The organism is Hymenobacter monticola (assembly GCF_022811645.1).
GTDB lineage: Bacteria > Bacteroidota > Bacteroidia > Cytophagales > Hymenobacteraceae > Hymenobacter > Hymenobacter monticola.
Map to the genome: position 1 here is coordinate 3,272,140 of NZ_CP094534.1, position 115,343 is coordinate 3,387,482.

The following is a 115,343-nucleotide window of genomic DNA, read 5'->3' on the forward strand; positions in this document are numbered from 1 at the left end:
GCACCACGTGCTGGCCGGTCTCACCACCCACCAGGGCCCCATCTTGACGGTGGCCAACTGGAGCGGGCAGTGGCCCGGCCTGGTGGGCATGCTCAACCTGAACGGCTGCCTCACCAAAGCCGGCGTGACCTACAGCACGCTCTGGAGCGAGGATTTTACGGATGCATTTTTTGAGCAGGGCCTGCGGCAGTGGCTCTCCCAGGGCCACATCACGCAGGACGAGCGTCATGTGAAGGACTTCGCCGACGCGACCTTGCCCGCTAGTGAGGAGCACACCGGCCGCACGTTTGGCCGCAAGCTTAAGCAACACAAGGCCATCATGGGCGTGTTTGACGAGGGCTGCATGGGCATGTACAACGCCATTGTGCCCGACGAGCTGCTGCACGCCACTGGCATTTTCAAAGAGCGCCTGAGCCAGGCCAGCCTCTACGCGGCCATGCGCCTCGTGACGGAGGCCGAAGCCCAAGCCGTGCTCGACTGGCTGCTGGCCCGCGGCATGAAGTTCAACTGGGGCACCGACGAAGCCACCCAGCTCACCAAAAACCAGACGCTGGAGCAGTGCAAGATGTACATCGCCGCCGTGCGCATCGCCGACGAATTTGGCTGCGATACCATCGGCATTCAGTACCAGCAGGGCCTCAAGGACCTGACCGTGGCCAGCGACCTGGCCGAAGGACTCCTTAATAACGCCGACCGTCCGCCCGTATTCTCCACCACCGGCGAGGAGCTTTACGCCGGCCAGGCCCTGCCGCACTTCAACGAAGTGGACGAGTGCGCCGGCCTCGACGCCCTGCTCACTTACCGCCTCTGGAACGAGCTGGGTTTGAGCGGCGAAACCACCTTGCACGACCTGCGCTGGGGCCAAAGCTTCGACACCGGCGACGGCGACGAGTTTGTGTGGGTGTTCCTGATTTCGGGCGCCGCGCCGCCGGCTCACTTCGTGGATGGCTACGCGGGCACCAGCAGCGAGCGGCAGCCCGCCATGTACTTCCGCCTGGGCGGCGGCAGCGTGAAGGGCGTGAGCCGCCCCGGTTCCATCGTGTGGAGCCGCGTGTACGTGATGGACGGCAAGCTGCACTGCGACATGGGCGTGGGCGAGGCCGTGGCCCTGCCCGCTGCCGAAACCCAGCGCCGCTGGCAGGAAACCACCCCCGAATGGCCCATCATGCACGCCGTGCTCTGCGGCGTGACCCGCGACCAGATGATGGCCCGCCACAAGGCCAACCACATCCAAGTGGTGTACGCGCCCTACGCCGCCAAGGCCCACCAGCTTTGCCGCATCAAGGCCGCTGCGATGGCCGAGATGGGCATCGAGGTGCATTTCTGCGGCGATGTGAAAGGGCTGGAAAAAGTGGCAGAGGCAGCGGTTGCCTACGCGGTGCAACCGGCTTAACCCCACCCCCGGCCCCTCCCCTCGTGGGGAGGGGAGCCGAAGGATTATGAACAAGAATTATCGTCTGTGTCGCCGTGGCTCCCCCTCCCCACGAGGGGAGGGGCTGGGGGTGGGGTTAAGCCACCAGAGCGACGTCAAATGAAACCCATACCAATTCCTTAAAATGTCCCACCGCCGCGCCTTACTCGCCGTTCTTTTTGCTTCCGCCTGCGCCGCGCCCGCCGCTCGCGCCCAGTACCCCACCATTCCGCCCGACGTACAGGCCAAGGCCGATGCCGCCCTGGCCGAAGAAGAAAAACGCTCCGACGAAGCTTGGCAGAAGGCCCAGCCCATCATGCAGGCCGAAGCCAAGGCCGGCAAGCCCTACGTGCCCTGGGCTGCCAAGCCTTCGGATTTGCCCCAGTCGAAACGGCTGGCCTTTCCCGGCGCTGAGGGTGGGGGAGCCTACGTTTTCGGCGGGCAGGGCGGCAAGGTTTACGTGGTGAAGAGCTTGGCCGACCGCGGCACCGGCACCCTGCGCGAGGCCCTGGAGCAGGGCGGCGCGCGCATCATCGTGTTCAACGTGGCCGGCATCATTCGCCTGCAAACCCCCATTATCATCCGGGCCCCTTACGTCACTATTGCGGGCCAGACGGCGCCCGGCGACGGCATCTGCGTGGCGGGTGAGTCGATTTGGATTAACACCCACGACGTGGTGGTCCGCTACCTGCGCTTCCGGCGCGGCGCCACCGAGGTGGCTCGCCGCGACGACGGTCTGGGCGGCAACCCGGTGGGCAACATCATCATCGACCACGTGTCGGCCTCGTGGGGACTGGACGAGAACATGTCCATCTACCGCCACGTGTACCACAACCCCGAAACGGGCAAGGCTGACAAGCTGCCCACGGTGAACGTGACCATTCAGAACTCCATTTTCTCGGAGGGCTTGGACACCTACAACCACGCCTTCGGCAGCACTATTGGCGGTTTGAACAGCCTGTTTACCCGCAACCTCTGGGCCAACAACATTGCCCGCAACCCCTCGGTGGGCATGTACGGCGACTTCAATTTTGCCAACAACGTGGTGTTCAACTGGTGGAACCGCTCAGCCGACGGCGGCGACAACCACTCGGAGTACAACTTCGTGAACAACTACTACAAGCCCGGCCCCATCACCCCGGCCGACCAGCCCATCAGCTACCGCATTCTGAAGCCCGAATCGGGCCGCGACAAGAACGCGAAGAACCTGTTCGGCAAGGCTTACGTGGCCGGCAACGTGGTGGCCGGCAACGACAAAGTGACCCAGGACAACTGGGCCGGCGGCGTGCAGGTGGAGGACCAGCCCGACGCAGCGAAAACCGTGGCCGAAATCCGAACCGATAAGCCTTTCACATTGCCCAACATGAACACCGTGCTGCCCGCCCAGGAGGCTTACCAGTACGTGCTGGCCAACGTGGGCTGCACCCTGCCCCGGCGCGACGCCGTGGACGCCCGCATCGTGGAAGACGTGCGCACTGGCAAAATCAGCTACGCCAAAAACGCCCAGCCTACGCCGAAAAGTCCTTACATCAAGCGCCGCTTGCCGGAGGACTCCTATAAGAACGGCATCATCACTGACCCCGCACAGGTGGGCGGCTACCCCGACTACAAAGGCACGCCCTACGCCGACGCCGACAACGACGGCATGCCCGACAAGTGGGAAACCGCCCACGGCCTCAACCCCAAAAGCGCCGCCGACGCCACCCAAGACCGCGACAAAGACGGCTACGCCAACATCGAAGAATACCTCAACAGCGTGGTGCCGCTGCAGAATGTGCGGCCCAACGCCAGCAAGGTGAAGTCATGATGTAGCGTGGACTCTGCGAGTCCGCGCCCGCACGAATCCCCAACGCGCGGACTCGCAGAGTCCACGCTACATTTCTCCTGCATGATTTCCAAAGCCCGTCTTTTCCTTTCCCTGCTCACCCTCGCCGCCTTCATCCCGGCGGCCGAGCCCACTGGCCCGCTCAAAGTATCGTCCAACGGCCGCTTCCTGATGACGGGCAGCGGCAAGCCGTTTTTCTGGCTGGGTGATACCGGCTGGCTGCTGTTCAACAAGCTCAAGCGCGAGGAAGCCGAAACCTACCTCGAAGACCGCCGCAGGAAAGGCTTCAACGTGATCCAGGTGATGGTGCTGCACCAAGTGCCCAGCGCGAACGTGTACGGCGACTCGGCCCTGACGCATGCCAACGTGGCCCGGCCGCTCACCTCGCCCGGCAGCTCGCCCACCGACGCCGCCCAATATGACTACTGGGACCACGTCGACTACATCGTGGACCTGGCCGCCAAAAAGGGCCTCTACATGGGCATGGTGCCGGTGTGGGGTACCAATGTGAAGAACGGCAAGGTGAACCAGAAGCAGGCCAAAACTTACGCCACCTTCCTGGCCGAGCGGTATCGAAACCGCCCCAACATCATCTGGCTGAATGGCGGCGATATTGCCGGCTCTGATTCGCTGAAAGTGTGGAACACCATCGGGGCTACGCTAAAAGCGGTGGACCCGAACCATCTGGAAACCTATCACCCGCGCGGCCGCACGCAGTCGTCGGATTGGTTTCACAAGGCCAGCTGGTTGGATTTCAACATGTACCAGTCGGGCCACCGCCGCTACGAGCAGGACACGTCGAAGAACGAAACCAACCACTACGGCCAGGACAACTGGCGCTACCAGCAAGCCGACTACGCTCTGAAACCGGCTAAGCCTTCGCTCGACGGGGAGCCTTCTTATGAAGGCATCCCACACGGCCTGCACGACATTACCCAGCCCCGCTGGACCGATGCCGACGTGCGCCGCTACGGCTACTGGTCGGTGTTCGCCGGCGCCTTTGGCTACACCTACGGGCAGAACTCGGTGATGCAAATGCACAGCAGCTTCGACAAGGGCAGCGCCTACGGCTCGTCGGAGCTGTGGTCGTCGGCCATTAATGCACCCGGTTCGGCCCAAATGCAGTACCTGAAGCAGTTGATGCTCTCGCGCCCCTTCTTCGAGCGGATACCCGACCAGTCGCTGATTGCCGGCGAAGTGGGGGAGAAGTACAACCGCCAGTTTGCCACGCGGGGCAAGAATTACGCCTTCGTTTACACTTACAACGGGCGGAATATGAAGGTGAACCTAGGCAAAATTGGCGGCGCGAAAGTGAAAGCCTCCTGGTACAGCCCGCGCGATGGCAAAACCACGGCCATTGGTACCTTTCCGAATAAAGGCACCCAGGAATTCAACCCGCCCGGCGAACAGAAGGACGGCAACGACTGGGTGCTGATTTTGGATTCCATCAGCTAACGTACCGTGGTCAACACCCTCACCAAAACCTTCCTAATACTCGGCGGCACCGCGCTGCTGAGCTCCTGCGCCAAAGAGGCGTACCTGTTCACCTCCTTCCGCGAGCCGGCCACCGATGGGCTGCACTTCCTCTACAGCTACGACGGCTACAAGTGGCAGGACGCGGGCAAGTCGTTTCTGACGCCGCAGGTGGGCCCCAGCAAGCTCATGCGTGACCCCAGCATTGCGCAAGGACCGGATGGCACCTACCACCTCGTTTGGACCTGCGGCTGGAAGGGCGACAAGGGGTTTGGCTACGCCAGCTCGAAGGATTTGGTACACTGGTCGGAGCAGCGCTTCATCGACGTGATGAGCCACGAGCCCAGCACCGTGAACGTGTGGGCCCCGGAAATCTTTTTCGACCCGCCCACGCAGCAGTTCCTCATCGTGTGGGCCAGCACCATCCCGCTGCGCTTCCCGAAGGGCCAGGAAGAAGAAGACAACAACCACCGCCTCTATTACACCACGACCAAGGATTTCAAGACCTTCTCAGCCACCAAACTCTACCTCAACCCCGGCTTCAGTGCCATCGACTCGGAAGTGTTGCGTCGCGGCGTGGATGACTACGTGCTGGTGGTAAAGGACAATACCCGCCCCGAGCGCGATATCAAAGTGGCATTCGGTCCTACGGCCACCGGGCCGTTTCCGAAGGTTTCGGCGCCCTTCACGGCCAACTTCACCGAAGGCCCGAGCGTGGCCAAGCTGCCGCACAATCAGTGGCTTATTTATTACGACGCTTATCGCGAGAAGAAATACGGCGCGGCCAAAACCAGCGACTTCCTAACCTTCACCGACGTTTCGGCTAAGGTGAGCGTGCCGGCGGGCCACAAGCACGGCACCATCTTCATGGTACCGCGCAAGACGCTCAAGAACTTGTTGCAAACCGCACCGGCAGGAGGAGCGGGTGCCACATCAGCTACTGGAAAACAATGAGTAAATCCCAATTGCCGGCAGGATGTAGCGTGGACTCTGCGAGTCCGCGCCCGAACGAACTTTCTAATAGGGCGCGAACTCGCAGAGTCCACGCTACGCTGCTGGCGATGCTGCTACCCGTTCTCGCCCAAGCCCAAACCACGCCCGCCGAAACCATCCGCTACACCGGCACCACGCTCAGCAACGTGGACTACCACCACGGCCAGCTGCGGCCGGCTATCGGCACGCATGCCCGGCAGGTGCTGCGCGCCAATCGCGAGCAGCCTAGTGCCGCCAATGGCGAAGGGTGGACATACAACCATGCCCCCATGCTGGCCTATTGGCAAGGGCAGTTCTACTACCAGTACCTCAGCAACCCCGTAGGCGAGCACGTGCCGCCCGGCCGCACGCTGCTGCTGACGAGCAAGGACGGCTACAACTGGACCAACCCCACCGTCATATTCCCGCCCTACCAGGTGCCCGACGGCTTCACCAAGCCCGACCAGCCCGGCAAAGTGGCTAAAAACCTGGTGGCCGTGATGCACCAGCGCATCGGCTTCTACACCTCGAAGAAAAACCGTCTGCTAACGCTGGGCTACTACGGCGTGGCCCTCGACGCCAAAGACGACCCGAACGACGGGCAAGGCATTGGCCGGGTGGTGCGCGAGGTGCTGCCGGGCGGCAAGTTTGGCCCGATTTATTTCCTGCGGAACAACAAGACCTGGGATAAGTCGAAATCCACTTATCCCTTCTACACCGCCAGCAAGGACAAGGGCTTCGTAGCCGCCTGCGAGGAAATCCTGGCCAACCCGCTGATGATGCAGCAGATGGTGGAAGAGCAGGACAAGGACGACCCGCTCATTCCCATTCACAAGGACTACAAAGCCTTCAGCTACTACCACTTGCCCAACGGCCAGCGCGTGGTAGGCCTATGGAAGCACGCCCTCACCACCATCAGTCCCGACGGCGGCAAAACCTGGCCCAACCCAGTCATCCGGGCGCCGCATTTCGTGAACAGCAACGCTAAAATCTGGGGCCAGCGCACCTCCGATGGCCGCTACGCCACGGTGTACAACCCGTCGGAATTTCGCTGGCCGCTGGCTATTTCGACCAGCGAAAACGGCCTTGACTATACCGACCTGTGGCTGGTGCACGGCGAAATCACGCCCATGCGCTACGGCGGCAATTACAAGTCGTACGGCCCGCAGTACGTGCGCGGCATTCAGGAAGGCGACGGCCTGCCGCCCGATAAAAAGCTGTGGGTGAGCTACAGCGTGAACAAGGAGGACCTGTGGGTGGCCTCGGTGCCGGTGCCCGTACGCGCCACCGCCAGCAGCCATGCCAACGAGGTTTTCGCGCAGCTGCCCGTCGGGCAGGAACTGGACCAGTGGAACACCTACAGCCTCGTGCAAGCGCCGGTGGAAATCGGCAAGCTGCCCGATGGCTCGAAGGGCCTTGTGCTCAAAGACTCCGATAAATTCGACTACGCCAAAGCCGAGCGCATTATTCCCGAAAGCAAGCAACTGGTGGCCGAACTCTCAGTAGTGACCGGCCAAAACGACCACGGCCTGCTGCAAATCGAGTTTCAGGATGCCAAGGGGCAGCCCGCCGTGCAGCTTTCTTTCGATTCCACCGGCACGCTGAGCTACAAAGCCGGCGCCCGCTTCAAGGGCGTGACTAAGTACCAGCCCAACCAGCCGCTCGACCTGAGAGTGACCTTGGACGCACCCAACCGCACCTGCACCATCACGGCCAACGGCAAGACCAGCACCTTCATCTTCTTCGCCCCGGTGGCTGCCTTCGAGCGGGTGATGCTGCGCACCGGCCCGGGCCGCCACTTCCCCACGCCCGACACCCCCGCAGACCAAGCCTACGACCTGCCCAAAGCCGGCGAGTCGGAGCCGCTGGCGGTTTTTTACCTGAAGTCACTGAAGACGTCAGCGCCGGAGCCGGCAGCAAAAGGGCTGGGTAGAAATTAAGAGGCCAGCACGAACGAAGAGACGCGACACTTCGCGTCTCTTCTTTGAACAGACGGAGCCGCACATCCTGAATCAGCACACGACTAGCAACATCAGCAACGATTGAGACGCGAAGTGTCGCGTCTCCACATCCCGAACCGCATGTCCTTTCGATTACCCCAGATTTCCCCCGTGTCCAAGCTCGCCGCACTGCTACTTCTGCTGCTTTCCTTCACGGCGCACGCGCAGCGCACCGAAACCCAGATGTTATCCGGCACGGGCAACGACAAAACCGTGAAGTGGCAGTTCTACTGCACCGCTGGCCGCAACTCGGGCAAGTGGACTACCATTCCGGTACCATCAAACTGGGAGTTACAGGGTTTCGGCAAGTACAACTACGGGCACCAGAAAGACACAGCGCGAGGTAAGGAAAAGGGCCTCTACAAATACCAGTTCAAGGTGCCGGCCAGCTGGCAGGGCAAGGTCGTGAACATCGTGTTCGACGGCTCGATGACTGATACCGAGGTAAAAATCAACGGCCAGTCGGCTGGCCCCGTGCACCAAGGCTCGTACTACCGCTTCAAGTACGACATTTCGAAGCTGCTGAAGTACGGCAAAACCAACATGCTCGAAGCCACCGTGGCCAAGCACTCGGCCAACGAATCGGTGAACGACGCCGAGCGGCGCGGCGACTTCTGGATTTTCGGCGGCATTTTCCGGCCCGTGTTTCTGGAGGCGCTGCCGGTGAGTCATATCAGCCGCGTCGCGCTGGATGCGCGGGCCGATGGCTCGTTTAAAGCCGACGTGTACACGGGCGGCGAGGCGGATGAAGTAGTAGGGCAATTGTACTCGCTTGATGGGCAGAAAGTAGGAGGAGAGGTTAAAGCTGCAGTAGCAGCTGGCGGTGCAGTCACGCGCTTGCAAACCACCGTTTCCAACCCGCAGCTCTGGACGCCCGAAACGCCCAACCGCTACCGCCTGGCTCTCACCCTGCGCAAGGGCGGTCAGACTGTGCACACGCTCAGCCAACGCTTCGGCTTTCGCACCGTGGAACTGCGCGAGCGCGAGGGCTACTACGTCAACGGCGTGAAAATCAAGTTTAAGGGCGTGAACCGACACTCGTTCTGGCCTAGTTCGGGGCGCGCCACCAGCAAGGCGCTGAGCATCATGGACGTGAACCTGATGAAGGACATGAACATGAACGCCGTGCGTATGTCGCACTATCCGCCCGACGACCATTTTCTGGAAGCCTGCGACTCGTTGGGCCTCTTCGTGTTCGATGAAGTGGCCGGCTGGCATGCCGCCTACAACACGCCCACCGGCACCAAGCTCACCGAGGAAATGGTGGTGAAGGACGAAACCCACCCCAGCATCATCGGCTGGATAAACGGCAACGAGGGCGGCCACAACTTCGACCTCGACCCCGTGCTCGACCGCATGGACCTGCAAAAACGCCCCGTGGTGCACGCCTGGCAGGTGTTCCGCGGCACCGATACTCAGCACTACATCAACTACGACTACGGCAACGGCACCCACCTGCACGGCCACAACATCGTGTTCCCCACTGAGTTTCTGCACGGCCTCTACGACGGCGGCCACGGCGCGGGCCTCGAAGACTACTGGGAACAGATGTGGCGCGAGCCGCTCTCGGCCGGCGGTTTCCTCTGGGACTTTTCCGACGCCGCCGTGGTCCGCACCGACAAAGGCGGCATCCTCGACACCGACGGCGACCACGGCCCCGACGGCATCCTGGGGCCCTACCGCGAGAAGGAGGGCAGCTACTTCACCATCAAGGAAGTATGGAGCCCCGTGTTCTTCGAGCGTCGCGAAATCACGCCTGCCTTCGACGGCACCTTCCGCATTCAAAACCGCTTCACCTACACCAACCTCAGCGCCTGCCGCTTCATCTGGAAGCTAGCCCAGCTGCCCACGCCCGGCGGCACCGCCGCGCCCGCCGTCCGCACCGGCACCATTGCGGTGCCCAGCATCGCGCCCACCGAGTATGGCCCCCTCAAACTGGCGCTGCCCGCCGATTGGGCGCAGGCCGACGTGCTCTACATCACGGCCACCGACCCTACCGGCCGCGAAATCTACACCTGGAGCTGGCCCATTGCCCGCCCCGCGCAGGTGGCCCAAAAGCTGGCTATCACCACTGGCTCCGGCTCGGTCACCCTCACCGAAACCGATTCGCTCTACACCGCCAACGCCCACGGCGTCACGCTAACCTTCAGCCGCAAAACCGGCCTGCTGCGCCAGGTGCGCAATGCCAAAGGCCTCATCCCGCTCACCAACGGACCCGTGCTGGCCGAGGGCGAAACTGCCTTCGAAGGCCTCAAGCAGCACCAGGACGGCGCCAACGTGGTCATCGATGCCACCTTCGGCAAGGCTAGCCGCTACCAGTCGCTGCAATGGACGGTATACCCCTCGGGCTGGGTCCGCATGACGGCCAAATACTTCCCCAAAGACTACGATTTTGCCCTGGCCGGCCTCAGCTTCAACTACCCCGAAAAGGAGGTGCGCGGCATCCAGTGGCGCGGCGACGGCCCCTACCGCGTCTGGAAAGACCGGATGAAAGGCACCAACCTAGGCGTGTGGACCAAGGCCTACAACAACACCAGCACCGGCGAGCCCGACGGCACTAAGAGCCCGCTCTACCCCGAGTTCAAGGGCTACTACTCCAACTTCTACTGGCTCACGCTCCAAACCACCGGCCAGCCCCTCACCATCGTATGCGACCAGGAAGACGTGTACCTACGCCTCTTCACGCCTCGCTTCGCCGCCAAGCCCTACAACACAGCTCCTGCCTTCCCCAGCGGCAACCTCTCGTTCATGCACGGCATCACGCCCATCGGCACCAAATCGCAAAAAGCCGAAAACATGGGCCCCATGGGCAAAACCAACATGTACTACGACTACAGCAAAGACCCGTCCTACGCCAAGGAAATCACGCTGTACTTCGATTTCTCGGGAGATGGAGCACCCGCGCAAAAGGCGGTGGGGAAGAAGTAGTAGGGAATTCGCTTTAGAAGCTTCCTAGGTGGTCATGCTGAGCGCAGCTGAGCATCTCTACCGAACCGCTGAGGTATCGTTCAATAGAGATGCTTCGGCTGCGCTCAGCATGACTGCCTTTTTCGTAGCTTCGTTAATTGGGCACAAGGAAATTCACCTCCCCCAAAGTTTACCTGCTATGCAACCTACAACCCCACATACCAGCGTTGCCGATTACTACTACGGGGTATTAAGCAACCTAAGTGCCGATAGTAAGCTAGACCTCATTTCACGGCTTTCGCAGTCGCTTAAGCAGCATCAGGAACCAGCATATCCAAGCCTGGAATCCCTTTTTGGCGCCTACAAAGGCGAGGAAACAGCAGAGGAATTGATAGCCGATATTCGGAATTCCAGAGTTTCCACCCGAGACATTGAGCCGCTTTGAAAACGTACCTGCTCGATACGAACATCTGCATCTACTTCATCAAGGGCTTGTATGAGCTTAACCGGAAGATTGAAGCAGTCGGAACAACTAATTGTTTCATCTCCGAAATGACGGTGGCAGAACTCAAATACGGCGTTGAGAACAGTAAAACACCGGAGTTAATGCGGCCAATTGTGGAGGCATTCATTCCCAAATTTGCCGTTATTCCCGTGTACGATGCGCTGGATGTGTATGCGGCTGAAAAGGCTCGGTTACGCCGGCAAGGGCTGATGCTCGATGATTTTGATATCCTGATTGGAGCAACGGCTATTGTCAACAATATGACGCTGGTGTCCAATAATCAAAAGCATATGAGCCGGCTAGCTAACATAAATCTGCAGGACTGGACGACAGCAGAGCCTGCATAGAAACTCCGCATGCAGCCCACCCCGCTACCCACCAAGCCCCATTACCCCATCCTCGACGGCCTGCGGGGCGTGGCGGCGCTCATGGTAGTGGCCTTCCATTTGTGCGAGGCCCACGCCACCAGCCACCTCGACCAGGTGATTAACCACGGCTACCTGGCGGTGGATTTCTTCTTTTTGCTGTCGGGGTTCGTGATTGGCTACGCCTACGACGACCGGTGGGGCCGCCTCACGGTGGGCGGTTTCTTCAAGCGGCGGCTGGTGCGGCTGCAACCCATGGTGGTGCTGGGCATGGTGATAGGGGCGGGGCTGTACTACTTCCAGGCGTCGGCGCTGTTCCCCATCATCGGCCAGACGCCGGTGTGGAAGATGCTGCTCGTGATGCTCATCGGCTGCTTCATGGTGCCGGTGCCGGTGTCGCTCGACGTGCGGGGCTGGCACGAAACCTTTCCGCTCAACGGGCCGGGCTGGTCGCTGTTTTTCGAGTACGTGGCCAACGTGCTGTACGCGACGGTGGTGCGCCGCTTCTCCAACGTGGCGCTGGGCATCCTGGTGGTGCTGGCGGCAGGGGCGCTGCTGCACCTGGGCCTCACCAGTCCCCAGGGCGATGTCATTGGGGGCTGGTCGCTGGAGCCTGAGCAGCTGCACATTGGCTTCGCCCGCATGACGTACCCGTTTTTTGCGGGGCTGCTGCTGTTTCGGCTGGCGCGGCTGCGGCCGGTGCCGCAGGCCTTTGGGTGGTGCAGCCTGGCGGTGGTGGCGGTGCTGGCCATGCCCCGCGTTGGCAGCCCCGCGCAGCTGTGGCAAAATGGGCTCTACGATGCGCTCTGCATCATTTTCGTCTTCCCCGCCGTCATCTTCTTCGGGGCCAGCGGGGCGGTGCGCTCGGGCGCGGCCCAGCGGCTATGCCGCTTCCTGGGCGATATTTCGTATCCGATTTACATCACGCACTACCCGCTCATCTATACCTACACGGCCTGGGTCGCGACCCATAAAGTGTCCTTGCGCGAGGGTTTGCCCGTGGCGGCGCTGGTCTATCTGGCGGCGGTGGCGCTGGCGTATGGGTGCTTGAAGTTTTACGATGAACCGGTGCGGGAGTGGTTGAGGAAGAAGGTGTTGATGGAAGTCAGATGAAGGGAGCAGCCGCAGCTCTTATAGAATCAGAAGTGTTGGTGTAACTTGGTGTTGGTAACCAGAGGCATAGATGAAATACTTAATTTTTTCATTGTTTTTCTTTTTGCTTTTTGCATGCAATAGGAAAATCAGTAGTGAATCAAGTAGTGGACTATTTCCAATTAAGGAGTTTGGTAAGTGGGGTTATATTGATTCTAAAGGCAAGACTGTTGTGAAGTGCCAGTTTGATGGAGCTTCACCATTTTCAGAGGGACTGGCAGCCATTCGTATAGATTCGGCGTTTGGCTTTATCGACACAATGGGCAATGTGGTAATCAAGCCAAGGTTCTATGAGACGTCAGAATTCTCCGATAGTCTTTGTAAGGTTGTTATAAAAAAGAATGGATTGTTTAAAATTGCTTTCATTCGTCCAAATGGAAATACTGCATTCACTACGAATTATGATAACGTGGCTTCATTTAGTTATGGAAGAGCGGCGGTTGAAATAAATAATGAGGTGTGCTTTATTGACAAAAAAGGCAAAGTAGTAATCAATACTCACTTTCCTTATGGCGGAAACGCTTTATTTCACGAAGGTCTAGCAATGGTTTGGGGTGGGACATCCAAATGGGTTGACCAGCCAGATGGCTCGCGCATCATGCAGGGAGATACAACTAAATATATTGATACTTCTGGTAAGGAAGTAATAATACTCGAAGGAATGGGCTATGACGACTTCGCGGAAGGGGTTGCGTTAGCTAGAATTAAAGACAGACCATGTTACTTAGATAGAAAAGGAAAACCCCGGATTATACCTGAACGAGAAGATTTGACCTATTTTAGTTTTTCAGATGGAATGGCTCAGGCTGTTATCGCTGGCGTTGACCATAGAGCAGGTTTTATTGATACGACAGGTAAAGTAGTTATTCCTATCAAATACGCTCAGATAAGAGATTTTAAGGAGGGGCTTGCTGCATATCAGGATAAGGGTATTTGGGGCTTTATAAATAAGAAAGGAGTAGTGTCAATCTCGCCTCAGTTTGAACAAGTTGAATATGGGGGTTTTAAGAATGGTCTTTGCAAGGTAATGCGTGCCCATCAATGGGGATATATAAACCATACGGGCAAATTCGTTTGGAAAGAGCAGATTGGAATAGAGTATGGAAAGTTAGATTTGGTAAAATGGAAGCTTGATACATTGAACATTGCTAAACCGTTGTACACTGAAAAGCTTGCTGGTAATGACAACTTTCCAAGAAAGAGGCATTTCCCTTTATATCACCAGCTTGCGTTGAATGTTGACACAACGGATATGACTGTTTTTGCAGATAGGTACTTTGCTTATAAGTTGTATCTCATTAATGCTTCAAAAGATACTTCAAAAATCCCTGCGCAAGACGGCAGGATAAAGATTATTCAGCAAGCAATAAATAAGAATGGTGTGTGGCAGGATATTGAAAATTTTGTCAATAGCTTTTGTGGGAATAGTTATCATGTTCTATTACTTGCGCCCGATGAATTTCAGATATTTGCATCACCAATATACAAAGGCACTTATAAGACTAAACTTCGCTATAGATTGAAGACAGGAGGAAAAGAGATTTATTCGAATGTCTTCACGGGAACAATTAATCCAGAACAGTTTCTGCAAACACGAGATAAGCCAAAATCTGAAATATCGTTATGGGTGAATTAATTCTGTTGACGCGAATTCAGTTGCGAATACTTACCCCCATTCCACCATCCTCCCCACACCATGCATAAATCGACCAGATTCGTGCTAACATCCTAGAATAACGGGAAGCAAAAAAGTCCGAACTATGTGGGTGCCGAACTGCGCCCCGCGCACCCCCCAGCCGGCCCGGTGGCCGAGGCGCTTGCTCTACGCTGGGGCGGGCGCAGGGGGGAGGCTCCGACTATGACTGCCCGACTCCTGTTACTTCTGCTTACTTGTTTGTCGCTCACGGCGTTGGGGGCTGTGCCGCCCGCCGCCGTGCAGCTTCAGCGGCTGCGCTGCGAGCTGCTGACCAACCCCGAAGGCATCGACGCCACCGCCCCGCGCCTGAGCTGGGAATTGCGCAGTGCCGCGCGTGGCCTCACCCAAACCGCCTACCAGGTGCTGGTGGCCTCGACCCCCGAAAAGCTGGCCGCCGACGAAGGCGACCTCTGGAACTCGGGTAAGGTGGCGTCGGGCCAATCGGTGCACGTGGCCTACGCCGGGGCGCCGCTCCGCAGCCGTGCCCGCTGCTACTGGAAGGTGCGCACCTGGACCGACCAGGGCGAAACCGCCTGGAGCCCGCCCGCTCGCTGGAGCATGGGCCTGCTCAACTACCTCGACTGGAAAGGCCGCTGGATTGGCCTGGACCGCGCCTTTCCCTGGGACGATGAATCGACCCACGCCCGGCTGTCGGCCCGCTATTTCCGCAAGGAGTTCAAGGCCGACAAGCCCGTGAAGCAGGCCACCGCGTCCATTATCGGGCTGGGGCTGTACGAGCTCTACCTCAACGGCCAGCGCGTGGGCGACCAGGTGCTGGCGCCCGGCCCCACCGACTACACCCAGGGCGTGAAGTACAACACCTTCGACGTGACCGCGCTGCTGCGGCCCGGCGCCAACGCCCTCGGTACGGTGCTAGGAAACGGCCGCTTCTACGCCATGCGGCAAAACTATAAGCCGTACAAAATCAAGACCTTCGGCTACCCCAAGCTGCTGATGCAGCTCGACGTGACCTACGCCGATGGCAGCCACGAGGTCATCAAAACCGACGAAACCTGGCAGGCCACCGCCGACGGCCCCATCCGGGCCAACAACGAGTACGACGGCGAAGAATACGACGCCACCAAGGAAATGCCGGGCTGGGCCACCGCCGGCTTCGACGCTAAAAAGTGGCTGAAAGCCGAGCTGGTGCAGGAGCCCGGCGGCGCCTTCGAGGCCCAGATGAACGAGAACATGAAGGTGATGGAAACCCTGAAACCGGTGGCCCTCAAACCGCTGGCGGGCGGCAAGTTCATCCTCGACATGGGCCAGAACATGGCCGGCTGGCTGCGGCTGCGCGCCACCGGCAAGCGGGGCGACAAAATCACGCTGCGCTTTGCCGAGACGCTGCAAAAAACCGGCGAGCTGTACGTGGCCAACCTGCGCGACGCCCGCGTGACCGACGTGTACACGCTGCGCGGCGGCGCCCGCGAAACCTGGGAGCCGACGTTTGTGTACCACGGCTTCCGCTACGTCGAAATCAGCGGCTACCCCGGCACGCCCACGCTGGCCGATTTCGACGGCCGCGTGGTGTACGACGACCTGGCCACGACGGGCGAGTTTACCACCTCCAACGCCACTATCAACCTGGTGTATAAGAATGCCTACTGGGGCATTCGGAGCAACTACAAGGGCATGCCCATCGACTGCCCGCAGCGCAACGAGCGGCAGCCCTGGCTCGGCGACCGCACCACCGGGGCCTACGGCGAGAGCTTCGTGTTTGATAACTCGCGGCTGTACGCGAAGTGGCTCGACGACATTGCGCAGGCCCAAAAAGCCGACGGCAGCATCCCCGACGTGGCCCCCGCCTTCTGGCGCTACTACGGCGACAACGTGACCTGGCCCGGCACCTACCTCACCATCGCCGACATGCTGTACTCGCAGTATGGCGACGCCCAGCCCATCGCCAAGCACTACGACTCGATGCGCCGCTGGCTCGCCTACATGCGCGCCAACTACATGACCGCCGGCTACCTCGTGACCAAGGACAAGTACGGCGACTGGTGCGTGCCGCCCGAGTCGGAGAAGCTCATCCACTCCCAAGACCCCGCCCGCAACACTAGCGGCGAGGTCATCGCCACCAGCACCTACTACCACCTGCTGACCCTGATGCAGCGCTTCGCCACCGTGCTCGGCAAGCCCGCCGATGCGCAGGAATACGCCGCCCTAGGTGCCAAAATCAAGGACGCCTTCAACCAGAAGTTCCTGAACGCCCAAAACCAGCAGTACGCCAACAACACCGTGACGGCCAACCTGCTACCCCTGGCCTACGGCATAACGCCGGACGCCGAGCGCGGCAAGGTGTTCCAGAACATTGCCGATAAAATCTTGGTCGAAAACAAGGGCCACATCAGCACCGGCGTCATCGGCACGCAGTGGCTCATGCGCGGCCTCACCGCCGAGGGCCGCCCCGACATCGCCTACAAACTGGCCACCAACCGCGACTACCCCAGCTGGGGCTACATGGCCGCCAACGGCGCCACCACCATCTGGGAGCTCTGGAACGGCAACACCGCCGACCCCGCCATGAACTCCCAAAACCACGTGATGCTGCTCGGCGATTTAATCATCTGGGACTACGAGAACCTGGCGGGCATCAAATCGGCCGCACCTGGTTTTCAAGAGCTTGAAATGAAACCCGCCATGATTGACGGGCTAACGTCGGTGCAGGCGTCTTATCAATCGGTGCGCGGCTTGGTGCGCAGTAGCTGGACGCGGGATGCCAAGCGCTTCACCTGGAACATCACGGTGCCAGGCAATTCTAAGGCGCTGGTGTATGTGCCGACTAAGGATGCCAAGGACGTGACGGAAAGCGGCAAAAAGGCTTCTGGCGCGGCTGGGGTGAAGTTTTTGCGGATGGAAGGAACGCGGGCGGTATTTGAGGTTGGGTCGGGGGAGTATGCGTTTGTGGCGAAGCAGTGATGGGAGATTGTAACCAAAAGAGCGTCATGCTGAGCGCAGCGAAGCATCTCTACCGCTCCGTTCAACGGGGCGCCTCACCCCCCGGCCCCCTCTCCGAAAAGGAGAGGGGGCTAGGGGGTGAGGCGCCACTGTCGGCGAGCTTCTTGCACTACCCCCACATGCTAATTATTCAGACTTCCGCTTAATGAATCAAACACGAGCTATAAATAAGCTGACAATAAAGGCCCTAGCCATAGCCTCCGCGCTGCTACTAGCCAGCGCCCCAGCCGCCCACGCCCAAACCCCAGCGCCCACCACTACGCAAATCTCCACCACCGCCAAGTGGTCGGAGCGGATGGCGCTGTCGGTGCTGAAGCGGAGCCCGTGGTTGCAAGACCCAGCCCTAGGGGACTCGTGGGGCTACACCCAGGGGCTGCTGATGCACGCGCTGGAAGCGTTGGAGCACCAGAACCACGACCCGCGCTTGCGCACCGCCTTGCAACAGTACGGCGACAAAATGGTGGACGCCCAGGGCCAGATTCACAACAAAGACTACAAGCCGCTGGACAACAGCCTCGACAACATCAACTCGGGCAAGCTCCTGTTTCAGCTCTACACGGATACCAAGCAGGAGAAGTATAAAATTGCCCTGCAAAAGCTGCACGCGGAGCTTCAGCAACAACCCAAAACCAGCGACGGCGGCTACTGGCACAAGAAGAAATACCCCAGCCAGATGTGGCTCGACGGGGCCTACATGGCCAGTCCATTCGTGGCGCAGTACGCGGCGTACTTTAAGGAGCCGGCCGGGTTTGATGAGGCCGCCAAGCAGTTGCTCTTGCTCGATAAGCACCTGCGCGACCCCAAAACCGGCCTGCTCTACCACGGCTGGGATGAGAAGCACGTGCAAGCCTGGGCCAACCCCCAAACCGGCCAGTCGCCCAACTTCTGGGGCCGGGCCATCGGTTGGTACGGCATGGCCCTAGTCGATGTGCTCGACTACCTCCCCACCCAGCACCCCGACCGCCCCAAGCTAGTGCAGGTGCTCGACCGGCTGGCCGTGGCCATCCAGAAATACCAGGACCCCACCAGCGGCCTCTGGTACCAGGTGGTGGATAAAGGCGGGCAGCCCGGCAACTACCTCGAAGCGTCGGCCTCGTGCATGTTCGTGTACACGCTGGCCAAGGGCGTGAACAAGGGCTACCTGAACAAGAAGTACCGCCCGGTAGCCCAAAAAGGCTTCGACGGTATCACCACCAAGCTCATCGAAGTAAAGCCCGACGGCGAGCTCAACCTGTTGCAAGTGTGCGAAGTTGCTGGCCTCGGTCCCGGCACCGAGCGCAACGGCTCCTACGAGTACTACGTGGGCGAACGCATCAAAATCAACGATTTGAAGGGGGTAGGGCCGTTCATCCTGGCCAGCCTCGAACTCAATAAATAGCGGCTCCGGCCTTCCAACGTATCGCCATGAGAAACCCCATTTTGCTACTGGCCCTCGGGCTGCTTGCGCACGGCGCCTCAGCCCAAACGCAGCCGTGGAAACAGGGCATCGTCACCGACGAATTCATCTTCGAAAAAGCGCCCTTTCCCGAGAGCCACGCCGCCACCATCGCTGAGACGCCGAAGGGCCTCGTGGCCGCCTGGTTTGGCGGCACCAAGGAGCGCAACCCCGACGTGGGCATCTGGGTGAGCCGCCAGGAAAACGGCCGCTGGACCGCTCCCGTGGAGGTGGCTAACGGCATCCAAAACGAAACCCTGCGCTACCCCAGCTGGAACCCGGTGCTCTACCAAGCACCCGGCGGCGAGCTGCTGCTGTTCTATAAAATTGGCCCGAAACCCTCGGACTGGAAGGGCTGGCTGCGCACCTCTAAAGACAACGGCCTGACGTGGTCGGCGGCCCAGGCGCTGCCGGAAGGTTACATCGGGCCGGTGAAAAATAAGCCCGTGCTGCTCAAAAATGGCACCTTGCTCTCGCCCACCAGCACCGAGGGCAGCGGCGGCTGGCTGGTGCATTTCGAAGCCACCCCCGATTTTGGCAAGACTTGGACCAAAACCGCGCCCGTGCCCAACGGCGCGACCCAGGGTGCGATTCAGCCCAGCATCCTCACCTATAAGGACGGCCGCCTGCAAGCCCTCTGCCGCAGCCGCGACCGCGCCATCCTCGAAACGTGGTCCACGGACCAGGGCAAAACCTGGTCGCCCCTCGCCAAAACCACCCTACCCAACAATAACTCCGGCACCGATGCTGTGACCCTGAAAGATGGCCGCCAGCTGCTGGTCTACAACCACGTGCTACCCCCCGGCACCCTCGCCAAAGGCCCCCGCACCCCCCTCAACGTGGCCGTGTCGAAGGACGGCAAAGAGTGGTACGCCGTAGCCATTCTGGAGGATTCGCCTATCAGCCAGTACTCGTACCCATCTGTGATTCAGACCAAGGATGGGCTGGTGCATTTCGTGTACACCTGGCGCCGCCAGCGCATCAAGCATGCCGTACTCGACCCCAAGAAAATGAAGCTGGTGAAGATTGAAAACGGCGTGTGGCCGGCGATGAAGGGGTACAAAGCGCCGGTGGGTGATGCAGAGATTACGAAGGATTGAGGAGTCACCAGAACAGAACGAGAAAGGCCGTCATGCAGAGCGCAGCGAAGCATCTCGCTCGCTTCGTTGCTAACGTCATTGATTACTGAAGCACGCGAGATGCTTCGCTGCGCTCTGCATGACGGTCTACACTAAAACGAATTCCCACCCATGTCCAGATTCTTCCGCCTGCTCCTAGGTTCGCTTTTCCTCACTACCGCCGCCCAGGCGCAAAACTCCGACGACCAGTACCGAGAGCCGTTGCAGCAGGTGCTGGAGGAGATTCAGCAGCGCTACGGGGTGAAAATCCGGCCCGATGCGGCCATGGTGAAGGACAAGTATGTGACCTACGCCGAGTGGCGCTTCCGCCCCGACGTGGACGAGACCTTGCGCAGTGTGCTGGCTCCATTCGACTACCAGGCAGCGAAAACCGGCGATAAAACTTACAAGCTCAAGACCTTCCAGTATCACCTCAAAACGCCCGACGAAGGCGCGGCCCAGTTGGCGCAGCTAGCCAGTCAGTACCACGACGCCGCCACCTGGGAAAAGCGCAAAGCCGAGTTGCGCAATTGCATGTGGTCGGCGTTGCGGCTGTCGCCGATGCCGGCCAAACCGGCCAGCAAGCCAATTATTACCAACAAGCGGCAATACGACGGCTACACGGTGGAGAATGTGGCCATCGAAACGCTGCCGGGCTACTACATGACCGGTTCGATTTATAAGCCGCTCAAATCCAAAGGCAAGGTTCCGGTCATTATCAGCCCTGACGGGCATTTTGGCGACGGCCGCTACCGGGCCGATGCGCAGAAGCGCTGCGCCACGCTGGCCCGTATGGGCGCGATGGTGTACAGCTACGACCTGTTTGCCTGGGGCGAATCGCTGCTGCAATTTAAGGGCGAAGACCACCGCCGCAGCCTCGCCATGACGGTGCAGGCCCTGAACGGCGAGCGGGCCCTCGACTACCTGCTGTCGCTGAAAGACGCTGATAAAAACCGCGTGGCCATCACCGGCGGCTCGGGCGGCGGCAGCCAAACCATGCTGCTCACGGCCCTGGATGATAGAATCAAAGTGAGCGTGCCCGTAGTGATGCTCTCGACCTACCATAGTGGTGGCTGCCCCTGCGAAAGCGGCCAGCCCGTGCACCTCTGCGGCAACGGCACCAACAACGCTGAAATCGCCGCCATGGCCGCCCCGCGCCCCCAATTAGCCATCACCGACGGCGGCGACTGGACTGCCCAAACGCCCGAAGTCGCCTACCCCTACCTCCAAAAAATCTATGGCTACTACAGTAAAACAGACCTCGTGCAAAACACCCATCTGCCCAAGGAAGGCCACGATTACGGCCCCTCAAAGCGCCAGGCGATGTACGAGTTTCTGGCGAAGAACCTAGGGCTGAATCTGGCTGCCGCCGAGGATAAAACCGGCAAGCTGGACGAGTCAAAAGTGACCATCGAGAAGGAGGAAGCGCAGCGCGTTTTCGGGCCGAAAGGGGAGGGGCTGCCGGCCAATGCGCTGCACAGTTTCGAGGATTTGCAGACGGTTTTCGCAAAAGCGGTAGCGCCGTGAACGATGTAGAGACGCAACATTTTGCGTCTCGTCGTTGGACGGTCGGCATCGCGCAGAACCGCTCATACTAAACAACATAAGCAACGACGAGACGCAAAATGTTGCGTCTCTACATCGCCCGACATGCTCCGAACAGTTATTCTTAAAGTTCTCTTTGCCCTCAGCCTGCTAGCCGCCGCGCCCGCCCGCGCCGCCGACATCTGGGTAGCGCCCACCGGCTCCGACCGCAACCCTGGCACCCAGGCCCAGCCGCTGGCCACCCCAAATGCCGCCCTGCGCCAAGCTCGCGACCTGCGCCGCCTGCACGATGCCTCGGTGGCCGATGGCGTGCACATCTGGCTGAAGGGCGGCGAGTACCGATTGACGGAACCGTGGTTTTTTTGGCCCGAGGATGCGGGCACGGCCGCCAGCCCCACGGTGGTAGCCGCCGCGCCGGGCGAGCACCCAGTACTGAGCGGCGGCGTGTCGGTAACGGGCTGGCATAAAGCAGTTGGTAAAGTTGCTGGTCTGCCGGCTATCGCGCAGGGCCAGGTTTGGGTAGCCGCCGCGCCGCTGCTAGCAGGCCGCGCCCTCAACTTTCGCCAGTTGTGGGTGAATGACCGCAAAGCCACGCGCGCCCGCACGCCCAACCACGACAACCTGCCCCGCCTGCTTACCTGGGACACCGACAAGCGTGAAACCACCGTGCCGGCTGCCGCCCTAGGTGGCATAAAGCAACCCATCCAGCTGGAAATGGTTCTGCACCAGATGTGGGCCGTGAACGTGCTTCGGGTAAGAAACCTGGCCGTGCAGGGCGACAAAGCCCGGCTAACGTTTCAGGAACCCGAAAGCCGCGTGCAGTTTGAGCACCCGTGGCCTCGGCCCATTATCAATGGCAAAAACGGCAGCTCGGCCTTCTACCTAAGCAATGCCATCGAGCTGCTCGACCAGCCCGGCGAGTGGTTTTATGACGCCCCGCACGGGCAGGTGTACTACTGGCCCCGCGCCGGCGAAAACCTGGCCACTGCCAAAGTGGTAGCGCCGGCCTTGGAAACGCTGGTGCAAGTGCAGGGCACCCTTGACCAGCCGGTGAGCTACGTGCAGTTTAAGGGGCTGACCTTTTCCTATACCACCTGGCTGCGGCCGTCGCAGCAGGGCCACGTGCCGCTGCAAGCCGGCATGTACTTGCTGGATGGCTACTCGCTGGCCAAGCCGGGCACGCCCGACAAAGCCGGCCTCGAAAACCAGGCCTGGATAGGGCGGCCACCGGCCGGGGCGCAGGTGCAGGGCGCGCACCACACGCGCTTCGAGCGCTGCCAGTTCCTGCACATGGGCGCTACGGGGCTCGATTACCAAAGCGGCACCCACGACGATGCAGTGGTGGGCTGCACCTTCCGCGACGTGGCTGTGAATGGCCTGCAACTGGGTAAGTTCTCGGATGAGGGCGTGGAAACCCACCTGCCTTACAACCCAAAGGATGAGCGCGAAATCTGCACCACTGAACTGATAGAAAACAACCTTGTCACGGACTGTGGCAACGAGGACTGGGGCGCGGTAGGCATCGCCGCTGGTTTCGTGCGCAATACCACCATCCGGCACAACGAGGTGGTGCAGGTGCCCTACACCGGCATCAGCCTGGGCTGGGGCTGGACCAAAACGGCCAACGCCATGCGCGATAACCGTGTGCAGGCCAATTACATCCACCACTACGCCCAGCACACCTACGATGTGGCGGGCGTGTACACGCTCTCGGCCCAGCCGGGCACGGTTATCAGCGAAAACCGGGTCGATGAAATCGGCCGGGCGCCCTACGTGCACGACCCCGACCACTGGTTCTACCTCTACCTCGACGAGGGCTCCTCCAACATCACGGTGCAGGACAACTGGTGCCCGGCCGAAAAATTCCTGGCCAATGCCAACGGTCCGGGCAACGTGTGGAAGAACAACGGCCCGATGGTGAGCGAGTCAATAAAGCAGGCAGCAGGGCTGGAAGCGGGGTATCAGGATTTGCGGAACCCCTGACATGGGCGCCTCACCCCCGGCCCACTCTCCGAAAAGGAGAGGGGGAGCCTGATGAATGCACGGAATGAACAATTGATTTTTATGAAAGAAAACACCAAAGCCGCCACAAGAAAGTTGTCTGGCTCCCCCTCTCCTTTTCGGAGAGGGGGCCGGGGGGTGAGGCGCACCGTTTGGGCAGTTCTGCTCTTGTTTTCAACTCTCCCCAGCTTCGCCCAACGCGCCACCTGGATTTGGTATCCCGGCGACTACGAAATCTGGCTGGGCAACCAGATGCAGAACCGGCGCACCGAGCGCGGCACCTTCTTCCCGGTATTCTGGCGGATGGACAGCCACTACGTGCTCATCGACTTCCACAAGGATTTCGACCTTACGCAGCCCGAGGAAGTGGAACTGCGTGCCGAAGGCCAGTACAATGTGAAGCTCGACGGCAAGCCCCTGACCGGCGCGCCCACCCGCCTAACAGTGCCGGCCGGCAAGCACCGCATCAATATCAAAGTATATAACCAGGCCACGCCGCCGGCCGTGTTTGTGCGCGGCAAAACCATTGCCTCCGATGCGTCGTGGCTGGTGACTTATGAGGACAAGGAGTGGATTGACGCCTCGGGCAAAACCTCCGACCAATCGGGCACCACCTGGCTGCAAGCCGGGGCTTGGAATTTTGACTCGCTAGAGGCGCGGCCTTCCACTTTCAAGCTGCCGACCGAGATGCGGCGGGCTGCCCGTGTGGAACGCAATGGGCAAAATATGGTGGTCGATTTTGGGCGCGAAACCTTCGGCTACATCAAGCTGCACGGGGTGAAAGGCAAAGGGCAGGTGGCCGTGTATTTTGGCGAATCGAAGGAAGAAGCTTTAGCAACTGAAACCGGCGAAACGCTGGAATACCTGGCCGTGGACCAGCCGCAGAAGGGCGACCAAACCACGAGTTTATCCAAAGCGTTTCGCTATGTAAACATCCGGCCCGGGGCAGGCGTCAGCCTCGATTCGGTGTCGATGCTCTACGAATATGCGCCGGTGGCGGAGCGGGGTAAATTCCGCTGCTCCGATGCGCAGCTGAATAAAATCTGGGACGTGGCGGCTTACACCATGCACCTCAATACGCGGGAGTTTTTCATCGACGGTATTAAGCGCGACCGGTGGGTGTGGTCGGGCGACGCTTACCAGAGCTATTTGATGAATTACTATCTGTATTTCGACACGCCGACCGTGAACCGCACGCAGTTTGCGCTGCGCGGCAAAGACCCGGTGACCAGCCACATCAACACCATCATGGACTACAGCTTCTACTGGTTCATCAGCGTATACGATGCTTACCAATATACCGGCGACAAGGCCCAGGTGCAGCAGCTCTACCCCCGCATGCAGAGCCTGATGGACTACTGCCTCGGCCGCCGCAACAAGGACGGTCTGATGGAGGGCTTGGCTGGCGACTGGGTGTTCATCGACTGGGCCGATGGGCTGAGCAAGAAGGGTGAAGTGAGCTTTGAGCAGCTGCTGCTGTGCCGCAGCCTCGAAAGCATGGCGTTGTGCGCCAAGCTAGTCGATGACCGGGCTGGCGCGCAGAAATACCAGCAACTGGCCACTGACCTCAAGGCCAAAGTCTTCGCCACCTACTGGAATGCCGGCAAGGGCGCGCTGGTGCACAGCCGCGTCAACGGCCAGCCTACCGACAACGTGACGCGCTACGCCAACATGTTCGCCATCTTCTTCGACTACCTCAGCCCCGAGCAGGAGCAGCAGGTGAAGAAATCGGTGCTGCTGAACCCGCAGGTGCCCAAAATCACGACGCCCTACATGCGCTTCTACGAGCTGGAAGCGCTGTGCGCGATGGGCGAGCAACCCTACGTGCTCAAGGAAATGAAGTCGTACTGGGGCGGCATGTTGAACGAGGGCGCCACGTCGTTTTGGGAGGAATACGACCCCACTAAAAAAGGCACTGAGCACCTGGCCATGTATGGCCGGCCCTTCGGCAAGAGCCTGTGCCACGCCTGGGGCGCCAGCCCGATTTACCTGCTGGGTAAGTACTACCTCGGCGTGAAGCCCCTCACGGCCGGCTACGCCACCTACGAAGTAGTGCCCAACCTTGGCGGCCTGCAATGGATGGAGGGCACCGTGCCCACGCCGCAGGGCGACATCACGGTGGCCGCCAGCCCCAAGCAACTGAAGGTGAAAGGCGCGATGGGTACCGGCACGCTGCGTTTCAAAAGCAAGTCAAAGCCTTCTTGCAAGGGTGGCAAAATCGTTTCGAAAGGCAGCGAGCAGTACGAGCTAACGCTGGAAAAAGGGCGCGAATACGTGGTGACTTATCAGGCGCTGTAATGCAACAACCTCTGTGTACCTCTGCGAAACCCACTGCGTACCTCTGCGGGAACCGTCGTCTGCTCAGCCTGCTACTGTGGTTGCTATTGCCGCTGACGGCCTCTGCGCAAGCCGGCGAAAAGATGTCGGTGGTTGAAATCATTGGCCCCGGCAAAGCGCCCGTTTCAGCCAGCAGCTTGGTGGCGTTGTGTCAGAAATACAAAGTGCCGACCTCGGGCATCTACAGTTGGCAAAACCACCTCGTTGCCTATGGCAAAGCCGCCAGCATTCAGGACCTGCGGAAGAACCTGGCCGCTGTCTACGCGGGCAACGAAGTGAAATTCTACGCCGCGCCCTTCTACCAATTCGACCGACATTACTGCGCCGATAAAACCACGGCCGGGCAGTGGGACAACATCATCCTAACGGCAAACCTGGTCAACGACCCGAAGAAGCAACAGGAATACCTGAGCTACCACGCCACCCAGTTTCAGCAGTGGCCCGAAGTGGCGCAGGGTTTCTGCAATGCCAGTTTTCAGCAGCTGCTGGTGTATCGGCAGGGGCGGCAGCTGATGCTGGTTATCAGCATTCCGCACGGCGAAAGTTTGGACAAGTTGAACCCGAAAACCTCGCTCAACAACCCGCGCGTGGACGACTGGAATCGGCTGATGAAGCAATACCAGGAAGGCTTGCCCGGCACCAAGCCAGGGGAGGTGTGGGCGTTTCTGAAACCGGTTGCGGTGAAGCAGCCAGTGCTCCATAAGCCATGAAAAATCCCCCGCACCCCCGCCGGCACCTCGCTGCCAACTCAGGCCCCGCCATTTCCAATTCCACGACCGCCAGCACCGGTTCCAGGTTAGGCAGTAGGATATCTTTAAGCGCCAGTAGGATATCTGCAAGTGCAGGCAACTTGTCAGTGCCGGATATTAGGATATATTCTATAGCAAGTAGGATATAAGCGGCATGCAGTAGGATGTCTTTCAGCGCCAGTAGGACATCTTCAATGGTCACCCACGTTTCAGTGGCTGGAATAACTTATTCTTCAACTTCCCTAACCACCCTGTAATGCTAACCCTCGGAATCCTGGGCCTCGGCGAAGGCCGCAGCACCATGTCGGCCGCTCTGAACAGCCCGAAATGGACCCTTAAAACCATCTGCGACCGCAACGAAGACCTGTGCCGGCACCGCGCCGAGGAATTCAACTTCCCGCACTACACCACCAAGTACCAGGACCTGCTCGATGACCCGGAAATCGACGCCGTGGCCATCTACACCCCGGACCACCTGCACGCCGAGCACGTGGCCCAGGCCCTGCGCGCCGGCAAGCATGTGGTATGCACCAAGCCCTTTATTGACGACCTCAGCAAGGCCAACGAGCTGCTGGAGCTGAGCCGCACCTCGGGCAAAAAGCTGTTTGTGGGCCAAAGCTCACGGTTTTTCGAACCTATGAAGAAGCAACGGGCCGACTACGAGGCCGGCCTCATCGGCGAGCTCATCACCATCGAAGCCTACTACCACGCCGACCACCGCTGGTTTCTGGAAAAAGGCTGGTCCCTGGAAAACGCCTTCAAGTGGCTCTACGGCGGCCTCAGCCATCCCGTAGATTTTATCCGCTGGTACCTGCCCAACATCGAGGAGGTGATGGGCTACGGGATGCTGAGCAGCAACGGCGCCAAGGGCGGCCTCAAGCACCAGGATACCATGCACTTCATCTTCAAAGCCACCGATGGCCGCGTGGCCCGCGTGAGCGGCTGCTACACCGGCCCCGTGCAGCCCGTGACGCGCGACTCGGAGATGAGCTGCATCCTGCGCGGCACCGAGGGCGCCAGCCAGGGCGACTACATGGACCTGCGCTACGCCATCACCGACAAGACCGGTGAAGAAAGAATCATCACCTGGGAGCATAAGCTCAAGCACTACTTCCGCTTCGAGGGCAAGAGCCACCACGCCGGCGAGTACCAGAACTACCTGGAGTATTTCGCCGATTCTATTGAGCAGGATTTCACGGCTTACCCCGATTTGAAGGAAGGCATTGGCACCATCGCCCTTTTACAGGCCATGGACCGCTCGCTGAGCACCGGCCAGCCGGTGAAGGTGCAGGCGCTACTAGCCGAGCACGGCATTGCGCTTGATTAGAACGGATTAGAAAACGGTCATGCAGAGCGCAGCGAAGCATCTCGCGTGCTCCGTCATGTCCTGCTGAGCGCAGCGAAGGACCTTGTCAGGTTAGAATGCTTAAAGTTCAATGGGGTAATAAGGTCCTTCGCTGCGCTCAGCAGGACAGACGATTTAATTCTCCAAAATTCCCACCACCCTAAACCCCTCCGCTCGCATGGGCAACAACCTACTCGGCCACCTCACCGCCTGGGACTACGCCATTGTCGCGGCTTACGTCGTGATTCTAGCCGGCATTGGCTACCGGGCCAGCGCTGCCAAGAAAACCGAAGAATCCCTGTTTCTGGCCAACAAGTCGCTGGGCTGGGCCAGTATCGGGTTCAACATGTGGGGCACCAACGTGGGGCCGTCGATGCTGCTGGCGTTTGCCAGTATTGGGTACAGCACGGGCATCGTAGCGGTGAATTTTGAGTGGTATGCCTTCGTGTTTTTGTTTTTGCTGGCGGTGGTATTTGCCCCGCGCTACCTGGCGGCCAACGTGAGCACCATGCCGGGGTTTATGGGGCGGCAGTACGGCGACTCGACGCAGAACATCCTAGCCTGGTACGCGCTGATTAAAATCCTGATTTCGTGGCTGTCACTGGGCTTGTTTTCGGGCGGGCTGCTGGTGCGGCAGATTCTGGGTATCCCCATGTGGCAGTCGGTGGTGGTGCTGGTGCTGTTTGCGGGCGCGTTCACGTTTGCGGGCGGGCTCAAGGCCATTGCGCGCGTCAACGTGTTTCAGATGCTGCTGCTTATTGGCGTGTCACTCACGCTCACCGTCATCGGCGTAATGAAAGTGGGCGGGCTGAGCGAAGTGTTCCACCGCGTGCCCGGCCACTACTGGAACCTGCTGCACCCAGCTTCCGACCCCAAGTACCCGTGGTACGCCATTCTGCTGGGCTACCCGGTGTCGGCGGTGGCGTTTTTCTGTACCGACCAAGCCATGGTGCAGTCGGTGCTGGGGGCCAAAAGCTTGGAGCAGGGCCAGCTAGGTGTGAACTTCATCGGTTGGCTCAAAATCCTGTCGCTGCCGCTATTTATTCTCACCGGCGTGCTGTGCTACATCCTATTCCCCGACCTGAAAGACCCCAAAGAAGCCTACATGACGATGGTGACGAGCCTGTTTCCGGCCGGTATGAAGGGCCTGGTTATCGTGGTGCTCATTGCCGTGCTGGTGGGCACCATCAGCTCCTCGCTCAACGCCCTGAGCACCGTGTTTGCGATGGACGTGTACGCCCGCAACATCAACCCACAGGCCACTGACGCCGACGTGGTGCGCGTGGGGCGGCGCACGGTGCTGGTGGGCTGCGCCTTCGCGGTGCTCATGGCCCTGGCCATCGACTCGGTGAAAGGTCTCAACCTGTTCGACGTGTTCCAGGCGGTGCTGGGCTTTATTGCGCCGCCGCTGGCGGTGGTGTTCCTGCTGTCGGTATTTTGGGCGCGTACCACGCAGCGCGCCGTCAACGGCATCCTGTCGTGGGGCTCGGCCTTGAGCCTGAGCGTGGGCGTGCTCTACCTCTGGGTGCTTCCGCCCGACACGCACCCCTTCTGGCCGCACTACCTGATGCTGTCGTTCTACATTTTCGCGGCGCTCTTTGCCGCCGCCGTGCTCATTTCCCTCACCGACCCAGCCGGCCAGGCCTGCCGCCAGGCCGTGGACTACGGCGTGCTGGCCCGGCCCACGCACCGGGTGCAGTTCCTCTGGGCCGCGCTGGCCGTGGTGATGGTGGGGCTGTACGTGGTGTTCAACGGGCACTGATTAGCCAACTGGGGAATTAATCTTCATACTGAGTATTATCAATTACCAATTCCCAAGGCGCAGAATTTCTGATTTCCTTTGAGGCAGGGCGCTTTAAAATCTTGGGCCCAAAGCTGTATTGGTAATAGATAACTACATAGTCTTTATCGAACTCAATCCGATACTCTGTTTCCGGCGATTCCAAACGGTACTCGGTATCAGTAGTTAGTTCCAACTCATCGCAGCTCAGCTCTATCCAGAGGAGCAACTTGGTTGCAGTACGATTATAGAACTCTATACCAATTATTGGGCTGTTTGTCATGGTGAGAGGCGCTGATTATGCAGCTCATTGCCGTGCTTAATTCATTACAATTACATCCGCCCTCCGCGCCTCCGGCCATACGTGTAGCACCTGTGCCTTCCCATCCTTCACCACTACCTCCACCGTCGTCTGGTAGGGCGCGTGGAGCTTGAAATGCACATCCCAGGTCTTAGGCCAGGCGGGCAGCAGAATAATCTTCCGGCCCTCGGTTTGCAGCAGCATTTCCTGCAGGCCTATCATGCCAGAGCCGCCCCAGTTGTGGTCGGGTGCCCAGTCGTAGCCCGGCCCCCAGAAGGCCGGGAAGCGGCGGCCCGAGTCTTGCAATTTCTTCACCGTCAGCTCGGCGGCTTCGTCGGTCAGGCCGAGGCGGGCGGCGAAGATATTGTGCTGCTTCCAGCCCACGTGGCTACGAAATTTCTGTACGTCGGCGTCATACAAGTAGGTGTTGCGGGCGGTGTCAAGGCCGGGTTTTCCCACGCCGTAGAGGGCCCACGGAAACACCGGGTAGAGTTGGGGGCTTTCGGTGTTGTTGATGCGCTCCCAGCTTTTAGCTGGCGCGATGGTGGGGCGGCCCTGGCTCTCGCGGAAGCTGATGGCCGGGATGCGGCCCAGCATGGTGGTCCACTTTTGGCGCTGCGCGGGCGTGCCGTAGCGCGGCGGCAGTTCCAGCAGGCGCGTGAGCACCGTGCGCAGACCGGCGATGGTAGCGGTGGAATTGTAGGCCATTTTGTACGTCTCGGCCCCCGAGCCGGGGTAGAGAACCAGGTGGCCGGCGCCGTCGAGGGCCTTGGCACCGCGCTGCCGGGCCAGGTACTGGTAGTGCTCGTCGAAAAAGACGAGGCAGCTTTCTACGAAGGGCAGGTAGGCAGCCACATCGCGCCCGGCGTAGCGCTCGGTTTCGAGCATCATGAGGCAAAACTCCAGCACGGTGTCCCACTCGTATTCCAACCAGGCGTTGTATTCCAGGCCATTGTCGAAATCGGCGGGGCGCTTCCAGTTGTATTCGGCAGGATTGGGCAAGCCGAAGTTTTCGAGCTGCTCGGTGAAGCTAGCGCCACCGTGATGCCAGTAGGTCTGGCTGCGCAGCTCGGCGTTTTTAAGCAGGCGGAGGTAGAAATCGAACTGTGGTTTCAGCAGCTCTGTGTCCCCGCTTTTGAGCATCGGCCAGTACACGAGGCGCTGATTCTGGGCTGTGTGGGTGCCGCCGCCCCAATTGCGGAAGTCGGGCGTGAATTTGAGCGTGGAATCCGTCAGCACCGGGTCGTAGGTGAAGAGGCCGCCGTTGAACTTGGTGGGCCACTGGCCGAAGGCGTCGCAGCCCAACATGTAGCGCATGAGCTGGTAGTTGCGGCCCGCCTGCCACTCGGGGGCTTTGGCAGCGGCTTTATCAGGCTGAATGTGGATGAAGCTACGGTTCCAGTAGTTGCGCCACCAAGCCACCGTGCGGCGCCGGGCAGCCAGCTGGTTCGGGAGAGTTGCCAGTAGCTTTTGCAGCCCGGCTTGCCACTGTACTCGAGCCGGTGAATTAATGGCAAGCAGGCCCAAATGCCCCTGCTCGGAGTTTTCGTAAGCCGTGTGCAGCACCAGGGTGAGTGAATGATTACGCGCGGCGGTGCGGCTTTTCAACTGCCAGCCGCGGTAGGGCGTGCGCAGGTATTGCCCGTCGGTGGTGCCGGCGGGCAGCATGTTTTCGCCCCACAGCATACCGCCAAAAATCAGGTTTTGCAGGGGATTGTAGAGTTGGCCTTTCACCGCCGCCAGGCCCTGCTGCTGCACGGCCACATCGAACACCGTTTGCGGCTGGTTCTGGTGGAAAAACTCCACGGTGTGCCCCCGGAAACCGATGCTGTCGTGCCGGGTCTTGACCTCGCCCTGCGGCGCCCACTTATAGGAATTCTGGTTGTTTTCCTTACCCTTCAGCACCCGGTCCTGAAAGCGCCAGCTTTCGTAGCTAGCGGTAGCCATGAGCTTCTCGCTGCTGTTCACCTCCAAGTGCACCACAGGCCGAAATACGTCTACCCAAACGTGCACCCGGGCGGTGGTTTTGCCTACCGTGCCGGTGAGGGTAACGTCTCCGGTTTGTAGCGCCAGCTCTTGTTTAAAAGTGCCTTGCTTAAAGGGATTGGGCGTGAGGTGCAGGCGCACCCGGCCCAGCTTCAGCAGGCTGTTGTTCTCATCAAATGTGCCGCTGCGGGCGATGTAGAACAGCACGTCGCCGTTTTCGGCCCACACGTTCAAGCCAATGTCGCCGCCACCGCAGGGCATGGATTCGCCGGCGTTTTTGCTGGTGCTGGTCCAGGTGATGTTGTTGGTAGCTAGTTCGGGGCTTTGGGCTTGGCTGAGGAAGGGAAGGAGGAGCAGAAATAGCATCCCAGCGCTGCCCTTAAACGTCAATAAATAACTCATTGCGCCCAATCATCCGTGCGGAACGACGACACCGGCAGGCCCTCGTTGCTGAACAGCGTGGCCTTGGTGAAGTCCTGGAACGCGTAGCGCACCGCCACGGGCGCCTTCACCGCCTCGGCCGAAACGTTGATACTGCTGCCGCTGATGCTGGCTTTGGCCGGGTACCATTTCTGGTCGGCGCCGGCTATTTCGAAACCGGTCAGCTCTTGGCCGAAGGTTGTCATTCCCATGGGCGAATTCTTGAAGCGCACGGTGGCGGTGTTGTCTTTTATAGTCAACGACTCATACGTCGGGCTGAGGGCGCCGAAGCCTTTGCGGCCGTAGGTTTGGGCCAGGGCCAGCAGGGCCAAGCGGGTGCCGCCGGGCTCCTTGCGCATGGGGTGGATGCTGGTTTCCTCGCCCACGTCGAGCAGCACGGCCATGCCGGTATTGGGCACCTGGTCCGGCAGCTTGCGCTGCGTGTCGCGGATAAAGGCCGAGTTGTACTTACCGCCCTTGTTTTTGGAGGTACGGGTGTAGTCGAAGGGCGCAATCTGGGCGAAGTAGAACGGGAAGTCGCCCAGGCCCCACTTCGTGCGCCACTGCTTCACCATGGCGGCAAACAGCTGCGCGTACTCGTCGGCCCGGTCGTAGTTCGACTCGCCCTGGTACCAGATGGCGCCCTTAATGCCGTAACCCTCGATGGGGTGCAGCATACCGTTGTAGAGCGTGGTGGCCGTGCGACTCACCAGCTTGATGGTGTCGCCTTTGGCCGGAACCTTCACGCCGGCAAACTGCCGCAGGTTCTCCGCGTCCATCCAGGCTTCGATGAAGGAGCCGCTGTAGCTGCAGTGCAGCAGGCCCACCGGCACCTGCAGCTGCTCCTGCACCAGCCGCCCGAAGTAGTAGGCCGTGGCGCTGAAGTTGCTCACGGCCTCGGGCTCGGCCAGGCGCCAAGGCGAGGGCTTGCTGTTTTCCTGGGGCTCAGTTACCGAGGAGCGGGGCACGTTGTAGAGGCGCAGCTGCTCGTTACGGGAGTGCAGAATGGCCTCGTTCGAGCCCAGCACGGGCTGACCTTTGAAGCCCTTCATCGGCATCTCCATGTTCGACTGCCCACCACACAGCCACACTTCGCCCACCAGCACGTTTTTGAGCTGCACGACCGGCCCGTCGCCGCTGATGCTCAGCGTGTAGGGAGTGTAGCTCGCGGCCGGCGTTTTCACCTTCAGCCGCCACTTGCCGGCCGCGTCGGCCTGGGCGGTGTATTTCTGCTTGCTCCACGAGGGGCTGACGGTGATGGTGTTGCCGGCTTTGGCCCAGCCCCACACAGCGCATTCAGCCTGCTGCTGCAGCACCATGTTGTCGGTGAAGAGGGAAGGCAGGCGGAGCTGGGCGTGGGTGAGGAAGGGGAGGAAGACGAGGAATAGAAAGGCTTTTGTGTTCATGCTTCAAGTGACCGCAAGAGGTAGAGACGCAATATTTTGCGTCTCGTCGTTGCTGATGTTGTTTAATCTGCGCGGTTTAGTGAGGTTCCGGTCGTTCAACGACGAGAGGCAAAATATTGCGTCTCTACACCGTTCCAAAATCTACCGACTCACCGGAATCCACACCTCCATATCGGCATGGCCGCGGTTGCCCCAGGCGTAGTAGGGGATGAGCGTGACCGGGACCGTGGCGGGCTTTTCGGCGGGCAGCTTGCGGTAAAGCTGCGAGCCCCACTGCGCCGCTGCGGGCATGAGCGTGGCCTGGCCGGTGAGGAATACAACGTCGCTGTTTTCCACCTGCTGGTGCTGCGGTGTGAAGCTGGCCGCCGCGGGCAGCGTGAGGCCCGAGAGCTTCTGGCTGGCCGGCAGGTCCTTGGCTTCGAGGCAGTACACGATGGGGCCGCGCTTCACGGCTACCTGGTTGCGGGTTTCCTCCACCAAAGGGTTGGCTTCCACGAGCTGGGCGGGCATGGGCAGGCTTAGCTCCACCCGGTCGCCTGCTTTCCACTGGCGGTTGATTTCGGCGTAGCTGCCGGGCGTGAGCGTGGCCGCCACGGGCTTGCCGTTGACGAGCACCGTGGCGCCCTCGCACCAGCCCGGCACCCGCAAAAACATCGAAAACGCCTTCTTGGGCGCCTGGTCCAGCGTGAGCTTCACGGCGCCGTCCCAGGGGTAATTGGTTTCCTGGCGCAGCTTCAGCGGAGCACCATCTTTCAGCTTGGTGTTCAGGGTGCTGCCGCCGTAGAGGTTCACCCACAGGCCTTTGTCGGAAGTGCTGTACACGTAGTTGTTCACCTCCGCGATGGTGCGCACCACGTTGGGCGGGCAGCAATTGGAGAGGCTGATGTAGTCGACCCGGTCCTTGGACCAGCGCTGGTGGAAGGGCAGCGCGTCGGAATACGCCAGCGGATTGGTGTAGAGGAAGCGCTGGCCGTCGAGGCTGATGCCGGAGAGCACGCTGTTGTAGAGGGCGGTTTCCAGTACGTCGGCGTACTTGGCGTCGCCGGTCACTTGCAGCATGCGCCAGTTCCAGAGCACGTTGCCGATGTTGGCGCAGGTTTCGCCGTGGGCAGTGTAGTTGGGCAGCTGGTAGTCGCGCCCGTAAGCTTGGTGGATTTTCTGCACCGTATCGGGCTTGTAGGCCGTGCCGTCGGGCGACACGCCGTCGTACAACGCCCCGCAGGCACCGGTCACGTACATTTTATGCTGGGTCACGTCGTCCCACATCTTGTTCAGGGTCGTGAGCAGGGTCGCGTCGCCGGTTTCGGCGTACACGTCGGCCGCGCCGGCAAAGAGGTAGTTGGCCCGCACGGCGTGGCCGCCGGCCTTCTGCATCTGGCGGAACGGAATGCGGTCCTGGTTGTCGTCGGTGCCGATGTCGGCCGCCAGCCCGCGGATGTCAATCAGGCTCTTGGCCAGCTCCAGGTAGCGCGGGTCGCGGGTGGTGCGGTACATCTCCACCACGCCCATGTAGTGCGCTGGGCAGATGGCGTTGCGAGCCAACTCGGGCGAGGCCGTTTTGTAGAAGTTGTACAGGTAGTCAGTGGCTTTCTTCGCGGCATTTAGCAGCGTGGTCTTGCCCGTGGCGCGGTAGTGCACGCAGCCGGCCGTCATCAGGTGGCCCAGGTTGTAGGTCTCGAAATTCAGCCGGTTTTTAAATGCGGCCTTCTGGCTCGGATTGTTCAGCTCCGCAATGGTGCTCTGGGTGCTGATGTAGCCATCGGGCCGCTGTACTTTCACCACCAGCGCAATGGCCTCGTCGAGCTGCTGGTCCAGCTTGGGGTCGTGCGTCACGGCGTAAGAGGCCGACAGTGCTTCCAACAGCTTGAAGAAATCGCCGTCGTGGAAGGGAGGACCCTTGTGCTCCCCTTTCTCCAGGCCGGCCGCAATCTCGAAGTTCTTGTAGGCGTGGTTGCGGTCGGAGTGGTAGAGCGCCCACATCGTCGGAATCATCGACTTCTGGCACACGTCGAACCGCTCGGCCCAGAAGCCATTAGTCCACTGCACGCTGCCCATGTCCACGCTGCTCAGCTTGGCGTGAGTGCTGGTCGACGTGTTCACGAGGGCCTTTTGCTGCGCCTTCGCGGGCACAGCTGCCAAGGCCAGACCAAGCCCGAGAATACCCAGGCGAATTACAGAATTTGACACGTTCATACAGTTAGTGGGTTTGCGAGTCAGTAGATTGGCTGGTGCTGAGGCGCACGGGGCCCAGCAGGCCGGCCGGCAGCAGCGGCTTGTTGGCGGCCGGCGAAGCGGCCGTGGTTTGGGTGAGGCGCTTTTCGGGCGGCAGGCTTTGGTCACCGATGAGGCGGTTGGCCCAGGTGTTGGTGACGAGGATGCGAAGCTCGTTGTCGCCTTTCCGGATGGCGTCGGTGATGTCGAGGCGGTAGGGGGCCGTCCAGGCAATGCCGCAGGGCTTGCCGTTTAGCTGCACTTCGGCGATGTTGGCGAGCTGGCCCAATTCCAACCACACGCGCTGCTGCGTCCCTTTCGCCGGTTTCCACTTGAAAGTTTGGCTGTACTCGGCGGTGCCGGAATAATGGCTGATGGCCGCATTCGGGTGCTTGCTCCAATCGGTGAGTTGAGCGAAGGCCACCGGCTGCGCCGGACCGCCCATTGTGGGGTCGAAGCGCACTTGCCAAGCCCCGTTCAGGGTCTGCACCGGCCGCGTTTCCGTCCAGTTCACACCCGCGTGGGTGCCAGTCTGCGTGCTCGGCTCGCGGAAAACCACGAAAACAGAACCGTTGCGGTCCAGGTGAAGCGGCAGCAGCGTGCGGCCGTTTTCAGTTTTCCAAGCGGAAGCCGGGCGAGTTTCACCGGTTACGGCATCCCACAATTCCGGCTTGCGGCCCGCTACGCGCAAACTGAGGTCGATGGTGCGAGCCGAATCGAGCTGGTTGGAAATGAAATAGATGTCGAAATTCGGCGCGGTGCGGTGCGTCCAGGCGATGCCATTGGCGCGTTGGCCGCTGGTAGCGTTGGCGGTTACATCGGGAGCTAACCCTCGCCCTAACGATGCGAAGGAAGCACGAGTGTAGGGGCCACGTAGCACGAGGCCATCACCGCGTCTGCTAATAGGGTCAGGCAATGTTACAGTATCCGCTAGTGCTGCAAATTTTGTTATCTCTTGTTGCACCGCTACATCAGCAGTGGGGTAGTTCTGAAATGATGGCGAATGATTGGGCTGCCGGTTGAGCAACACCGCGGCTCCAGCATCTACTAGCTCCCGAAGCTTCTTCGCCACTTCCGGTGACATAGCGCTGCTATCCGGACTCATTTTCAGCGCACCAGGCACCACCAGCAGGCCGTAGCTGGCGCCGCCCGGCAGAACGATGCGGCCGTTTTCTACCTTCGCCAGCCGCAGCAGCGCGTCCTTGTTGAAGGAATCGTATTGGTAGCCGTGCAGCGGGTCCACCAGCATGTCGGCCGTTTCCATGTTGGCCGAGGCAGATACTTTTTCGGGTTGCTCGCGCATGGGCAGGCCCGCGTTGGCAAGGCGCTTTTGCTCGGCGGCCACAGCTTGCGGGCCGAGAATGCCGGGCAGGTCATTCACCAAGCGGTTGGGCAGGATGGCCCGGCGCGGCGTTTCCTCGCCCGTAAACACGGCCACGTCTACCACCGGGCGGCCGAGCTGCAGCAGCGCCTGGCAGCGGCGGGCATAGTCGACCCAGGCGCGGCCGGGTTTCCACCAGGTTTGGTCGCGCTGGAAAAACAGGCCGATGCTGCTCAGCGTCATGCCCGGCTTGCGGTCGAGCCAGGGGTTGTGCACGAACACGTGGTACACCAGGCGGTTGACACCCAGCGCGTAGTTACGGTCTTGCAAGGCTTTGAGCATGCCGGGATGTTCGTCCCAGGCCAGTTTCAGCTCCGTGAAAGCCTCGGCCTGCACAATTTTTTTGCCGTAGATGTGCGCGCCCGACACGGCGTCGAGCATGTCGTTGGGCTTGTCGTGGGTGGGGCTGCGCAGCCAGAATTCACCCATCGGCGCGTCGGCGTGCTGGTAGTGCAGCAGGCCGTCGCTCACCATGGTGGGCGCGATGGCCTCGGCGGAAAATGTGCAGCCTTTGGCGTGCGCCAATTCCTTTAGCGTTACATAAAACTTATCGTTCACCAGCTCTGCAATGGTCTGGCGCACATCGAACAGCACCCGCTCCGACTGGTCGGCGCTGCCCAGCGGCACGCCGGCCATCACGGGCAGCCAGGGCAGCAGGTCGTAGCCGCGCCGCTGCTTGAACTCCGATGGAAAGTTGGCCGACCAGTTCTGCGAGCCGCACTCCCAGCTGTCGACGTGGAAGACCTTGAGCACCCGCGCCGCCAACTCCGGCCCGCCCTGCCGCACGGCCTCGCCAAACCACTTGTCGAACTGCAGGCTCACGGCGGCGGGGTTGAACTTGTCGCACTCCAGCCCGCGCCCGCCGCCGCCGGTGGTGTTGATTTGGCCGGTGCTGGTGTGGCCCATGCGCAGGATGGTCCAGCGGCCGGGCGGCGCGGTCCAGGTCAGGCGGCCGTTGGCGTCGAGCTTGTCGGTCAGGTTGAGGATTTTGCTCAGCGGCACGCACTGCGCGTGGGGCAGTTGGGCGGGCGTGGTGCGCTGGCTCACGCGCCACACGTCGCCGTTTTTGCCCTCGAACTGGTGAATGTGCGCCTCACCCGACAGCTGGATTTCCGACACTTTCAGGCTTTGCTTCCACTTGGCCGCGTCAAGGTCTTCGGCGCCCGGCTCCGAGCCGGCGGGGTCGTAGGCAAACCGGAAAAACCGGGCCGTGGTGGCAGGCAGCGCGTGGGTCACGGCGCTGCTGTCCTGCCAGCCGCTGCGGGGGGGCTGCAGCCGTGTCACCTCACTATAAGTACGGCCGTCGTCGCTCACTTCCACCCGCAGGCGGTTGGCTTGGTAGTTATAGCCGTTGGACCGGATGCGGATAGAGCGGCAGGTGAAGGGCTGGTCGAAGGCGTACTGAATCCAGCCCGATTCGCTGGTTTTGAAGCCTTTCTTATTGCCAGCCGTGGCCAGTAGCTCCAGGTTTTCGCCGGTCAGGCTGCTGGTTATGGTAGGCTTAATCGTGGCTGTTGAAACACCGCTACCGATTGGAGTGGGAAAGGCGTACACCGCCACGTCGCGGTAGTAGCCCTGCATTCGGGGCGGCTGGGGCAGCGTCAGGCTCAGCTTTTTGCCGCCGGTCACTTGCGTTTGGGCCGATACCACGTGCTGCATCGACAGCTCCGGCGTTATCCATGGCCCGCCGGCCAGCGCAAAACCGTCGCTCACGTGCATGGCCAGTTTCAGGCCCAGTCGGTCGGCTTCCTGCATGGAGTGCTTCACCATAGCCCACCATTGCGGCGAGAGCTGCCGGGCGGGCGGCGAAATGGCCGGCGGGTTTTCCACATCCTTTATCGGCATCAGATATGCCCCGCCGATGCCGGCTTCCTTCATGGCTTCCAGGTCGGCGGTGATGCCGGCCGGGGTCACGGCTCCGTTCATCCAGTACCAAAACACCCACGGCCGTGCCGCTTCCGGCGGGTTTTTGAAGACGGATTCTAAATCGGGCGCCTGCTGGGCGCACACCGGGGCCGGCAGGGCGCACGCCAGGAGTAGCCCAAACGCCAAACCCCACCCCCGGCCCCTCCCCTCTGGGGGAGGGGAGCCTGATGCTAAGACAGTAGGGCTAATTTTTTTATTGATAATCATCTGTATGAGCCTTTAACGTCAGGCTCCCCTCCCCCGGAGGGGAGGGGCCGGGGGTGGGGTTAACGATGCCGGGGGTGGGGTCATACCAGCCGCCCTTTCACCCGGTAGCCGTACATGCCAAACAGCAGAATCACCAGGTAGCACACCATCGGGATGAGGTAGCCAATCTGAATATTGTCGCCGCGCAGGTCGATGAGCGTGCCCATAAGCGGGGGCATGATGGCGCCGCCCACGATGGACATCACCAGCCACGACGAACCTGGCTTGGTGTCGTCGCCGAGGCCGGCGATGCCCAGGGCGAAAATGGTGGGGAACATAATACTCATAAAAAAGCCCAGTCCGCCCAAGGCGTAGATGACATAAGCCCCGTCGCCGAACACGGCCACCGCGCACAGCGCCATGGCGACCACCGCATAAACCGAGAGCAGCTTCTGCGAGGCGATGTACTTCAGCAAAGCGGTGCCAATGAAGCGGCCCACCATGAACAGCAGCCCGTACACGGCCAGGTAGTAGCTGGCCGTTTTTTCATCTACTCCCGCACCCTGCTTGGCCATCCGAATGAAAAAGCTGGTGACGCACACCTGCGCCCCTACGTAGAAAAACTGCGCCACCACGGCCCAGGTAAGGTGCCTATGCTTGAGCACTGCGAAGAAGCCTCCACCCGACGAGGGCTCGGCTTCGGCGGCCTTCACTTCGGGCAGGCGGCTGAAAAAGAAGAGCACGGCCACAGCCACCAGCACGCCGCCCAGCACCAGATAGGGCAACTTCACGGCGGCGGCCTCGTGGTTGAGGTAGGTGGTACGGGCGGCCTCGCTCATGGCGGCCAGCTGGTCCTTGCTGTACTCCTTGCCCGACAAAATCATGTTGGCCCCGATGATGGGCGCTACAAACACGGCCAGCCCGTTGAAGGACGCCGCCAGGTTCAGCCGGCTCGTGGAGGACTCCGGCGGGCCGAGCACGGCGGCGTAGGGGTTGGCGGCCGTTTCCAGCGTGGTCAGGCCGCAGCCGATGATGAACAGCGCAGTCAGAAACAGGCCGTAGGAGCGGGCATCGGCGGCGGGCACGAACAGGAAGGCCCCGCCCGCAAAGGCGAGCAAGCCTAGAATAATAGTGGCCTTGTAGCCCAGTCGCTTCAGCAGGATGCCGGCCGGAATGGCCATCAGAAAATACGCCAGAAACACGGCTGTGTCCACCAGCGTCGACTGCCGGTTGTTGAGCTGGCAGGCTTTCTGGAGGTGCGGAATCAGAATAGAATCGAGGCTGTGCGCCATGCCCCAGAGAAAGAATACGCCCACCACCAGGATGAACGGAAACAGAAAGCGGTGGCCATCGCCGGAGCTATCGGACAGCGTGACGGTGGGAGTGGAGCTTGGGGCGAGGGCCATTGGGGTGGGCGTTTGAGTAGGTTAAAGAGGTAGTTGCGCAGGAGTGGAGGCCATGTGGCTCTGCTAGCCGCGTAATTTCACCACCAGTAGGTGGTCGCAGGCCAGCACCACTTCGCCGTGCTCGTTAATGACTTCCACGTGCTCGGTCACGGTGCCGTAGCCGGGCTTTTTGCCTTCCTCCTTGGCCGAAATCGTGACTTCGGAGTGGATGGTGCTGCCGATGAACACGGGCTTCACAAAGCGCAGTCGGTCGTAGCCTTTGGAGAAGGCTTCGGGGTTGATTTCGGAGGCAGTGAGGCCGATGCCGATGCTGAAAATCATGGTGCCGTGCGCGATGCGCTGGCCAAACGGCTGGGTTTTGCACCACTCCGCGTCGAGGTGGTGGGGGAAAAAGTCGCCCGTATGCCCGGCGTGTACCACGAAGTCGGTTTCAGTAATGGTGCGGCCGAGGGTCACGCGCTTGTCGCCGAGGGTGTAGTCTTCGAAAAAGGTCGATTTGAAGTACATGAGAGAGAAGTAGCTTGGACTCTGCGAGTCCGAGCGCGAGCGCAGCGAGCATCTGCGTTTGCGTGGTTTAGAAAATTTACCTTGGCGCAGATGCTCGCTGCGCTCGCGCTCGGACTCGCAGAGTCCAAGCTACTGTTTGCCGTCGCTCGAAGCGTAGGCGGCCTCTACCACGGCCATGGTTTTTATCACGTCTTCCACGCTGGTGGGCAGCACGTCGGTTTCGCCGTTTTTGTAGCGCATCAGGCTGCCCATCGTGCCCATGAAGGCATCCGGAAACCAGGAACCTTCCAGCGCCACAGTGTGCCACACCGGCTTTTCGTCTTCGCGCATGAGGCAATATTCGAACTTGTCGGGCACGCCGTTCGGGTAGTCCATCAGCAGGCCCATGCGGGCCTTAATGGCGCCTTTAGTGCCTTCCCACTTGATGAAGCTCTCCTGGTTTTCGGGGCCGAAAGAGTGGTCGTGGTTGGTGTTGATGACGGCGTGCATGGTGTCGCCGTAGTCGAACAGAATGGTGGAGCGCGACGACGACAGCGCCTTGGCCGGATGCCGCAAGGTCTTGGCCATAACTCGGTTTGGCTCGCCCAGGAAGCTGCGAATCAGGTCGATGTAGTGGATGCTGTGGTACTGAATTTCGAGGCGCGGGTGCACCATCACGTGGGGGAACAGCTCCCAGGGCGTTTCCAGCGTCACGCGCACTTCTAGGTCGTACAGCTCGCCGATGAGGCCCTGGCGCAGCATCTCGCGGGCGGCGGACACGTAGGGCGCAAAGCGCAGCTGGCAGTTGATGGCGGCCACCAGGTTCTTGCGGCGGCACACGTCCAGGATTTCCTGGCTCTGCCAGAAGTAGTCGCCCATGGGCTTCTGAATCAGCACGCCCGCTCCGTCGGGCAGTTGCTCCAGCGTCTCCACAAACTGCTCGGGCATGATGGTGATGTCGTACACGGCGTTGGCGGGCGCGTGGGCCACGGCCTCGGCCACCGAATCGTACACGTGCGGGATGCCCCAGGCGGCGGCCAGCTTCTCGGCCCGGGCGCGGGTGCGGTTGGTGATGCCTACAACTGCAAAACCGGCCTTGCGGTAGGCCGGCAAATGCGCGTCGTTCACGATGCCGCCGGCGCCAATGATGACGATGGGCAGTGGCCGCTGCGGCAGCACGGGCAGGTAGTTGATTTCGTGGCTGTCGATGTTAAACATGGTCGAGCGAATTGATTTTTTCCTGGCCGGCGGCGAGCAGCTCGGCCACGGGCGCGTCGGTGTTGATGGCTTGCAATACCACCTCGTCAATAATAGCTGCGATGCGCGCCCAGTTGGTGTGGCGGGGCAGGGTTTCGGCTTGCTGATGCAGCTGCTCCAGCTTGTGGTAGTAGGGCACGAGGGCGTTGATGTCGGCGTCGTGCCAGGTCGAAATCCGGCAGCCAATGCCGCCTTCCAGCGTCAGCAGTTTGTCGTTTTCGGGCCGGGTGGCGTAGCGCAGAAACTCGTACGCCACGGCCTTGTGCCGGCTACCAGCGCCAATGGCGTAGAGCCAGTACACGTTCAGCGAAGCCGACTGCCCGCCCGCGCCGTGCGGAATCGGGGCAATATCGACCTGGCCGCGCACCGGGCAGGCGGCGTCCACGTCGCATACCGCCGCAAACCCAAACCAGTTGACCATCAGCGCGGCCTCGCCCCGCGCAAACGCCTGACCCGCCGCCACCGATTCATAGTGCATGGTCTGCGGATGCCCGGCCGTTTGGTCGCGCAGCAGCTGCCGGTAGAAAGCCAGGCCTTCGATGGCTGCGGCGCCGTCGATGCGAACCCGGCCTTGGCTGTCAACCAGCTGGCCCGCGCGCGTCCAGAGGTGCAGGCAGAAGTCAAAAACCGTGTTGTGGCCATCGGGGAAGCCGGCGGCTACGAAGCCGGACAGGTTATCGGCCGGGCGCTGGAAGAAGCGCGCCACGGTTTGAAAATCCTCCCAGGTTTCGGGCACTTGCAACGGCCGGCCATGCTGTTGCCGGAAGGCCGCTTGCTCGGCGGGGTTCTCGAATAAGTCGCGACGGTAGATGAGGCATTCCGGCCCATCGTGAAAGGGCAGGCCCAGCACGGTGTCTCCAAATTGCTGCATTCCCAGCAGCGAGGGGCTCCAGCCCTGCGGAAAGTCGGCGGGCGGGTTCGCGGTGAGGTAGGGCGTTAGGTTTTCGAGGGCCCCGGCGGCGTGGGCTTCGGCCAGCCAGTCGGTGTTGATGTGGGCCACGTCCCAAGCGCCGTTTTTCAAGCCTTCATCCGTGAGCAGGCTGGCGTGTAGCTCGTGCAAATCCATGGGCACCATCTCCACGGCCAGCGGGCAGCCAGTTTCCTGGCAAAAGCTGGCCCATAGCTTCGCCGTGGCACTTTCAAACGGGCCAAACTTGCGCACGGCAATGCGGAAAACGGCGGGCTCAGGCGTCATAGCGGGCGGGTTGGGAGGTGGCGATTTCGGCCAGGATGGCGGCGTTGTCCTGGCCCAGCTGGGGCGAACCGATGGGCGAGGTCAGCAGCTCGCCGTCGAAGCGGATGGGGCAGCGGGTGGTGCGGTACTGGTAGCCGTCGGCCATCGTCACTTCCTGCACCATGTTCAGCGCTGCGAAGCCTTCGTGGGCCAGCAGCTTGTCCCAGGTCAGCACGTTGGCACACCAGATATCGGCAGGTTCCAGCACGGCCAGCCAGGCTTCGGTGGTGTTAGTGCGCAGGTGCGTGGCCAGCGTGGCTTTTATCTCGTCGCGCTGGGTAAAGGCTTGGGCGGGTTCGGGGTAGCTGAGCAGCGGCTCGCAGCCCAGCAAATGGCCCAGCTTTGGTATCGAGCCCATGGCTAGGGCCAAAATGCCGTTGCTGGTTTGGTAGACGCCGTAGGGCGCGCCGAGGTAGGCGTGGGCGTTGTTGTGTTGGGTCCGCTCGGGCAGGGCGCCCCCGTCGTTGAAAAAAGTGGTGATGGTTTCGAACTGAAAGTCGAAGGCCGATTCCAGCATGCTCACCTGCACCAGCCCACCCGCGCTGCTCCGGCCGCGCCGCACCAGGCAGGCCAGCAGCCCTTGCGCCAGGTGGGCCCCCGCCAGCATGTCCACGATGGACAAACCCATGGGCACGGGGCCGGCGTCGGCGTTGCCGCTCAGCCAGGTTAGGCCCGACACGGATTGCAGCAGCAGGTCCTGGCCGGGTTTGTCGCGCCAGGGGCCTTCGGAGCCATAGCCGGAAATCTCGCCGTACACCACGCTGGGGTTCTGCGCTTGCACGCGGGCGTAGTCGAAACCCAGGCGCTCCATCACGCCGGGGCGGTAGTTGTGCATCACTACATCGGCGCGGCGCAGCAGCTCCCACACTTGGGCCTTGTCATCCTCGTTCTTGAGGTCGACGGCGAAGCTTTCCTTGTTGCGGTTGATGGCGTGAAACACCGACGACTCGCCATTCATGATGACGTTCGAGGTGTAAAGGTGACGGCAGATGTCGCCCGTTTCGGGCCGCTCTATTTTGATAACGCGCGCCCCCATGTCAGCCAGCCGCAGGGCGGCCGAGGGGCCGGAGAGGAACTGGCTGAAATCGACCACCATTAGGCCGGCGAGGGGCTTCTGGCTGTCGGTTTCCAGCAGGTTTTGTGCGTTGCGAAACGTTTGCGAATCAGAAGCCTGGTGCGAAAAAGAGCCGACCAGCCCAAACTCCTCGCCAATGGCCGCTGTATCATGCCCCGGCTTCGGCGCGGCCTTATCCGAATACAGCTTCTCCCCATCAATCCGAATGGGGCAGCGGGTGGTAGCCAATTGCTGCCCGTCGCTAAGCTTCACCAGTTGCTTCATGCCCAATACCTCGAAGCCGGGGCTGCGGGTGGCTTGCTGGTAGTTCAGCACCTCGGCACACCAGATGCCCAGCGGCTCCAGCTTCGCCAGCCAGGTGGCGGTGGGGGCTTCGCGCAAAGCAGTAGCAAGGCGGGCGCTGATGTCGTCGCGGCCATCAAACCAGGAGCTGGCGGTGGGGTAATCGGTTAGAATATCCAGCTTCAGCGTGGCGTCGAGCTTATCCAGGTTGCCCATGGCCAGCGCCAGGTAGCCGTCCTGGGTTTGGTAGATGCCGTAGGGGGCGCTCAGGTAGGGGTGGGCGGTGCCGCGGGCCGCGCCGCGCTGCGGGAGCTGGCCGCCGTCGTTCAGGTGGGTGGTGAGCAGCTCAAACTGCATGTCGAGCACCGATTCCAGCAAGCTTACCTCAACCAGCGCGCCCCGGCCGGTGCGGTCGCGCTTAAGCAGCGCGGCCAGCAGCCCCTGCGCGAAGTGCGAGCCGCAGATAATATCGGCCACGGCAATGCCAAAAGGCGTCGGCCCATCGTCTTTCGTGCCCGACAAATACGTGAGGCCCGACATCGACTGAATCAGCAAATCCTGTCCCGGCTTGGTGGCCCAAGGGCCGGTGGAGCCGTAGCCCGTCACCACACCGTAGACAAGGCGCGGGTTCAAGGCGCGCACGTCGTCGTAGCCCAGGCCGATTTTCTCCATGATGCCCGGCCGGAAGTTGTGGGTCATCACGTCGGCGCGGGCCAGCAGCTGCTTCACCTGGGCCAGGTCATCGGGGTTCTTGAGGTCGGCAGCGTAGGATTCCTTGTTGCGGTTGATGGTGTGAAAAACCAGGCTGCTACCTTCCACAAACAGGTTTTTGATGGCAATCTGCCGGCCGGCCTCGCCGGTGCCCGGCCGCTCAATTTTAATGACGCGCGCGCCCAGGTCGGCCAGCCGCAGGCCCGCTGAGGGGGCGGCCAGAAATTGGCTGAACTCGATAACTAAAAGACCGGAGAGGGGAAGGGACATGGGGGTATGATTGGAATGTAGCGTGGACTCTGCGAGTCCGCGCAACGAGCATAGCGAGTAGTAGCGTGAGGGCATTGTAGGCGCGAGCTACCCGCTGCGCTCGTTGCGCGGACTCGCAGAGTCCACGCTACATCGTTTTGGATTTCACATACAGCTCGTTCAACTCGCGTAGCAGCGCCCGCTCGTCGCCGCCGTTCATCAGGTACTGGCGCACGGGCTCGCCGGCATGGTCCTGGAAGAACATGTGGCCGTGGTAGCGCGGGCGCAGAAAGGCGCGCTGCAAAGCGGGCAGCGTGGCGGCGAAGTAGTTGCTGGATTGGGCGTTCACCGGCGCATCCTGCCAGGCGCTGAGGTGGCCGGGCTGGCCGCCGTTGTCGAAGTACAGCGTTTGCTGGCAGGCGGGCGAGGCCACGAACTCGGCGTAGCGCACGGCGGTGGCTACGTCGGCACATTTGGCCGAGATGGCCAAGCCGGTGCCGCCGAGCGTGCTGCGCAGGCGCGTGCCACCGGGTGCTAGGCTTACCATGTCGTGGAAGTGCAGCAGGCGGCGGGCGTAGCCGCGGCGGGCGTAGTTGGAGTAGCCGTAGGCGAAGGGGCAGTAGGCCAGCGCGTCGGTCTGCGTCATGGCCTCGTACACCTGGATGGGGTTGCGCTGGAAGCAGGCCGGGTCCACCTTGCTGGCTAGCTCGCGGAACATCTGCAGGGCCTGCACGCCCACTGCTTCGCTCACCACTTCGGTCTCGCGCTGGCAGGGGTCTTCGCCCAGCGAGCAGCAGAACATGTAGAAGCTCATCAGCGTGTCGATGGGGATGAGCGCGAAAGCCACCAGGCCGCGGTCGGCCAGGGCCAACAGGTCGGCGAAGGTTTCGGGCAGAGCTAGCCCGTGCTGGGCCAGCAGGTCGGGGCGGCTGGCGGCCACGGGCGTGGCCGCGTCGATGGGCAGCGCCCACTGGTGGCCGTTGAAGTTGTAGCTCTCGAAGGAATGGCCCACGGTGTTGGCCTGCTGGTCGACCATAAAATCGGCCGGCAGGTACTCATCCAGCGGCAGAATGGAGCCGGTGCGCGCCGCAAAACCGGCCCACGGGTGGTCAATCACCAGCAGGTCGAACCGCTCGGCCAGCTGCTGAATCGACTCATCGGCAAACTGCTGCAGGGAGCGTTTCTCCCAGGTGATGCTCACGTGGGGGTTTAGCTCGGCGAAGCGCTGGGCGGTGGCGGCCATCGGTACGAAGCCGCGGCTGTGGTTCCAGGTGATGCCTTTGAGGTGGAGGTGGGAGGAGGGCATTTTTGTTATTTCTATTTACAAGGTCATGCTGAGCGAAGTCGAAGCATCTCTACCGCTTCGTTGCTACCAGCATTGATTAGTTATGCGGTAGAGATGCTTCGACTTCGCTCAGCATGACGTCTATTTTATTCCGCATGACGTTCTGCGGTATTATTGAATTTGATGCTTTGTGCCAGCTTGCTCGCATCCGGCTTGCCGCTCACGGGCCGCAGGTAGAAGCTGTAACTGTAAGGCTTGGCCGGCACCTGGTATTTATCGATGGGCGCGGCTTGGGCGTCCCAGCTGGTGTTGCCGCCCACGCCCATCTGCACCAGGTCGATGTTGAGGGTGATGAAGCCGGCGTCTTTCAGCTTGTTGGTGTGGCGGGCTTGCCGGATGTTCTGCTCGGTGTAAGGCCAGGCGCTCATGCTCAACAAGCTGTCGGCCACCACCAGCAGGCCAGTATTTTGCCGGTCGGCCAGCTGCATCCAGCGCACGTCGGTGCGGTTGGCGTACTCCATCGGCACCACGTAAGAATCGGCAAACTCGTTGAGCGGCTGTGAATAGATGCCCGCGTCGAAGCCGTAGCGGCGGTCGATGTAGTTTTCCAGCGGGCCGCGGCCGTAGAAGCTGACGTTATCATAAGCGCGCTTGATGCCGAGCTGCATGCCCACCCGCGGAATATTGGGCAGGCCGGCGGCGGGCGTGAGGGCGTAATCCACGCGTAGGGTACCGTCGCCGTTCAGCGCGTAGGTCACGCGCACAGTGGTTTTGCCATCGATGAGACTATAGGTACTGGTGAGGCGGGGGCGGCTGGCATTGCTTTGGTCGAGGGTCAGGCTTTGCAATTTGGGCTCGGCCGCGAACCACTCTTTCAGCTTCTTGTCTGCTTTCCAGCCGCGGCGGTCGTTGTCGGTGAGGGGGCGGGTGAAGTGGGGCAGCAGTGGGGCCGCCAGCTGCTCGGTGCCGCGGTAGCGGTAGGAGGTAAGCGCCCCGCTAGCCTTATCAATGGTCACCTGAAAATCCTTGCCGCTGAGTTGGTAAGCGGCTGCGTCATTGCTGACAGCTACGGCCAGCTGCTTGGCTGAAGCTGCTTTAGGCTGCGCCAGGCCGGTGAGAGCTAACTGATTGGTAGCTACCTCATGGCCCGCGTCAGCCCAAGCCGTTTGCTGCGGCAGGGTGAAAGAAATATTGGCCAGATATTCCATGCCGGGCTTGAACTTGGGCAGGTACTTCGCCAGGGAAATAACGGTGTCGCGCCCTGCCGCTAGCCGTAGCCGGGGCAGCGGTTTGGTGCTGACGACGCGGCCGTTTTCACGCAGAGTCAAGGTGGCAGCGTAGGTGTCGGCGTTGAGCAGCGCGGCGCGGTTTTCTACCCGCACGAGGCCCTTGGCAGCATCCACCAAGGTGCATTCCAGCGGCTGGTACACGCGCTTGCACTCGTAGATGGCGGCGTGCGGCTTGCCATCCGAGGCCACGATGCCCTTGATAGTGAAGTCGTCGTAGTATTTCTCCTGAAAGTCGCCGCCGTAGGCGTAGAACGCCGTGCCGGTAGAGTCTTTCTTCTCCAGGCCCTGGTCTTTGAACTCCCAGATGCAGCCGCCAATCACGCGCTTGGTGGCACGCCAGCCGTCCCAGAATTCCTTCATGTTGCCGGTGGCGTTGCCCATGGAGTGGGCGTATTCGCAGAAGAAAATGGGGCGGGTGTCGCCGTTCTGCTGGTTGGCCAGCAGCTCGCCCGTAAACAGGCCAGGGTACATGCGGCTGACCATGTCCACGTAGGGCTGGTCGCGCGGCACCTGGATGCGGTAGGCGTGGTTTTTGGGGTAGTTCGGGTCCGAGGGGTCGATGTAGCCGGGCAGGTGCGGGTCGCCTTGCGCGGGCTCGTAGTGGATGGGCCGGGTGATGTCGAAATCGCGCAGCCAAGCGGCCATGGCGGCGTGGTTGGGGCCACGGCCACTCTCGTTGCCCAGGCTCCAGAAAATGACGCTGGGGTGGTTTTTGTCGCGCAGGGCCATGCGCATGCTCCGCTCCTGGTAGGCGGCGGTCCAGGCCGGGTCGTTGCTGAGCTTCGAGCCCAGGCCGTGGGTTTCGAGGTTGGCCTCGTCAATGACGAGGATGCCGTACTCGTCGCAGAGGTCGTAGAAGTAGGGGTCGTTGGGGTAGTGGCTGGTGCGGATGCAGTTGAAATTGAACTGCTTGAGCGTGCGCACGTCCTCGCGGATGTCGTCGCGGCTCACGGCCATGCCCTTGGTGGGGTGGTGGTCGTGGCGGTTCACGCCGTAGAGGTAAGTCAGCTTGCCGTTGATGAGCAGCTTGCCGTTTTCCTTCGAAAACTCGATGCTGCGGAAGCCCACGCGGCAGCTTTTGGCTTCAAGCACCGCGCCGGTCTTGTCGGTCAGCGTCAGCACCAGCGTGTAAAGGTTGGGGGCCTCGTCGCTCCACTTCAGCGGGTTGCGCACGGTGGTTTCGAGCAGGCCAAATTTGGCGTTGTCGAGGCGCGGGTACTTCTCGTTGAGGATGCCATCAGCCGTGATTTGCAAAGGCTTTTCGAGCACAACTTTTCCCTGCTGGTTATACAGCTGCGCCGCCACCTGGTAGCCGGCGAGGTCATTGTTGCCCGTCAGGTTCTCCAGGCGTGGGCGGATGCTCAGCACCGCGTCTTTGTAGTCCTTATCAAGTTTGGCCTGCCAGTGGAAATCGGCAATGCGCAGCTTGGGCTCGGCCAGCAACAGCACTTCGCGGAAGATGCCGCTCAGCCGCCAGTGGTCCTGGTCTTCGAGGTAACTTCCATCCGACCAGCGCATTACCTGCACCGATACCACGTTTTCGCCGCCTTGCAAATACGGCGTTACGTTGAATTCTGAGGGCAGGCAGCTGTCCTCCCCATAGCCCAGAAACCTGCCGTTCACCCACACCTTAAACGCCGAGCTGACGCCGCCAAAATGCAGCGTCACGTTCTGATTCTGCCAGCCGGCCGGTACCGTGAAACTGCGCTGGTAGGAGCCCACGCCGTTGTAGTCCTGCGGCACGAAAGGCGGGTCGACGGGCCGAAACGGGTACTTGGCACTCTTGTAAATGGGCAGGTCGTAGCCGTTGAGCTCCCAGTTCGACGGCACGGCCAGCTGCTTCCAGCCTTTCACGCGGCTCTTGTAGAAGTCGCGGGGTGCCTCACTGGGCTTCATGGCAAAATGGAAATCCCACAAGCCGTTGAGCGGCTGCACGCGCGAGCAGAGGCTGCGGTTGCCGGTCAGCGCGTCTTTTTCAGAGGTGAAAGAGTAAGCTGTGGCGCGTGCCCGGTCGCGGTTGATTTCGGTGAGCTGCGGCACTTGGTAGCCGTCGGCTTCGGGGCCGGGGTAGACGGTGGGGGCGTGCGAGACGTTGGGGAAGAAATAGACGCTCGCTTCCTGAGCGTGGGCCGCGCTTACCAGCAGTAAAAGCAGCATCGTCCAGACGTGGCGCTTCACCCCCCGGCCCCCTCTCCCGCGGAGAGGGGGAGCCAGGTGGCTCTGATTAGTTGAAGAAGGTTGATTATTAATTCTGGTCATTCTCTTTTAGTCAATTCTTTAATCGTCTGGCTCCCCCTCTCCGCGGGAGAGGGGGCCGGGGGGAGGCGCCACGTCAGGGCTTGCTTTGAAGCGCCACCGAAGCTCCCGCCAGCCCCTCGGTCTCTGCCCGCAGCGTAATCTGTCCGCCCTGCTCCTTCGTCTGAATAATGGCCAGTGCCATCCCGTTATAGGCCTTGCGCTCTGGCGCCTTGAACGATTCCATACTGGCCTGGTAACCATTATCCACGCCCGCCACAAAGCCCGGCCCGTTCACCGTGAATTTCACCAGATTAGCCGCGTCGGGCACCAGGTTGCCATTAGCGTCCAGCACGCGCACCGTCACGAAGGACAGGTCTTTGCCATCGGCTTGGAGCTGGCTTCGGTCGGCCATGAGTTCAATCTTGGCGGCAGGTCCGGCGGTTTTTACGGTGCTGGTGAGGACGGTTTTCCCGTCGCGGCGCGAAATGGCTTGCAGGGTGCCAGGGGCGTAGGGCACGCGCCACATCACGTGCAGGTCGTCGGGGCCTTTCTTTTTAGTGCCCAGCGACTTGCCGTTGAGAAAAAGCTCTACCTCATCGGCCTGGCTGTAGTAGGCCCACACGTCCACGGTTTGGCCGGGGCGCCAGTTCCAGTGGGGCAGCAGGTGCAGCACGGGCTGGTTGGTCCATTCGCTTTGGTACAGATAGTAAGCGTCTTTGGGGAAGCCGGCTAGGTCGATGAGGCCGAAGTACGAACTGCGGGCCGGCCAGGGGTAGGGCAGGGGCTCGCCTAGGTAGTCGAAGCCGCTCCACACGAAGGCTCCGCTAATGAACGGGCTGTTGCGTACGGCGCGCCACGCGGCCTCATGGGTGGCGCCCCAGTAGGGCGCGGCGTGGTCGTAGCTGGAGGCGGTGAAGTCGGCGTTGCCGGTGGTGAGCTTGGTTTTGCCGTCTTTGGGCCAGATGCGCAGGCTGTCGGAGGGCAGGTCGTAGTGGCCGCGCGTTTCGTAAGCCGCCGCGATTTCGGTTGCCAGGAAATGCTGGCCGGGGAAGCTGGTGGGCAGTTTGGGGTATTCAGCGTGCTTGTAGTTGAAGCTCAATACGTCGAGCACGCCGGCCTGGCTGATGAAGTTCTTGGCCGGTTCCTGCTCCGTGAGGGCGGAGGTGACGGGTCGCGTGGGGTCGAGGCGCTTCACGGTGGTGGTCAGCTGGCGGGCCAGGCGGGTGCCGGTGCTGTCGAACTGCTCGCGGATTTCGTTGCCGATGCTCCAGATGAATACGCTCGGGTGGTTGCGGTCGCGCCGAATCTGGTCTTCCAAATCGCGCTGGTGCCACTGCTTGAAATCGAGGTGGTAGTCCTGCGAGTTCTTCTTTTTCTGCCACATATCAAACGCCTCGTCCATTACCAGAAAGCCCATGCGGTCGCACAAGTCCAGCAACTGAGGCGCGGGCGGGTTGTGCGACATGCGAATGGCGTTGCAGCCCATGGCGCGCAGCAGCTGCAGCTGCCGCTCGGCCGCCCGCCCGTTAAACGCCGCCCCCAGCGCCCCCAGGTCGTGGTGCTGGTTCACGCCTTGGATGCGCAGCGGTTGCCCGTTCAGCAAAAAGCCTTTCTGCTTGTCGAATACGCAGGTGCGCACGCCCAGCGGCGTTTCGTATTCGTCCGCCACTGCTTTACCGGCCAGTACCGTTGTTTTCACTCGATATAAATAGGGTTTCGTCACGGACCAAAGCTGCGGGTTCTTCAGGGTAAGTTTCTGCGAAACCGTGCCCGTCGCGCCGTTCAGCTTCACGCCGCCGCTTAGCTGCCGCGCCACTTCCTGGCCGCTTTTATCCAGCAATGTCGTTTGCAGCGTCACCGTTTGAGGCTTGCCGGTGGCGTTGCGCAAGTGGGTTTGCACGGCCACGGTGGCGGCATGCGCGCTCACGGCGGGCGTCGTCACAAAAGTGCCCCACTCATCTACGGCTACCTGGTGCGTCGTCACCAGCCGCACGTTGCGGTAGATGCCTGAGCCGGTGTACCAGCGCGAGTCCGGCTGGGGCGAGTTATCGACGCGCACGGCCAGCACGTTGGGCTGGCCGCTGGGGCGCAGGTAGGGCGTCAGCTCATAGCGGAAGGAGATGTAGCCGTTTGGCCGGTAGCCCAGCGAATGGCCGTTCAGCCATACCTCGCTGTGCTTGTACACGCCATCGAACTCGACAAACACATTGCGGCCCGTGGTGGCCGGCAGGGTAAACGTCTTGCGGTACCAGCCGATGCCGGTGGGCAGGCCGCCGCCCTCGGGTTTAGAAGGATTCTTCTCGTCAAATTTTCCCTCGATGCTCCAGTCGTGCGGCAGCGTGAGTAGGCGCCACGCGGCGTCGTTGAAGGACGCTTCTTTGGCGCCGGCTTCGTCCCCGAGGTAGAACTTCCAGCCTTTGTTGAAGCCGGTGGTCACCCGCACTGGCGGCGGTGCGCCAAAAGACGCATTTGATGCGCCGAGCAGCAGCAGAAACAGGATGAGCAGACGGGACATTGGGTGGGAGTTTGAGAGGTAGAGACGCGACACTTCGCGTCGCGTCGTTAGCTTCGCTGAACTGCGTTTGCGGATGTTGTTTGGGCTGCGCGGGTTGAATGCAAACGGCGCGGTTCTGGTCGTTCTGGCAGGAGACGCGAAGTGTCGCGTCTCTACATCGTTCATTTTTTGGCTTCTTTCGGTTTCTTCACTGGCGGCGCAATGAAGGCCACCGCACTCTTGCCCAAATCCTTTGACGTAGCCACGGCAATGCCGCGCTGGTCGGCCTTGTTCACGGCGCAGTAGTAGTGGTACACTACGCCTTTGTATTTCAGTACGAAGGACTTGTGGGCAAACAGCTCATCATAAGGCTCGGAAGGCTCCACCAAATTTGCCCCCGTCCAATCGGTCCAGTGGGTGAGGTCGTAGGAGCAGGCGAAGCGGTTCACGGCGCCCTTCACGCCGGGGTAGAAGGCGCCGAAGTAGAACATCACCCACAGGCCGCTGTCCATCTTCTGCAGGTAGGCGTCGCCGGTGATGCCGGTGTGGTGGTTGAGCACGGGGTTGCGCAGGTAGCGCGTCCAGTGCGTCATGTCGTCGCTCACGGCCATGCCGATGCGCTCGGCCCCGCGCTTGGCGTTGAGGCTGTCGCCGTTGGCGTTGTAGTACATCACAAAGGGATGGCCGGTGAGCTTGGCCCGGTCCCAGGTCACGGAGCTTTTGTAGATGGTGTGGTTTTCCCACCAGCGCACATCCTTGTCGTCGGGGCGCAGCACGGGCTTGGCCAGGCGCTGCCAGGTGGGCAGGGTGGTGGGGTCCTTGTAGGTCGAGGCGAGGCTGATGGAGAGCAGGCCCTTTTCGTAGCCGCGCGAGTTGCCGCCGAAGTACGACAGCCAGTACTTGCCCTGGTAGGGCTGCCACTCGTAGCTGCCGCCCCACTTAGCATCTTGCAGGGCCACGTAGCCGGCTTTTTGGTTGGTGTCCCAATCCGTTGTGTCGGTGAAAGCCAGGATTTTGCCCTTGGTTTCCCATTTCAGCAGGTCCTTGCTCTGAGCCAGCCAGGTTTCGTAGCCGCGCCCGTCGAAGATGATGTAAGTCATCCACCACTGCCCGTTTTTGCGGAACACCGTGGGGCAGTCCATTTTCTTCTGGTTGTCGTCCGTCACCAGCACGAGGCCGTATTTGTGGGGCGTCTTCACCTCCTCGTACACCTTCTGCATCTCGGCGGCGGGCACGTCTTTGGGCAGCACTTTCTGCGCCCAAGCCGGTTGGCACAGGCCGCTGATGAGCAAGAGGGAGGCAAGCTTGATTTTCATGCGATTACAGGGTGGAGTTAACCTCAAAATGATAAGTCCCCGAGCCCACCTTCACCCGCGCCCGGCCCTCGGCAAAGCCCAGCGACTGCAGCTCCGGGTGTTTCGCCAGTGGCTGGCCGCCTTCGGTGATGCGCGCCGAAGCAGTGGCCGGCAGGTAAATGGTAGCCGTGGCGTTGACCGGAATGGTCACCGTCAGCGCAAAGCCGTAGCCGACTTTTTTCCAGTCGCTCACAATCAGCCCGTAGGGCGAAAGGTGCGTGGCGCGGGCGCTGCGCACGTCGCCCACCGGCTCGGGCCGGATGTCGATTTTATCAAAAGCCACCGACTCTTCGGCCGGCCGAATCCCGGCCAGGCCGCCGTACAGCCATTCCTGTAGGTGGCCCAGCATCAAGTGGTTGTTCGAGACGGTGGGCAGGGCGGCCCACGACTCGGTGAGGGCCGTGGCGCCGTGGGCCAGCTGGTAGCCATAACCGGGCACGTCGGAGCGGTTGTTCATGGCAAAAATGACGTCGGAGCGGCCGGCGTCTTCCAGCACGCGCAGCAGGTAGCGGTAGCCGATGTCGCCGGCCGTCAGGGTATTGTCGCGGCTGCGGATGTCCTGCACGATGTTTTCAATCACCGCAGCCTTATCGGCTGGCGCCACCAGGCCCATGTACATGGCCATGGCATTGGCGGTCTGGCTGCCGGTAGCGTACTGCTTAGTGGCGGGGTTGAAAAACTTCTGGTTGAAAGCTGTTTTCACCTCCGCACCCAGCTGCTCGTAGGCCGTGGCGTCGGCGGTTTTGCCCAGCAGGCGGGCAATTTGGGCCAGAATGCTGAGGTCGTAGTAGTAAGTGGCCGTGCCCGTCACGCCCATGGGCGTAAGCTGCGAGGTGCCCGGCGGCTTGGGGCCGAGGTCGTACCAGTCGCCCAGACCTTTGGTGATGATGTGGCCGTTGGCCTGCGTGCCGAGGTAGGCCACGTAGCGACGCATCATCTCGTAGTTCTCGGCCAGCGCCGGCCGGTCGCCGTACCACTGGTAGAGGTACCAGGGCAGGATGATGCTGGCGCTTCCCCACTCCGGCGAGTCGCGGAAAATGTCGCCGCCCCACTCAAACTTCACGTACTCGGGCGCGATTTCCGGCACCAGCCCCTCGGCCGTTTGCGAGGCGCGCATGTCGGCCAGGGTTTTGCGGCCCAGCGCGGCAATGTCGTAGCCGTAGCGCATGGAAGCGCCCATGAGGTGGGTTTCCTCCAGCCAGCCCAGCTTTTCGCGGTGCGGGCAGTCGGTGAACACGCTGGCCAGGTTGCTTTTGATGGACCAGTCAATGAGCTTGTGCGTGCGGTTGAGCAGGTCGTTGGAGCATGAAAACTCGCCCACCTGCGCCGCCGCGTTGCGCGTGTGCAAGGCTGCGAGGCCGACAATTTCGGGCCGGTGCTGCGGGTTGCTTTCGCCTTTGGGCACGCCGCCCTCTACTTGCGCGTAGCGGAAACCGTAGTAGGTGAAGCGCGGGCGCCAGGTTTCCACGCCGTTGCCTTTCAACACATAGGTGAAGTAGAAGCCGCGTCCCACATTCTTCTGGGTGATGGTTTTATCGGCGGCCAGCAGCTCGGCGGGCGCAATGCGGACGGTGTCGCCGCGGCGGCCTTTCACCTGCAGCTCGATGATGCCCGAGGCGTTCTGGCCGTAGTCGTACACCCACTTGCCGGGCTGGACCTGGGCGACGCTTTGCGCTCTAAAGGTGTCAAAAACCCGCAGCGGCTCCTGCTGCTGCGCCACCAGTTCAGCGGGGCCGTCGACGGCGATGACGGGCCGCCACTTGTGCGCGTCGAAGCCGGCCGTGGCCCAGCCGGCCTGCTCCAGCGTGGCGTTGTAGTCCTCGCCGCCGTAGATGCTGCTGAAGGTGACCGGCCCGGCGGCGGTTTGCCAGCTGGGGTCGCTCACCACGTCCTGCTGCGTGCCGTCGGCAAAATTTAGCGCCAGCCGGCAAATCAATTTCGGGTAGCCAAAAGCCGACTTGAGCTTGCGGTACCGCTCCTTCACCGGGGGCACGTAGTAGAAGCCGTTGCCGAGCATCACGCCCAGGGCATTGGCCCCGCCCTTTACCTGGCTGGTCACGTCGAAGGCTACGTACTGCGCCTGCTTATCATACTTGGTCCAGCCCGGGTCGAGGAAGTGGTTGCCGACTTTTTGGCCGTTCAACACGGCTTCAAACTGGCCCAGCCCGCTGATATACAGCGTGGCTTTGACGGGCTGCTTTTTGGCGACGAACTGCTTCCGCAGCAGCGGCAGGGTGTTGTTGCCGTTGTAGGCGTCCTTTTTGCCATCCACGGGCAGCACGGTCACGCGGTCGGCGGGCAGCTGCTCGTAGGCTATCCAGGCGGCGCCTTTCCAGTCGGAAGGCGCGAACAGGCCCGTTTGCCACTCGGCCGGGGCCGACCACTCCGAAGCGCCGCTCTGGTTGTCCCAGGTTTTTACCTTCCAGAAATAGGTGGTGGCCGGCTGCAGGGCCCGGCCCGCGTAGCTCACCTGAATGGAAGAGCCCGACTGGGTTTTGCCCGAGTCCCAAACATTGCCCAGGTTTTTGTCGAGGCCTTGGCGGCTGTCCGAAACCAGGATGTGATACGCGGTTTGCCGCACGTTGCGGCGGTCAGAACGTAGCTGCCAGCTCAAGGCGGGCGTGGCCGCTTGCACGCCCAGCGGGTGCGGCTGGTCCGCGCATTTGAGGTTCGCCACGCGCAGCTTTTGCGCCGTGGCCGGATGATAAATCAGTACAATAAGCGTGAGCAGGGCGGCAGCGGCAGGCGAGGGCAGGAAGGAAAGAAAAGACCTTATTTTCATTGCCTTGAAGTTCGCTGCGACGATGCTGGGCTAATAACGGGGAAGCAACCGGGAGAATGGACCGGGCCTGAAACAGGCCATTGACAAATGTATAATTTGTGCGGGCCGGGGCCGTGCCGGGCGTTGGCAACTTGTTGTAGGATGTTAGCAAGCGCCCCGGGGCGGCGGCGGCCCCGCTTTTTGGGGCCAACCCTGGGGCCGTGCGGCCCGTTTAGCCTTGGCTCCCGCCGTATGGCGCGGGAAGTATTGGGAAGCACGATGAGAAAGAAAATAATGGCTCTGGCGGGGGCGGCTGTGGTGACCAGCGCCCTGCTCGGGGCCTGCCAGGAGAAGCCCTCCCAACCCACCGCCAGCGCCGCCGCCGCCGCCCCGGTAGCCGACAGCACCGCCGCCGATACCCTCCGCCGGGTGCGTGGGCCCAAAGAGAAGGTCCCCTTTGTGGCCCCCACCAAAATCGGGCGCATCCTCGGCGCCCAAAGCCCCTCGCCGCCCGGCACCCGCTAGGCCGAAGCGCAGGCGCGAGGTGGCACAGCCGCTGTAGCCGGCGTCGGCCACTTAAAGCCGGACCAATCCCACCGGGGGAGGTCATGGTACCAGGGGGCGCTACAAGCTGAATGAGCGCCTGGCACCCCTTCCCTTCAGAGGGGGCCGGGGTGAAATGATACGCTAGAACGGCATATTGCATTTATTTACCACATCCACATGCCCGATTCTACCTATGATGCCGTCGTTGTCGGTTCCGGCCCCAATGGGCTGGCCGCCGCCATTGCCATGCAGCAGGCGGGCCTGTCGGTGCTGCTGATTGAAGGCAAGAACGAGCTGGGCGGCGGCCTGCGCACCGCCGAGCTGACGCTGCCCGGTTTCCGCCACGACATCTGCTCGGCCATTCACCCGTTGGCCGCCGCTTCGCCCTACTTCCAAACGCTGCCGCTGGCCCGGTACGGCCTCGACTACCTCACGCCGCCCGTGGCCGCCGCCCACCCCTTCGACGATGGCACCGCTGCGGCCGTCCTCACCTCCATTGACGCCACCGCCGCCACCCTCGGCCCCGACGCCGATGCCTACCGCAGCCTGCTGGCCCCGCTGGTGGCGCAGTGGCCCAGTCTTGTGCGCGACGCGCTGGGCCCGCTGCGTTTCCCGCCGAATCCGGTGGCGCTGGCCCGCTTTGGCCTGTCGGCGCTGTTGCCGGCCACGGTGCTGGCCCGTCGCCTCGCGGGCGAGAAAGCCAAAGGGCTGCTGGCCGGCATGGCCGCCCACAGCATTCAGCCGCTCAGCAACCTCACCACTTCAGCCATTGGCCTGGTGCTGCTGATGGCGGCGCACCGCGGCGGCTGGCCCCTGGCGCGGGGGGGCTCGCAGTCCCTTGCCGATGCGCTGGTGGGGCACTTCCGCGCCCTAGGCGGTAAAGTCGAAACGGGTACCTTCGTGCGCTCACTCGGGCAACTGCCCGCAGCCCGCGCCGTGCTGCTCGACGTAACGCCGGCGCAACTGCTCCAGATAGCCGGCCACAGCCTCTCCGGCATCTACCAGTGGCAGCTGCGGCGCTACCGCTACGGCATGGGCGTGTTCAAGATTGACTGGGCCTTGGGGGCGCCCATTCCCTTCGCGGCGCCCGAGTGCGCCCAGGCCGGCACCGTGCACCTGGGCGGCACGCTGGCCGAAATTGCCGCCGGCGAGCAGGCCGCCGCGCGCGGGCAGCACCCGGCCCGGCCCTTCGTGCTGCTGGCCCAGCAAAGCCTGTTCGACGCCACCCGCGCCCCGGCCGGGCAGCACACCGCCTGGGCCTACTGCCACGTGCCCAACGGCTCGCGCCAGGACATGACCGCCGCCATCGAAAGCCAGGTGGAGCGCTTCGCGCCGGGCTTCCGGGAGCGCATCCTCGCCCGCCACACCTTCGACCCGCTGCAGATGCAGGCCCACAACCCCAACTACGTGGGCGGCGACATCAACGGCGGCGTGCTCGACATCGGGCAACTGTTCACCCGCCCGGCTCTGCGCGCCTCCAACTACCGCACCTCGCAGCGCGGGCTGTACCTGTGTTCTTCAGCCACGCCGCCCGGCGGAGGCGTGCACGGCATGTGCGGCTACCGCGCCGCCCGCCTGGCCCTGCGCGACGTGTTTGGGCTGGACGCGCCGCCGCTGCACGGGGAGGGGTGAGGATATTGAAACAATTCTTACTACTGCTACTTTAGTGTCATGCTTTCACTTTACTCCGCGCAAAGTCTAGCTTTCCTGTTGGAAATAATTCCAGACTTGCGGCCTTTAGTCACGGAGCAAGCAGATTGGTTTGAAATAAATACGGTATCCCCTTCTGGGTGGGAGTTTTGGGTTTCATCAGCGGAGGATGAAATCACCGTTGGGTTTGCTGAATATCATACCCACTTTGGCTGGCATGAAGGCGACCCCGCAGATGATGGAACTGATGCAGCCGACTTTATTTGTTCTCTCCGCACCGGGCAACTGATGCTTGCAGTTTGGTATGAAGGCGAAGAGTACGTGAGTTCTTGGCCGGTTGAATCGATTCAGGAAGCACTGCCAAAGACGTGGTTTCAGCGGTGGTGGAGACGAAAGCAACGGCTTCAAATCAAAAAATGGATTGAATAACTGCTCTCAAAACCCAAACGCCAGCGCCCCGCCGTCCACGCTGAAATCCTGGCCGGTGATGTAGGTGGCGCTGGGCGGGGCCAGGAAGCACACATGCGCCGACAACTCCTCGGGCCGGCCAAAACGGTGCAGGGGCATGCGCTGCAGGATTTTTTGCCGGCGGCCGGCGTCCATCACCTGCTGGCTCATTTCGGACGGAAACCAGCCGGGCGATACAGAATTGACCAAGACGTTCGATTGGCTCCACTCCACGGCCAGGCCCCGGGTGATGCCCAGCACCGCCGACTTGCTGGAGCTATACGGCACCACCTCTGCAAACCCGAGGTAGGAAGCCATCGAGGAGGTGTTGATGATGCGCCCGACGTGCGGCGACTTGCTCAGGTACGGAAATGCGAGCCGGCAGCAGTTGAACACGCTGGTCACGTTCACGGCGTGAATGGCCTCCCACTCGGCCGTGCTAAGTGCCTCGGCCCGCTTGCGCTGCGTGATGCCGGCGTTGTTTATCAGCACATCGATGCCCCCGTCGGCGCCGGTGGCGTCGAACACTTCCTTGATGGCCGCTTCATTGGTCACGTCCAGCTTCTGGAAGGTAATGTTTTCGGGCACCAGTCCTTCCTGGGCCACCTTGATGCCGCCGGAGCGGCTCAGGGCAAACACGTCGGCGCCGCATTGAGCCAGCGTAATGGCCTAGTCGAGCCCTAGGCCGCTAGAGGCGCCGCTGACGATGATGCGCTTGCCACGCAGGGAGAAAATGGCGTTGAATTTGGGGTTCATAGCGGGGGTGGGGTAGTAATTTAATCACCTGTCATCCTGAGCGCAGCGAAGGACCTTATCACATTTGAATCTTACTCCTAACGTGATAAGGACCTTCGCTGCGCTCAGGATGACAAACGGCACGGGTCGGCTAAATTTCCGTCAAGCCAGCATCCTTGAAGCCGAAACCCCAGCCCGGGCGGTTGTGCGGACGGGCCAGGCCGTTCACGATTTCCAGCGGGTGGTCGATGAGCGGGTCTATCCAGTCGAAAGATTCGGCGCCGGCGCCGTTGGGAATGGTGCAGAGCAGCGGAATGTCGTAGTCTTTGTAATAGTGCGGCAGCACCGGAATGTTGAAGCTGCCGGCCAGCGCGGCGCTGTTGCGCCAGGCTTCCACTCCCCCCAGCCGCAGGATGTCGGGCTGCCAGATGTCGATGGCGTTGCGCTGAAGCAGTTCGCGCAGCGGCAGCGTAGAGTATTCGCGCTCGCCCATGGCCAGCGAAATACCCGCCTGGGTGCGCAGCAACTGGTAGCCCTGATAATCGTCGTGGGCAATGGGCTCCTCAAACCACTGGATGTTGAGCTCGCGGGCGGCGCGGGCCAGGGCCAGCGCGTTGGGCACGGTCATGCCCTGGTTGGCGTCCATCATGATGCCAATGTCGAGGCCCACGGCCTCGCGCACCAGCCGCAGGCGTTCCAGGTCTTCGCGCCAGTCGGGCTTGCCTACCTTGATTTTCACCGCCCGGAAGCCGCGCGCCTTATAGCCGCTCACCTCGCCGATGAGCTCTTCGACGGAATAGGAAATCCAGCCGCCGCTGCCGTAGATGGGCACTTCGGTGCGCGACGTGCCCAGCACTTTCCAGATGGGCTGGCCCAGGATTTTGCACCAGGCGTCCCACATGGCAATGTTGTAGGCGGCCTGCGCCCAGCGGTTGATGCCCTCCATGCCAAAGTACTCATTGGCGTGGTTGAGGTGCTCGAACACCTTCACCGTGTCCGATACTTCGGCCCCGAGCACCCGGTTGCCGGCGTCCTTCAGCGCCCCGGCAATGGCGAGCGGGCTGTACTGAAAGCTGAGCAGGTAGGCCTCGCCCACCACGCCGGTTTCGGTGGTGATGCGCAGCACCAGAAACGAGATTTCCGTGAGCGTGTGGGTGGCGTCGGAAATGGGTTTTTTTAGATTGGCTTTGGCGGTGAAGACGTTGAAGCTCTTTATTTTATTCATGTGAAAGGGACAGGCGTTTTAGATAGAGAAGCAGCATAGAGAAGGCGCTGCCGCGCGCCAGGAACGAACCTGCCGCGCCATGATGGTCAGCACGGGCGCCACCAGCAACTGGGAAGCAGTGGCATCGAGGTGCAGGCCGTCGGCAGTCATGGCGTTGATGTCGAGGCCCGGCGTCTGGTAGCCGTTCACAAACAGACAGTGGGTGCGCTTCGCAACCTTCTGGAAGGCGGTGCTCAAGGCGCGCACCCGCGCGTCGCCGCCCTGGTATTTGGGCAGGGCTTCGGCTTTGGCGCCGTAGGGCGGGGGCGAGATGATGATAATGCGGGCCTGGCGGATGGCGGGGTAGGGGCAGGTTTTGATTTTGGTAATGAGCTGCTCCAGGTTGGCCGGTACTTCTTTCTGGCGGTCGGCAAAAACGGCTTTGGCGTCGTTGGTGCCCAGCTCCAGCACCACAAAATCGAACGGCCGACCCTGGGTAAACTCCGCCGCTTTCCGCAGATTCTCATCGATGACCAGCAGCGAATTCAGCGTGCTGTCGCCGTTGTTGACAAAGCCAACGGTGCGGCCCGATTTGCTGATGTTGAAGACTTGCGCGCGGGGCAGGGCCAGTTCCAACTGCCGGGGCCAACTGTGCGGAAACGTGCCGTTGCTGTCGCCCAGGGTAAAGATGTTGAGGGCCTTGTCCGAAGCCGCCGGGGCTTGCGCGGGCAGCAGGGCCGGCAGGAGCAGCAGAAACAGGAGAAGCTTTTTCATGGCAATGGACAGTTATCCTAATCAGGTAGAAACTCCCCTACATGAGGGGTTACATACCATGTATATCCACCTCCTAACTCTTGCGATGAAAACTCCACAATGTTTGAATTAAAATGGAGGTAAAGAAACCTTGCCGTATGCACATTATTGCCCTGCCGCAGGGCAAAGGTGTGTAAACCTGGTCTCAGCCTTGTGGAATATTCCTCAAACTTGAAAGGGGTGTTTTTGACTTGAAAAACAGGTCTCTGGTCAATCAACACAGTGGCTGGTATTGTGGGATTTTCTGCATCGAAATACATTAGATGGAATGTGGCTTCTGATTTTATCATGCACGCCAATACCAGCAATATGGCCACCAAGCTCATGCCGATTCGATTTGGTTGGACTTTCATGCGAAGAAGTTAAATGTTATAATAGCCTCCAGCGTCTTCTACTTTCAGTCAGTAAGCAGTCAACTTACTTGGCGCACCTCATTTCAATTACTTCCCCACCTGCACCGAACTGTCGTTAATTCCATACGGGCACTGCTTAAGCAGCTGAGTGATTTTGGCACCGGCCAGCGGCAGGGAATAGAAGACCTTAAGGCACCGGCGCATGGCAGCAAGAATGGCATTGGCCGGCCAAGGTAAAAGCCAGGCCCGGGCAGATTCTCCTGCGCTGTCCTGCTTCACGGCTTACAAGGGCAGGACACCGCAGCGCAACAATAACTGCTCAGCTCTATCCTAATCCCGCAGACTACTAAGTGTTTCTCCCATATTGCATTAGGTGCCGCGCCAATCCATGTTTCCAAAAGGCGTAAAGCGCAACGCGGGCCAGCGCTCAGGTATCGGTCGAAACGTCATCCCACGCCTGGTCCAGGTAGCCAATCAGCCAGTTCAGGGCGTGGTGCCGCTCCACTACCACTTCCGGATTGAGGTTGCCGGCCACCGGCTGCTGGGTCACGCGGGCCTCGTTGCAGGCCCAGTCAAGTCGCAGCACGAGGTCGGCCTGGTCCAGCAGCTCGCGCTTGCTGCGCAGCCGCGCCCGCGTCCGAAACTGCCGCTCCGAAAGGTCGTGGATGATGGCTGCGTCGTGGGCCACGTTGCACAGGTGGTCGGGGTAGTCCAGGGTGTCGGCGTAGCCCAGCGCCCAGAGCAGCACGTGCAGGCCCTCGTAGCGCCAGTTGGCGTCGAGCCGCTGCTGCCGGGTGGGCTGCGCCGCCTCCACGTAGGCCCGCTCCAGCGGCGAGAGCTTGGAGGAAATGTGGTAGGCCCGGTCCATTGCTGCCAGGCGTGCCGGCGAAAGTCCCTCGCTCTTCAGCCCGATAAAGCACAGCGCCAGCGCCCGGTCCACCACCTCGTCCGGGGTCCGGATTCGGGTTGCCGCTTCCGAATCCGTGAACAGCGCGTCGGGATTGTGGTAGAGGGGCACGCCACGGGCCCGGCAGTACGCTTCCGACCTGGCCCGGCGCGCTTGCTGGTCGGGGGTGGGAGTGATGTGCTCGACCGGCACTCCGGTACGGGCCTCCTGCGTCGCGGGCTCGTTGCAGGCCGAAAGCACCAGGGCCAGGCAGCCAATGAGCCGTTGGGCCACCGAAAGGCAATTAAACCGGCGAGTGTTCATGCAAAAAGCGCGCACCGACCGGATTGTTGGGACGGAGCGCATGGCCGCAAGGTAGCCCTAGCCCACCAAATGGCCGGGTGGTTTCGGCCGAGGCTTAGGCAAAGCCTTAGCCGGCCGGCAGCACCAGAACCGGCAGCGGGCTGGCCACCAGCACTTGCGCCGTAACGCTGCGGTGGAACAGGCGGCCCATGAAGCTGCGCCGCCGGGCCATGAGCACCACCAGGTCGTAGGCTCCCGACTGGGCCGCTTCCAGAATGGCGGTGGCGGGATGCGCGCTCACCACGGAGTGGCACTGCACCGCCGACAGCCCCAGGGTGAGGCCCGTGCGCAGGACTGAATCGAGCACGAGGGGCGGCAACTCATTGGGGCCGGTTGTGGGCACTGCGTGGAAAACGGTGACTTCGGCCCCCAGCGCGGTCAGGATGTGGTGCGCGGCGGCTTGGTGGTCGCCCAAGGAGAACGGCTCACCGTCGACGGCCAGCAGCACGCGGCGCGGCGGGCGCGCGCCGGCCACGCCGTGGGGCACCACCAGCATGGGGTAGGGGGCGTGGCGGAGCAGGTCGAGCGAGGCGGTTTGCACCAGCTCGTCGGGCGTGTCTGAGTAGTCGGGGCGGCCCAGCACCACCAGCAGCGGGTGGTGCTCGCGCACGGCTTCGGCCGCGGCGGGCGCCACCTGGCCGTGGCCCACTTCAGCCTCCAGGGGCACGGTGGTTTGGCGGGCCGCGCTGCGCAGGGCCAGGGTGGCGGCCTGCGGGCTTTCGTGCGCGCTCGCGCCGGTGAACATTTCGGGGTCCAGCAGGGAGTCGCGGCGCACGTGCAGCAGCACCAGGCGGGCCTTCAGGGGTTCGGCCAGGCAAGTGGCATAGTCCAGGGCCTTGTTGGCGGCCGGAAAGAAATCGGTGAGGATGAGCAGGGAGGGTTTCATGGGCCGGGGCGGAATGAGCGGTGATGACGGCCACAAAGAACCCTGCGCGGACCACGCCGAAACCTGTTCAGGATTAGCCGGCCGCTTGATTTTTGTCATGGGTTGGCGGGGCCAGCCGCCGAAACCTGGCCATACTCCTTGATACCGTGGGCGCCGCCCATGCCGCCTACCTGGCCCTGCAAGCCGTCCCGGAAGTGCATGCCTTATTTATTTGGCGCGAAGAGAACGGCCGCAAGCGAATAGGAGCAGCTTTTCCTGGTTTGATGAAAAGCTGCTGAAGGGCTGACAAAATTCACAAGCCCAAAGGCCCAACCGTGGTTGCCCGGCCTTTTGACTGAATGATTCGTGGCATTAACCCAGCTGGAACGTGAGCACCGGCGGGAAGGCGTGGGTGGCCACGTTTTCGGCAATGCTCGCTTGCAGGAAGCGGCTCAGCCCGGTGCGACCGTGCGTGGGCAGCAGCACCAAATCGGCTTGCATTTCCTGCGCAAAAGCCGTAATGCCGGCGCTGGGACTGGCAGCCGCCGTTGCGGCAGGCTCGTAGCGGCCCAGCTGATGGCGCTGGGCAAAAGCGGCAATTCTTTCGAGCGCAGCCGGCTGCTGCCGGGCATCGGCCACCACGCACAGTAGGTGCAGCACGGCCTCGGGAAACAGAGCCAGCAGGCGGCGTAGCTCGGGCAGGGCCCGGTCGGCCTCGGCCGAAAAGTCGGAGGGAAACAGCAGCTTCTGCACCCGGAATTCGCCCGCCGGGTGCTTCACCGCCAGCACCGGGCAGGGGGCCGTGCGCACCAGCCGCTCGGTGTTCGAGCCAAAGAAAAAATGCTCCGAAGCAGAATGGCCCTGTGCGCCAATCACCACTAGGTCGACGGCGTGGTGCTCGAACATGTTGGCGATGGCCTCGCGCAGGCGGGCGGCCCGTACCACGTGCTGCACCGGCACCTCGGGCGCCAGGGCCGCGGCTTCGGCCACGAGGCGGTGCATCCGGATTTTAGTGGCCTGCAACAGCTTGAGCACGTACACTTCCTCCTCGCTGCCCCTGCTGTTGGGCAGCTCGGAGCCGCCCACCGGGCCGCCGTAGGTGCTGAAATTGGCCGTTTCGGGCAGCTCCACGGCGTGCAGCAGCAGCACGCGGCCGTGGGTGCGCGCCGCCAGGCGCACGGCCACCTCAAAAGCGTGGTGCGATTCGGCCGAGAAATCGGTGGGAACGAGAATGTTTTTCATGAAGAAAAAAGGTTGGGTTAGGAACTGCTGCCGTCGCCAGGGCGAGGGTCGGCCCACTCGGTAGGCAGAGCAAAAGTTCAGCGCCAGCCGCACGCGGCGCATGACGCCAATCAGGCCCGCTCCTGATTCTGGTCAGTACGCGGCGGGTAATTGCCAAGGACTTTTGACCCGCGCTCCGGCCCCAAGTCCGGTGTGCAGCTCTCGACCCTCTTTTCTTTTATGCTATGACTTCTTCCCTGCTTCCCGACATCCAAACCGAGGCCGACATCAACGCCCTGCTCCACACGTTCTACGAAAAAGTGGGCCTGGATGAGCGGCTCGGTCCGCTCTTTCAGGCCGATGCGCAGGTGCACTGGCCCCAGCCGCTCGTGACCATGCGCGCCTTCTGGCAGCGCGTGTTGCTCCGCACCGGCGGCCAGGACGGCTGGCCCTTCCCCAGCCACCTGGTGCTGCCCGCCGAGGGCGATTTTTTTCAGCGCTGGCGGCGGCTTTTCCTGGCCGCCGTGGAGGAAAACTTTACCGGCCCCATCGCCGAGGCCGCGAAGGCCACCGCCCAGGAGGTAGCCCGACGGTTTGAGTACCAGCGCCCGCCCCGCCCGCTGCTCAGCTTTTTGAAGCACGAAGTATAGCCCCAAGGCTCAATGGCGCAGCCTTGTTTTCTAGGTTTCACATGCTGAGTCGCTCAGCCAATCAACAACCAAATTGACACACAAAGAAAAAGGCGCCCTCTGGAGGCGCCTTTCTTGTAGTCCGTAGGGGAAGCGAACCCAATTATGACACATTGCTACCAGTATCGCTTTAAGGATACTTGAAGGCGGTTTTTGATTCTTTGGGCTCCCCAGTTACTTCTATAATCTTTCCCATTTCGATACTTTTTTGATACTAACCGATACTTATTCGATACTCTGCGATACTACCTTTGGGGTATTGTTTCACCCCTCAGAATACCCACCGTGAAGACCAAAACCACCGCTGCCAGTCTGCAACTCCGTAACCCCAACGGCAAGCTTTCAACGCTTACAGTCGAGTACCGGGACCCCGAAAGCAAATTCAAGCGGATATCTACCGGCGTGAAGGTTGTCAACACGAAAAGCGCCAAAGGGGAGTACATGTACTTTGATGGGGAAACAATCAAGGCCAACGGCTCCCCAGACCCCAAAACCGACACACAGACGGCCCGCGAACTCCTTGCCGATACCAACGCCGTAATCGATGCCTTAGAGCGCAAGTTGAAGCGGTGGCCCCTCGTTTCCGAACTCACAGCCGCACTGGCAACCCAAGCGGCCCCGAAGCCCGATACGCTTACCGTGGTGGCTGCCATTGAAAACTACATGCAGCACGAAGGGCACGACTGGGCACCCTCTACCATTAAATCCCACCGGACCCTTATCAACTGCATCAAACACTACGAAGCGACAAACAACAAAGAGCTAATTGCTGCCAGCATAACGGTTGAAGACGTGAAAGCCTTCCAAGTCTGGCTGCGCGAAACCCAAGACTACGAAAATTCAACGCTTGGGCGGCGCGTGACGATACTCAAAAAGGTATTGCGGCACGTGGGCATGTCGCAGCCCCTTGCGCTCAACACAGACCAAATAAAGCCACTTCACACCCTCGCAGAAAAGAAGCCTTTCACCCTCAGTTTTGCCGATATCAAGGCAATACTAGCTCTTGACTTACCCACGGGCGGCTACTTGGAGCGGACACGGGACTTGCTAATTCTCCAAACCATGACGGGCCTACGTTGGTCCGATATTGAGAGACTACAAGCCAGCCACATTACCTCACAAGGGGTATTGATAGCAGCCACAAAAACAACCAAATACGTAGCTGCTCCCTTGCTTGAACCCGGTAGGGGAGTTATCAACAAATACACCACGGAAACCGGTAGCTTGGAACTACCCCGGCGCTCTAACCAGAAACAGAATAAATATCTGAAAGAGCTTGCTCAGATGGTCCCCAGCTTAGACCGGCCCGTTACCGTCATTATCGACAAAGGAGCCCGCACAAAGGAAGAAACGGTACAAGCTTGGGAAGCGGTAAGCACCCATACCGCCCGGCGTTCCCTCATTACGTGCGCCCTCGACTTGGGGCTCCCGATTCACGTGGTAAAATCCTGGAGCGGCCATTCCTCAATGTCTGCTTTCCTTCGTTACGTCAACCCTCACAACATCCTACAAGAATCGGCAGACAAGTTCAATACTGCCTTTCTAGCGAAAATCAGCTAGACAACAAGCCCTAACAGAAAGCAAGCCCAGCCTATCCGGTTGGGCTTTTTTGTTTTCGTCGCTTTTTCAACCGGGGTATATTTAGTTAGTGTGCCCACAATGGCAAACACTTATCTACCCATACCCACCCTATTTAGTGGGTATGGACACCACATGAAAAAATCAACACGCTTTGCTTTTCGGGCTCCCGTTGCCCTTCTCGATAAGGCTAACGCTACAGCTCAGCAGAACTGCCACAACCTATCGGCAGTGCTGCGCAAAATGCTAGAGGCTTACGTCTCCGAACAGCCAACAAAAAAGGCTGCCTAACCCCTTCCGTTCACCTTTTTATAACAGTGCCAGATGTTATCAACCGTTACGCTATCAATGTCGATTTACACCGCGTACACGTTCAACCCGCTACAACCCTATCTATCGACGGCCCCGCCCCGGTAGACCTCTTTACCCTCACGTACTCGGAAAGCAAAGACAGCTACACAGCCGGGGAATTCACCGTTGAAAAGGAACGCAGCAATGACGCTGCCTATCACTTGCGGCTGAACATTTCATACCGTGGCCAGCCGTTTGCTTTCATGCTGACAGACCGGACCAAAAAGTACGGCTTCAGCAAAAATCTACGGCCGCTGCACGTCACAAATGAGGCATTTTATACCCTCAGCCACGGCAGCATATTGGCCGCTTTCCTTCGCGCTTTTGGGTTGGAAATTGCAAACCATAGCCAGCTAGATATCTGCCTTTATACGCAGCAGTGTGACCCCGCCAAGCTAATCCAGCGGCTGACCGGTAAGAACGGCAAATACCAACGTATACTGCGCAAAAATGACAAGGCCGAACACGTTATTGGGGCCAAGGACGCAACCACGGGCAAACTCATCAATACGACCTACTACGGAAAGGACAGCGAGACTGTGACCGTAAAGATTTACGACAAGTCTCACGAACTCCAAGGCAAGCCCAAACAGTATATTTCCGACTGGCACCTTGCCCACGGGCTCGACCCCACAAAGCCCGTGTACAGCCTTGAAATCAGTATCAAGGCCCGCGCCTTGAAAGAGTATCGCACCTACGCCGTGAGTGAAACGGGCGAACAAACGAGCGTGTACCGTGCTACTAATAACAATGCCGTTTCAAAAGCAAGCAAACAGACCGAAATAACGAGCTATAACATTGAAATAGAAAAGCTTAACAATCCCGCTTATCTATCGATGCTACTACAGCAGTTCTGGCCGATTGACATCAGAAAAAAGGATGCTACACGTCCCACCAATTGCACCCGTATTTCACTCATAGACTGGACTATTTACCCAACGGAAGCAATCAACAAAACCGTAGCTATCCGCCCAACAACTAACACCCTTGCAAAGCAAAAGAAAATGCTCAAAGACCTCGTTACCTTTTATGCAGAAACCGGCATCCAATCGGCACTGGATACCGCCCGCGCCATTGCGGCCCGTGACCAGCTTACCGAAACCCTTGCCAAACTGCTAGCCAAGATTGCCCCAGAGAGCCCAGCAGAACCCCAGCAACTAGCAGCGTAAGCACTGCTAATAACAATGTCGTTTCAAAAGCAAGCAAAACCTATGTAAATAAATCTATACCAGTCAGTTAGTTCGCAAAGGCTCTGAAGTATCAAAAGCAATCGGCTGGCACTGGTTGTGAAGATGCTTCGGGGCCTTTTGCGTTCTTCAATCCTCAACAATTCCAAGGCTTACGGGAGAGGAAAGAGCAGCGGCCCGCAAGGGCTTGGCATTATTGCAGCGCAGCGGAAAGAATGGCAACAAGCTGCGACTGGTGAGCCCCGTGGCCTCGGGCCCAAGCTAGGAATGCAGCGCAGCGGAAAGAGTAGCGCAGAGGGAGCGCAGAACATGTTGACTGCCGCCTTTACCGGGTAACCTTCACTTGATTTCTGGGTACTTCATTTCCGTGCGAACAATTGCAATTCCCCGGCGCAGTACCCACGCATGGGCTTCAAGGATTTCGAGAATCTGCCGCACTTTGAACACTACTGCCCGCTCAGTGGCCTTGTTCGCATTATCCAAAGCCATGTAGGTAATGGGGTGTTGGGTAGAAACCATTTTGCCCATCAACGCAATGGAGTTTTCTACCCATTTCTTCAATTCGGCTTGATATACTACTATTTTCCTTTCCAAATCAAGTTCCTCTCTCACTACTCCCACCGCTTCAGCAACCGTAGGGTCGATACCGAAATAAAGGTCAATCAAATCACTCACGTCTTTGCCTTCCTCTTGCATTCTTTTTGTAATGCTGGCCATATCCTCAGTATACTTCTGAGCTAAGAGGTACATATTGCTACCCGCGTACCCATCCTTGGCGATACGCTTGTAAAAGGTGCTTTGCAGTTCAATCCGGTTCAATAAGAGGGACCACTGTTTGACAATAGTTTCGGCTGCTTGGGCTCTCCGCTTTTGATTGTCCAAGTCTACAGAGTATTGGAAATCTTGCTTTTTTTGCTTGCTATCCAACTCTTTCAATCGCACCTCGTGGCGGTTTCGGTTTCGAGCAATCAGAAAGCTGCTAATGGCAGTAACAACGGCCGCAGCACTGCCGAGAATAATGGCTTGGGAGAATGTAAAATCGGGCATTGGGAGCAGCTAGGGGAGTAGTGCAAGCTAGGCACAAAAAAAGGGCCTACCCCAGTGGGTAGACCCTTCACGGAATCGGGAGCGAAGCGCCGGGGGCTCTAGTCCCGACAGTTAATCATGCTTCGCCCGTTTCCGGTTATTTGCCCGTGGGTTGGGGTATCATTGCCAGCTTCCCAACCTTTTCCAAATCGGTAACCAGACGCATTACCGCGCCTTGGTCGGGTGTTAGGTCCCCTTCACCGCTCTCCCCAGTGTAGAAGCGTCCTAGCACGTGCAAGGAGTCGCCCAGCGTGTAGGATGACGAAACCGCCACGCGCAATATTTCCCGTAGTTGCTGCAAGTGTTGGCCCAACTCACGGAAGTATTCGAGTACATGTTCACGGCCAGTAAAATCGTAGGTTTTTGAATCCAGCAGCAACCCCAAATCCAGTTCGCACACGTCGGCAAATGTGGTGAAGGATACCACATTCTTGATAAACCCAGCGCCACGGCTATAAACCCCGTTATAGGCCCTTTCTAGCTCCTTCACGGCACTCGCAATGTCGTCAATGATATCGTACCCAGTTAGGTCAATGGTATCGCCTATGAGCTTCAAACGGGCCTCGTTAGACTTCAGCATATCAAAGCGCATCTTCAGTCCCTTATCGGCTCCTAGCAGCTTTTGGAAAAGCTGGGTTCTCAGCGTTGTCTTTATCAGTTCCACGTCAATAGTCAGCGGGAAATCATTGGCAGCAAGCAACGCCTTGTAGTCGGCAGCAAGTGTAGTAAAATGGGCATTTGCGGCAATGGTAGCCGCGTTTTCTGCTTGGGTAATCATAGTATCGATAGGGTTAAGCTTTGTTGCCAGAAGTGAGGAAAGCTGCAATTGCAGCCCGCACCACATCGGAATAATTCAGATAGCGCGTAGCGGCGTAGCTCTGTAGCTCCATGAACTCGCGCTCACTGACGCGCACCGTCATTTGCCGAAAGCGACGCCCCGGCTTTTGCAGTCCCGCCAATAGTTTGGTAATCGAATCTTCCATAGGTAGTTAAATACTTCTACCGGTAGATAAGTAAAACCCGAAAAACATCCGTAATCACAGCCGACAAGCCGACAAAACGCTTCTCACTGGCCACATAACTAATTATTCACCAATAATCTACCCTTGGGAATAGTTGATAACAAAGCACCCCAATACCCCCAAACTTCACTAGTGAGCTGCAAACCCACTTTTTACTGTAATTCTTACCCCGAAAAACCTATTCGCGGGGCTCCCTCGGTGTTCCATTGTTGGAAATACCACCAGAGCCACTGAAAGGGTCCAATACATTCGGCTGGGGCGGTTGCTTCAATTGTTGCTGGGCCCCGGCATTAATGAGAGCAACTGCTACCGTTGCTTGGGCTGCAAGCCGGGCAGTTTCTTCTTGTGCGCGGGCATTCCGGCAAACCCCTCGATACGTGAGGTAAGCCGAAATCACGACGCCAGCGAAGACAAAAAACTCAGTGAGCATAAGGGGCGGGGTAAGGTTTCCGCAAACGTGAGAAGGGGCACGGGCGGGCCGAAAGCCGGGGTATTGCCGTCTGTGATTCAAACTTCCCTCACGGCATAGCCAGCCGCAAGGAAAGGGCCCAACACGGGCCTTGTGAGGGCCCAACATGGGCCGTGCAACTGCTTGAGCAGCGCGGAAGACGAAACAATAAATTTCATAAATGAGGGCTTTTGTAAGTAGACCTAGCTAAGTTCGGGACTATCGGGGCGGGATTTGTCTGATAGCAAAAGTTTTACTGCGGCGAACCGTTGGAGCGGTCAAAAACCCCATTACTCAAATTTCAGAATGTGACTGCCGAGCCCGCAAACTTTGGCGGGGGAAAGCGGGGGACAAACAAAAAAGGGCCTTCCCACTATGAGAAAGGCCCTTTTAGGCAGTAGACAAGAAGTGTTCCGTTACATCGGAGAATTATGATATGCCCTCAGTAGCATGTAAAGCCGTTTTCGGTAGGATTCAATTTTTCCCCGCTTTCCCCCGCTTATCGCTTCCGTGCCACGGAACGCCCCCGGTTACGGGCATTGCGAATAATTACTGGGTTGTTATCGTAGAACTCCCAAAAGGCAGCAACCGAAACCCGGTATAACGGCCGCTTGTCGCTTCCCCAGTCTGCCGTGGCCCGCAGCTTACCGCTTGCAATCCAGTTTTCAACGGTTTTGCGCACCACCCCGGCATTATCGGCCACCTCATCAACTGTGAGTAGCTTCATGCTTCCCCGGCCGCTCTCAGAGGCTGGAATGAGCAGCGGCAACAATACCGCTTTCAGTTGGTCGGCAAGGGTATTAAGTTCTTCGGGGGCTAAGGAGAGTATCATACTGCGAAGTGTTAGGCTTACTGTGATTCGCAGCGAATACTATCCTAGAGCCCCGCAACTTACCCGCCATGCTAGCCAACGCTCCCCAGCATCTAGCACCCAACCCCAGAACCCGATATGAAATTTGGAAGAATCTAGCCCTTTCCAGCCACCCCAGAAGCGATACCGATACTTAACCGATACTGGCGGAAAGCAAAAACTCCGCAACACGCTCAAATTGAGCACATTGCGGAGCATTGTTGTAGTCCGTAGGGGAATCGAACCCCTGTTGGTAGAATGAAAATCTACTGTCCTAACCCCTAGACGAACGGACCGTTGTTCGTTTTGATGATGCAAAGGTACGGCGCGCGGCCTTTCGTGCAAGTATTGGGCCTAAAAAAAATGGCCTGCGAATGGAAATAGCCTGTTTTTCAGGCTGAAAAATTTGCGCACGATTCGAAGTATGGTCGTTTGCTGGTGGGCAGAAACCCCAGCCGAGGCTTGTCGGTTGTTGCAGTGGGTAGGGGAATCGAACCCCCGTTGCCCCATCTTGGGGAATGCGCCGCCAACCCGCGCCATTCTACTATCTTCGCCCCGATTTTAAACCAGTCACCAGTCTGGGGGCTGTCACTTACCACCTTCCTGTTTCACCATGGCTAAAATTAAAGTCGCCATCAACGGCTTCGGTCGCATTGGCCGCCTCACTTTCAAATCGCTGCTGGGCCGCGACAACGTGGAAATCGTTGCCATCAACGACCTGACCGACAACAAAACCCTGGCCCACCTGCTGAAGTACGACTCCGTGCACGGCCGCTTCGACGGCACCGTGAGCTACGACGAGGAAAGCCTGACTGTGAACGGCGTGAAGATTGCCGCCCTCGCCGAGCGCGACCCCAAGCTCCTGCCCTGGGGCAAAATGGGCGTTGACGTGGTGCTCGAATCCACCGGCCGCTTCGTAGACGAAGCCGGCGCTGGCCAGCACATCACCGCCGGTGCCAAGAAGGTAGTGATTTCGGCTCCCGCCACCGGCAACATCCCCACCGTGGTACTGGGCGTGAACGAAGACATCCTCACCGGCTCCGAAACCATCCTCAGCAACGCCAGCTGCACCACCAACTGCCTGGCCCCGATGGCCAAGGTGTTGGACGACGCTTTCGGCATCGAGAAAGGCTACATCACCACGGTGCACGCCTACACCTCCGACCAGAACCTGCAGGACGCCCCCCACAAGGACCTGCGCCGCGCCCGCGCCGCTGCCTACAGCATCATCCCCACCAGCACCGGCGCCGCCAAAGCCGTGGGCCTGGTGCTGCCCAAGCTGAAGGGCAAGCTCGACGGCCTGGCCATGCGCGTGCCCGTGCCGGACGGCTCGATGACCGACCTGACCGTCATCCTGAAAAAGGAAGTGACCAAGGAGGAAATCAACGCCGCCCTGAAAGCTGCCGCCGAAGGCACCATGAAAGGCATCATCGAATACGTGACTGACCCGATTGTGAGCATCGACATTGTAGGCAATACCTACAGCTGCATCTTCGACTCGGAGCTGACTTCGGCCAACGGCACGCTGGCCAAAGTAATTGGCTGGTACGACAACGAAACCGGCTACTCGACCCGCACGGCTGACCTGATTCAGAAGCTCGGCGAGCAGATGAACGGCTAGTTTTTGATGTGAAGAAATGCTGAGTGTGAAAATGTGCGTAACGGCGGATTTTCGGCATAGCAACAAAAAAGCCTGCCTTCCGGCAGGCTTTTTTGCTTTGAAAACGTAATCCCTATTGCTGCCTTTTCCTTCCCCCCATTCTACTCATTTCCCACATTCTTACGCTAAATAAATTGCCCAAAACCTGCTTCATCCTCAACCCCAAAGCGGGCCCCAGCCGCCGACACGACATGCCGGCGCTCATTGCCCAACACTTTGGGACGCGGGAGGCCAACTACGAAATCCGGCAAACCGAATACGCCGGGCACGCTGTGGAGCTTGCCCAACAGGCAGCGGCCGAGGGATTTGCGGTGGTGGCGGCGGTGGGCGGCGACGGCACGGTGAACGAAGTGGGGCGGGGCCTGCTGGGGACGGAGGCGGCTATGGGCATCATTCCGCAGGGCTCGGGTAATGGCCTGGCGCGCCACCTCAAGGTGCCGCTGGGCTTGCCGGCGGCGTTGCGGCGGCTGGCCGCACCCGCATTCAGCCGCATGGACGTGGGCGTGATGAACGGGCACCCGTTTTTCTGCACCGCCGGCCTGGGCTTCGACGCGCACGTGAGCCAGCACTTTGCCCAGGCCGGCTCGCGCGGGCTGAGCACCTACCTACGCGTGACGCTGCGCGAGTACCGCCGCTACCGCCCGGTGGCCGTGGAAGTGTACCTGGCCGGCCAGCACCTGGCCACCGACTGCTACGTGCTGGCCTTCGCCAACGCCTCGCAGTATGGCAACAACGCCTACATCGCGCCCCTGGCCGACCTTCGCGACGGCCTGCTCGACGTGTGCCTGATTGATGCGCTGCCCGCCGGCCGGGCCTTTCGGGTGAGCCTGGCCATGGCCCTGGGCACGCTGCCCCAAAGCAAAGCGGCGGAGTATTTTAGGGTGCCGCAGGCCCGGGTGCAAGCCGTGGTGCCCATCGGCTTCCACGTCGACGGCGACTACCTGGGGCACGCCACCGAGTTCAGCGTGGAGCTGATGCCGCTGGCATTAGCCGTGGCAGTTTAAGCCATTTAACATGTATCAATTAACATTTAACAGCTCTTTTAGCGCGCTTTATACCGCCATTGCTGGTTGATTGAAAAGGCAAAATCCTGGGTGTTAAATGATAATTGTTAATTGTTAAATGAATGAAATGAAACAGAACCGCACCGGCGTCGTCTATTCGACCAATCCTGATTTCTCCTACCAAAGCAACGAGCCGGCCGAAGCCACCACGCTGCCACCCCAGCAGCAACAGCTGCGCGTGCAGCTGGACAAAAAGCAGCGCGGCGGCAAGCAGGTGACGCTCGTGACCGGTTTTGTGGGCACCGATGCCGACCTGCAGGCCCTGGGCAAGCTGCTGAAAACCAAGTGTGGTGTGGGCGGCAGCGCCAAAGACGGCGAAGTGGTGGTGCAAGGCGACTTCCGCGACAAAGTGCTGGAAGTACTGCTCAAAGAAGGTTACAAAGCCAAAAAGGCCGGCGGGTAACCAGCAATAGCCGTACTGTCAAGCTATTATCTAACCTCCTTTGCCTATGCTCCTGCTCCAATTTGCGGCTTTGCCCGAAGCGGCCCGCGACGTTACTTCCGTGCACGGACAGGCTGAAAGCGGCGTCATCAGCGCTGTGCTGTGGCTGAAGCTGGGCGTGGAAACGGTGGGCGCTACCATCATTGCACTGGGCATACTCAGCGCGGTCTGGCTGTTGCTGAAGGCATTAGCGAAGCGTCAGACGGCCGATTTTACGGCCATCCGGCTGGCCCTGGCGCGCTACCTGGCCTTGGCGCTGGAGTTTCAGCTAGGGGCCGACATTCTCTCAACGGCCATTGCGCCAAGCTGGGAGCAGATAGGCAAGTTGGGTGCCATTGCCGTCATTCGAACGGCACTGAACTACTTCCTCTCCCGCGAGATGCGCGAGGAGCGGCACGAAGCCACGCCCGAAAACCACGTGGTAGAGCGGGCAGATAGTTGAAGATTAGGAAAAAACAAGGAGCACGTCATGCTTCGGCTGCGCTCAAGATGACGGTTTTTTTACTTCCCGCTGCTTCTCAGCCTCTCCTTCGCCCGTTCGGCGTCCTCCGGCGTGTCGATGCCGAAGGCTTCGAGCTCGGTTTCGGCGCATTGAATGCGGAAACCGGCTTCGAGCCAGCGCAGCTGCTCCAGGCTTTCAGCGGCTTCGAGCGGCGACACGGGCAGGCGGGTGAGCTGCTCCAGCACGGCGGGCTTGTAGGCGTAGAGGCCCAGGTGGCGCAGGTAGCGGTGGTGCGTCAGCCATTGCTCGGACGCGTGGCCGCGCTGGTAGGGCAGGGGGTGGCGGCTGAAATACATGGCGTGGCCCTGCTGGTTCAGCACCACTTTGGGCAGGTGCGGGCTGAACAGCTCCTCGGCTGTCAGCACGGGTTTTACCAGCGTGGCGATGTCGGGCGCGGTGGCGGCGTCGGCAAATAAATCGGCCAGGGCATTGATTTGGCCGGGGTGGATGAAGGGCTCGTCGCCTTGGATGTTGACGATGCAGTGTACGTCGGCGGGGCTGCCGAGCTGCTGGAAGGCCTCCCACAGGCGGTCGGTGCCGCTGGGGTGGTCGGGGCGGGTGAGCACGGCCTCGCCGCCGAAGCCCTGCACGTGCTCTTGGATGCGGACGTCATCGGTGGCCACCACCACGCGGGCCAGGTTGGCCTGCCGGGCCTGCTCCACCACCCGCTGAATCATGCTGCGCCCGCCGAGGTCGACGAGGGGCTTGCCCGGCAGGCGGGTGGAGGCAAAACGGGCGGGAATCAGGCCAAGAACCATACTAGGGGCAGAAAGATAATCGGGAGAAAGCACCAAAAATAGGGGGCAAACCACGGCTTTTGCCCGAAGTGCTGGCGGGGCGCGGCCAATTACCCGCCGGTTTTGCGTTATTTTGCCCACACTGCCCGCCGATTTGGTTTTTTGGGGCGGAGTGGTGCTGATTTTGCCAGGTTGATTTTTTATGACTGTAATCCTTTCGCTATTTACGTTGCTGGCCCTCGGCGGCCCCGGCAAGGGCACCGCCGCCAAGGGCGCGCCCACCGACTCAATTGGCGTGGAGATGCGTGGCGGCCAGCGCTTTGTGAAGCACCGCGTATCGGCCGGCGAAACCCTCACTGCCCTCACGCGCCGCTACCACGTCAGCCTCGACCAGCTCACGGCGGCCAACCCGCAGATTAAAAACGGCCTCGGCATCGGCCAAATCGTGTACGTGCCCCGCCCGGCGGCTGGCAAAGCGGCGGCGCCCGCTACGAGCAGCAAGGCCACCGCGCCCGCCTCCGGCGCCGTGCCCGCCCGCCACACGGTGGCCAAGGGCGAAACCCTGTTTGGCATCGCCCGCAAGTACCAACTCTCGCCCGATGAGCTCATTCGTATAAACAAGCTGCCCGGCGGTGCGGTGCGCGTAGGTCAGCAGCTGGTGCTCTCGGGCAGCGGTGCCGCGGCCGAGCCGGCTGCCGCGCCGGTGCGGGCGGCCGAGGTAGAAGCTGTGCCCACCACCACGGTGGCCAAAACTCCTCCGCCGGCCCCCGACAAGCCCGCCCAGGTTGCCACGGTGACGCCCGCGCCGGCTGCCGAAAAAGAAGACCGGAAAGAAGAGCGCGAGGAGAAAACCGAGCGCACGCCCACCCGTGCCGGCGAGCTGCTTTCGCGTGTGGTGGAAACCGGCCTGGGCGCGCCCATCGAAAACAATGTGACCGACAAGTACCTGGCCCTGCACAAAACCGCGCCGGTGGGCACCATCATGCAGGTGCGCAACAACATGAACGGCCTGTCGGTGTACGTGCGCGTCATCGGCAAGCTGCCCGATACCGGCGAAAACAACAACATCCTGGTGCGCCTCTCGCCCCGCGCCGTGCAGAAGCTGGGCACCTCAGACGCCCGCTTCCGGGTTGAGACGAACTACATTCCGCAGTAGGTAGCTGTAGCGTGGACTCTGCGAGTCCGCGCCCGAACGAACTTCGCCCGATTCGCCCCCGCGCGGACTCGCAGAGTCCACGCTACAGTTCTTTTTCCCTTGAACATCGCCCAGCTTCGCCGCCAGCTCGACGCCCAGTACGAGCGCTACAACCGGCCCGAATTCATCAAAAACGACCCCATTCAAATTCCGCACCGCTTCACCCAGCGGCAGGATATTGAGATTTCGGCCTTGTTTGCGGCGCTGCTGGCCTGGGGTCAGCGGCCCACCATTATCAACAAGTGCAACGAGCTGCTGCGCCGCATGGACGACGCGCCCCATCAGTTCGTAACGCAGCACCAGGACGAGGACCTGAAGCGGCTGCTGGGCTTCTGCCACCGCACGTTCTGCGATACCGATTTGCTGTACTTCGTGCATTTTCTGCGCGACTGGTACCGGCAGCACGACTCGCTGGAAACCGCGTTTCTGGTGGGCCACTCGCAGCGCGAGCGGCTCATCAACTTCCACAACCGCTTCTTCAGCCTGCCCGACGCCCCGCAACGCACCCGCAAGCACGTGGCCACGCCCGCCCGCAAATCGGCCTGCAAGCGCGTGAACATGTACCTGCGCTGGCTGGTGCGCCGCGACGACAAAGGCGTGGACTTCGGCCTGTGGCAGCGCCTCTCGCCCGCCGACCTCATCATGCCCATCGACCTGCACGTGGAGCGCCAGGCCCGTCCGCTGGGCCTGCTCACCCGCAAGCTCGTGGACTGGGAAGCCGCCGAAGAACTCACCGCCAACCTGCGCCTACTGGACCCCGCCGACCCGGTGAAGTACGACTTCGCGCTGTTCGGCGCGGGGGTGGATAAGTGACAGGACACGAGCCCCCACCGCCAGCAAGGTCGCGGTTTATAAAAAGGAGGGTATCTTGGTTGGCATGAGTTGGACCGTTGTATTAGAAAGCGAACACAAAGACCAGATTGCTTGCCTGAGCGCCGAATTTGAGCCGGGGGTAAATCTGAATCGCGAGAAGTTTCGGTTGCTCTGCTACTTAGACCCCTACGGGGACACGACATTCAACCGCCTCCAAACAGCGGATTTGCTTCGGGACCTGGTTCTATTGCTGGCGATGGAGCCCAATCCTTTAGGCGACGAACTTATCGCGTTGGTAAAACGGAGCCAAGAAGATGTGCATCTGTACGTTTGTTTTTATGGAGACTAAGCTGTTCGCTTAATATCCCGCCACCCCCGCTGCCGGGCCGCTCGGGCTACTCGCGGGCGGCGGGGGAGAGGGAACTCAGATACGCAGTGGCCCAAGCTGGCACACGTCGCAATCGCGTGCCAGCTTGGGCATTATTTAACAAAGCTCCAAGAACCAGCTTTTCGGGCATTCAGCCTGTTCAACGGCTGGCCGTCAGCCGATACATAGATAGCAAAGTCAAGTTTCGGCGGCTGCCGCTCGCCCAGGTCATAGGTCAACCATGTTCTGTTGAGCGTTAGGGGATAGTCACCATTTAAGGTGACGTCCATCGTGTTGGAAATGGGGTGCGCCAACTTTATAGTCACCGTGTTGCCCTTGACGACGGCAATGCCGTGGTGTTCGCAATCGATGATGGCTGCCCGCCCCACCCAACACCGTTCGACGCGCAAGGTGTCCGGTAGGGATGCGACCCGGGCCGGGCCGTTCGCAGCGGGGTGAAGCTCGTACAAAAACAACCCGAACAGTTGCGAGCTGGACACGCTGCGGGAGATATACGCGCCGTTGCAATCCGTTTGAATGTCGCCGCACGAGGCGAGCAAACCCGCCAGGAATAGATACACTGCCTTCATGAACTCCTGAAAAAAAGTGGGTACGTTCAGCCAAACACTCATTCACCCCGCCGTCCCCGCCACCACGGGCAGTAGCGCGTCCTCCCCGGCCCGCGTGAGGCGGTGGAAGCGCGTGCGGCTGCGGTAAAACCACTCCGTCAGCCCCAGCGCTTCGAGGCGGCGGGTGGCGCGGGCCGCCATGCGCGGCCCCAGGCCGCTGGCGGCTTGCAGGGCCGCCGTGGCCGCGTCGGGCTGCTGCACCAGCACCAGCAGCATCGCGCTCAGGGCCGCCCGGCCCCGGCGGTTGCCCACGCGGTGCTGCGCCCCGAGCCACGCCGCCACCCGCGCCGCAATGGCTTCCGGCGCCTGGCTGGGCGGTGGGGGCGGGCCCGGGTTGTCGCGCAACGCCAAGCGGGCCGCAAACTGGTCGGCCAGTCCCGGGGCCGTTTCAGCAGGAAAAGGAGTGTCCGACATACCACGAAGCAAGGAGCCGGCCGGCTCCGTCGCCCACCAGTTGCCGCAATATAGCCGTTACTCGTCTTTTATGCATACTTACCAGTCCGATATAGCCTACAATTAGTCATGAATACTCTGTTACTGGTACGTAACACCCGCTTCGGGGTACCTCATACCGGTAAAATAGTCAATAGTACCTGGTTATGCGTACGAAATGCAGTTTTGACAGTAGTTATGACAATTTATGGCGTCTTCAACACGTAAAAATTAGTCTGTAACAGGGCGATTAGCGTCAGATAATTGCCATTCGCAGTCATAATAAATGCAGAAAGGAGGCGCTGGTCACCCCAATGCCCGGCCATACCGGCCCCGCCCCATTTCTTAATCATTCCCGCGAATCTTCCCGCCCGCTTAGCTGTTTACCTTCGTATCCTATTCCCGAATACCGAAAGACTACTTTCTTGCTTTTACCCCAACACTTCGAACAAAAAATCGGCTTCAGCACCCTGCGCGAGCAGCTCGAAGCCAATTGCCTCTCGGCCCTGGGCCGGCAGTACGTGGCCCGCATGGAGTTCCAAACCAAGCACGAGCCCCTGCTGAAACTGCTGCAACAGGCCAACGAATTCGCCTACCTGCTGCGCTCCGGCGCCGACTTCCCGGCCTCGCACTACCACGACGCCAAGGCCCACCTCAAGCGCGCCGCCCTGCCGGGCGCCTATCTCGACGTGGCCGCCTTTTTTGAAGTGAAGATGAGCTTGCGCACCATCCGGCAGGCGCTGAGCTTCTTCTCCGATGCCGATGAGGAGCTGTATCCCACGCTGCGCCTGCTGGGCATCGGCGTGCAGGTCGACCGCAACCTGCTGGCCGCCATGGACAAGGTGGTGGACGACGACGGCGCCGTGCGCGACGACGCCAGCCCGCTGCTGCGCCAGATTCGGCAGGAGCTGATAGCGCGGCAGGGGCAATTGCGTCGTCAGATTGCCGGCATCCTGCGCCACGCCAAAACCGAGGGCTGGATTCCCGGCGATGCCGAGCCCACCATCCGGGGCGGGCGCCTGGTGCTGCCCGTCATTGCCGAGCACAAGCGCAAGGTGAAGGGCCTGATTCACGACGAATCGGCCTCGGGCCAGACCGTGTACATCGAGCCGGCCGAGGTGTTCGAGCTCAACAACGACATCAAGGACCTCGATAACGCCTACCACCGCGAGCTGATTCGCATCCTCACGGCCCTTACCAACCAGCTGCGCCCGCACATTCCGGATTTGCGCAAGGCCTATTCCTACCTGGGTCTGATTGACTTTATCAGAGCGAAAGCAAGGTTGGCCGTCACGCTCGATTGCCAGCTGCCGGTGCTGCACAACAAGCCGCTGCTGAAGTGGCACGGCGTGCGCCACCCGCTGCTGCAACTGGCCTTCGCCCAGCACAAGCGCGAGAACGGCGACGCCCGCGAAGTGGTGCCGCTCGACCTGGAGCTGAACCACGAGCAGCGCATACTGGTCATTTCCGGCCCCAACGCCGGCGGCAAATCGGTGAGCCTGAAAACGGTGGGCCTGGTGCAGTTCATGCTGCAAATGGGTCTGCTCATCCCTTGTGCCGACAACTCCGAAGCCGGCGTGTTCGAGGATATTTTCCTCGACATCGGTGACGAGCAGAGCCTGGAAAACGACCTGTCGACCTACTCCTCGCACCTGCTGGCCATGAAGCAATTCCTGACGTTGGCTGGCAAGAAAAGCCTGGTGCTGATTGACGAATTCGGCACCGGCACCGAGCCCAGCCTGGGCGGCGCCATCGCCGAGGCCGTGCTCGACCAGCTGAATAGAGCAAGAGTATATGGCGTCATCACCACGCACTATACGAATCTGAAGAATTTTGCCGAGCGCACCCCGCACCTCATCAACGGCGCCATGCGCTACGACCCCGAGAAGTTGCAGCCGCTCTACCGCCTGGAGGTGGGCAAGCCGGGCTCGTCATTCGCCATCGAAATTGCCCGCAAAATCGGCCTGCCTAAGGAAGTGGTGGAGCGCGCCACCCAGTTGGTGGGCAAGGATAAAATCCGCTACGACCGCCTGCTCGAAGGCCTCGAAAAAGAGAAAACCGAGCTGGAGCAGCGCACCGCCGAAGCCGCCAAAGCCGAGCGCCGCCTCAAAAGCGCCGCCAAGGAGTACCAGGACCTTAAGCAGCACCTCGAAGACACCCGGCTTGAAACCCTGCGCACCGCCAAGCAGCAGGCCAAGGCGCTGTTGGTGAACACCAACCAGCAAATCGAGGCCACCATCGGCGAAATCCGCCGCGGCCAGGCCGACAAGGAAGTCAACAAAGCGGCCCGCGAAAAGCTCGACAACTTCGTGAAAAAGGAGCTGCAGATTGAGCCGCCCAAGCCCAAGCCCACCCGCGAGCGCGCCGAAACCGGCGGCCTGCAGCCCGGCGACAAAGTGGCCCTCTACGGCCAGGACGGCTACGGTGAGGTCCTCAGCGTGAAAGGCAAAACCGCCGAGGTGATGTTTGGCGGCATGAAAACGCTGACCAAAGTCAGCCAGCTCGAAAAGCTGGGCCGCGCCGAAATCCGCGAGCGGGAGCAGGCCGCCAAGGCCAAAGCCAGCAAGCTGAGTGGTGGGGGAGGCGGCGGCAACGGTCTGAACATCACCGACCGCATGGCCGGCTTCAGCCCCACGCTCGACCTACGCGGCGAGCGCGCCGAAGACGCCCTCACCAAAACCATGAGCTTCGTGGACGACGCCGTGATGCTGGGCATGCCCGAAATCAAGTTCCTGCATGGCCGCGGCAACGGGGTATTGCGCCAGGTGGTGCGCGACTACCTGCGCTCGCAGCGCGCCGTGGCCAGCGTGGCCGACGAGCACGCCGACCGCGGCGGCGACGGCGTCACCATTGCCGTGCTGAAGTAAATGGCGGGCCGGAACGTGAAAGCGCAGCGAATACTGGCCGGGCTTTTCGGTTTGTTCATGGCCTTGGGCATGCTCACAAAAAGCCTGGGAGCGCTGGGGCAGGCGTTGCAGCTGCGAGCCGCTTTGCCAAACAACCCTGGCTTGCATCTGGAGGTGAAAGAGGCCTTTTTTACCTTCATGTTCACGTTGATAATCGCGCTGGCCTTGGGCTGGTGGGGCATCTCGAAGTTTCGGCGCCGAAAACCTGAAACACAAGCCGCCGAGTAGCTTGCGCAACTGGTTTGTCGCCGTGGTTGGTGCACGAATACACAAGTTGTAAAGTCCTTTTGTCGAAAAGAGAAGCCCGGGCCTGAACAAGGCCCGGGCTTCTCTTTTACGGTTTTTACACCTGGCAGGCAAAGGCAATGCCCTTGTGAGAAGTCTGATGAAAGCAAAGTTTGGTTGGCGTCTGGAAATGGGAGGGAAGTACGTTTGCAGCGCTTCAACCAAAACGCAGTATCGCGTCAGTCGTAAGCCCTAAACACGACCTCAACCCTTTTTCTATGAATCCAGCCGCCACCACTCCGCGCGTTCAGCAAACTTCTGCCGCCTTCATTGCCGCTTCCTGGGTGGCCTTGCTTCTGGGCATGGTCGCTTTCAACATCGGCCTCTGGAACGCCCAAATGGCCCTGAACGAAAAGGGCTATTACTTCACCGTGCTGATGTATGGCCTGTTTGCCGCCATTTCGGTGCAGAAAAGCGTGCGCGACCGCCTCGAAGGCATTCCCGTCACCAACCTCTACTACGGCATCAGCTGGGTGTCGGTACTCCTCACCGTGCTGCTGCTCACGGTAGGTCTGTGGAATGCCACCCTCACGCTGAGCGAAAAAGGTTTTTACGGCATGGCCTTCGTGCTGAGTTTGTTCGGAGCCATTGCGGTGCAGAAAAACACCCGCGACAGCCTGAACGCCAACCCGCCCGCACCGGCCGACCTCGGCCAGTAGCCTGACGCACCGCGACGCGCCCTCTTCCGCGTTGCGGCCGTGTAGCACATTATGGTTGCGCCTCGCTCAGCTACTCATGGCTGGTCGTTGTCAGGTGGTGGCGGTAGCTGAGCTACTTGTCCTGAATCAGCCCACCCAGATAATTGAGCGGCATGCGCACATCGAAGTAAATTCGATTGCCATTGAAGTGCTGCTGGCCGTCGCCGGCCGAGGCTTCGGCCACAGGCTTCAGCGTGAAGACGTCGGTGGTGCCTGTCCGCGCCTGTTCGCTAAAATCCAGGTTGTAGTAGCCAAGCAGGGTGTACTCGTCGTCCACCGTTACAGGCACAAAGGCAGTGGTGGGGCTGTGCCCGTTGCCGCTGTTGCGTAGGGCCCGCAGTAAGCCAAAATAGCGGTTGGCGTAGCGCTGGGCGAGGCGGCGGCCGCTGGCCTGGCTGGCGCACACTATCATTTCAGTGGTCAGGCGCAGGTTGAAGGGGTGGGCGCGCAGCTCCTTCGCGCCCAACGCCAGGGCATCGCGGTATTGCTTGGCGGCGAAGGCTTTGGTGAAGGCCTCCGGGGCTTCGGCGGTGGCTTCGGGGTTGTAGCTTGGCTGGAATACCTGCCCGTAGTAGAGGTAATGGTAGTCCTTCGCCTGCAGCGTTGAGTCTGAAGCCTGCAGGCGCGTCAGCTGTTTGGGGAAATAGTAGGGCGAGCCCGGGTTGGTGGTTTCGCGCTTGATTTCGTCGAAGTCAACGTTGGAAACCTTTTGGGCCAACGCCCGGAAAGTGAGTAGCAAGCAGGCGGAGAGCAGCAAAAATTTCATGGCAGCGGAATGGTTTTTAAGCCTGAAACGCAACGGCAGGCCAATGAAGTGATACCCAAACACAAAAAAAGGCGGCCTCCCACCGGAAGGCCGCCTTTAAATTGAAGCAGGCGAAGTGCTTACTGCACCACCACGCGGCTCACCTGGGTGGCTTCCGGGGTGGTCACCTGCACCATGTACAGGCCAGCTTTCAGCGCCGTGGCGTCAACGGCCAGGTCGGTGCCGGTCAGGGGCTGGGTTTGGGTCAGCACCACGCGGCCGGTCACGTCGCGCAGCACCACGGTGGCGGAGCGGGCGGTGCTGCTGGCCAGGTGCAGGTTGAAGCTGCCGCGGGCGGGGTTGGGGTACACCTGCATGGTGCTGGCTTGCACCGTGCCGGCCTTGGTGGCCAGCGTGAGGCGGCACACGGTTACGCCGGCGACGTTTTGCTCGGCAATGCGGGCGGCGTACTCCTGGTAGTAGCGGTTGGTCACGCGGGCATCGTGCACCACGAGGGTGTTTTCGTCGTTTTCGGTATCAGCCGAGAGCGTCCAGTTGTGCGAGCCCACAAACACCGTGGGGTCCGACTGACTGGCGCCGGCGTCCACAATCAGGGTTTTGTGGTGCATGATGCCGAAGCCGGCGCCCGCGCGCTTTATGAGCAGGCGGTTGCCCAGGCCGGCCTGCATGAGGCGGAACGAGAAGCCGGCCGTGCCGCTGGTGTCGTTTACAAGGCCGTCGGAGCAGGTGCCGATGCCGCGCTGCGTTACCTGGGCGGTAATGGCGCGGGCCAGGTCGGCGCGGGTGATGAGCATCGACTCGAAGTGCAGGTCGTTGTCAGCCGAGGCAATGGCCTGCAGCAGGCGGCCGTTCACGTTGTCGGTGGGCGAGAAGTACGATTCTACCGACTTACCGCCGATGTTCAGGAAGTGCGGCGTGTTGTCGGTTTTGCGCGAGCCGAAGGTGCTGGTGCCGGGCGTGGCCGTATTGGAACCCCACATTTCCTCAAACTCGACGGTGTAGACGCGGGCCAGCGACTGGTCCTGAATGGCGATGACGTTGTTGGCGTCGGTGCCCAGCTGAGCGCCGGTCCAGTTCATCGAGCCCGTCCACACCCACGGCACGTTGGGGTTGGTGCTATTAGCATCCACAATCACAAACTTGTTGTGCATGATGCTGCTGGTGGTGCTGCCGGCCGTGTTGGGACGCGAAACGCGGCGGATGCCCTGGTTCAGGCTGTTGATGCTCACGTTGGCGTTGTCGTCCTCGTAAATCACGCGCACCTGCACGCCGCGGGCGAAGGCGGCGTTCACCGCGTTCAGAATGGTGGCGTTGTTCCAGTTGTAGATGGCAATGTCCAGCGTCTGCCGGGCGCGGTTGATGTATCGCACCAGCGTATCGGGGGCAGCATTGTTAAGCATGGTCACGGCCGCGTTGCCGGGCAGGGCCAGCGAGGCATCCACCGTGCGGTTGAAGAAGTTCTTGATGACACCCGACGACAGCGAAGCCGTAATCATAGGCACCACGCGCGACTCCGAGCGGCCCACGCCGTTCACCGATACCGCCTGAATGTAGTAGATGGTGGCCGGCTGCAGGCCGGTGAGCACCTGGCTGTGGGCCGTGGTGAGGGCCGTGCTGCCCGGCATCGGGGTGAAGGGGCCGCCGGGCGTGGTGGCGTAAGCCAGCCGGGTATCGCCCGCGTTCTGCGTCGTAAAGCCGATGGTCAGGCTGGTGGTGGCGATGTTGGTAGGCACCGGGCTGGCCGTCACGTTCGGCGTCAGGCCCTGAATAAAGTCGTTGTACGTGCGGTTCAGCAACTGGTAGCCGCCAGTGATAGAGGTGGCCGAAGGCGAAAACTGGCTCACGATGCCAACGGCATCAAAAGTGCCCGACGGGCTGGGTTTGCCGGCCAAGCCATCGGGGCCGGTCGAGTTGGCCGGCACGTACGTTACGTACGCGCAGTTGCCGTTGAGGCGGTAAGAAGTACCCGTTGTGAATGCGGTGACGGGAGTGCCGGTCTGGGTGCAGGGGTTGGGGGTGGGGTGCGTGGTTATCGACGTCAACCCGTTGATGCGGACCAGCATGCCTTCGTACTGCTCGGCAAAAGCGCTGGCCGCGTTGGCGGCCGTGAACACCACCGGCGCCGGCACGGGCCGGTTGCCGGCCAGCACGGTGAGCGAGGTGATGGGGTCGACTTCGAGCAGGCCGCGGTACATTTTCAGCCCCCCCGTCACCTGAATGCTGTCGCCGGGCACCAGCGGAGCCAGCAGAGCCGCGGTGGCGCCGCCCGAGCTATACACCCCAATGCCAGCCGTGCCGTCCTGAATGTAGCGAATGGTGCTGACCGAGGAGCCCAGCTCGGCGCCGTTGGTCACGATGCCGCGCACCGTCACGGTGGGGCCCTGGGTGCCATTGGTGGTGGGGGCTTGGGCCCGCGCCGCCGCAATGGTAATCGCAGTTTGGGCCGAGACGGTTTGCCAGCAGCTGGCCACCGCCAGCAGCGCCAGCAGAGTAAGTTTCTTCATGAAAAAAACAGGTTTACGAAACGGTTATCTTTAAATAGTCGGCGGTAGACGGAAATACAAAGATGCTGAATTTCAGCCAAACGAACCCGCCGCCGTACCCTGCCGTTCCCCCGCGCGTGTTAATTTTTGGCGGCCCCGCGCCCGCGCTTGCCGCTGGCCGTGATGAAGGGCACGGGCGTGGCCGTTTCGGTACCGGCCGCGTTGCGCGAGCTAACTTCCACGTAATAAGTAGTGCCCGGAATGAGGTCGCTCAGCGTGAGGCTGTGGCGGGTGGTGGGCGTGGCGTCGAGGCGCGACTCTTTGAGCTGTTTGGGGTCGAGGCCGAAGCGCACGCGCGTGTCGCCGGGGTTCAGCGTTGAGTACACCACCGTGAAGCCGGTGGCGCTCACGTTCACCGGCACGGGCTCTTCGGTGAGGCGGGGCAGGCCACCGCCCAGCACCAGGTCGGAGGCCAGGCGGGGCAGCAGCTGGTAGCCGCCCGTGCCGCTGGGCGCGTACTGGCTCATGATGCCGCGCAGGTCGAACGGCTCGGCGGGCGGCGTGGCGTCTACCAGGCCCTCGGGGCCGGTGCTGGCGGCCATCACGCGCACCAGCGTGCCGGGCTGGCCGTTGAGCAGGTAGTTGGCGTTGCCGGCCAGGGTGGTAACCGGAGTGCCGGCTGGCGTGGCCAGGCGCGTCACGCCCGTGATTTCCACCAAACGGCCTTCGTTGGCCTCGGCAAAAGCGGATGTCGCCTGCGCCGCTGGCACTTTCACGGCGTGCAGCCGCTGGCCCGACGCCAGCTTGTGCACCGAGGCCACGGGGTCCATTTCCAGCAGCCCGTTGTAGGCCTTTAGCTGGCCGGTAACCTGAATGCTGTCGCCGGCGCGCAGCTCGCCAAAGCCCGGCAGCTTGGTCGGCTGGGCGTAGAGGGCCAGGCCCGCTTCAGCGTCCTGCACGTAGCGGACGTTGCCCATCTCGGGGCCGTTGAGCACGACGGCGCGCACCGTGACGGTGCTGCCGGGCCCCAGGGCGCGGGCCGCTTTCACGGTGAGCACGGGCGGGGCGGCGGGTACGGTAGGGGTGGGCGTGGGCAGGCCGCGGAGCAGGCTGGCGCAGAGTAGCAGGTGGTGCATCATCGCAAATGGGATTAAAAGCAGACCGATGGTGGCAGTGCTAGTTGCAAAGTTCAGCACAAATCCCCCATTTCACGCTCGTTAGCCCATTTTATATACGTGCAGCCACAGTGCTATTCTATCATAAAATATTAACTTCCGGATGCAGCTCAATGCCGAACCGTTTCCGCACGGAGGCAATGATTTCCTCGGCCAGCTGGCGCACTTCGCTGCCGGTGGCGCCGCCGTGGTTCACGAGCACCAGGGCCTGGCGGGCGTGCACGCCGTGGGTGCCCTCGCCGGGGCCGCGCCGCAGCCCTTTCCAGCCGGCCCGCTCGATGAGCCAGCCCGCGGGCACCTTCACGCCGCCGGGCACGGGGTAGCCGGGCAGCTCGGGATATTGGCTTTTGAGCTGGTCGAACTTGGCCTGCGACACTTCCGGGTTCTTGAAAAACGAGCCCGCGTTGCCGATTTCAGCCGGGTCGGGCAGCTTGCTGCGGCGGATGTGGATGACGGCCCGGCTCACGTCCTGCGGCGTGGGCTCGCCCTCGATGCCCAACTCGGCCAGGGTTTCGGCGATGGCGCCGTAGCGCACGTTGGGGCGGGCCTGCCGGTGCAGGCGCAGCACCACGGCCGTCACCACAAACTGGTTTTTGAGCACGTTTTTGAACACGCTTTCGCGATAGCCAAAGCCGCATTCGTCGGCCGAAAACACGCGAAGCGCGCCGGTGGCTATTTCCACCGCTTCGAGGTGGTCGAAGGTGTCGCGCAGCTCGGCGCCATAGGCCCCAATGTTCTGCAGCGGCGAGGCGCCCACCGTGCCGGGAATGAGCGACAGATTTTCGAGCCCGCTCAGGCCCTGGTCGAGGCTGTATTCGACGAGGCCGTGCCAGCTCTCGCCCGCTCCGGCGCGGACGAGGGCCGTCTGGCTGTCGGCGTCTTCCGAAATGATTTCCAACCCGCGAATCTCGTTTTTGAGCACTACGCCCGGAAAATCCTGCGTGAATAGCAGGTTGGAGCCACCGCCGAGGATGAGCTTTTCAGCGGCGTGTACCTGGGGCAACTGCAGGAGCTGGCGCAACTCATCGGCCGAGGCAAAGCGCGCGAAGTACCGGGCCCGCACGTCGAGGCCGAAAGTGTTGTAGGGTCGGAGAGAGACGTTTTCTTCAAGAAGCATGGCGCAAAGGTATTGGCCGCTGCACTGGGCTTGCTGCTTGGGTGGCACAGCTAGATAAATTGACCGATGCCGTTTGTGCCGAAGAAGCAGCAGTTGTACGGACGGAAATCCGGTTGTGCCTTTAAATCGAAATTTTATACTTTGCTAAGTGCCTTTGTGCTCAAGAGCTGCTGTTTGTGCCGTTTTAGGAGCGTTTGCCGGTGGTTTTTCTCCCTTCGAAGGAGCATAGCCATTAATTCGATGTGCAAGAATAGAAAGCATAATCAGCTGACTTCTGCGAACGGGAACAGGACAAGCAAGGTAAAAATTGCCATCTTTATCCTATGGATTCCAAGCAAGCTACCCGTCTTAGCAAGTTCCTTAGCCTGCACCTGCGGCACCGCCCAGCTGCGCTGGGCCTCATTTTGCAGGAGGGCGGTTGGGTGAATGTGGACGGCCTGCTGACTGCCTGTGCCGCCCACGGCACGCCCATCAGCCTGCCTCAGCTAAACGAAATTGTAGAAGGCAACTACAAGAAGCGCTTTGCCTTCGATGCCAGCGGCACCCGCATCCGCGCCCAGCAGGGCCACAGCGTTGAAGTCGATTTGCAGCTGGCGCCCGCCGTGCCGCCGGCTGTGCTCTACCACGGGACGGCTCCGGCGGCGCTGCCCGCCATTCGGCACGAGGGCTTGCAGAAGATGGGTCGCCACCACGTACATCTCTCGCCCGACGCCGAAACGGCCCGCCGTGTGGGTGCCCGCCGCGGCCAGCCTCATATCCTGACCGTCGATGCAGCCGCCATGCACGCAGCCGGCCTTGTTTTCTATGAGTCCGGCAATGGGGTGTGGCTGGTCGATGCCGTGCCGCCGCAATACCTGGGCGGGTTGTAGCGTGGACTTTGCGGGTCAGCGCGTTCTATCTCAGATGTTGAACTAAGCGCGGATTCGCAGAGTCCACACTACAGGCAGCCTTAGCTTAGATAATGCGCAGCCATGATGATGCCGTAAATCCAGCAGGTGTAGAGCGAGGCATACCAAAAGCCTTCCCATAGGCTGGCACCCAGGCGGCCCCGGCAGCGGTTCGAGTTTTTAAACACCAGCCGCAACGCCCGAAAGAACACCCAGTACAGCAGTGCGGCGAAGATGAGGATGCCCGTCCAGAGCAGCGCACCCACCAGCCAGATGACGAACACGGCCACAATCGCCACCACCACCGCCATCACAAGGGCCGCCAGGATTCCCAGAATGCCATGCCCTTCGGAGAAGTCAAAGTTGGGCAGGTTTTCAAAGCCGTCGGTGCCAGGAAAATGCTTGCGGCTGATGCGGTCGGTGAGGCGGCCCACGTCGTCGCGCAGCTTCACGCCGTGGTAGAGGCCCGCGGTGGTGAACAAAAAGAAAGCAGCAAATAGAATGCTGGTCGAAATCAGCGAATTGGCAAACAGCGTGCGGTGCTGCCCCAGGCCCAGCAGCCACACGGCTAGCGTCGTGGTCAGGACCACGGCGGCCGACACCAGGGCCACGTTGCCGGCGCTGAGCAGGCGGTAGGGGCGCGGGACAGGAGAGGCCATGGGTGCGATTGAAGATGGAACCAGTTAACGCCCGTGCGCGGCACGCAACATCGCGCCACGCACGGGCATTATCGGCGTAGCTGAGGCAGCCGGGGCTACTTCAGCTTGGCTTTCACGTTGAAGCGCGAATCGGCGCGCAAAGTGGTGTTTTGGCGCAGGGGCTGGGCCATGGTCACGTCCGTGAACAGGGTGTAGGAGCCGTTGCGCAGGTAGGCGTCGAGCTTGTTGCCGGAGGGAGTTAGGGTGATGGTGGTTTGGCCGGCGGGCACGGGATTGAGCGAGGCCAGCAGCGTCTTGTTGGTACCCGAGGCATCGGAGGCGATGTAGATGCTCACGCTTTTCAGAAAGTCAAAGTTCTGGCCGGCCGGGTCGGTCGCGGTCAGGGTGAGGCGGTCGAGGGTGACGTCCTGCACGCGGTCGGCGCTGGTGTTATTGGCCGAAAACGTGTTGGAAGAACTGGAATTGACCGTGGCCCCCGGCAGCGACAGCAGCGTCGTGCTGAACACACCCGTGGCCGGCACCTGGAAGCTGGTCGAGTCGTTGATTTGGAAGGTGAGCAGGTCTTCAATCTTCTTGCAGCTGCTGGCGCCGAGCAACAGCAGAAAGCAGGCAAGTAAGAAGGTTTTGGGTTGGTTGAGCGAGTTTTTCATATCGGTGGGTTACAGCCAGAATAAGGCGGTTACAAGAAACGGGCCAGCTAATCCTGCTGGTTCCGCCATCTACGGGCCCCCTTCAAAAAACGGATTTTACAGGTCGATGAACACGGCCCGGCGCCCGTTCTACCGCACCCGGTAGCCGCTCAGCGCGTAAAACAGCAGGTACAGGTAGCACAGCGCCGGGACCACAAACGCCACCCGCAGCCCGCCGCCGTGCGTGGCCAGCCAGCCCATGAGCGGCGGAATCAGCGCCCCGCCCACAATGGCCATAATCAGGTACGACGAGCCCTGCTTGGTGAATGGCCCCAGGCCCGTGATAGCCAGGGGGAAAATCACCGGCCACATGATGGAGTTCATCAGTCCGCAAAGCACAATAAGCCACAGCGCGGTTTCGCCGGTGCTCAGGATGCTGGCGCCCACCAAGGCCACGCCCGCGGCGCATACAGCCACCAGCAGCGCCCGGTTGTGAAACTTGAGCAGCAGCGGAATGCCCACCACCCGGCCCACCAGCGAGCCAAACCAATACGACGACACCAGCACCGCGCCCACCGCTTTGGTGAAGCCGGCGGCCGTATCAATCGGGGCCGGCTGCTGGCCAAACAGCACGCCCACGTAATTGGTGGCCACGTTCAGCCCGCGCACCAGGCTTTGGGTGAAGCTGGAAAGCTGCTGAATCCCCTGTGACTCGCCATAACGAATCAGGAAAGAGCCCAAACCGACTTCCACGCCCACGTACACGAAAATGGCCCCAATGCCCAGCACCAGGTGCGGAAACGCCAGCGCCGACGTGCGCCCAGCGGCCATGGGCCGCGCCTCCTCAGCGGCTTCTTCAGGAATGCCTTCGATGTCGGGCAGCTTCACCAGAAAGAAAAACACCGCCGCCAGCACCACCAGAAATACGGCCAGCCCCACATAAGGCCCTTTCACCAGCTGCGATTCTTCAGCCAGGCGCTCGCTCAGCGGCAGCGCCGCCAGCCGAGCTTTTAGCGCTACCGAACCACCGAACAACACCAGCGCGCCCACCAGCGGCGAGAGGCTGCCGCCGAAATTGTTGGCCACGCCCACCACACTCACACGTGCCGCCGCGCCGCGCGCCGGACCCAGGATGCTCACGTAGGGGTTGGCCGCCACTTGCAGCAGCGTGATGCCTGCGCCGAGCGTGGCCAGTGCCGTGAGAAACAGCGCAAACGCCCGCGAGTCGGCGGCTGGGATAAATAGCAGCGCGCCGCCCGCCATCACCAGCAGCCCCACCACGATACCGCGCTGGTAGCCAAGTTTTTTCAAGACCCAGCCGGCCGGCAGCGACATCAGAAAGTAGGCCCCGAAAAAGGCCGACTGCACGGCCGAGGACTGCAAATCGGTGAGTTGGCACACGTCCTTGAGGTAGGGCATGAGCACGTCGTTGAAGTTGGTGACGGCGCCGAACAGGAAGAACAGCGTGGTCATCAGCACCATGGGGCCGGCATAGGAGCGGGCGGGCGCGGCAGTGGCAACGGAGGGAGACGAGGGAGCGAGGGCCATAAATGCAAGAGTGGGACGGCGAAAGGCGAAAGTAGCGCGAACTTTGTAGTTCGCGTTTCGGTGCTGCTGGGATTTTCTGGCGGCACGGAGACGCGGACTAAAAGTCCGCGCTACCTATGCACCTCACCGCCACCACCCAGTTCGGCCTGGAAGAACTGCTCGCCGACGAGCTCTACGCCCTCGGGGCCGACATCACCCACGTGGGCTCCCGCGCCGTGGAATTCATCGGCGACCACCGCCTGCTCTACGAAGTGGCCCTCTGGAGCCGGCTCTCCATGCGCCTGCTGCGGCCCTTCGCCGCCTTTTACGCCGCCGATGAAAAAGCCCTTTACCGTGAAGTGAGCCGCATCGACTGGCAGGATTTCATCGGCCCCGGCCAAACCTTCGCCATCACGCCCGTGGTGAACCGCTCCACCTTCGAGCACTCGCTCTTCGTGGCCCAGCTCACTAAGGATGCCATTGTGGACCAGTTCCGCAAACGCACCGGCGAGCGGCCCAGCATCGACACCCGCCAGCCGGACATCCGCCTGCACCTGCGCATGACGGAAAACGAAGTCATCCTCAGCCTCGACGCGGCCGGCGACTCGCTGCACCGCCGCGGCTACCGCCAGGGCACCAACGAAGCGCCCCTGAACGAGGTGCTGGCGGCAGGACTGGTCCTACTCTCGGGCTGGGACGGCAAACAGCCCCTCATCGACCCCATGTGCGGCTCGGCCACCCTCCTCACCGAAGCCGGCCTGATGTGCCAGCGCATCGCGCCCGGCCTGTTCCACCAGGGCAAGTTCGGTTTCGAAAACTGGTACGACTTCGACCCGCAACTCTGGCAGCAGGTGCGCGAAGAAGCCAAAGCCCAGCGCCTCGAAGAGCCGCAAGCCTATCTCGCCGGCTCCGACCTCGACCCCAAAGTCATCGACGCGGCCGCCGCCAACATCACCGCCGCCGGCCTCGAAGACTGCGTCCGCCTCTCGGTGCGCAACGTGAAGGACGCCACCGCGCCCGCCAAGGAGGAGCCCGGCATCGTGCTGATGAACCCGCCCTACGGCGAGCGGATAGGGGAGGAGGCCCAGATGGCCGCGCTCTACAAAACCATCGGCGACTCGTTGAAAACGAATTTCCAGGGCTACAACGCCTTTGTGTTCACCGGCAACCTAGAAGCGGCCAAGAGCATCGGGCTGAAGCCGGCGCGGCGCATCCCGCTATTTAACGGGCCGATTGACTGCCGACTGTTGAAGTATGAATTGTATCGGGGCTCACGCCGTGAGCCGAAATCTGTCGAAGGGCCGGGCGAAAACTAATCTGCTTGGAACTTCCGGCCCCCGGCTGTTATTTTTATCTAATTACTCCGTCTGCATTATGTCCGATACCCTAACTACCGCCCCCACCGACCTGCTGCCCGCCGCCCGCCAGGCCCTGAAACGGTATTACGGCTACGACAACTTCCGCCCCATGCAGGGCGACATCATCCAGAACATCCTGGGCGGGCGCGATACCGTGGTGCTCATGCCCACCGGCGGCGGCAAGTCGGTCTGCTTCCAGATTCCGGCCGTGGTGTCGGAAGGCACCTGCGTGGTCGTCTCGCCCCTCATTGCCTTGATGAAGGACCAGGTGGAGGCCCTGAAAGCCAACGGCATCGCGGCGGCCTACATCAACAGCAGCGTGGGCCAGTCGGAGTCCAACGACATTGCCCGGGCGGCCGTGAGCGGGCACCTGAAGCTGCTGTATGTCTCGCCGGAGAAGCTGCTGAGCGAGGGCTTTCTGCAGTTCCTGAACCGGGTGAACATCAGCTTGTTTGCCATTGACGAAGCGCACTGTATTTCGAGCTGGGGTCATGATTTCCGGCCCGAGTACACCCAGCTGGGTCAGCTACGGAACCACTTCCCCAACACGCCCATCATCGCTCTCACGGCCACGGCCGACCGCCTCACCAAGCGCGACATCATCACCCAGCTCAACATGCGTGAGCCCAAGGTGTTCCTGTCCAGCTTCGACCGGCCCAATATCAACCTGATTGTGCGCGGCGGCCAGGGCCGGATTGAGGGCATGCTCGACTACATCGGCCGGCACCCGCAGGACCCCGGCATTATCTACTGCCTCTCGCGCAAAACCTGCGAAACCATCTCCCAGAAGCTCATCGCCAAAGGCATAAAGGCCGGGCATTACCACGCGGGCATGACTCCCCTGCAGCGCGGCAAGGTGCAGGAAGCTTTTTTGCAGGATGATTTGCAGGTCATTGTGGCCACCATCGCCTTTGGCATGGGCATCGACAAGAGCAACGTGCGCTGGGTGATGCACTACAACCTGCCCAAAAACATCGAGGGCTACTACCAGGAAATCGGCCGGGCCGGCCGCGACGGCGCGCCCAGCACCGCCATCCTGTTCTACAGCTTCGCCGACGTGATGCAGATGCGCGAGATGGTGACCAAGGACGTGCCCGCGCGCCAGGCCCAGCTCAACACGGCCAAGCTGGAGCGCATGCAGCAGTTTGCCGAAGCCGCCAGCTGCCGCCGCAAAATCCTGCTCAACTACTTCTCCGAAACCCTGCAGGAAGAGTGCGGCAATTGCGACATCTGCCGCAACCCGCCTACCACGTTCGACGGCACGCTGATTGCTCAAAAGGCCCTCTCGGCCGTGTTCCGCAGCCGCGAGAAAGTGGCCATCAACCTGCTGATTGATATTCTGCGCGGCATGCGCAACCAGGCCGTGCTGCAAGGCGGCTACGACCAGATTAAAACCTACGGCGCGGGCAATGACCTGCCCTACCTCGACTGGTACAGCTACATCCACCAGATGCTGAACGACGGCCTGTTCTACATTGCCTACGAGGAAGGCTACGCCCTAAAAATCACCGAGCGCGGCCACCAAGTGCTCAAAGGGCAGCTCACGCTGCAACTCAAGAAATTCCAGCCCAGCGAGAAGGCAGAAAAGCCCACCCGCGCCAGCAAGAAAGCCGCCAACGCCGCCTCCACGGCCGCCGTGGGCACGCCCGAGGCCCAGCTGTTCGACAAGCTGCGCCGGCTGCGCAAGGCCATTGCCGATGAGCAGGGCGTGCCGCCCTACGTGGTATTCTCCGACGCCACGCTGCAGGAAATGGCGGCCGAGCGGCCCGTCAGCCGCGTGGGCATGCTGGGCATCTCGGGCGTGGGCATGAAGAAGTTTGAGACCTACGGCGAGGCCTTCATCAAGCTCATCATCGAGCACGGCGGCGGTGGATACGTGCCCTCCGATTCGGATAGCATGTTCAACGAGCCCGCCCGCCCGCGCCTGGCCGCGCCGTCGGGGGCTGCCACTGCCACGGCCGACAAGCCCGTGAGCGACTCCGAAGACGCCACCGTGCAGTTCCACCAAATGGGCCTCACGCCGGAAGATATTTCGGAGCGCCGCGGCCTGGCCCTGAGCACCGTGAAAACCCACCTCTACACCGCCTACGCCAAGGGCCGCGAGCTACGCATTCAGGACTTTGTGAGCGACTCCGAGCTGGCCGAAATCCTCACCGCCCGTGCCCAGCTCGGCAACGACGCCACCCTGCGCGACCTGTTCGACCACCTGCGTGAGAAGTACGACTACTTCCAGTTGCGCATGGCCGGACTATACCACAAGCGCCTGCGCGGGCAGTAAATAAGTATCTAAATACTCAATAATGTAAGCTGGCCCGCCGTTACCTACGGCGGGCCTTTTTATTTGCAGGCCGCTTGCCAAAGTTGTCGCGCTTCATGTTTCGAAAAATTCCTCTATTTCTGGTCGCTGCGCTCATCGCTGCTTTCGCGGTTCTGATGCTCACCAAAACGCTGCCCTATTACACCTTCGAGAAGGGCATCCACTTCCTTACCACCAAGAGCGACGAAACCAACGACAGCCAGACTTTCCGGCTGGGGTTCTACGTGCACATCACCACCAGCCTCGTGGTGCTGGTGCTGGGGCTGCTACAGTTTCTGCCGTGGCTGGTGCGGCTAGGGCCGGGGCTGCACCGGGCGTTGGGCAAGAGCTACGTCATCGGCATTCTGGCGCTGGCCGCGCCGTCGGGCCTCATCTTGGCGTACTTTGCCAACGGCGGGCTGGCGGCGCAAGTGGGTTTCACGCTGCAGTGCCTGGTGTGGTGGCTCTGCACCTGGAAGGCCTACCGCGCCGCCCGCCAGCGCCAGTGGCCCCTGCACGTGGACTGGATGCTGCGCTCCTTTGCTGTGACGCTGGCTGCCCTGGCCCTGCGTGGCGAGAGCTATATCATGTACTATGTGTTCGAAACCAAGCCGATAGAGACCTACCTGACGGTGACCTGGCTCTCGTGGGTGGGCAATTTGATACTCGTGGAAATCCTGCTGGAGCTAGGGCTGGGGCGGTATTTCCTGCGCGAGTTTATGCCGGAGCTGCGTGCTAAATTGGCGGCATGAGAAACCTGATAATTCTACTTTTTCTGCTCTTTGGGGCGGCCTGCCAACACCAGCAGCGTGTAGAAACAAAAGCTGCCATTGGCTCGGCAGCAGAGAAAGAAAAGGCCGTTTCTCCGCCTTCAGGCCGCGTCGCCCAGCAAGTGCCAATGGCCACCAGCGCCGCCGATACCCTGACGCCGGAGATGCTGGCATTGCTGCGTCGGTTCGATTTTGCGCCCCTTTGGAGCGGGCAACGCTCCGAAACCACTACCCCCGTGCTGGATGGTTTTTTTGGTGACGAGCACCGGCGCATTTCCTTTGTGTTTGCCAAAATTGTGCGCGACAGCACCCAGCCCCAATTATTTTATGTGCGGGGCAAAAACAAATTCCGGCAAGCGGTGACCCCGTTTTCCGGCATTATTCGGATAACAACGCTCGTCGATTTGCCCGGGCACGGCTTCCTGGACATGGACAGTGCTGCCAGTGAAGCCTACACTGCCAAGGCGCGCTTTACTTTTCTGGAACAGCCGGGGGCTTCTGGAACTGGAACATTCACCGGCACCGCGTTTCTGGATTTTTTCATCGACGGTGACGGGGAATTACGGATTGGGCAAACCGTGATGAACCCCGACACCACCGCGCCCGCCCGGGGCGCAGGGGTCCTATACCGAGGCACGTGGACCAGCGCCGCCCGTCGGCAAGCGAAGCCGATTGTGATTGCCAACGACGTGCTGATGGTGGCGCCCGAGATGTTGCCTCAATTCGGTATGGGTGAGCGCAATGCCCAAATCAACCCCAAATACGCTAGGCTGGGCTGGACCGAAATGTGGGAAAACGACGAATGGTGGGCCGCATCACCCAAGCCCAAGCTCAGCCTTTAACCTGTCGCTGCTCTGCATGAAAACGCCGTCTTTATTATTGTTTCTGCTCGGCCTGGCAGCCTGCCAGTCACAAACGCATCCCGTCGTTCAAGCGGCAGCCCCAGTTGCAGAGGTGGCTCCGGTTGCAATTCCGCAGCCCGCCAAAGCAACGGTGGACTCCGTGGCGCTGCCGGCCGTTTTCGCGGCCCGCGACACCCTGACGGCCCAAGACCGGGCGGTGCTGCGCCGCTACGACCTGTCCAAACTGTGGCAGGGCGGCACCGGCGGGGCGCAGGCGGCGTCGGTACTGGAAGGCTTTTTTGGCCCCGACCACTACCGGTTTGAGCTGGCCTTTACCGCCGTGCACCGCGACGCTGCCAACCCCGCCCTCTACCATGTGCGCGGCAAATGCCACTACCGCAAAAACGTGCGTCCTTTCACCGGCACGCTCCTCATCCGGCAGCTGCACGACCTGGAGCCGCCCTACGAATTCGACTACACCGATGCCGACGCGCCCAACCAGAACTACGGTGCCAATTCCGACACGGCTGGTACGGAATATGAGAAAAAGGTGCAGCGGGCGCACCCGCGCGAAGTGCGGGCCGAGCTGCGCCTCACCGAGGAGCCGCAAGCCAACGCCGGCGAAATGCTGGCTGCGGCTACGCTGCTGTTTTACGTGAAGTCCAACCACCGTCTGAGCTACATGCGGGCGCCGTTTCGGGGCACCGATGGTCTCTACAACGCCGGCTATCTGCTCATCAACGGCAGTCGCCTCAACATCAGCACCCGGCAGATAAAGCAGTTTGTGGTGGCCGACAACGTGTTTACGGCGGCCCCGGACGTGTACAAGGATTTTGAAATAGGCGACCGTGGGGGCGAGATGAACCCCAAATACGCCCACCTGGGCTGGAATGAAAAATGGGAAAATGAAGAATGGTGGGCCGACTCGCCCAAGCCCAAACTCAGCCTGTAAACGCCCCAGCCTTAACCCCTTCGCAAACCCGGTTGCTTCATGAAACTCTTGCTGATAAGCTGCGCCGGACTGCTGGCTACGGCCTGCCACTCCCAAAGCCCTCTGCAATCGGCTGCGGCTGAGCGCCTCCCGAATGCTCCTGCTGCCAAAGTCGCCGCCGCGTCTGGCAAAGCCGAAGCCCTGCCGGGCCCGGTCGCCGTGGCGGCCTTGTCGCCTCAGTTGCGCGAGGAGTTGCAAAGCTCCAACCTCGCGTCGTTGCTGCAAACCGTGCACAAGACCGAAGCCTTTGCGCAAGATGGCTTTTTCGGCCCCGACCACTACCACATCGAGTTTGCCTTCACGGAGGTGCGGCGCGACCCCGCCCGGCCCACCGTGTATTACCTGCGCGGCAAAGACCGGTACAAAGGCATCATCACGCCCTTCGCCGGCACCTTCACCGTCGAGCAGTTCGGGGAGCAACCTTATTTCAGTGCCCGCGAGATTGCCGCCATGGCCAAACAGGGCGGCGTGATAGCCAATTTCCCTGGTTACTACTCTGCAATTGGCACGTTTGAGCTGCGGGAAGATTCGACCCGCCGCGGCGCGGGTACCTTTCGGGGCCGCTTGGCGGTCGATTGGTACAAAGAAAAAGACGGTTCGCTGACGCTGAATTGTCGGGGCGTGACCGGCCCTTCCCAGGGCGGCCTCATCAAATACGAAGGCACCTGGACCAACGCCACCACCCGCCGCACCTACCCGGTGGTGTGGGCGCAGGATATTTTTGCCTACAATGCGGTCCAAAACGTGCTCAAAGAATTCAACATCGGCGAGCGGGAAGTGGAAATCAATCCCGAGTACGCCAAGCTGGGCTGGAGCAACTATTGGGAAAATAAAGAGTGGTGGACCGATGCCCAACGTCCGGTGTTGGTTTCCAGGCTGTTGCTGCCACCCGATATGGCGGCTGCCTCCACCGCGGCGGCCGATAGTTCGTTGCCTTAGTAGGAGGTAGCCCAGAAGCTCGTTTTTATCGGGGCCGCAGTCACACTAAAGCAGTTGGCCCCGACGTTAGGAGTGCACAAGCGCCATCTAGCAATATAGCTGGCCACCACTTTCTCATTTACGGGCTTATGCGGTACTTTCTGCTCATCACGGCTCCGGCGTTGCTGCTGGGCGCCACCCACTTCCATTCCCTGCCGCCCGCGCCAGCACCCAAAAAAACCGTCGCCCCGGCTGCCCTGGCCGCCCCTGGGGTCGTGCTTTCCAACGCTGCCCGCACCGCCCTACTGGCCCGCGCCCAGTTGGGCAAGCTCTGGCAGCACCGCCCTCAAAACGGTACCGAAGACGTGCTCAACGGCTGCTACGGCTACGACGGGCGGCGCATCGAGTTCGTGTTTACCACCGTGCAGGCCGATGCCCACAGCCCCGGCCGCTACCTCGTGGCCGGCAAATTCCGCTGCTACGGCGACGTGACGCCCTTTCGCGGCAGCGTGGAGGTGCAGCAGGTGCAGCGGCTGTCCAACGAGCAGGCCGCGTACTCGGCCGACGACGAGAACAAAACGCCCACCTACTGCGCCACCGGCAGCTTTGCCTTGCGCTCCACCACCCACCACGGCCTCGGCGGGGAGTTCAACGGCCGCGTAGCGCTCGATTTCAAGCTCCAGGCCGGCAACCGGGCCGAACTGGCAACTTACACCAGCAACCCCGCCACCCGCAACGGCGGCCTTTTGTTCGACGGCCAGTGGCGCGAAGACGCCACTTCCGAAACCGCCGTGCCGGTGCTGTGGAAGCAGGATATTGCCGTGACGCGGCAGGTGCTGACGCGCTTTGGCCTGGGCGACCGCAGCGGCAGCATCAACGCCAAATACGCCCGCGTGGGCTGGAATAACTTCTGGTCCAACGAAGAATGGTGGGTCGAAAAATCGGTGGCGCGACGCTAAAGTGGTGGGCAGAAAATTATTAGCTAAGTGAATTAGTATCTTCGCGCTTGCGTTGCTAACTTCACCAGCCGAATTCGCGTTAGCATTGAACGCCATTCCCGGCTGCTGCCCTCCCCGATGATTAACACCAACCTTAAGTTTTGCCGGCGCGAGCTCGCCCTCACGCAGGCCCAGATGGCCGACAAGCTCGGCATCAAACGCTCCCTGGTGGGCGCCTACGAAGAAGGCCGCGCCGAGCCCCGCCTCGCCACCCTCGTCAACATGGCCCGCCTGTTCGGCATCACCCTCGACCAGCTGGTGACCACCGACTTTAGCAAGAAAAAGAACGCCAAAATCATCGGCACCGCTCCGGCCCCCGAGGCCACGGCCGATACCGACGACCAGCCCGAGCCGCCCACGCCCGCCGGCGGCAAGCTCCGCGTGCTGGCCTTCACCGTGGACCAGGACCAGAACGAGAACATCGAGCTGGTGCCCCAGAAAGCCGCCGCCGGCTACCTCAACGGCTACGCCGACCGCGAGTACCTGGAGGTGCTGCCCAAGTTCCGCCTGCCCATGCTCTCGAGCACGGGCACGTATCGGGCCTTCGAAATTGCCGGCGACTCCATGCTGCCCATTGCCAGCGGCACCGTCATCGTGGGCCGCTACGTGGAAGACTGGACGAGCATCAAGGACGGCACGCCCTGCATTGTGGTGAGCACCCGCGAGGGCATCGTGTTCAAGCGCGTGTACAACAAGCTGCGCTCGGGCGCCATGTTCGTGCTGCACTCCGACAACCCGCATTTCTCGCCCTACGACGTGAAGGTGGACGACGTGCTCGAAATCTGGGAAGCCAAGAGCTACATCAGCAGCACCTTCCCCATTGCCGAGCTCTCGCTGGAGCGCGTGGCCAGCCTTGTGCTTGACTTGCAGCAGCAAGTGGCGCTGCTGAAGAAGGCCTAGCTGAAGCGGCTGAACAAGCTGGTCGAACTGGCTGCAGAAAAAGGCTGCAGAAAAAAGAACGGTCATGCTGAGCGCAGCCGAAGCATCTCTACCGCAGTAGTAAATAATTACTAGTGCGGTAGAGATGCTTCGGCTGCGCTCAGCATGACCGTTTGGTTTGGAGGAGAGCGCCAACTTCCGGCCCGGCCGGTGCGTATGGGAGGCACTCCCATTCCCCAAGCCTTTGCATGATGCTTAAATACATCTCCGCCGCCGACCGCCACCACGCCGCCCCAGCGGCTTGGCTCAATAGCTACTTCCTGTTTTCATTTGCTGATTATTTCGACCGCGATAACCTGCATTTTGGCCCGCTGCGGGTGTTCAACGACGACAGCGTAGCCGCGCAGTCGGGCTTCCCGCAACACCCGCATTCCGAGATGGAGATTGTGACGCTGGTACTCGAAGGCGAAATCCAGCATCAGGACACGATGGGCAACAAAACGACCATCAAAGCTGGCGAGGTGCAACGCATGACCGCCGGCACCGGCCTGGCCCACTCCGAGTTCAACCGCCAGGACAAGCCCCTGCACCTCTACCAGCTCTGGTTCATTCCGGGCCAGAAGGGCCTGGCGCCCAGCTACGAGCAGAAGGACATCGGCTTCATCAGCGGCAACAAAAACGAGCTGGTGCCGCTGGTTACCGGCCAGAAAGTGCTGGAGGACGTGGTGTACATGAACTCGAACAGCACCGTGTACTGGGCAAACCTGGACTGCGACAAGGAAATTCAGTTCAAGACTTTCCCCATTCGCCTCACCTTCATTTATGTAAAAGAAGGCGTCATTTTCGTGAATGGCACCGAGCTGGGCCCCAACGACCAGGCCCGCATGACCGGCGACGACGTGGTGCAAATCCGGGCCAGCAAGGACGCCCAGTTCATCCTCATCGACCTGCCCGCCAGCGAAGCCAATTACTAACCGTTTTACGGCGCACGCGCAAAACAAAAAAGCCGGCAGCAAGCCGGCTTTTTTGCGTTCAAGCAGATGGAAGAAGCTTAAAAATTGTAGCTCACCCCCGCCGAATACCCAGTCGATTTGCCAATGTTGCGCCCGGCTACGTAGGTGCTCACGCCCAGCGTCAGGCCGAAGCCTTTGCTGAGGGGCCGGTAGCCGCTGGCGCCCAGGCGCACATAGTTGACGCGCGTGGACGGGAAAAAGCCCGTGAAGCCTTGCTGCGAAATGTCGGTGCCGCCGTTCGATTCCTGGAAGGCGGCGTAGCCTTCGAGGTAGGTTTTGGGGCCGGCGTAGCCCACTTTGGCTTCGCCGATGAGGGCGTGCGGCACCAGGCCGGTGCGCAAACTGTAGCCCACCTGAGCCGTGGCAAACACGCCCGAGGCCGTTTTGAGGTGCGCCACGCCGGCCGTGGAGTATTTGGTAGCGCGGTTGCCGATGGCAATGATGTAGCCGTAGCCGGTGTTTGTCTGGTAGTTGCTGACGGGGGTGCTGAAACTCACCACGCCCAGCAAATCGAGGATGCTGCTGCCGATTTCGCGCGAGTAAGCCTTGAACTTGAGCAGGGCATTGACGTCTTGCAGGCCCTGGCGTACGTTGGTGTAGCCTTGGTCGGAATAGAGCGCGTGCAGGTCGTTGATGACCGTGCCGGGGGCCCGGCCCTTCGATTGAATAAAGGGCAGGCTCACGATGGCGTCAATCTTATCGGTGAGCCCGTAGGTGGCGTAAAGGTTGAGCGAGTTGACGCGCACTTCCTGGAAAATGGGCACCACGTCAATCTTCTCCGGGGCCAGATACACATTGGTGTAGCTTTCGGTGGTGCCCGACAACGACACCGACCCGTGGCCCTTGCCCGCCATGAAACCGCTCACGATGGCCTGGGCCCGGCCCGCAGAAGCGCTGCCCAGCAGCAGAAAAGCAGCAAACGCAAGCGTAGAAAACTTTTGCATAAAATATAATTTTGTCAATAAATAATTTGCTGGGTGCTCGTGGTAAAAAGCCCGGGCTAATTATTTCAAAGTGCAATCTACGGCGGCTAATTGCCTATCGGATTTATCTTCGTGCAATCCAAGCCCGATTTAAAATCGTTTGTATTCAACACCTTGGGTCGAATTGCTTATTAGGCTCGACCAACATATTCTTTTACCCGATGAAAAATTTTTTCTCTGTCAAAGCGAGTGCCTTGGCCCTGGGCCTGCTGCTGGCCGGATGTGCTAAAAACAAGGAAGTCGAGCCCACTATTACCAACATCGCCGTCACCAACCCCGATTTTCAGACGCTGGAAGACGCGGCCATTCGCGGCGACGTGGCGGTGCTGCTCGGCAACAAAAACGCCGCCGACCCTGCGGGCAACTTCACGGTATTTGCGCCGACCAACGATGCCTTCGCCCGCCTGGGCCTGCGCTCGGCCACCGACCTCACGGCCTTGCAGCAGCCCTTCCTGCGCAGCACGCTGTTCTACCACGTGTTCAGCGGCACACTGCCGGGCAGCGCCCTCACGGCGGGCAGCACATCGGCCTCGGCGCTGGGCGTTACGCGGCGCATCATTCAGCGGGCCGACGGCAGCCGGTATGTCAACGGCTCCAGAATTTTGGGCACGGATGTGGCGGCGGCCAACGGCCTGATTCATCCCATCGACAAGGTGTTGCTGGCCACGGGCGCCGACGTGCTCAATTCGGCCCTGGCGCTGCAGAAAGGGAACGTATTCGTAAAGCCCGAGCTCACGTTTTTGGTGGAAGCTGTCGTGTACTGCAACTTGCAGTCCGCCCTCACCGGCACGCCCGGCAGCCCGAATCTGACAGTTTTTGCGCCCACCGACCAAGCCTTTAAAGACCTGGGCACGCTGCTGAACGTGCCGCTCAACGTGCCGGCCGACATCCGCAAGCTGCCCGTGGCTACCGTGACGGCGGTGTTGCTCAACCACGTCGTCATCGGTGGCGCGCAGGGCGGCAAATTCACCCCCGAGCTGCCCGAAAGCACCACCATCACCGCGGCCGGCGGCCCCATTGCCCTCGGCGCTTTCAACAACGGCGTGCTCACGGCGAAAGGCAATGGCAATGCTGCCCCGGCCAATATGGTGATTCCCGACGTGCAGTGCACCAACGGCGTGGTCCACGTCATCGACCGCGTACTGCTTCCCTAAATTTTTCGCAGGCACAGGCAAGCAAAAAGGCCGGCTCCCTACGGAAGCCGGCCTTTTTGCTTGCACGAGGCAGCAGTATTATATGGTGTATTCCCGGACTTTGCTCTAGGCTTTGGGGTATGCCATCAGCGGCTGGAAGTAGACCACTATTGCGCAGGGGCGTCGTTGATGTGGGTTTTGGTGGCAGGGTGTAGTCGGCATTTTTGGGCAGCGGGTAGAGGCGGCTTTTCGACTCCGCGAAACCTAGCGCGCCTACGCGGCCTGCGCCTGTGCCAAGTGGCAGTCCTTGTACTTCTTGCCGCTGCCACAGGGGCAGGGGGCGTTGCGGCCGAACTTGCGGCGGCTGCGCAGCGTCTTCAGCCACTCGCGCGGGTCGGTGGCAAAGCGCAGGAAGCGCTTCTTGGGGTTCTGGCGGAAGGCCCGGCTCAGCAGCTCGTACAGCTCGGGGTGGTTTTCCTGCAGCTTCTCGGGCTTCTCAAAAAAGTATTCGGTGACGACGGCAAAAAATTCGGCTTCGTTGGTAGCGGCGTAGGGGTTGATTTCTGACTTACCGGCGTGAATGGCGGCGATTTCGCGCTGCATCACCTCGGCCCAGGGCTGCAGCAATTCGGGCGGTAGGGCGGCCTGGGGCACGCCATCAATCACGCCGTCGGCTTCATCGAGCAGGTGGGCAAACTCGTGGATGCCCACATTCTGCCGGTCCAGCCCGTCGCGGAAGCCCTGTTCCAGCGAGGCCTTCGACAGGCGCATGTAATGCTGGTTCTGGAAGCCCTGCACCGAACCCAGCAAGGTGCCTTGCAGGGGCTTCACTTCTTTGCCAGGGTCATTTTCCAGCTTCCAGGCATCGGGCAGAATGAGCACTTCGCCCAAGTGGCTGTATTCCCAATCGGGAAACCCGAACACCGGAATCAGGGCCGAGGCCGCTACCAGCAGGCGGGTGGTATCGTCCACCTCGGTTTGAACGCCCGTAATGCGTGTACTGGCCAGAAAAACCTGCACCTGCTTTTCAAAACGCGCTTTCTCCTTCTTGGTCAGCGACAAGTAAAAAGCCACGCGCTCGGCCAGAATCTGACGCCAGGCGGCCGGAAACTCGGCCGCCAGGGCTTCAGCGCGGCGGCGCGAGTCGGCCGTGGCGTAGTGGTAAAAGGTGTATAGAATGGCCACCAGAACGGCCAGTGAAATCAAATAGGGCATGGGCCGGTTTAACGGCCGGCTGGCGCCAGGGTTGGCTTATCAACACCCTTCGTTCGGCTGCTTTATGGCCGGGGTTGTGTCCCAAGCGCTACCAATCAACGACGACGCATCAGAGCAGCGGCAAATGCGCCGCCAGCTTCTCGCGCAGCAGGGCAATCAGCCGCTCGTCGCCAAAAGGGTATTTATCCGGAATGCGCAGCACCACGAGGTGCTTGCCGCGTAGCTCGTCGGCAAATTTTTCGCGCAGGCGGTCGGCGTGGCGGCGCTCCATCACGAAAATGGTTTCGGCCCAGCCCAGGTGGCCGGCCGTCACGCGCACCCGCGCGCCCGGCTCGGTGCCGGCCGAGCGGGCTTCGTAGTGCGGGTGCTCATCAAAGAGCCGCTCGGCGGTGAGGCTGCGCCACTTGTTTTGGCTGCAGATGAAGAGGAGACGCATAAGACAGCTTTTGTATAACGTCTGGCACGAGTACCCCGAAGCTCCTGCTTCGGTCCGCGTCCGGAATCGTTTGGCGGGCCGAAGCAGGAGCTTCGGGGTACTCGTGCCAGGCGGCGGCGCTATCGAATCAGCGCCACCTTCACTTTCTTGCCTTTCACCTTAGCGCCCTGCATGCGGGCCAGCACCTCCTCGGCTAGCGCCTCGGGTACGGCCACAAAGCTGTGGTGGTCGAACACTTCGATGCGGCCCACGGCCTCGCGCTCTAGGCCGCCCACGCTCACGAAGGCCCCGGCTAGGTCGCCGCGGCTAATTTTCTCGCTCTTGCCGGCCGATACGTGCAGCGTGACGGTACTCGGGCGCGGGGCCTTTGGCGCGGCGGCGGGCAGGGCCGGCGGGCGTAGGCCGGCCCACTGCACGTTCTTGGCCGTGGGCCACTGCTGAATTTTCTGCTGCTCGGGGGGCGTCACGAGCAGGTGGGCCGTGCCAGTGGCGCCGGCGCGGGCCGTGCGGCCGGCGCGGTGCTGGAACGTGTCGGTGTCGTGGGGCGGGTCGAACTGCACCACGGTGTCGAGGTCGTTCACGTCGAGGCCGCGGGCGGCTACGTCGGTGGCTACCAGCACAGTGGCCGACCCGTTGCGCAGCTTCATCATGCTTTTGTCGCGCTCGGGCTGCAGCATTTTGCCGTGCAGGGCCTCGGCGGCCAGGCCCCGGCCGCGCAGGAAGCGCGTGAGCTCTTCCACCCGGTCGCGGGTGTTGGCAAACACGAGGGCGCGACCGGCCGTGGGCTGGCTGATAATGTGGTAGAGGGCCGCGGGCTTCTGTTCGGAGCCGCTGAGAACGTGGCCCCGCAGCACCAGCGTCTCGGGCAGCGTGGTGGCGTTGGCGCCGCCCACGTTCATCACGCGGGGCCGCGTCAGGTACTCGCGCACCAGGCTCAGCACCTTGTCGGGCATGGTGGCCGAGAACAGCAGCGTTTGGCGGCGCTGCGGCAGGCGGCTGATGATGGTGGCCATTTCCTCCTGAAAGCCCAGCTCCAGCAGCTTGTCGGCCTCGTCCAGCACCAGCACTTTCAGGCGGTTGGGCACGATGGTTCGGCGCTCCAGGTGGTCGAGCATGCGGCCGGGGGTGGCCACCACCACGTGGGGCATCTGCTGCAGGCCCTTTACCTCGTCGCGCATGGCGTGGCCGCCGTAGTAGCCGGCCACGCGCAGGTTGGGCAGGTGCTTGCCTAGGCGCTGCAGGGCGTCGCGCACCTGCAGCACCAGCTCGCGGGCGGGCACCAGCACCAGCGCCTGCATGGTGGCCGAGGTGGGGTCGACCTGCTGCAGCACGGCCAGGCCGTAGGCGGCGGTTTTGCCCGAGCCGGTGGGAGCCTGCCCGGCCACGTCCTGCCCTTCGAGGGCGGGGGCCAGCACCAGCTGCTGCACGGGGGTAGGCTGGGTGAAGTTCAGCTCGGCCACGCCCGCCAGCAGGGCGGGGGAGAGGGCGAAATCAGCGAATTGCAGGTCGGGCTTGGGCGCGGGGGCGGCGCCAGCGGCGGAGGTGTCAGGAGTTTGCACGGGGCAAAGGTACGGCCGGCGTCAGGGGAAGCCGTGCTACATCGGCATTTCTGCAACAAAGGCAAAAAAGCCAAAAAACAGCATGAAATAAAACAGGAGCAACGCCAGCATAAGAGCAGGGATGCCGATGAAGAGGGCAAGACCGGCATCGAGCGCAAAGCCCCATCTGACCACTACGAAAACCAGCTAGCCGGCTAGCCCTACCAGGGCCAAGTAGATGCCCCAGCTCAGCACGCGTCCCATAAAATTCTTCGGCTTGACCCACCCCGTGCGGGGCTCCGGGGAGCCGGCATGCCGCGCCTTGGCCACTGGTCGAAGCAGCGTGTCGGTGGGGGCGGCGCGCAGTGGGCGAAACAACCGGGGCTTGTGCTGGCGGCGAAGCGCCCGGGTTGTTTGGGGGCTGCTTTTATAAGAGTTACCCTGCCCATCCGCCGCCGCTGCCGAAGTAGCCGTTAAGGCAAGAAGTCGCGGGGCGGCCAATGGCGTTGCGGGCCGAGGGGGCAGCGCGGCACGCCCCCGCCAATCGGCCGATGCTGGCAGTAGAGCAGGAGCTATGAAAGCCAGGCGAACGGCGCGGCAGTTGCTCAGCAGCAGGAGCAAAAGCAACAGGAGGTGGCGACGATACCCCATGGCCAGCCGTCTATTTCTCTTCCTCCACGTTCACCAAGCGGTAGCGCACGGCCCGCTTCTTGGGCCGGATGTCCATGCCGATGCGGTGGGCATAGGCCTTCGTGAACGCCGCCCCAAAGTAGAATATCATGGCGCAGTAGAACACAAACAGCAGCACCAGCACCAGGCTGGAAGCCGGCCCGTACACCGGCCCCAAATCGCGCGCCACCAGCAGGTGGCCCAGCACCACTTCGCCCAGGCTGATGAGCACGGCCGTGAGCGCCGCCCCGCGCGTGACGGCCCGCCACGGCACCTTGGCCAGGCTCAGGGTGCGAAACGTGACGCCAAACCACGCCGCCAGAATCAGCCAGGCAATGACGGCGTTGAGCCCGCGCACCACGAAGTAGCCAAAGGTGGCGTCGAACTCGTGGATGCTTTCGGCAAATAGGCCCAGCGCCGAATCGGCCCCGAACGCCAGCAGCGACAGCCCCGCCGTGGCCAGCAGCACCCCCGCCGAGCGCGCCCGCTCGCGCAGGGCCTGCGACAGCTTGCCCGTGCCGCGCCGGGGCCGGATTTGCCAGAGCTGGTTGAGCGAGTGCTGAATGACGGTGAACAGCGTGGTGGCCACAAACAGCAGGAAGGCAAAGCCCAGCACCGTGACCAGCCGGCTGCGGGTGGGGTCGGCCACGTTCATCACAATCTGGGCCACCAGCCCGGCGGCCGAAGCGCCCACCAGGTTGCTGATTTTGGCCAGCAGCAGCTGCCGCACCAGTGAGGTGGGGTAGAGCGAGCTGAGCAGCTGAATGAGGATGATGAGGATGGGCGGCAGGGCAAACGACGTGAAAAACGCCGTGGCCGCGCCCAGCCGCAGCGGGTCGTTCTGGCCCAGCTCGCGGGCGGCGCGGTGCAGCAAAATGGGCAGCTCGCGCCACCACGGGCCCGGCAGCTCGGCCGGCGAATCTAACTTTGTCATAAATACCCCACGGGCAACATTCCCGGCCGTAGCCGTAAGAGGCAAGCCCCCACGAAGGTACGGGCCGCCGAATGGCCCCGGTTTGCTTATCCGCATTTATGTCGCCCTCCGAAACGCCGCCCCCGCTGGCCGCTACTCCGCCGCGCTCCTGGCTGCGCCGCCGCCTGCTCGACCCCTTGCTCGACTTGCTCAAAGCCGGGCTTTCGCCCTCGCAGCTGGCGCTCACGGTGGGGCTGGGCGCGGCCATTGGCCTGATACCGCTGCTGGGCGTCACCACCATCCTGAGTGCCGCCGTGGCCCTGCGTCTGCGCCTCAACGTGGCCGCCATGCAGCTGGCCACCCACCTCATGACGTTTTTCCAGCTGGCCCTGCTCATTCCGTTTCTGCGGGCCGGCGCCCGCCTGCTGGGCCAGGGCGACAAGGTGGCCGACCTCACCCTGCCCGCCCTGCGCCAGCTCATCGAGCGCGAGGGGTGGCAGGCCATCGTGCAGCTGCTGTGGCGGGCCGAGCTGGGCGCGGTGCTGCTGTGGGCCGTGGCCTGCGTGCCGCTGGTAGCGCTGCTCTACTTTGGGCTGCGGGCGGTGTTCCGGCGGGTGCTTAGCAAGCAGGAAGTAGTTGCCAGTTAGGCTGAAAAAACGGTCATCCTGAGCGCAGCAAATGCTCTTATTACCGAAGAAGGGTTTGTTCAACCGGGATAAGATTTTTCGCTACGCACAGGACGACAGACAATTTGCTTCAACTTAAAACGCCAGTAGGGCCGCCGCCTGTTCGCGCAGCAGCTGGCGCGACAGGTCGTTGTTCAGCCCGCCTTCCGCGTTCAGGTCCTTGTTGATGAAGGGCAGGCGCACGCGCTGCGGCAGCACCGTGGAGCCGAGGTACATCAGCACGTCGGTGAGGTGGGCCATGGCCAGCAGGCCGCCCTGGCCGCCGCTGCTCAGGCCCACCAGCGCCACCTTCTTGCCCTGAATGCCGCCAGGATAGGCCAGGCCATCAATAAATGCCTTAAGAGCACCGGGGAAAGAAGCGTTGTACTCTGGCACCACCACCACCAGCTTCGGCCCGGCGTCCAGCATGGCCGCCAGGCGGTTGAATTCCGGGTGGCGGCCCACGTTGTGATACAGCGCCGTGCCCACGAAATCGTCCGGCAGCTCAGCCAGGTCCAGCAACTGGCTTTCGGCTCCTAGCTCCGTCAGCACGGTTTGGTAGTAGTTGGCAATGCGGCGGGCGCGGGACTGGGGGCGGTTGGTGCCGGCAATAACGGTTATCAAGGCAAGTCAGAATAACGTGGGTTAACGAGGGGCTAACTCGGTACCTGCGCCGTTGTTTGAAGCCGCTCCGAAGACGTTCGTCAGTACAAGCCGAATGTCCGGCCCATTGCTATTAGCAGGAGAAACCGCCAAACGGGGGCTGAACAGTTCTAGCAGAGCACACCTTGTTAGCAGCTTTGGCACAGTGCAGTGCACTACAGTAGCGTTTTACAAATGAACCCTGTCTTAACTTAAAATAGGATTTAAATGTGAAGCATAGACTGCGTATAAATACGGGCACTGACGTAGGGAACTTTCCTTGAAATTGGACTTAAGTTGTTTTAATTGACATTAATCCACAGCTGTTAGTTCTGGATAAACACGCTTAATAGATTGATAAGGGCACTTATTCAAGAAAAAATTAACCTCAAGCATAAGCTAAAAGTTATAAATTTCGTTTTTTTTAACGGGTTGTTAAGGTGATTTGAAGTTCATATGACCTGGTTTGTCGAAAAAGGCAACTTGGATTATTTTATTACGTTTAGTATTGTCCATCGGTACAGGTTTTCTGTTCTGCTGGCCGCCAAATTCTCTTCCTTCCACTCTTACTAACTTTTATGGCATTAACTGCACATCCTTTTCACCCCGTTACCCAGGAATTGCTCCCCGGGTACCGGGACGCCTACCTCCGAGGCGATTTATCGGGTAAGAACACCGAATTGGTGGACGCTTACCTGAAAGCCAACCCCGAGAAGGGCGGCGAAGCCTTCCAGCGCTTCCACGCCCTGAAAAACAAAGGCCACAACGTGCGTCCGGTGGGCTGGCTGCAAGGCCAATTCGACCTGATTCGCACCGAGCCGGCCCGATTCCGCCAACGCGCCGGCGCCATTGTGATGGTGGCGGCTTTGCTGAGCGGCGCCGCCTTTGCCGGTACCAACCTGCGCAGTGCTTCGCGGGCTGGCGTGGGCACGGCTGCCGTTGAAGAAGCCTCGCTGACCGCTAACCTGGCCGCAAAAGCAGCCGAAGTGGCGGCTAGCAGCAAAATGTCGGTGGTGGCAGGCCGCATTCTCGACGAGAACGGCCGCCCGCTTATTGGCGCTACCGTGCTCGACCGGACCTCCGGCCGCGGCGTGAGCACCGACGCGCAAGGCCACTACCTGCTGGCCGTGCCGGCCAACCAAGTGTCGACCTTGCGGGTGGGCTACGGCGGCTACGCCGACTCCGACCTGCAAGTCAACGTGCAGAAGTATAGCATGCAAAATGTGACGCTGCTGCCCGCCGAAGCCCCGGCGAAAGCCAAAAAACACCACTGGTGGCAATTCTAAGTACCTAAGTTACCCTTCGGGACACTCTGCTTGGCGGCAGCATGCTCTGAACAAAGGAGGAAGAGAAACCCGGCAGACCAGCCCGTTCCACTACCTCCATTCCACTGATGGTGCGGCTGCAATGGCCCGGGTTCCGGCCCGAAGCCACGGCGCCAAAACCGAGTATCTGTATCGGCAGGTGCTCCCCGAATAAGCTGTTTTCTCTGGCCGGCCGCTTCCGCGAGCGGCCCGGCCGGAGGAAACAATGAAGCCCGGCCACCTGCCACGGCCGGGTTTATTAGCGCTCCTTACTATAAATGAACTTACCGTTTTTCAACCGACTGCCCCTGCGGAAATTGACTGTAGCAACCGACGACGAAATGGCGAAACGCTCCAAGGAAGTAATCGAAGGCCTGCTGCAGGATTTGCCGGACTTGCTGATGGCCTGCGTGGTCAACACGCAGTCGGGGCGGGTGGTGGCGTCCTACACGGTGAGCAACGCCTACAACCCCAATCAAATTAGCCTGCGCAACGCCAAGCTACTGCGCATCATGGACGAGGCGCTGGCGGCGAAGGCTTGGGTGGGCGGCCCGCTCACCGACATCTCGGTGATGCTGGAAGACCAGCTGCACCACCTGCGCCCCATGCACAACGGCAAGTGGTACTGCTTCCTGGCCGTGCACACCGCCGACGCCAACCTGGGCATTGCCAAGGAAATCATGCGTCGGCATACTTCTTAATAGATTTTTGACTGTTTAAACATTTTTCTTTTTTCCAACCCCCACAAACCCGTTTTATGTCTGCTGTTACCGTATCCCCCAAGCAAACCATCAAAGACATCATGGCCGAACTGCCCACGCTGCTGGCCGTGGCCGTAGTAGAAGTTGAAACCGGCATGCCGCTGGCTTCACACACCAACGTGGCCGATTTCGATATCGAAACCGCCGCTGCTTACAACACCGAAGTGGTGAAAGCCAAGCTGAAAGCCATCAAGGCCCTGAACCTGAACCAGACCGTGCAGGACATCCTGCTGACGCTG

General features: G+C 61.1%; 93 protein-coding genes and 1 tRNA gene (2 of these 94 only partly in view). 49 read left to right on the forward strand and 45 right to left on the reverse strand.

Going from position 1 to position 115,343, the window contains the following annotated elements:
- The 18 genes from MTP16_RS13625 to MTP16_RS13710 all read left to right on the forward strand — a co-directional run.
- Window positions 1-1,393, forward strand: the 3' portion of a protein-coding gene (locus tag MTP16_RS13625) for a fucose isomerase (RefSeq protein ID WP_243510027.1). 272 nt of this gene lie to the left of the window's left edge; the window shows 1,393 of its 1,665 coding nt (coding positions 273-1,665); its start codon lies beyond the left edge, outside the window; the stop codon is at window positions 1,391-1,393.
- A 163-nt stretch (window positions 1,394-1,556) separates the two neighbouring features.
- Window positions 1,557-3,218, forward strand: a complete 1,662-nt coding sequence (locus MTP16_RS13630; RefSeq protein ID WP_243510029.1) for a pectate lyase family protein — start codon at window positions 1,557-1,559, stop codon at window positions 3,216-3,218.
- Window positions 3,219-3,299: 81 nt separating this feature from the next.
- Window positions 3,300-4,691 (forward strand): glycoside hydrolase family 140 protein, encoded by a 1,392-nt coding sequence (locus tag MTP16_RS13635; RefSeq protein ID WP_243510032.1) that lies wholly within the window; start codon window positions 3,300-3,302, stop codon window positions 4,689-4,691.
- A gap of 6 nt (window positions 4,692-4,697) precedes the next feature.
- The gene (locus MTP16_RS13640) at window positions 4,698-5,663 is read left to right on the forward strand and encodes a glycoside hydrolase family 43 protein (RefSeq protein ID WP_243510035.1); all 966 of its coding nucleotides are present in this window, start codon (window positions 4,698-4,700) and stop codon (window positions 5,661-5,663) included.
- A 107-nt stretch (window positions 5,664-5,770) separates the two neighbouring features.
- On the forward strand, window positions 5,771-7,621 hold the full coding sequence (locus MTP16_RS13645; RefSeq protein WP_243510038.1) for an exo-alpha-sialidase: 1,851 nt from the start codon (window positions 5,771-5,773) through the stop codon (window positions 7,619-7,621).
- Between the two features lie 171 nt (window positions 7,622-7,792).
- Window positions 7,793-10,609 (forward strand): glycoside hydrolase family 2 protein, encoded by a 2,817-nt coding sequence (locus MTP16_RS13650; protein ID WP_243510041.1) that lies wholly within the window; start codon window positions 7,793-7,795, stop codon window positions 10,607-10,609.
- A 420-nt stretch (window positions 10,610-11,029) separates the two neighbouring features.
- On the forward strand, window positions 11,030-11,440 hold the full coding sequence (locus MTP16_RS13655; RefSeq protein ID WP_243510044.1) for a type II toxin-antitoxin system VapC family toxin: 411 nt from the start codon (window positions 11,030-11,032) through the stop codon (window positions 11,438-11,440).
- Between the two features lie 9 nt (window positions 11,441-11,449).
- Window positions 11,450-12,571, forward strand: coding sequence for an acyltransferase family protein (locus tag MTP16_RS13660; protein ID WP_243510046.1), 1,122 nt, complete (start codon window positions 11,450-11,452; stop codon window positions 12,569-12,571).
- A gap of 70 nt (window positions 12,572-12,641) precedes the next feature.
- Entirely contained in the window at window positions 12,642-14,246 is a 1,605-nt protein-coding gene (locus tag MTP16_RS13665; protein ID WP_243510050.1) for a WG repeat-containing protein, read from the forward strand.
- A gap of 222 nt (window positions 14,247-14,468) precedes the next feature.
- Entirely contained in the window at window positions 14,469-17,225 is a 2,757-nt protein-coding gene (locus MTP16_RS13670; protein ID WP_243510053.1) for an alpha-L-rhamnosidase, read from the forward strand.
- A 184-nt stretch (window positions 17,226-17,409) separates the two neighbouring features.
- On the forward strand, window positions 17,410-18,642 hold the full coding sequence (locus MTP16_RS13675; protein WP_243510072.1) for a glycoside hydrolase family 88/105 protein: 1,233 nt from the start codon (window positions 17,410-17,412) through the stop codon (window positions 18,640-18,642).
- A 26-nt stretch (window positions 18,643-18,668) separates the two neighbouring features.
- Window positions 18,669-19,799 carry a sialidase family protein gene (locus MTP16_RS13680; RefSeq protein WP_243510078.1) on the forward strand — a complete coding sequence of 377 codons (1,131 nt, stop codon included), beginning with the start codon at window positions 18,669-18,671 and terminating at the stop codon, window positions 19,797-19,799.
- Between the two features lie 150 nt (window positions 19,800-19,949).
- Window positions 19,950-21,344, forward strand: a complete 1,395-nt coding sequence (locus MTP16_RS13685; protein WP_243510084.1) for an alpha/beta hydrolase family protein — start codon at window positions 19,950-19,952, stop codon at window positions 21,342-21,344.
- Between the two features lie 123 nt (window positions 21,345-21,467).
- Window positions 21,468-23,345, forward strand: coding sequence for a right-handed parallel beta-helix repeat-containing protein (locus MTP16_RS13690; protein ID WP_243510088.1), 1,878 nt, complete (start codon window positions 21,468-21,470; stop codon window positions 23,343-23,345).
- Between the two features lie 186 nt (window positions 23,346-23,531).
- Window positions 23,532-25,661, forward strand: coding sequence for an alpha-L-rhamnosidase-related protein (locus tag MTP16_RS13695; RefSeq protein WP_243510106.1), 2,130 nt, complete (start codon window positions 23,532-23,534; stop codon window positions 25,659-25,661).
- An 80-nt stretch (window positions 25,662-25,741) separates the two neighbouring features.
- A complete protein-coding gene (locus MTP16_RS13700; RefSeq protein ID WP_243510122.1) occupies window positions 25,742-26,410 on the forward strand; it encodes an L-rhamnose mutarotase in 669 nt (222 codons plus the stop codon).
- Window positions 26,411-26,705: 295 nt separating this feature from the next.
- Window positions 26,706-27,776 carry a Gfo/Idh/MocA family protein gene (locus MTP16_RS13705; RefSeq protein WP_243510124.1) on the forward strand — a complete coding sequence of 357 codons (1,071 nt, stop codon included), beginning with the start codon at window positions 26,706-26,708 and terminating at the stop codon, window positions 27,774-27,776.
- 196 nt (window positions 27,777-27,972) lie between these two features.
- Window positions 27,973-29,556, forward strand: a complete 1,584-nt coding sequence (locus MTP16_RS13710) for a sodium:solute symporter family transporter (protein WP_243510128.1) — start codon at window positions 27,973-27,975, stop codon at window positions 29,554-29,556.
- A gap of 16 nt (window positions 29,557-29,572) precedes the next feature.
- Here the strand turns inward: MTP16_RS13710 and MTP16_RS13715 are convergent, their stop codons facing one another.
- The 15 genes from MTP16_RS13715 to MTP16_RS13785 form a co-directional block, all read right to left on the reverse strand.
- A complete protein-coding gene (locus MTP16_RS13715; protein WP_243510131.1) occupies window positions 29,573-29,857 on the reverse strand; it encodes a hypothetical protein in 285 nt (94 codons plus the stop codon).
- A 36-nt stretch (window positions 29,858-29,893) separates the two neighbouring features.
- On the reverse strand, window positions 29,894-32,227 hold the full coding sequence (locus MTP16_RS13720; RefSeq protein ID WP_243510134.1) for a DUF5703 domain-containing protein: 2,334 nt from the start codon (window positions 32,225-32,227) through the stop codon (window positions 29,894-29,896).
- A 32-nt stretch (window positions 32,228-32,259) separates the two neighbouring features.
- Window positions 32,260-33,687 (reverse strand): sialate O-acetylesterase, encoded by a 1,428-nt coding sequence (locus tag MTP16_RS13725; RefSeq protein WP_243510150.1) that lies wholly within the window; start codon window positions 33,685-33,687, stop codon window positions 32,260-32,262.
- 141 nt (window positions 33,688-33,828) lie between these two features.
- The gene (locus MTP16_RS13730; RefSeq protein ID WP_243510167.1) at window positions 33,829-35,880 is read right to left on the reverse strand and encodes an aceric acid hydrolase; all 2,052 of its coding nucleotides are present in this window, start codon (window positions 35,878-35,880) and stop codon (window positions 33,829-33,831) included.
- A gap of 4 nt (window positions 35,881-35,884) precedes the next feature.
- Window positions 35,885-39,289: a glycosyl hydrolase gene (locus tag MTP16_RS13735; protein WP_243510170.1), complete on the reverse strand. Its 3,405-nt coding sequence runs from the start codon at window positions 39,287-39,289 to the stop codon at window positions 35,885-35,887.
- A 203-nt stretch (window positions 39,290-39,492) separates the two neighbouring features.
- On the reverse strand, window positions 39,493-40,797 hold the full coding sequence (fucP, locus tag MTP16_RS13740; RefSeq protein ID WP_243510173.1) for an L-fucose:H+ symporter permease: 1,305 nt from the start codon (window positions 40,795-40,797) through the stop codon (window positions 39,493-39,495).
- A 63-nt stretch (window positions 40,798-40,860) separates the two neighbouring features.
- Window positions 40,861-41,304, reverse strand: a complete 444-nt coding sequence (locus tag MTP16_RS13745) for a MaoC/PaaZ C-terminal domain-containing protein (RefSeq protein WP_243510176.1) — start codon at window positions 41,302-41,304, stop codon at window positions 40,861-40,863.
- A 129-nt stretch (window positions 41,305-41,433) separates the two neighbouring features.
- Window positions 41,434-42,501, reverse strand: a complete 1,068-nt coding sequence (locus tag MTP16_RS13750; protein WP_243510179.1) for a Gfo/Idh/MocA family protein — start codon at window positions 42,499-42,501, stop codon at window positions 41,434-41,436.
- Window positions 42,494-43,735 (reverse strand): extracellular solute-binding protein, encoded by a 1,242-nt coding sequence (locus MTP16_RS13755; RefSeq protein ID WP_243510183.1) that lies wholly within the window; start codon window positions 43,733-43,735, stop codon window positions 42,494-42,496. The genes MTP16_RS13750 and MTP16_RS13755 overlap by 8 nt, the downstream gene beginning before the upstream one ends.
- Window positions 43,725-46,112: a CaiB/BaiF CoA transferase family protein gene (locus MTP16_RS13760; RefSeq protein WP_243510186.1), complete on the reverse strand. Its 2,388-nt coding sequence runs from the start codon at window positions 46,110-46,112 to the stop codon at window positions 43,725-43,727. The genes MTP16_RS13755 and MTP16_RS13760 overlap by 11 nt, the downstream gene beginning before the upstream one ends.
- A gap of 127 nt (window positions 46,113-46,239) precedes the next feature.
- Entirely contained in the window at window positions 46,240-47,397 is a 1,158-nt protein-coding gene (locus MTP16_RS13765; protein WP_243510189.1) for an ABC transporter substrate-binding protein, read from the reverse strand.
- Between the two features lie 125 nt (window positions 47,398-47,522).
- Window positions 47,523-50,822 carry a glycoside hydrolase family 2 TIM barrel-domain containing protein gene (locus MTP16_RS13770; RefSeq protein WP_243510202.1) on the reverse strand — a complete coding sequence of 1,100 codons (3,300 nt, stop codon included), beginning with the start codon at window positions 50,820-50,822 and terminating at the stop codon, window positions 47,523-47,525.
- A gap of 175 nt (window positions 50,823-50,997) precedes the next feature.
- Complete coding sequence (galB, locus tag MTP16_RS13775; RefSeq protein ID WP_243510204.1) at window positions 50,998-53,418, reverse strand: beta-galactosidase GalB; 2,421 nt, start codon at window positions 53,416-53,418, stop codon at window positions 50,998-51,000.
- Window positions 53,419-53,579: 161 nt separating this feature from the next.
- Window positions 53,580-54,713, reverse strand: coding sequence for a glycosylase (locus MTP16_RS13780; RefSeq protein ID WP_243510207.1), 1,134 nt, complete (start codon window positions 54,711-54,713; stop codon window positions 53,580-53,582).
- Window positions 54,714-54,717: 4 nt separating this feature from the next.
- Window positions 54,718-57,534, reverse strand: a complete 2,817-nt coding sequence (locus tag MTP16_RS13785) for an alpha-L-rhamnosidase (protein ID WP_243510212.1) — start codon at window positions 57,532-57,534, stop codon at window positions 54,718-54,720.
- 258 nt (window positions 57,535-57,792) lie between these two features.
- Here MTP16_RS13785 and MTP16_RS13790 point away from each other — a divergent pair, with 258 nt between their 5' ends.
- The 3 genes from MTP16_RS13790 (at window position 57,793) to MTP16_RS13800 (ending at window position 60,138) form a co-directional block, all read left to right on the forward strand.
- Window positions 57,793-58,038, forward strand: a complete 246-nt coding sequence (locus MTP16_RS13790) for a hypothetical protein (protein ID WP_243510217.1) — start codon at window positions 57,793-57,795, stop codon at window positions 58,036-58,038.
- Window positions 58,039-58,236: 198 nt separating this feature from the next.
- Window positions 58,237-59,691 (forward strand): phytoene desaturase family protein, encoded by a 1,455-nt coding sequence (locus MTP16_RS13795; RefSeq protein ID WP_243510221.1) that lies wholly within the window; start codon window positions 58,237-58,239, stop codon window positions 59,689-59,691.
- A 39-nt stretch (window positions 59,692-59,730) separates the two neighbouring features.
- The gene (locus tag MTP16_RS13800; protein ID WP_243510225.1) at window positions 59,731-60,138 is read left to right on the forward strand and encodes a hypothetical protein; all 408 of its coding nucleotides are present in this window, start codon (window positions 59,731-59,733) and stop codon (window positions 60,136-60,138) included.
- Between the two features lie 6 nt (window positions 60,139-60,144).
- On the opposite strand, the gene MTP16_RS13805 is transcribed toward MTP16_RS13800, so the two are convergent.
- The 7 genes from MTP16_RS13805 to MTP16_RS13835 form a co-directional block, all read right to left on the reverse strand.
- A complete protein-coding gene (locus MTP16_RS13805; protein ID WP_317244109.1) occupies window positions 60,145-60,822 on the reverse strand; it encodes an SDR family NAD(P)-dependent oxidoreductase in 678 nt (225 codons plus the stop codon).
- A 220-nt stretch (window positions 60,823-61,042) separates the two neighbouring features.
- The gene (locus MTP16_RS13810) at window positions 61,043-62,116 is read right to left on the reverse strand and encodes a mandelate racemase/muconate lactonizing enzyme family protein (protein ID WP_243510233.1); all 1,074 of its coding nucleotides are present in this window, start codon (window positions 62,114-62,116) and stop codon (window positions 61,043-61,045) included.
- An 18-nt stretch (window positions 62,117-62,134) separates the two neighbouring features.
- Window positions 62,135-62,869 (reverse strand): GDSL-type esterase/lipase family protein, encoded by a 735-nt coding sequence (locus MTP16_RS13815; protein WP_243510237.1) that lies wholly within the window; start codon window positions 62,867-62,869, stop codon window positions 62,135-62,137.
- 17 nt (window positions 62,870-62,886) lie between these two features.
- Complete coding sequence (locus MTP16_RS13820) at window positions 62,887-63,261, reverse strand: hypothetical protein (RefSeq protein ID WP_243510252.1); 375 nt, start codon at window positions 63,259-63,261, stop codon at window positions 62,887-62,889.
- Between the two features lie 427 nt (window positions 63,262-63,688).
- Window positions 63,689-64,471 (reverse strand): DUF4272 domain-containing protein, encoded by a 783-nt coding sequence (locus MTP16_RS13825; RefSeq protein ID WP_243510261.1) that lies wholly within the window; start codon window positions 64,469-64,471, stop codon window positions 63,689-63,691.
- Window positions 64,472-64,577: 106 nt separating this feature from the next.
- The gene (locus tag MTP16_RS13830) at window positions 64,578-65,396 is read right to left on the reverse strand and encodes a universal stress protein (protein ID WP_243510266.1); all 819 of its coding nucleotides are present in this window, start codon (window positions 65,394-65,396) and stop codon (window positions 64,578-64,580) included.
- Between the two features lie 351 nt (window positions 65,397-65,747).
- Entirely contained in the window at window positions 65,748-66,617 is an 870-nt protein-coding gene (locus tag MTP16_RS13835) for a universal stress protein (RefSeq protein ID WP_243510268.1), read from the reverse strand.
- A 224-nt stretch (window positions 66,618-66,841) separates the two neighbouring features.
- Here MTP16_RS13835 and MTP16_RS13840 point away from each other — a divergent pair, with 224 nt between their 5' ends.
- From MTP16_RS13840 to MTP16_RS13850, 3 genes are all read left to right on the forward strand, one after another.
- Complete coding sequence (locus MTP16_RS13840) at window positions 66,842-67,246, forward strand: group III truncated hemoglobin (RefSeq protein ID WP_243510270.1); 405 nt, start codon at window positions 66,842-66,844, stop codon at window positions 67,244-67,246.
- Between the two features lie 324 nt (window positions 67,247-67,570).
- Window positions 67,571-68,845: a tyrosine-type recombinase/integrase gene (locus tag MTP16_RS13845; RefSeq protein WP_243510273.1), complete on the forward strand. Its 1,275-nt coding sequence runs from the start codon at window positions 67,571-67,573 to the stop codon at window positions 68,843-68,845.
- 335 nt (window positions 68,846-69,180) lie between these two features.
- Window positions 69,181-70,383, forward strand: coding sequence for a hypothetical protein (locus MTP16_RS13850; protein ID WP_243510277.1), 1,203 nt, complete (start codon window positions 69,181-69,183; stop codon window positions 70,381-70,383).
- A gap of 357 nt (window positions 70,384-70,740) precedes the next feature.
- Here the strand turns inward: MTP16_RS13850 and MTP16_RS13855 are convergent, their stop codons facing one another.
- The 6 genes from MTP16_RS13855 to MTP16_RS13880 all read right to left on the reverse strand — a co-directional run bounded on the left by MTP16_RS13855 (window position 70,741) and on the right by MTP16_RS13880 (window position 74,103).
- Window positions 70,741-71,448, reverse strand: a complete 708-nt coding sequence (locus MTP16_RS13855; protein WP_243510283.1) for a hypothetical protein — start codon at window positions 71,446-71,448, stop codon at window positions 70,741-70,743.
- Window positions 71,449-71,584: 136 nt separating this feature from the next.
- Window positions 71,585-72,265, reverse strand: a complete 681-nt coding sequence (locus MTP16_RS13860; RefSeq protein ID WP_243510287.1) for a hypothetical protein — start codon at window positions 72,263-72,265, stop codon at window positions 71,585-71,587.
- A gap of 13 nt (window positions 72,266-72,278) precedes the next feature.
- Window positions 72,279-72,470 carry a hypothetical protein gene (locus MTP16_RS13865; RefSeq protein ID WP_243510289.1) on the reverse strand — a complete coding sequence of 64 codons (192 nt, stop codon included), beginning with the start codon at window positions 72,468-72,470 and terminating at the stop codon, window positions 72,279-72,281.
- Between the two features lie 217 nt (window positions 72,471-72,687).
- On the reverse strand, window positions 72,688-72,939 hold the full coding sequence (locus MTP16_RS13870; RefSeq protein ID WP_243510291.1) for a hypothetical protein: 252 nt from the start codon (window positions 72,937-72,939) through the stop codon (window positions 72,688-72,690).
- Between the two features lie 517 nt (window positions 72,940-73,456).
- Window positions 73,457-73,789 (reverse strand): excisionase family DNA-binding protein, encoded by a 333-nt coding sequence (locus MTP16_RS13875; RefSeq protein ID WP_243510292.1) that lies wholly within the window; start codon window positions 73,787-73,789, stop codon window positions 73,457-73,459.
- A 242-nt stretch (window positions 73,790-74,031) separates the two neighbouring features.
- Window positions 74,032-74,103: transfer RNA gene (locus MTP16_RS13880), tRNA-Glu, on the reverse strand.
- Between the two features lie 317 nt (window positions 74,104-74,420).
- Between MTP16_RS13880 and gap the strand changes: the two genes are divergently transcribed.
- The 4 genes from gap (at window position 74,421) to MTP16_RS13900 (ending at window position 77,415) form a co-directional block, all read left to right on the forward strand.
- Window positions 74,421-75,428, forward strand: coding sequence for a type I glyceraldehyde-3-phosphate dehydrogenase (gene gap, locus MTP16_RS13885; protein ID WP_243510294.1), 1,008 nt, complete (start codon window positions 74,421-74,423; stop codon window positions 75,426-75,428).
- Between the two features lie 173 nt (window positions 75,429-75,601).
- Window positions 75,602-76,471, forward strand: a complete 870-nt coding sequence (locus tag MTP16_RS13890) for a diacylglycerol/lipid kinase family protein (RefSeq protein ID WP_243510295.1) — start codon at window positions 75,602-75,604, stop codon at window positions 76,469-76,471.
- Between the two features lie 127 nt (window positions 76,472-76,598).
- Window positions 76,599-76,934, forward strand: a complete 336-nt coding sequence (locus MTP16_RS13895; protein WP_196285333.1) for a translation initiation factor — start codon at window positions 76,599-76,601, stop codon at window positions 76,932-76,934.
- A 46-nt stretch (window positions 76,935-76,980) separates the two neighbouring features.
- Window positions 76,981-77,415: a DUF1622 domain-containing protein gene (locus MTP16_RS13900; protein ID WP_243510297.1), complete on the forward strand. Its 435-nt coding sequence runs from the start codon at window positions 76,981-76,983 to the stop codon at window positions 77,413-77,415.
- A 59-nt stretch (window positions 77,416-77,474) separates the two neighbouring features.
- Here MTP16_RS13900 and kdsB read toward each other — a convergent pair whose 3' ends face one another.
- The gene (kdsB, locus tag MTP16_RS13905; protein WP_243510298.1) at window positions 77,475-78,233 is read right to left on the reverse strand and encodes a 3-deoxy-manno-octulosonate cytidylyltransferase; all 759 of its coding nucleotides are present in this window, start codon (window positions 78,231-78,233) and stop codon (window positions 77,475-77,477) included.
- 181 nt (window positions 78,234-78,414) lie between these two features.
- On the opposite strand from kdsB, the gene MTP16_RS13910 reads away from it, so the two are divergent.
- From MTP16_RS13910 to MTP16_RS13920, 3 genes are all read left to right on the forward strand, one after another.
- Complete coding sequence (locus MTP16_RS13910) at window positions 78,415-79,368, forward strand: LysM peptidoglycan-binding domain-containing protein (RefSeq protein WP_243510299.1); 954 nt, start codon at window positions 78,415-78,417, stop codon at window positions 79,366-79,368.
- Window positions 79,369-79,467: 99 nt separating this feature from the next.
- A complete protein-coding gene (locus MTP16_RS13915; RefSeq protein ID WP_243510300.1) occupies window positions 79,468-80,220 on the forward strand; it encodes a TIGR02757 family protein in 753 nt (250 codons plus the stop codon).
- 64 nt (window positions 80,221-80,284) lie between these two features.
- On the forward strand, window positions 80,285-80,569 hold the full coding sequence (locus tag MTP16_RS13920; RefSeq protein ID WP_243510303.1) for a hypothetical protein: 285 nt from the start codon (window positions 80,285-80,287) through the stop codon (window positions 80,567-80,569).
- A 131-nt stretch (window positions 80,570-80,700) separates the two neighbouring features.
- Here the strand turns inward: MTP16_RS13920 and MTP16_RS13925 are convergent, their stop codons facing one another.
- Window positions 80,701-81,177, reverse strand: a complete 477-nt coding sequence (locus tag MTP16_RS13925; protein ID WP_243510305.1) for a hypothetical protein — start codon at window positions 81,175-81,177, stop codon at window positions 80,701-80,703.
- Window positions 81,178-81,219: 42 nt separating this feature from the next.
- Entirely contained in the window at window positions 81,220-81,630 is a 411-nt protein-coding gene (locus MTP16_RS13930) for a hypothetical protein (RefSeq protein ID WP_243510306.1), read from the reverse strand.
- Window positions 81,631-82,073: 443 nt separating this feature from the next.
- Between MTP16_RS13930 and MTP16_RS13935 the strand changes: the two genes are divergently transcribed.
- From MTP16_RS13935 to yiaA, 3 genes are all read left to right on the forward strand, one after another.
- Window positions 82,074-84,515 carry an endonuclease MutS2 gene (locus tag MTP16_RS13935; RefSeq protein ID WP_243510308.1) on the forward strand — a complete coding sequence of 814 codons (2,442 nt, stop codon included), beginning with the start codon at window positions 82,074-82,076 and terminating at the stop codon, window positions 84,513-84,515.
- Window positions 84,516-84,782, forward strand: a complete 267-nt coding sequence (locus tag MTP16_RS13940; RefSeq protein ID WP_243510309.1) for a hypothetical protein — start codon at window positions 84,516-84,518, stop codon at window positions 84,780-84,782. It abuts the gene before it with no gap.
- A gap of 275 nt (window positions 84,783-85,057) precedes the next feature.
- On the forward strand, window positions 85,058-85,498 hold the full coding sequence (yiaA, locus tag MTP16_RS13945; RefSeq protein ID WP_243510310.1) for an inner membrane protein YiaA: 441 nt from the start codon (window positions 85,058-85,060) through the stop codon (window positions 85,496-85,498).
- A 112-nt stretch (window positions 85,499-85,610) separates the two neighbouring features.
- On the opposite strand, the gene MTP16_RS13950 is transcribed toward yiaA, so the two are convergent.
- The 4 genes from MTP16_RS13950 to murB form a co-directional block, all read right to left on the reverse strand.
- Entirely contained in the window at window positions 85,611-86,303 is a 693-nt protein-coding gene (locus tag MTP16_RS13950) for a DUF4919 domain-containing protein (RefSeq protein ID WP_243510311.1), read from the reverse strand.
- Window positions 86,304-86,422: 119 nt separating this feature from the next.
- A complete protein-coding gene (locus MTP16_RS13955; RefSeq protein ID WP_243510313.1) occupies window positions 86,423-88,807 on the reverse strand; it encodes a phospholipase D-like domain-containing protein in 2,385 nt (794 codons plus the stop codon).
- A 119-nt stretch (window positions 88,808-88,926) separates the two neighbouring features.
- Window positions 88,927-89,925 (reverse strand): fibronectin type III domain-containing protein, encoded by a 999-nt coding sequence (locus tag MTP16_RS13960; protein ID WP_243510319.1) that lies wholly within the window; start codon window positions 89,923-89,925, stop codon window positions 88,927-88,929.
- A gap of 118 nt (window positions 89,926-90,043) precedes the next feature.
- Window positions 90,044-91,078, reverse strand: coding sequence for a UDP-N-acetylmuramate dehydrogenase (gene murB / locus MTP16_RS13965; protein WP_243510321.1), 1,035 nt, complete (start codon window positions 91,076-91,078; stop codon window positions 90,044-90,046).
- A gap of 323 nt (window positions 91,079-91,401) precedes the next feature.
- On the opposite strand from murB, the gene MTP16_RS13970 reads away from it, so the two are divergent.
- Window positions 91,402-91,947: an RNA 2'-phosphotransferase gene (locus MTP16_RS13970; RefSeq protein ID WP_243510322.1), complete on the forward strand. Its 546-nt coding sequence runs from the start codon at window positions 91,402-91,404 to the stop codon at window positions 91,945-91,947.
- A gap of 80 nt (window positions 91,948-92,027) precedes the next feature.
- Here the strand turns inward: MTP16_RS13970 and MTP16_RS13975 are convergent, their stop codons facing one another.
- The 3 genes from MTP16_RS13975 to MTP16_RS13985 form a co-directional block, all read right to left on the reverse strand.
- Window positions 92,028-92,624 (reverse strand): hypothetical protein, encoded by a 597-nt coding sequence (locus tag MTP16_RS13975; RefSeq protein WP_243510323.1) that lies wholly within the window; start codon window positions 92,622-92,624, stop codon window positions 92,028-92,030.
- Window positions 92,625-92,719: 95 nt separating this feature from the next.
- Window positions 92,720-93,274, reverse strand: a complete 555-nt coding sequence (locus MTP16_RS13980; protein ID WP_243510325.1) for a hypothetical protein — start codon at window positions 93,272-93,274, stop codon at window positions 92,720-92,722.
- A gap of 129 nt (window positions 93,275-93,403) precedes the next feature.
- Window positions 93,404-94,801, reverse strand: a complete 1,398-nt coding sequence (locus tag MTP16_RS13985) for a sugar MFS transporter (protein ID WP_243510327.1) — start codon at window positions 94,799-94,801, stop codon at window positions 93,404-93,406.
- A gap of 116 nt (window positions 94,802-94,917) precedes the next feature.
- Between MTP16_RS13985 and MTP16_RS13990 the strand changes: the two genes are divergently transcribed.
- From MTP16_RS13990 to MTP16_RS14030, 9 genes are all read left to right on the forward strand, one after another.
- Window positions 94,918-96,096, forward strand: a complete 1,179-nt coding sequence (locus tag MTP16_RS13990; RefSeq protein WP_243510331.1) for a THUMP domain-containing class I SAM-dependent RNA methyltransferase — start codon at window positions 94,918-94,920, stop codon at window positions 96,094-96,096.
- A gap of 58 nt (window positions 96,097-96,154) precedes the next feature.
- Window positions 96,155-98,416: a DNA helicase RecQ gene (recQ, locus tag MTP16_RS13995; protein ID WP_243510337.1), complete on the forward strand. Its 2,262-nt coding sequence runs from the start codon at window positions 96,155-96,157 to the stop codon at window positions 98,414-98,416.
- Between the two features lie 155 nt (window positions 98,417-98,571).
- On the forward strand, window positions 98,572-99,186 hold the full coding sequence (locus MTP16_RS14000) for a DUF2306 domain-containing protein (protein WP_243510342.1): 615 nt from the start codon (window positions 98,572-98,574) through the stop codon (window positions 99,184-99,186).
- Window positions 99,187-99,332: 146 nt separating this feature from the next.
- Window positions 99,333-100,046 carry a hypothetical protein gene (locus MTP16_RS14005; RefSeq protein WP_243510347.1) on the forward strand — a complete coding sequence of 238 codons (714 nt, stop codon included), beginning with the start codon at window positions 99,333-99,335 and terminating at the stop codon, window positions 100,044-100,046.
- 112 nt (window positions 100,047-100,158) lie between these two features.
- Window positions 100,159-100,998, forward strand: a complete 840-nt coding sequence (locus tag MTP16_RS14010; RefSeq protein WP_243510349.1) for a hypothetical protein — start codon at window positions 100,159-100,161, stop codon at window positions 100,996-100,998.
- 39 nt (window positions 100,999-101,037) lie between these two features.
- Entirely contained in the window at window positions 101,038-101,976 is a 939-nt protein-coding gene (locus MTP16_RS14015) for a hypothetical protein (RefSeq protein WP_243510350.1), read from the forward strand.
- A 128-nt stretch (window positions 101,977-102,104) separates the two neighbouring features.
- A complete protein-coding gene (locus MTP16_RS14020; protein WP_243510352.1) occupies window positions 102,105-102,914 on the forward strand; it encodes a hypothetical protein in 810 nt (269 codons plus the stop codon).
- 117 nt (window positions 102,915-103,031) lie between these two features.
- On the forward strand, window positions 103,032-103,853 hold the full coding sequence (locus tag MTP16_RS14025) for a helix-turn-helix domain-containing protein (protein ID WP_243510354.1): 822 nt from the start codon (window positions 103,032-103,034) through the stop codon (window positions 103,851-103,853).
- A 227-nt stretch (window positions 103,854-104,080) separates the two neighbouring features.
- Window positions 104,081-104,806: a pirin family protein gene (locus MTP16_RS14030; protein WP_243510356.1), complete on the forward strand. Its 726-nt coding sequence runs from the start codon at window positions 104,081-104,083 to the stop codon at window positions 104,804-104,806.
- A gap of 77 nt (window positions 104,807-104,883) precedes the next feature.
- Here the strand turns inward: MTP16_RS14030 and MTP16_RS14035 are convergent, their stop codons facing one another.
- Window positions 104,884-105,789 carry a hypothetical protein gene (locus tag MTP16_RS14035; RefSeq protein WP_243510358.1) on the reverse strand — a complete coding sequence of 302 codons (906 nt, stop codon included), beginning with the start codon at window positions 105,787-105,789 and terminating at the stop codon, window positions 104,884-104,886.
- 200 nt (window positions 105,790-105,989) lie between these two features.
- Between MTP16_RS14035 and MTP16_RS14040 the strand changes: the two genes are divergently transcribed.
- Complete coding sequence (locus MTP16_RS14040; RefSeq protein ID WP_243510360.1) at window positions 105,990-106,982, forward strand: fasciclin domain-containing protein; 993 nt, start codon at window positions 105,990-105,992, stop codon at window positions 106,980-106,982.
- 252 nt (window positions 106,983-107,234) lie between these two features.
- Here the strand turns inward: MTP16_RS14040 and MTP16_RS14045 are convergent, their stop codons facing one another.
- From MTP16_RS14045 to MTP16_RS14065, 5 genes are all read right to left on the reverse strand, one after another.
- A complete protein-coding gene (locus MTP16_RS14045; RefSeq protein WP_243510362.1) occupies window positions 107,235-108,176 on the reverse strand; it encodes a M90 family metallopeptidase in 942 nt (313 codons plus the stop codon).
- 109 nt (window positions 108,177-108,285) lie between these two features.
- The gene (locus tag MTP16_RS14050; RefSeq protein ID WP_243510365.1) at window positions 108,286-108,612 is read right to left on the reverse strand and encodes a low molecular weight protein tyrosine phosphatase family protein; all 327 of its coding nucleotides are present in this window, start codon (window positions 108,610-108,612) and stop codon (window positions 108,286-108,288) included.
- A gap of 119 nt (window positions 108,613-108,731) precedes the next feature.
- Window positions 108,732-110,171 (reverse strand): DEAD/DEAH box helicase, encoded by a 1,440-nt coding sequence (locus tag MTP16_RS14055; RefSeq protein WP_243510367.1) that lies wholly within the window; start codon window positions 110,169-110,171, stop codon window positions 108,732-108,734.
- A gap of 36 nt (window positions 110,172-110,207) precedes the next feature.
- A complete protein-coding gene (locus MTP16_RS14060; protein ID WP_243510369.1) occupies window positions 110,208-110,345 on the reverse strand; it encodes a hypothetical protein in 138 nt (45 codons plus the stop codon).
- Window positions 110,346-110,811: 466 nt separating this feature from the next.
- A complete protein-coding gene (locus MTP16_RS14065) occupies window positions 110,812-111,753 on the reverse strand; it encodes a YihY/virulence factor BrkB family protein (protein ID WP_243510370.1) in 942 nt (313 codons plus the stop codon).
- Between the two features lie 98 nt (window positions 111,754-111,851).
- Between MTP16_RS14065 and MTP16_RS14070 the strand changes: the two genes are divergently transcribed.
- Window positions 111,852-112,379 (forward strand): DUF2062 domain-containing protein, encoded by a 528-nt coding sequence (locus tag MTP16_RS14070; protein WP_243510371.1) that lies wholly within the window; start codon window positions 111,852-111,854, stop codon window positions 112,377-112,379.
- A gap of 114 nt (window positions 112,380-112,493) precedes the next feature.
- Here MTP16_RS14070 and MTP16_RS14075 read toward each other — a convergent pair whose 3' ends face one another.
- Entirely contained in the window at window positions 112,494-113,021 is a 528-nt protein-coding gene (locus tag MTP16_RS14075; RefSeq protein ID WP_243510372.1) for an NADPH-dependent FMN reductase, read from the reverse strand.
- Between the two features lie 596 nt (window positions 113,022-113,617).
- On the opposite strand from MTP16_RS14075, the gene MTP16_RS14080 reads away from it, so the two are divergent.
- The 3 genes from MTP16_RS14080 to MTP16_RS14090 form a co-directional block, all read left to right on the forward strand.
- Window positions 113,618-114,325, forward strand: a complete 708-nt coding sequence (locus MTP16_RS14080; RefSeq protein WP_243510377.1) for a carboxypeptidase-like regulatory domain-containing protein — start codon at window positions 113,618-113,620, stop codon at window positions 114,323-114,325.
- A 296-nt stretch (window positions 114,326-114,621) separates the two neighbouring features.
- Window positions 114,622-115,044: a hypothetical protein gene (locus MTP16_RS14085; RefSeq protein ID WP_243510379.1), complete on the forward strand. Its 423-nt coding sequence runs from the start codon at window positions 114,622-114,624 to the stop codon at window positions 115,042-115,044.
- A 56-nt stretch (window positions 115,045-115,100) separates the two neighbouring features.
- Window positions 115,101-115,343: the 5' portion of a hypothetical protein gene (locus MTP16_RS14090; protein WP_243510380.1), read on the forward strand. The gene runs 132 nt beyond the window's last position; the window shows 243 of its 375 coding nt (coding positions 1-243); it begins with the start codon at window positions 115,101-115,103; the stop codon falls past the right edge of the window.

Bases quoted from the DNA above. Each gene is read 5' to 3' on its own strand.
- MTP16_RS13925 (WP_243510305.1), bottom strand. From the start codon at position 81,177: ATGAAGGCAGTGTATCTATTCCTGGCGGGTTTGCTCGCCTCGTGCGGC.
- MTP16_RS13795 (WP_243510221.1), top strand. From the start codon at position 58,237: ATGCCCGATTCTACCTATGATGCCGTCGTTGTCGGTTCCGGCCCCAAT.
- yiaA (WP_243510310.1), top strand. From the start codon at position 85,058: ATGAATCCAGCCGCCACCACTCCGCGCGTTCAGCAAACTTCTGCCGCC.
- MTP16_RS13780 (WP_243510207.1), bottom strand. From the start codon at position 54,713: ATGAAAATCAAGCTTGCCTCCCTCTTGCTCATCAGCGGCCTGTGCCAA.
- MTP16_RS13875 (WP_243510292.1), bottom strand. From the start codon at position 73,789: ATGATACTCTCCTTAGCCCCCGAAGAACTTAATACCCTTGCCGACCAA.
- MTP16_RS13730 (WP_243510167.1), bottom strand. From the start codon at position 35,880: ATGAACGTGTCAAATTCTGTAATTCGCCTGGGTATTCTCGGGCTTGGT.
- MTP16_RS13705 (WP_243510124.1), top strand. From the start codon at position 26,706: ATGCTAACCCTCGGAATCCTGGGCCTCGGCGAAGGCCGCAGCACCATG.
- recQ (WP_243510337.1), top strand. From the start codon at position 96,155: ATGTCCGATACCCTAACTACCGCCCCCACCGACCTGCTGCCCGCCGCC.
- MTP16_RS13770 (WP_243510202.1), bottom strand. From the start codon at position 50,822: ATGCTGCTTTTACTGCTGGTAAGCGCGGCCCACGCTCAGGAAGCGAGC.
- MTP16_RS13765 (WP_243510189.1), bottom strand. From the start codon at position 47,397: ATGCCCTCCTCCCACCTCCACCTCAAAGGCATCACCTGGAACCACAGC.
- MTP16_RS13855 (WP_243510283.1), bottom strand. From the start codon at position 71,448: ATGCCCGATTTTACATTCTCCCAAGCCATTATTCTCGGCAGTGCTGCG.
- MTP16_RS14085 (WP_243510379.1), top strand. From the start codon at position 114,622: ATGAACTTACCGTTTTTCAACCGACTGCCCCTGCGGAAATTGACTGTA.
- MTP16_RS14005 (WP_243510347.1), top strand. From the start codon at position 99,333: ATGGCCACCAGCGCCGCCGATACCCTGACGCCGGAGATGCTGGCATTG.
- MTP16_RS13750 (WP_243510179.1), bottom strand. From the start codon at position 42,501: ATGTTTAACATCGACAGCCACGAAATCAACTACCTGCCCGTGCTGCCG.
- MTP16_RS13870 (WP_243510291.1), bottom strand. From the start codon at position 72,939: ATGCTCACTGAGTTTTTTGTCTTCGCTGGCGTCGTGATTTCGGCTTAC.
- MTP16_RS13840 (WP_243510270.1), top strand. From the start codon at position 66,842: ATGACTTCTTCCCTGCTTCCCGACATCCAAACCGAGGCCGACATCAAC.
- MTP16_RS13635 (WP_243510032.1), top strand. From the start codon at position 3,300: ATGATTTCCAAAGCCCGTCTTTTCCTTTCCCTGCTCACCCTCGCCGCC.
- MTP16_RS13690 (WP_243510088.1), top strand. From the start codon at position 21,468: ATGCTCCGAACAGTTATTCTTAAAGTTCTCTTTGCCCTCAGCCTGCTA.
- MTP16_RS13715 (WP_243510131.1), bottom strand. From the start codon at position 29,857: ATGACAAACAGCCCAATAATTGGTATAGAGTTCTATAATCGTACTGCA.
- MTP16_RS13940 (WP_243510309.1), top strand. From the start codon at position 84,516: ATGGCGGGCCGGAACGTGAAAGCGCAGCGAATACTGGCCGGGCTTTTC.
- kdsB (WP_243510298.1), bottom strand. From the start codon at position 78,233: ATGGTTCTTGGCCTGATTCCCGCCCGTTTTGCCTCCACCCGCCTGCCG.
- MTP16_RS13835 (WP_243510268.1), bottom strand. From the start codon at position 66,617: ATGAAAAACATTCTCGTTCCCACCGATTTCTCGGCCGAATCGCACCAC.
- MTP16_RS13860 (WP_243510287.1), bottom strand. From the start codon at position 72,265: ATGATTACCCAAGCAGAAAACGCGGCTACCATTGCCGCAAATGCCCAT.
- MTP16_RS13630 (WP_243510029.1), top strand. From the start codon at position 1,557: ATGTCCCACCGCCGCGCCTTACTCGCCGTTCTTTTTGCTTCCGCCTGC.
- MTP16_RS13815 (WP_243510237.1), bottom strand. From the start codon at position 62,869: ATGAAAAAGCTTCTCCTGTTTCTGCTGCTCCTGCCGGCCCTGCTGCCC.
- murB (WP_243510321.1), bottom strand. From the start codon at position 91,078: ATGCTTCTTGAAGAAAACGTCTCTCTCCGACCCTACAACACTTTCGGC.
- MTP16_RS13665 (WP_243510050.1), top strand. From the start codon at position 12,642: ATGAAATACTTAATTTTTTCATTGTTTTTCTTTTTGCTTTTTGCATGC.
- MTP16_RS13785 (WP_243510212.1), bottom strand. From the start codon at position 57,534: ATGAAAATAAGGTCTTTTCTTTCCTTCCTGCCCTCGCCTGCCGCTGCC.
- MTP16_RS14040 (WP_243510360.1), top strand. From the start codon at position 105,990: ATGAAAAATTTTTTCTCTGTCAAAGCGAGTGCCTTGGCCCTGGGCCTG.
- MTP16_RS13810 (WP_243510233.1), bottom strand. From the start codon at position 62,116: ATGAATAAAATAAAGAGCTTCAACGTCTTCACCGCCAAAGCCAATCTA.
- MTP16_RS13900 (WP_243510297.1), top strand. From the start codon at position 76,981: ATGCTCCTGCTCCAATTTGCGGCTTTGCCCGAAGCGGCCCGCGACGTT.
- MTP16_RS14025 (WP_243510354.1), top strand. From the start codon at position 103,032: ATGATTAACACCAACCTTAAGTTTTGCCGGCGCGAGCTCGCCCTCACG.
- MTP16_RS13990 (WP_243510331.1), top strand. From the start codon at position 94,918: ATGCACCTCACCGCCACCACCCAGTTCGGCCTGGAAGAACTGCTCGCC.
- MTP16_RS13745 (WP_243510176.1), bottom strand. From the start codon at position 41,304: ATGTACTTCAAATCGACCTTTTTCGAAGACTACACCCTCGGCGACAAG.
- MTP16_RS13720 (WP_243510134.1), bottom strand. From the start codon at position 32,227: ATGCTATTTCTGCTCCTCCTTCCCTTCCTCAGCCAAGCCCAAAGCCCC.
- MTP16_RS13760 (WP_243510186.1), bottom strand. From the start codon at position 46,112: ATGTCCCTTCCCCTCTCCGGTCTTTTAGTTATCGAGTTCAGCCAATTT.
- MTP16_RS13920 (WP_243510303.1), top strand. From the start codon at position 80,285: ATGAGTTGGACCGTTGTATTAGAAAGCGAACACAAAGACCAGATTGCT.
- MTP16_RS14030 (WP_243510356.1), top strand. From the start codon at position 104,081: ATGATGCTTAAATACATCTCCGCCGCCGACCGCCACCACGCCGCCCCA.
- MTP16_RS13960 (WP_243510319.1), bottom strand. From the start codon at position 89,925: ATGATGCACCACCTGCTACTCTGCGCCAGCCTGCTCCGCGGCCTGCCC.
- MTP16_RS13930 (WP_243510306.1), bottom strand. From the start codon at position 81,630: ATGTCGGACACTCCTTTTCCTGCTGAAACGGCCCCGGGACTGGCCGAC.
- MTP16_RS13680 (WP_243510078.1), top strand. From the start codon at position 18,669: ATGAGAAACCCCATTTTGCTACTGGCCCTCGGGCTGCTTGCGCACGGC.
- MTP16_RS13895 (WP_196285333.1), top strand. From the start codon at position 76,599: ATGAAACAGAACCGCACCGGCGTCGTCTATTCGACCAATCCTGATTTC.
- MTP16_RS13950 (WP_243510311.1), bottom strand. From the start codon at position 86,303: ATGAAATTTTTGCTGCTCTCCGCCTGCTTGCTACTCACTTTCCGGGCG.
- MTP16_RS13975 (WP_243510323.1), bottom strand. From the start codon at position 92,624: ATGGCCTCTCCTGTCCCGCGCCCCTACCGCCTGCTCAGCGCCGGCAAC.
- MTP16_RS13725 (WP_243510150.1), bottom strand. From the start codon at position 33,687: ATGAACACAAAAGCCTTTCTATTCCTCGTCTTCCTCCCCTTCCTCACC.
- MTP16_RS13980 (WP_243510325.1), bottom strand. From the start codon at position 93,274: ATGAAAAACTCGCTCAACCAACCCAAAACCTTCTTACTTGCCTGCTTT.
- MTP16_RS13685 (WP_243510084.1), top strand. From the start codon at position 19,950: ATGTCCAGATTCTTCCGCCTGCTCCTAGGTTCGCTTTTCCTCACTACC.
- MTP16_RS13710 (WP_243510128.1), top strand. From the start codon at position 27,973: ATGGGCAACAACCTACTCGGCCACCTCACCGCCTGGGACTACGCCATT.
- MTP16_RS14000 (WP_243510342.1), top strand. From the start codon at position 98,572: ATGCTCACCAAAACGCTGCCCTATTACACCTTCGAGAAGGGCATCCAC.
- MTP16_RS14065 (WP_243510370.1), bottom strand. From the start codon at position 111,753: ATGACAAAGTTAGATTCGCCGGCCGAGCTGCCGGGCCCGTGGTGGCGC.
- MTP16_RS13755 (WP_243510183.1), bottom strand. From the start codon at position 43,735: ATGACGCCTGAGCCCGCCGTTTTCCGCATTGCCGTGCGCAAGTTTGGC.
- MTP16_RS14015 (WP_243510350.1), top strand. From the start codon at position 101,038: ATGAAACTCTTGCTGATAAGCTGCGCCGGACTGCTGGCTACGGCCTGC.
- MTP16_RS13670 (WP_243510053.1), top strand. From the start codon at position 14,469: ATGACTGCCCGACTCCTGTTACTTCTGCTTACTTGTTTGTCGCTCACG.
- MTP16_RS14050 (WP_243510365.1), bottom strand. From the start codon at position 108,612: ATGCGTCTCCTCTTCATCTGCAGCCAAAACAAGTGGCGCAGCCTCACC.
- MTP16_RS13790 (WP_243510217.1), top strand. From the start codon at position 57,793: ATGAGAAAGAAAATAATGGCTCTGGCGGGGGCGGCTGTGGTGACCAGC.
- MTP16_RS13865 (WP_243510289.1), bottom strand. From the start codon at position 72,470: ATGGAAGATTCGATTACCAAACTATTGGCGGGACTGCAAAAGCCGGGG.
- MTP16_RS13820 (WP_243510252.1), bottom strand. From the start codon at position 63,261: ATGAAAGTCCAACCAAATCGAATCGGCATGAGCTTGGTGGCCATATTG.
- MTP16_RS14035 (WP_243510358.1), bottom strand. From the start codon at position 105,789: ATGCAAAAGTTTTCTACGCTTGCGTTTGCTGCTTTTCTGCTGCTGGGC.
- MTP16_RS13830 (WP_243510266.1), bottom strand. From the start codon at position 65,396: ATGAAACCCTCCCTGCTCATCCTCACCGATTTCTTTCCGGCCGCCAAC.
- galB (WP_243510204.1), bottom strand. From the start codon at position 53,418: ATGTCCCGTCTGCTCATCCTGTTTCTGCTGCTGCTCGGCGCATCAAAT.
- gap (WP_243510294.1), top strand. From the start codon at position 74,421: ATGGCTAAAATTAAAGTCGCCATCAACGGCTTCGGTCGCATTGGCCGC.
- MTP16_RS13970 (WP_243510322.1), top strand. From the start codon at position 91,402: ATGGATTCCAAGCAAGCTACCCGTCTTAGCAAGTTCCTTAGCCTGCAC.
- MTP16_RS14020 (WP_243510352.1), top strand. From the start codon at position 102,105: ATGCGGTACTTTCTGCTCATCACGGCTCCGGCGTTGCTGCTGGGCGCC.
- MTP16_RS13910 (WP_243510299.1), top strand. From the start codon at position 78,415: ATGACTGTAATCCTTTCGCTATTTACGTTGCTGGCCCTCGGCGGCCCC.
- MTP16_RS13660 (WP_243510046.1), top strand. From the start codon at position 11,450: ATGCAGCCCACCCCGCTACCCACCAAGCCCCATTACCCCATCCTCGAC.
- MTP16_RS14070 (WP_243510371.1), top strand. From the start codon at position 111,852: ATGTCGCCCTCCGAAACGCCGCCCCCGCTGGCCGCTACTCCGCCGCGC.
- MTP16_RS13985 (WP_243510327.1), bottom strand. From the start codon at position 94,801: ATGGCCCTCGCTCCCTCGTCTCCCTCCGTTGCCACTGCCGCGCCCGCC.
- MTP16_RS14045 (WP_243510362.1), bottom strand. From the start codon at position 108,176: ATGCCCTATTTGATTTCACTGGCCGTTCTGGTGGCCATTCTATACACC.
- MTP16_RS13955 (WP_243510313.1), bottom strand. From the start codon at position 88,807: ATGAAGAAACTTACTCTGCTGGCGCTGCTGGCGGTGGCCAGCTGCTGG.
- MTP16_RS13800 (WP_243510225.1), top strand. From the start codon at position 59,731: ATGCTTTCACTTTACTCCGCGCAAAGTCTAGCTTTCCTGTTGGAAATA.
- fucP (WP_243510173.1), bottom strand. From the start codon at position 40,797: ATGGCCCTCGCCCCAAGCTCCACTCCCACCGTCACGCTGTCCGATAGC.
- MTP16_RS13645 (WP_243510038.1), top strand. From the start codon at position 5,771: ATGCTGCTACCCGTTCTCGCCCAAGCCCAAACCACGCCCGCCGAAACC.
- MTP16_RS14080 (WP_243510377.1), top strand. From the start codon at position 113,618: ATGGCATTAACTGCACATCCTTTTCACCCCGTTACCCAGGAATTGCTC.
- MTP16_RS13675 (WP_243510072.1), top strand. From the start codon at position 17,410: ATGAATCAAACACGAGCTATAAATAAGCTGACAATAAAGGCCCTAGCC.
- MTP16_RS13825 (WP_243510261.1), bottom strand. From the start codon at position 64,471: ATGAACACTCGCCGGTTTAATTGCCTTTCGGTGGCCCAACGGCTCATT.